105 protein-coding genes and 1 pseudogene (1 of these 106 running past the window's edge) are annotated in these 115343 nt (G+C 41.6%); 18 read left to right on the top strand and 88 right to left on the bottom strand.

Annotated features, from left to right (window positions below; translation table 11 throughout):
- The 4 genes from I2E70_RS00520 to I2E70_RS00505 all read right to left on the bottom strand — a co-directional run.
- Positions 1 to 826 carry the 5' portion of a glucose-1-phosphate adenylyltransferase gene (locus tag I2E70_RS00520; protein ID WP_003002477.1) on the bottom strand. 317 nt of this gene lie to the left of the window's left edge, so 826 of the gene's 1143 nt are visible here — the first part of the coding sequence; it begins with the start codon at positions 824 to 826; the stop codon falls past the left edge of the window.
- A gap of 50 nt (positions 827 to 876) precedes the next feature.
- A complete protein-coding gene (glgB, locus tag I2E70_RS00515; RefSeq protein WP_031573435.1) occupies positions 877 to 2784 on the bottom strand; it encodes a 1,4-alpha-glucan branching protein GlgB in 1908 nt (635 codons plus the stop codon).
- Between the two features lie 328 nt (positions 2785 to 3112).
- On the bottom strand, positions 3113 to 4846 hold the full coding sequence (gene ptsP, locus I2E70_RS00510) for a phosphoenolpyruvate--protein phosphotransferase (RefSeq protein ID WP_049474827.1): 1734 nt from the start codon (positions 4844 to 4846) through the stop codon (positions 3113 to 3115).
- A gap of 4 nt (positions 4847 to 4850) precedes the next feature.
- Positions 4851 to 5114 carry a phosphocarrier protein HPr gene (locus tag I2E70_RS00505; protein ID WP_003006411.1) on the bottom strand — a complete coding sequence of 88 codons (264 nt, stop codon included), beginning with the start codon at positions 5112 to 5114 and terminating at the stop codon, positions 4851 to 4853.
- A 476-nt stretch (positions 5115 to 5590) separates the two neighbouring features.
- On the opposite strand from I2E70_RS00505, the gene nrdH reads away from it, so the two are divergent.
- The 3 genes from nrdH to nrdF all read left to right on the top strand — a co-directional run bounded on the left by nrdH (position 5591) and on the right by nrdF (position 9156).
- Positions 5591 to 5809 (top strand): glutaredoxin-like protein NrdH, encoded by a 219-nt coding sequence (nrdH, locus tag I2E70_RS00500; protein ID WP_003006408.1) that lies wholly within the window; start codon positions 5591 to 5593, stop codon positions 5807 to 5809.
- A gap of 114 nt (positions 5810 to 5923) precedes the next feature.
- Entirely contained in the window at positions 5924 to 8083 is a 2160-nt protein-coding gene (gene nrdE, locus I2E70_RS00495; RefSeq protein WP_031573442.1) for a class 1b ribonucleoside-diphosphate reductase subunit alpha, read from the top strand.
- A gap of 113 nt (positions 8084 to 8196) precedes the next feature.
- Positions 8197 to 9156 (top strand): class 1b ribonucleoside-diphosphate reductase subunit beta, encoded by a 960-nt coding sequence (gene nrdF, locus I2E70_RS00490; RefSeq protein WP_195422917.1) that lies wholly within the window; start codon positions 8197 to 8199, stop codon positions 9154 to 9156.
- Positions 9157 to 9529: 373 nt separating this feature from the next.
- On the opposite strand, the gene alaS is transcribed toward nrdF, so the two are convergent.
- From alaS to I2E70_RS00440, 10 genes are all read right to left on the bottom strand, one after another.
- Positions 9530 to 12148, bottom strand: coding sequence for an alanine--tRNA ligase (gene alaS, locus I2E70_RS00485; protein WP_049483478.1), 2619 nt, complete (start codon positions 12146 to 12148; stop codon positions 9530 to 9532).
- Positions 12149 to 12172: 24 nt separating this feature from the next.
- Positions 12173 to 12658 (bottom strand): LURP-one-related/scramblase family protein, encoded by a 486-nt coding sequence (locus I2E70_RS00480; RefSeq protein ID WP_195422915.1) that lies wholly within the window; start codon positions 12656 to 12658, stop codon positions 12173 to 12175.
- 253 nt (positions 12659 to 12911) lie between these two features.
- Positions 12912 to 13856, bottom strand: coding sequence for a peptidylprolyl isomerase PrsA (prsA, locus tag I2E70_RS00475; RefSeq protein ID WP_155168936.1), 945 nt, complete (start codon positions 13854 to 13856; stop codon positions 12912 to 12914).
- A gap of 72 nt (positions 13857 to 13928) precedes the next feature.
- Positions 13929 to 14648: an O-methyltransferase gene (locus tag I2E70_RS00470; RefSeq protein ID WP_003006390.1), complete on the bottom strand. Its 720-nt coding sequence runs from the start codon at positions 14646 to 14648 to the stop codon at positions 13929 to 13931.
- Between the two features lies 1 nt (position 14649).
- Positions 14650 to 16452, bottom strand: a complete 1803-nt coding sequence (gene pepF / locus I2E70_RS00465) for an oligoendopeptidase F (RefSeq protein WP_195422914.1) — start codon at positions 16450 to 16452, stop codon at positions 14650 to 14652.
- Between the two features lie 72 nt (positions 16453 to 16524).
- A complete protein-coding gene (locus I2E70_RS00460) occupies positions 16525 to 17475 on the bottom strand; it encodes a competence protein CoiA (RefSeq protein WP_195422912.1) in 951 nt (316 codons plus the stop codon).
- Positions 17476 to 17548: 73 nt separating this feature from the next.
- Positions 17549 to 18130 (bottom strand): lipoprotein, encoded by a 582-nt coding sequence (locus I2E70_RS00455; protein WP_195422910.1) that lies wholly within the window; start codon positions 18128 to 18130, stop codon positions 17549 to 17551.
- 167 nt (positions 18131 to 18297) lie between these two features.
- Complete coding sequence (locus I2E70_RS00450) at positions 18298 to 19470, bottom strand: MFS transporter (protein ID WP_129824304.1); 1173 nt, start codon at positions 19468 to 19470, stop codon at positions 18298 to 18300.
- 70 nt (positions 19471 to 19540) lie between these two features.
- Positions 19541 to 20887, bottom strand: a complete 1347-nt coding sequence (locus I2E70_RS00445; RefSeq protein WP_049490513.1) for a DUF1958 domain-containing protein — start codon at positions 20885 to 20887, stop codon at positions 19541 to 19543.
- Positions 20888 to 21075: 188 nt separating this feature from the next.
- Positions 21076 to 21783 (bottom strand): glucosamine-6-phosphate deaminase, encoded by a 708-nt coding sequence (locus I2E70_RS00440; protein ID WP_004219627.1) that lies wholly within the window; start codon positions 21781 to 21783, stop codon positions 21076 to 21078.
- Between the two features lie 125 nt (positions 21784 to 21908).
- Here I2E70_RS00440 and I2E70_RS00435 point away from each other — a divergent pair, with 125 nt between their 5' ends.
- Genes I2E70_RS00435 through I2E70_RS00425 form a run of 3 tightly spaced genes read left to right on the top strand, consistent with a single transcriptional unit; the run spans position 21909 to position 23601 of the window.
- Positions 21909 to 22079, top strand: coding sequence for a hypothetical protein (locus I2E70_RS00435; RefSeq protein ID WP_003006369.1), 171 nt, complete (start codon positions 21909 to 21911; stop codon positions 22077 to 22079).
- 11 nt (positions 22080 to 22090) lie between these two features.
- Positions 22091 to 23119 carry a tRNA preQ1(34) S-adenosylmethionine ribosyltransferase-isomerase QueA gene (gene queA / locus I2E70_RS00430; RefSeq protein ID WP_003006367.1) on the top strand — a complete coding sequence of 343 codons (1029 nt, stop codon included), beginning with the start codon at positions 22091 to 22093 and terminating at the stop codon, positions 23117 to 23119.
- An 11-nt stretch (positions 23120 to 23130) separates the two neighbouring features.
- The gene (locus tag I2E70_RS00425; RefSeq protein WP_003006364.1) at positions 23131 to 23601 is read left to right on the top strand and encodes an arginine repressor; all 471 of its coding nucleotides are present in this window, start codon (positions 23131 to 23133) and stop codon (positions 23599 to 23601) included.
- Positions 23602 to 23630: 29 nt separating this feature from the next.
- Here the strand turns inward: I2E70_RS00425 and I2E70_RS00420 are convergent, their stop codons facing one another.
- From I2E70_RS00420 to I2E70_RS00355, 14 genes are all read right to left on the bottom strand, one after another.
- Complete coding sequence (locus I2E70_RS00420) at positions 23631 to 24965, bottom strand: dipeptidase (RefSeq protein WP_195422908.1); 1335 nt, start codon at positions 24963 to 24965, stop codon at positions 23631 to 23633.
- A gap of 17 nt (positions 24966 to 24982) precedes the next feature.
- On the bottom strand, positions 24983 to 26494 hold the full coding sequence (locus I2E70_RS00415; protein WP_049514056.1) for a YfcC family protein: 1512 nt from the start codon (positions 26492 to 26494) through the stop codon (positions 24983 to 24985).
- Between the two features lie 124 nt (positions 26495 to 26618).
- A complete protein-coding gene (gene arcC / locus I2E70_RS00410; protein WP_070673829.1) occupies positions 26619 to 27563 on the bottom strand; it encodes a carbamate kinase in 945 nt (314 codons plus the stop codon).
- A gap of 81 nt (positions 27564 to 27644) precedes the next feature.
- On the bottom strand, positions 27645 to 28661 hold the full coding sequence (gene argF / locus I2E70_RS00405; RefSeq protein ID WP_070660144.1) for an ornithine carbamoyltransferase: 1017 nt from the start codon (positions 28659 to 28661) through the stop codon (positions 27645 to 27647).
- Positions 28662 to 28744: 83 nt separating this feature from the next.
- Positions 28745 to 29974, bottom strand: coding sequence for an arginine deiminase (gene arcA / locus I2E70_RS00400; RefSeq protein WP_195422906.1), 1230 nt, complete (start codon positions 29972 to 29974; stop codon positions 28745 to 28747).
- Between the two features lie 234 nt (positions 29975 to 30208).
- Positions 30209 to 30898 (bottom strand): Crp/Fnr family transcriptional regulator, encoded by a 690-nt coding sequence (locus I2E70_RS00395; RefSeq protein WP_049472136.1) that lies wholly within the window; start codon positions 30896 to 30898, stop codon positions 30209 to 30211.
- 317 nt (positions 30899 to 31215) lie between these two features.
- The gene (locus tag I2E70_RS00390; protein WP_195422904.1) at positions 31216 to 32283 is read right to left on the bottom strand and encodes a serine hydrolase; all 1068 of its coding nucleotides are present in this window, start codon (positions 32281 to 32283) and stop codon (positions 31216 to 31218) included.
- Positions 32284 to 32381: 98 nt separating this feature from the next.
- Positions 32382 to 33854 carry a helicase HerA-like domain-containing protein gene (locus tag I2E70_RS00385; RefSeq protein WP_049472134.1) on the bottom strand — a complete coding sequence of 491 codons (1473 nt, stop codon included), beginning with the start codon at positions 33852 to 33854 and terminating at the stop codon, positions 32382 to 32384.
- A 209-nt stretch (positions 33855 to 34063) separates the two neighbouring features.
- The gene (gene sodA, locus I2E70_RS00380) at positions 34064 to 34669 is read right to left on the bottom strand and encodes a superoxide dismutase SodA (RefSeq protein WP_003006336.1); all 606 of its coding nucleotides are present in this window, start codon (positions 34667 to 34669) and stop codon (positions 34064 to 34066) included.
- Positions 34670 to 34757: 88 nt separating this feature from the next.
- On the bottom strand, positions 34758 to 35792 hold the full coding sequence (holA, locus tag I2E70_RS00375; RefSeq protein ID WP_024056300.1) for a DNA polymerase III subunit delta: 1035 nt from the start codon (positions 35790 to 35792) through the stop codon (positions 34758 to 34760).
- Between the two features lie 23 nt (positions 35793 to 35815).
- Positions 35816 to 36418 carry a DUF805 domain-containing protein gene (locus I2E70_RS00370; RefSeq protein WP_003006331.1) on the bottom strand — a complete coding sequence of 201 codons (603 nt, stop codon included), beginning with the start codon at positions 36416 to 36418 and terminating at the stop codon, positions 35816 to 35818.
- A 75-nt stretch (positions 36419 to 36493) separates the two neighbouring features.
- The gene (locus I2E70_RS00365; protein WP_195422903.1) at positions 36494 to 38740 is read right to left on the bottom strand and encodes a DNA internalization-related competence protein ComEC/Rec2; all 2247 of its coding nucleotides are present in this window, start codon (positions 38738 to 38740) and stop codon (positions 36494 to 36496) included.
- A complete protein-coding gene (locus tag I2E70_RS00360) occupies positions 38721 to 39389 on the bottom strand; it encodes a helix-hairpin-helix domain-containing protein (protein ID WP_049486406.1) in 669 nt (222 codons plus the stop codon). Before I2E70_RS00360 ends, I2E70_RS00365 begins: the two co-directional genes overlap by 20 nt.
- 66 nt (positions 39390 to 39455) lie before the next feature.
- A complete protein-coding gene (locus I2E70_RS00355; protein ID WP_003006324.1) occupies positions 39456 to 40202 on the bottom strand; it encodes a lysophospholipid acyltransferase family protein in 747 nt (248 codons plus the stop codon).
- Between the two features lie 173 nt (positions 40203 to 40375).
- Between I2E70_RS00355 and I2E70_RS00350 the strand changes: the two genes are divergently transcribed.
- From I2E70_RS00350 to I2E70_RS00340, 3 genes are all read left to right on the top strand, one after another.
- Complete coding sequence (locus tag I2E70_RS00350) at positions 40376 to 42715, top strand: cation-translocating P-type ATPase (protein ID WP_195422902.1); 2340 nt, start codon at positions 40376 to 40378, stop codon at positions 42713 to 42715.
- An 80-nt stretch (positions 42716 to 42795) separates the two neighbouring features.
- A complete protein-coding gene (locus I2E70_RS00345) occupies positions 42796 to 43542 on the top strand; it encodes a tRNA1(Val) (adenine(37)-N6)-methyltransferase (RefSeq protein ID WP_118095734.1) in 747 nt (248 codons plus the stop codon).
- Complete coding sequence (locus tag I2E70_RS00340; protein WP_045759230.1) at positions 43532 to 43795, top strand: GIY-YIG nuclease family protein; 264 nt, start codon at positions 43532 to 43534, stop codon at positions 43793 to 43795. The genes I2E70_RS00345 and I2E70_RS00340 overlap by 11 nt, the downstream gene beginning before the upstream one ends.
- Positions 43796 to 43811: 16 nt before the next feature.
- Here the strand turns inward: I2E70_RS00340 and I2E70_RS00335 are convergent, their stop codons facing one another.
- From I2E70_RS00335 to I2E70_RS00260, 16 genes are all read right to left on the bottom strand, one after another.
- Positions 43812 to 44705: an aldose 1-epimerase family protein gene (locus I2E70_RS00335; protein ID WP_195422901.1), complete on the bottom strand. Its 894-nt coding sequence runs from the start codon at positions 44703 to 44705 to the stop codon at positions 43812 to 43814.
- Positions 44706 to 45058: 353 nt separating this feature from the next.
- Positions 45059 to 46630 (bottom strand): DEAD/DEAH box helicase, encoded by a 1572-nt coding sequence (locus tag I2E70_RS00330; RefSeq protein WP_195422900.1) that lies wholly within the window; start codon positions 46628 to 46630, stop codon positions 45059 to 45061.
- A gap of 788 nt (positions 46631 to 47418) precedes the next feature.
- A complete protein-coding gene (locus I2E70_RS00325) occupies positions 47419 to 48327 on the bottom strand; it encodes a magnesium transporter CorA family protein (RefSeq protein ID WP_003006305.1) in 909 nt (302 codons plus the stop codon).
- Positions 48328 to 48368: 41 nt separating this feature from the next.
- Positions 48369 to 48749, bottom strand: coding sequence for a PH domain-containing protein (locus I2E70_RS00320; RefSeq protein WP_004219989.1), 381 nt, complete (start codon positions 48747 to 48749; stop codon positions 48369 to 48371).
- 78 nt (positions 48750 to 48827) lie between these two features.
- On the bottom strand, positions 48828 to 50375 hold the full coding sequence (locus I2E70_RS00315; RefSeq protein WP_023917622.1) for a peptide chain release factor 3: 1548 nt from the start codon (positions 50373 to 50375) through the stop codon (positions 48828 to 48830).
- Positions 50376 to 50560: 185 nt separating this feature from the next.
- Positions 50561 to 52486, bottom strand: coding sequence for a DUF2207 domain-containing protein (locus I2E70_RS00310; RefSeq protein WP_195422899.1), 1926 nt, complete (start codon positions 52484 to 52486; stop codon positions 50561 to 50563).
- 58 nt (positions 52487 to 52544) lie between these two features.
- Positions 52545 to 53225, bottom strand: coding sequence for a TIGR02206 family membrane protein (locus I2E70_RS00305; RefSeq protein WP_195422898.1), 681 nt, complete (start codon positions 53223 to 53225; stop codon positions 52545 to 52547).
- A gap of 13 nt (positions 53226 to 53238) precedes the next feature.
- Positions 53239 to 53925 (bottom strand): TIGR02206 family membrane protein, encoded by a 687-nt coding sequence (locus I2E70_RS00300; protein ID WP_195422897.1) that lies wholly within the window; start codon positions 53923 to 53925, stop codon positions 53239 to 53241.
- A 24-nt stretch (positions 53926 to 53949) separates the two neighbouring features.
- Positions 53950 to 54651: a TIGR02206 family membrane protein gene (locus I2E70_RS00295; protein ID WP_070505821.1), complete on the bottom strand. Its 702-nt coding sequence runs from the start codon at positions 54649 to 54651 to the stop codon at positions 53950 to 53952.
- Positions 54652 to 54681: 30 nt separating this feature from the next.
- Positions 54682 to 55293, bottom strand: coding sequence for an NUDIX hydrolase (locus tag I2E70_RS00290; protein WP_195422896.1), 612 nt, complete (start codon positions 55291 to 55293; stop codon positions 54682 to 54684).
- Positions 55283 to 56653 carry a UDP-N-acetylmuramoyl-tripeptide--D-alanyl-D-alanine ligase gene (locus I2E70_RS00285; RefSeq protein WP_195422895.1) on the bottom strand — a complete coding sequence of 457 codons (1371 nt, stop codon included), beginning with the start codon at positions 56651 to 56653 and terminating at the stop codon, positions 55283 to 55285. Before I2E70_RS00285 ends, I2E70_RS00290 begins: the two co-directional genes overlap by 11 nt.
- A 116-nt stretch (positions 56654 to 56769) precedes the next feature.
- Positions 56770 to 57816: a D-alanine--D-alanine ligase gene (locus I2E70_RS00280; RefSeq protein WP_070450454.1), complete on the bottom strand. Its 1047-nt coding sequence runs from the start codon at positions 57814 to 57816 to the stop codon at positions 56770 to 56772.
- A 76-nt stretch (positions 57817 to 57892) separates the two neighbouring features.
- A complete protein-coding gene (gene recR / locus I2E70_RS00275; protein ID WP_021152853.1) occupies positions 57893 to 58489 on the bottom strand; it encodes a recombination mediator RecR in 597 nt (198 codons plus the stop codon).
- A gap of 10 nt (positions 58490 to 58499) precedes the next feature.
- Entirely contained in the window at positions 58500 to 60551 is a 2052-nt protein-coding gene (gene pbp2b / locus I2E70_RS00270; RefSeq protein ID WP_195422894.1) for a penicillin-binding protein PBP2B, read from the bottom strand.
- Between the two features lie 140 nt (positions 60552 to 60691).
- Positions 60692 to 61324: a DUF421 domain-containing protein gene (locus tag I2E70_RS00265; protein ID WP_195422893.1), complete on the bottom strand. Its 633-nt coding sequence runs from the start codon at positions 61322 to 61324 to the stop codon at positions 60692 to 60694.
- A complete protein-coding gene (locus I2E70_RS00260) occupies positions 61321 to 61773 on the bottom strand; it encodes a DUF3290 family protein (RefSeq protein WP_155167863.1) in 453 nt (150 codons plus the stop codon). Before I2E70_RS00260 ends, I2E70_RS00265 begins: the two co-directional genes overlap by 4 nt.
- Before the next feature lie 135 nt (positions 61774 to 61908).
- Here I2E70_RS00260 and I2E70_RS00255 point away from each other — a divergent pair, with 135 nt between their 5' ends.
- Both I2E70_RS00255 and I2E70_RS00250 read left to right on the top strand, forming a co-directional pair.
- Positions 61909 to 62736, top strand: a complete 828-nt coding sequence (locus I2E70_RS00255) for an exodeoxyribonuclease III (RefSeq protein ID WP_195422892.1) — start codon at positions 61909 to 61911, stop codon at positions 62734 to 62736.
- Between the two features lie 11 nt (positions 62737 to 62747).
- Positions 62748 to 63134 carry a bleomycin resistance protein gene (locus I2E70_RS00250; protein ID WP_003014423.1) on the top strand — a complete coding sequence of 129 codons (387 nt, stop codon included), beginning with the start codon at positions 62748 to 62750 and terminating at the stop codon, positions 63132 to 63134.
- Between the two features lie 234 nt (positions 63135 to 63368).
- On the opposite strand, the gene I2E70_RS00245 is transcribed toward I2E70_RS00250, so the two are convergent.
- A complete protein-coding gene (locus I2E70_RS00245) occupies positions 63369 to 64007 on the bottom strand; it encodes a hypothetical protein (RefSeq protein WP_195422891.1) in 639 nt (212 codons plus the stop codon).
- A gap of 107 nt (positions 64008 to 64114) precedes the next feature.
- Between I2E70_RS00245 and I2E70_RS00240 the strand changes: the two are divergent.
- Positions 64115 to 64207: pseudogene (locus tag I2E70_RS00240) on the top strand (VOC family protein); the annotation flags it as partial.
- A gap of 191 nt (positions 64208 to 64398) precedes the next feature.
- On the opposite strand, the gene I2E70_RS00235 reads toward I2E70_RS00240, so the two are convergent.
- From I2E70_RS00235 to I2E70_RS00150, 18 genes are all read right to left on the bottom strand, one after another.
- Positions 64399 to 66366 carry a peptide ABC transporter substrate-binding protein gene (locus I2E70_RS00235; protein WP_195422890.1) on the bottom strand — a complete coding sequence of 656 codons (1968 nt, stop codon included), beginning with the start codon at positions 66364 to 66366 and terminating at the stop codon, positions 64399 to 64401.
- 267 nt (positions 66367 to 66633) lie between these two features.
- A complete protein-coding gene (gene nth, locus I2E70_RS00230) occupies positions 66634 to 67257 on the bottom strand; it encodes an endonuclease III (RefSeq protein ID WP_195422889.1) in 624 nt (207 codons plus the stop codon).
- Positions 67258 to 67394: 137 nt separating this feature from the next.
- Positions 67395 to 68087, bottom strand: a complete 693-nt coding sequence (locus I2E70_RS00225) for a 5'-methylthioadenosine/adenosylhomocysteine nucleosidase (protein WP_195422888.1) — start codon at positions 68085 to 68087, stop codon at positions 67395 to 67397.
- A gap of 24 nt (positions 68088 to 68111) precedes the next feature.
- Complete coding sequence (gene macP / locus I2E70_RS00220; RefSeq protein ID WP_155171489.1) at positions 68112 to 68447, bottom strand: cell wall synthase accessory phosphoprotein MacP; 336 nt, start codon at positions 68445 to 68447, stop codon at positions 68112 to 68114.
- A gap of 11 nt (positions 68448 to 68458) precedes the next feature.
- Positions 68459 to 69004 carry an NUDIX hydrolase gene (locus I2E70_RS00215; protein WP_155171487.1) on the bottom strand — a complete coding sequence of 182 codons (546 nt, stop codon included), beginning with the start codon at positions 69002 to 69004 and terminating at the stop codon, positions 68459 to 68461.
- 9 nt (positions 69005 to 69013) lie between these two features.
- Entirely contained in the window at positions 69014 to 70393 is a 1380-nt protein-coding gene (gene glmU, locus I2E70_RS00210) for a bifunctional UDP-N-acetylglucosamine diphosphorylase/glucosamine-1-phosphate N-acetyltransferase GlmU (protein ID WP_195422887.1), read from the bottom strand.
- 103 nt (positions 70394 to 70496) lie between these two features.
- A complete protein-coding gene (locus tag I2E70_RS00205) occupies positions 70497 to 70937 on the bottom strand; it encodes an ASCH domain-containing protein (protein WP_195422886.1) in 441 nt (146 codons plus the stop codon).
- Positions 70879 to 71781 (bottom strand): putative PEP-binding protein, encoded by a 903-nt coding sequence (locus I2E70_RS00200; protein ID WP_195422885.1) that lies wholly within the window; start codon positions 71779 to 71781, stop codon positions 70879 to 70881. Before I2E70_RS00200 ends, I2E70_RS00205 begins: the two co-directional genes overlap by 59 nt.
- Positions 71782 to 71822: 41 nt before the next feature.
- On the bottom strand, positions 71823 to 72551 hold the full coding sequence (locus I2E70_RS00195) for a GNAT family N-acetyltransferase (protein ID WP_070589521.1): 729 nt from the start codon (positions 72549 to 72551) through the stop codon (positions 71823 to 71825).
- A 7-nt stretch (positions 72552 to 72558) separates the two neighbouring features.
- Complete coding sequence (locus I2E70_RS00190; protein ID WP_070589523.1) at positions 72559 to 73038, bottom strand: NUDIX hydrolase; 480 nt, start codon at positions 73036 to 73038, stop codon at positions 72559 to 72561.
- Positions 73039 to 73047: 9 nt separating this feature from the next.
- On the bottom strand, positions 73048 to 73746 hold the full coding sequence (locus tag I2E70_RS00185; protein ID WP_070589525.1) for a 3-oxoacyl-ACP reductase: 699 nt from the start codon (positions 73744 to 73746) through the stop codon (positions 73048 to 73050).
- A complete protein-coding gene (locus I2E70_RS00180; RefSeq protein ID WP_070589528.1) occupies positions 73739 to 73975 on the bottom strand; it encodes a DUF2829 domain-containing protein in 237 nt (78 codons plus the stop codon). The genes I2E70_RS00185 and I2E70_RS00180 overlap by 8 nt, the downstream gene beginning before the upstream one ends.
- Positions 73976 to 74497: 522 nt before the next feature.
- Positions 74498 to 75991: an ATP-binding protein gene (locus I2E70_RS00175; protein ID WP_070589529.1), complete on the bottom strand. Its 1494-nt coding sequence runs from the start codon at positions 75989 to 75991 to the stop codon at positions 74498 to 74500.
- A 356-nt stretch (positions 75992 to 76347) separates the two neighbouring features.
- Positions 76348 to 76962 carry a hypothetical protein gene (locus I2E70_RS00170; RefSeq protein ID WP_070589531.1) on the bottom strand — a complete coding sequence of 205 codons (615 nt, stop codon included), beginning with the start codon at positions 76960 to 76962 and terminating at the stop codon, positions 76348 to 76350.
- 347 nt (positions 76963 to 77309) lie between these two features.
- Positions 77310 to 78701 (bottom strand): APC family permease, encoded by a 1392-nt coding sequence (locus I2E70_RS00165; protein ID WP_195422884.1) that lies wholly within the window; start codon positions 78699 to 78701, stop codon positions 77310 to 77312.
- 285 nt (positions 78702 to 78986) lie between these two features.
- On the bottom strand, positions 78987 to 79817 hold the full coding sequence (locus I2E70_RS00160; RefSeq protein ID WP_070589535.1) for a hypothetical protein: 831 nt from the start codon (positions 79815 to 79817) through the stop codon (positions 78987 to 78989).
- The gene (locus I2E70_RS00155; RefSeq protein WP_070589537.1) at positions 79814 to 80614 is read right to left on the bottom strand and encodes a hypothetical protein; all 801 of its coding nucleotides are present in this window, start codon (positions 80612 to 80614) and stop codon (positions 79814 to 79816) included. The genes I2E70_RS00160 and I2E70_RS00155 overlap by 4 nt, the downstream gene beginning before the upstream one ends.
- Positions 80608 to 80937 (bottom strand): PadR family transcriptional regulator, encoded by a 330-nt coding sequence (locus I2E70_RS00150; RefSeq protein ID WP_003012258.1) that lies wholly within the window; start codon positions 80935 to 80937, stop codon positions 80608 to 80610. The genes I2E70_RS00155 and I2E70_RS00150 overlap by 7 nt, the downstream gene beginning before the upstream one ends.
- A 259-nt stretch (positions 80938 to 81196) precedes the next feature.
- Here I2E70_RS00150 and I2E70_RS00145 point away from each other — a divergent pair, with 259 nt between their 5' ends.
- Positions 81197 to 83161 (top strand): peptide ABC transporter substrate-binding protein, encoded by a 1965-nt coding sequence (locus I2E70_RS00145; RefSeq protein ID WP_150905657.1) that lies wholly within the window; start codon positions 81197 to 81199, stop codon positions 83159 to 83161.
- Between the two features lie 99 nt (positions 83162 to 83260).
- Here I2E70_RS00145 and I2E70_RS00140 read toward each other — a convergent pair whose 3' ends face one another.
- The 6 genes from I2E70_RS00140 to I2E70_RS00115 all read right to left on the bottom strand — a co-directional run bounded on the left by I2E70_RS00140 (position 83261) and on the right by I2E70_RS00115 (position 90580).
- Complete coding sequence (locus I2E70_RS00140) at positions 83261 to 85264, bottom strand: FtsX-like permease family protein (RefSeq protein ID WP_129299576.1); 2004 nt, start codon at positions 85262 to 85264, stop codon at positions 83261 to 83263.
- Positions 85257 to 86024 (bottom strand): ABC transporter ATP-binding protein, encoded by a 768-nt coding sequence (locus I2E70_RS00135; protein WP_195422883.1) that lies wholly within the window; start codon positions 86022 to 86024, stop codon positions 85257 to 85259. The genes I2E70_RS00140 and I2E70_RS00135 overlap by 8 nt, the downstream gene beginning before the upstream one ends.
- Before the next feature lie 176 nt (positions 86025 to 86200).
- Entirely contained in the window at positions 86201 to 86764 is a 564-nt protein-coding gene (locus I2E70_RS00130) for a hypothetical protein (protein WP_021152825.1), read from the bottom strand.
- Between the two features lie 214 nt (positions 86765 to 86978).
- Positions 86979 to 88088 carry a DUF4767 domain-containing protein gene (locus I2E70_RS00125; RefSeq protein WP_070589544.1) on the bottom strand — a complete coding sequence of 370 codons (1110 nt, stop codon included), beginning with the start codon at positions 88086 to 88088 and terminating at the stop codon, positions 86979 to 86981.
- Between the two features lie 355 nt (positions 88089 to 88443).
- On the bottom strand, positions 88444 to 89301 hold the full coding sequence (locus I2E70_RS00120) for an alpha/beta hydrolase (RefSeq protein WP_070589546.1): 858 nt from the start codon (positions 89299 to 89301) through the stop codon (positions 88444 to 88446).
- Complete coding sequence (locus I2E70_RS00115; protein WP_195422882.1) at positions 89288 to 90580, bottom strand: PTS transporter subunit EIIC; 1293 nt, start codon at positions 90578 to 90580, stop codon at positions 89288 to 89290. The genes I2E70_RS00120 and I2E70_RS00115 overlap by 14 nt, the downstream gene beginning before the upstream one ends.
- Positions 90581 to 90892: 312 nt before the next feature.
- On the opposite strand from I2E70_RS00115, the gene I2E70_RS00110 reads away from it, so the two are divergent.
- From I2E70_RS00110 to I2E70_RS00105, 3 genes are all read left to right on the top strand, one after another.
- Positions 90893 to 92287, top strand: a complete 1395-nt coding sequence (locus tag I2E70_RS00110) for an MFS transporter (RefSeq protein WP_070589550.1) — start codon at positions 90893 to 90895, stop codon at positions 92285 to 92287.
- Complete coding sequence (locus I2E70_RS10635) at positions 92274 to 92396, top strand: hypothetical protein (RefSeq protein ID WP_256317999.1); 123 nt, start codon at positions 92274 to 92276, stop codon at positions 92394 to 92396. The genes I2E70_RS00110 and I2E70_RS10635 overlap by 14 nt, the downstream gene beginning before the upstream one ends.
- Positions 92397 to 92569: 173 nt before the next feature.
- Positions 92570 to 93265, top strand: a complete 696-nt coding sequence (locus tag I2E70_RS00105) for a VIT1/CCC1 transporter family protein (RefSeq protein ID WP_070450388.1) — start codon at positions 92570 to 92572, stop codon at positions 93263 to 93265.
- A 184-nt stretch (positions 93266 to 93449) separates the two neighbouring features.
- On the opposite strand, the gene I2E70_RS00100 is transcribed toward I2E70_RS00105, so the two are convergent.
- The 14 genes from I2E70_RS00100 to I2E70_RS00035 all read right to left on the bottom strand — a co-directional run bounded on the left by I2E70_RS00100 (position 93450) and on the right by I2E70_RS00035 (position 108302).
- Positions 93450 to 93989, bottom strand: a complete 540-nt coding sequence (locus I2E70_RS00100) for an NADPH-dependent FMN reductase (protein ID WP_070589552.1) — start codon at positions 93987 to 93989, stop codon at positions 93450 to 93452.
- 334 nt (positions 93990 to 94323) lie between these two features.
- Complete coding sequence (locus I2E70_RS00095; RefSeq protein WP_031576730.1) at positions 94324 to 95247, bottom strand: L-lactate dehydrogenase; 924 nt, start codon at positions 95245 to 95247, stop codon at positions 94324 to 94326.
- Positions 95248 to 95400: 153 nt separating this feature from the next.
- Positions 95401 to 96336 carry an Rpn family recombination-promoting nuclease/putative transposase gene (locus I2E70_RS00090; RefSeq protein WP_031576732.1) on the bottom strand — a complete coding sequence of 312 codons (936 nt, stop codon included), beginning with the start codon at positions 96334 to 96336 and terminating at the stop codon, positions 95401 to 95403.
- Positions 96337 to 96451: 115 nt separating this feature from the next.
- A complete protein-coding gene (locus I2E70_RS00085) occupies positions 96452 to 98053 on the bottom strand; it encodes a type I restriction-modification system subunit M (RefSeq protein WP_195422881.1) in 1602 nt (533 codons plus the stop codon).
- 21 nt (positions 98054 to 98074) lie between these two features.
- Complete coding sequence (locus tag I2E70_RS00080) at positions 98075 to 98368, bottom strand: helix-turn-helix domain-containing protein (RefSeq protein ID WP_021144391.1); 294 nt, start codon at positions 98366 to 98368, stop codon at positions 98075 to 98077.
- On the bottom strand, positions 98358 to 98723 hold the full coding sequence (locus I2E70_RS00075) for a type II toxin-antitoxin system RelE/ParE family toxin (protein ID WP_049518263.1): 366 nt from the start codon (positions 98721 to 98723) through the stop codon (positions 98358 to 98360). Before I2E70_RS00075 ends, I2E70_RS00080 begins: the two co-directional genes overlap by 11 nt.
- 191 nt (positions 98724 to 98914) lie before the next feature.
- A complete protein-coding gene (locus tag I2E70_RS00070) occupies positions 98915 to 100771 on the bottom strand; it encodes a P-loop NTPase fold protein (RefSeq protein ID WP_195422880.1) in 1857 nt (618 codons plus the stop codon).
- 14 nt (positions 100772 to 100785) lie between these two features.
- Entirely contained in the window at positions 100786 to 101937 is a 1152-nt protein-coding gene (locus I2E70_RS00065) for a restriction endonuclease subunit S (RefSeq protein WP_080983024.1), read from the bottom strand.
- Positions 101918 to 102673 carry a hypothetical protein gene (locus tag I2E70_RS00060; protein ID WP_049518265.1) on the bottom strand — a complete coding sequence of 252 codons (756 nt, stop codon included), beginning with the start codon at positions 102671 to 102673 and terminating at the stop codon, positions 101918 to 101920. Before I2E70_RS00060 ends, I2E70_RS00065 begins: the two co-directional genes overlap by 20 nt.
- Positions 102674 to 102743: 70 nt before the next feature.
- Positions 102744 to 103904, bottom strand: coding sequence for an AbiH family protein (locus I2E70_RS00055; protein ID WP_049518266.1), 1161 nt, complete (start codon positions 103902 to 103904; stop codon positions 102744 to 102746).
- Between the two features lie 18 nt (positions 103905 to 103922).
- Entirely contained in the window at positions 103923 to 106916 is a 2994-nt protein-coding gene (locus I2E70_RS00050; RefSeq protein ID WP_195422879.1) for a type I restriction endonuclease subunit R, read from the bottom strand.
- A 125-nt stretch (positions 106917 to 107041) separates the two neighbouring features.
- Positions 107042 to 107407, bottom strand: coding sequence for a TIGR02328 family protein (locus tag I2E70_RS00045; protein ID WP_195422878.1), 366 nt, complete (start codon positions 107405 to 107407; stop codon positions 107042 to 107044).
- The gene (locus I2E70_RS00040; protein ID WP_049483405.1) at positions 107408 to 107785 is read right to left on the bottom strand and encodes a YbgA family protein; all 378 of its coding nucleotides are present in this window, start codon (positions 107783 to 107785) and stop codon (positions 107408 to 107410) included.
- A gap of 259 nt (positions 107786 to 108044) precedes the next feature.
- Positions 108045 to 108302, bottom strand: coding sequence for a SemiSWEET family transporter (locus I2E70_RS00035; protein WP_003006102.1), 258 nt, complete (start codon positions 108300 to 108302; stop codon positions 108045 to 108047).
- 280 nt (positions 108303 to 108582) lie between these two features.
- Between I2E70_RS00035 and I2E70_RS00030 the strand changes: the two genes are divergently transcribed.
- Positions 108583 to 108846, top strand: coding sequence for a SemiSWEET family transporter (locus I2E70_RS00030; protein WP_003012241.1), 264 nt, complete (start codon positions 108583 to 108585; stop codon positions 108844 to 108846).
- Positions 108847 to 109213: 367 nt separating this feature from the next.
- On the opposite strand, the gene I2E70_RS00025 is transcribed toward I2E70_RS00030, so the two are convergent.
- The 5 genes from I2E70_RS00025 to I2E70_RS00010 form a co-directional block, all read right to left on the bottom strand.
- Positions 109214 to 111199 (bottom strand): FtsX-like permease family protein, encoded by a 1986-nt coding sequence (locus I2E70_RS00025; RefSeq protein ID WP_195422877.1) that lies wholly within the window; start codon positions 111197 to 111199, stop codon positions 109214 to 109216.
- Positions 111200 to 111958, bottom strand: coding sequence for an ABC transporter ATP-binding protein (locus I2E70_RS00020; RefSeq protein ID WP_004219620.1), 759 nt, complete (start codon positions 111956 to 111958; stop codon positions 111200 to 111202).
- A gap of 15 nt (positions 111959 to 111973) precedes the next feature.
- A complete protein-coding gene (locus I2E70_RS10630) occupies positions 111974 to 112102 on the bottom strand; it encodes a hypothetical protein (protein WP_263973638.1) in 129 nt (42 codons plus the stop codon).
- A 115-nt stretch (positions 112103 to 112217) separates the two neighbouring features.
- Positions 112218 to 113192: a sensor histidine kinase gene (locus I2E70_RS00015; RefSeq protein ID WP_195422876.1), complete on the bottom strand. Its 975-nt coding sequence runs from the start codon at positions 113190 to 113192 to the stop codon at positions 112218 to 112220.
- Positions 113185 to 113862: a response regulator transcription factor gene (locus I2E70_RS00010; RefSeq protein WP_150905534.1), complete on the bottom strand. Its 678-nt coding sequence runs from the start codon at positions 113860 to 113862 to the stop codon at positions 113185 to 113187. The genes I2E70_RS00015 and I2E70_RS00010 overlap by 8 nt, the downstream gene beginning before the upstream one ends.
- Positions 113863 to 114030: 168 nt before the next feature.
- Here I2E70_RS00010 and I2E70_RS00005 point away from each other — a divergent pair, with 168 nt between their 5' ends.
- Complete coding sequence (locus I2E70_RS00005) at positions 114031 to 115215, top strand: DUF2974 domain-containing protein (protein ID WP_155171453.1); 1185 nt, start codon at positions 114031 to 114033, stop codon at positions 115213 to 115215.
- Positions 115216 to 115343 lie beyond the last annotated feature (128 nt).

Raw genomic sequence — 115343 nt, 5'->3', positions numbered from 1 at the left:
AATAGATTTTCCAGTGACGATCGCGACTATCCAAGGCATTATTTGGATCGATATATTCCATATTGGCTTCCCAAAGAGACTCAATCGTACCAACGTCTTTCCAATAACCATTGAATTCATAAGCATAAACACTTTCGCCTGATTCTAGATACGTTGGAATGACATTTTTACCGAAGTCTGACATATCGATATCACTCTTTTCAGCAGCAACCAACATATTGCGCAGACGAGCCCAGTCAAAGATGTAAATCCCCATTGAAGCCTTAGTTGATTTTGGTTCAGCTGGTTTTTCTTCAAATTCGACAATCCGATTATTGGCATCTGTATTCATGATTCCAAAACGGCTTGCTTCCTTCAAAGGTACATCTAGGACTGCAACGGTCAAACTTGCGTTATTATCCTTGTGCGCTTGAAGCATGTCATCGTAATCCATCTTGTAAATGTGGTCCCCAGATAGAATCAAGACATATTCCGGATTGATGCTATCGATATAGTCGATGTTTTGAAGAATAGCATGGCTAGTTCCTTCAAACCAACGATTTCCTTCACTAGCTGAATAAGGTTGGAGAATAGACACACCCGTATTGATTCCATCTAAACCCCAGCTGGAACCATTCCCAATATGGCTGTTAAGGGCAAGGGGTTGATACTGTGTAATCACACCAACATTGTGAATTCCTGAGTTGGCACAGTTTGAGAGAGCAAAATCGATAATCCGATAGCGCCCACCAAATTGAACCGCAGGTTTCGCGATGTTTTTGGTTAATTTTCCAAGACGTGTTCCTTGCCCACCGGCAAGAATTAAAGCGAGCATTTCATTCTTCATTGACTACTTCCTCTTTTTAAAGCTTGGACTCCCTTAGAGTCAACCGATCATCATTTTTTATCTGATGTTTTAGATTTCGTTTTGCGAACCTTCCGTTTCACCTTCCAAATGCTAGCCCCTAAAGCCGGCAAAGTAAAGGTCAAAGTTTGTTCATAATCCTTCCACAGTCCATCTTGAGACTGAACTGTCGGATTGTGCTCTTTCCAGACACCTCCCCATTCTTCTAATTCTGTATTCCAAATTTCTTCATAGACCGCTGATACAGGCACACCAATCGTAAAGTCCTTGCGTTCTACTGGTGCCATATTGAAGACGCAAACCAAAAGATCGCCTTTACGATTTTTCCGGATCATAGACAAGACGCTCTGATCCCGGTTATCTGCATCAATAATCTCTAAGCCATCAAAGCTATCATCAATCTCCCACAATTCCTTGTGTTCTTTGTAGAAATGATTGAGCTGAGAAGTGAAACGACGCATCTTAGCATTCATTTCATCCTCTAGATTGCCCCATTCCAGTTGCTCTTCTGACTTCCATTCCAAAAATTGACCAAATTCTGAACCCATAAAGAGTAATTTCTTACCTGGATGGCAAATCTGATAGGTCAAGAGGTTACGGAGTCCAGCAAATTGATTGTAACGATCTCCCCACATCTTATGCATCAAACTCTTCTTACCATGCACCACTTCATCATGTGAAAATGGTAGTAAGAAGTTTTCAGAAAATGCATACATGAAACTAAAGGTTACCAGGTTAAAGTCAAATTTCCGGTAGATGGGATCTTCTTCGTAGAATCGAAGGATATCATTCATCCACCCCATATTCCATTTATAGTCAAAGCCAAGTCCACCTTCTTCTTCAGGACCCGTGATCTTTTGACCAGCAGAACTTTCTTCTGCAATCATCATGACATCTGGGTGTTCGTTCTTGATAATCGCATTCAACCGTCTAAGGAAATGAACGCCTTCGTAGTTGAGGTTTCCACCATCAATATTTGGTGTCCATGGACCACTATCGTAGTCAAGATAGAGCATATTACTCACAGCATCGACCCGAATCCCATCTAAATGATAGGTATCAATCCAAAACTTCAAACTAGAAATCAAGAATGACTGGACTTGATTCTTCCCTAAATCGAAGTTCAAGGCTCCCCATCCGTAGTTATGGGCACGATGTTCATCCTGGTATTCAAAGGTTGGTGTTCCATCATAATAAGCCAAGGCATCATCATTGATAATGAAATGTCCTGGTACCCAATCCACGATCACTCCGATATTGTTGAGGTGGCATTCTTCCACGAAGTCTTGAAACTCTTCTGGGCTACCATAAGTCTGCTCGAGTGCAAAATATCCCATGAGCTGATAGCCCCAACTCAAGCCCAATGGATGGGCCATCACTGGCATAAATTCCACGTGGGTGTAGTTCATCTCTACCAGATACGGAATGAGTTCATCTTTTAGTTGTTTGAAGGTGTAGGAACTGTGATCCTCATTTCGTTTCCAAGATCCTGCATGAACCTCGTAAATATTAACAGGTCGTTCCTTAAAACCAAGTTTTTTACGGCGTGCTCTCCAGAGACCATCTTTCCAGTTTTTCTCTGGAATGGTCTTAATAATAGATCCTGTATTGGGTCTCTTTTCCATCCATAACGCTAGAGGATCGATTTTTTGCACCTGATGACCATTTTGTCGAGTCACCAAATACTTGTATATATCTCCCTCTTTTGCATCGGAACAGAAGACTTCCCAGACGCCTCCTTCATTACGAACCATTGGAATTTTACGAGCTTCCCAATCAGTGAAATCACCAATCAGATCCACCGCCTGAGCATTGGGAGCCCAAACACGGAAGGTAAAGCCTTCTTGTTCTCCCCTTGTTTCCTTGTGAGCTCCTAAGTACTCTTGAAGATGGAAATTATCCCCTCTTCCAAATGTCCATAAGTCTGTGCTTCTATCCATATACTCACCTCTTTGCTTTTTGAAAGCGTTTTCTATTTGGTATTATTCTACTATAAAATCACTTAATTTTCAAGTTGATTCCTGTAAAATCATGTAAAATTATCAGGAAAAGTTTTTCCATTTTCTTTCCCGAACCTTTTCGATCCTTCCTTGGTCATCCTCCTTATCTTACTTACGATTATACTATATATATGAGGAAAATCAAACAAAAACCGAACATTTAAATCACTATTTTTATTACTAACTAGTTTATTACGAATAAAATGAACATTTTTATGAACAATGTAAAAAAAGACTAAGACAGATTTGTCTTAGTCTTGTTGAATTCTTAGTCTACGTTCACGTATTCTTTTGAAAGTTCAAGAACTTCTTCCATTGTTGAACATTCAGTAAGAGCACGGTTAGCGTATTCTTGCATTTTAGCTGTGTCGAGTTTCTTCATCAAGCTACGTGTACGAAGGACAGATGTAGCTGACATAGAGAACTCATCCAAGCCCATTCCGACAAGAAGTGGAACAGCAGTTTGGTCACCGGCCATTTCACCACACATACCAGCCCATTTGCCTTCAGCGTGAGCCGCCTTGATCACGTTGTTGATCAAACGAAGGATAGATGGGTTATATGGTTGGTAAAGGTATGAAACTTGTTCGTTCATACGGTCAGCAGCCATTGTGTATTGGATCAAGTCGTTTGTACCAATTGAGAAGAAATCAACTTCCTTAGCAAATTGGTCCGCAAGCATCGCAGCAGCTGGGATTTCAATCATGATCCCTACTTGGATATCATCTGCCACAGCAACACCTTCAGCAAGCAATTTCGCTTTTTCTTCTTCAAGAATACCTTTAGCTGTACGGAACTCAGTCAACAAAGCAACCATTGGGAACATGATCCGCAATTTACCGTGGACAGATGCCCGAAGCAAGGCACGCAATTGTGTACGGAACATTTGATTACCAGTTTCAGAGATAGAAATACGCAAAGCACGGTAACCCAAGAATGGGTTCATTTCTTTAGGAAGATCGAAGTAAGGAAGTTCTTTATCCCCACCAATATCCATTGTACGAACGACAACAGGTTTACCGTTCATACCTTCAAGAACAGCTTTGTAGGCTTCGTATTGGTCATCTTCTGTTGGGAAGTCTTGAGAATCCATGTACAAGAATTCTGTACGATAGAGACCAACTGCCTCTGCACCATTATCGTTTACACCTTCAACGTCTTTAGGGGTACCGATGTTGGCAGCCAACTCGAAGTGTTTTCCATCAGCAGTCACTGTTTGAGCATCTTTAAGGAGAGCCCATTCAGCTTTTTGTTTGGCATAAGCTTCACCAGCTGCTTTGAAGGCTGCGATTTGTTCTTCAGTAGGGTTGATCACCACTTCACCAGTGATCCCTGAAACAGCCAAAACATCACCATCTTTGACAAGTTCTGTAATGTTATTTGTACCCAAAACAGCTGCGATTTCAAGTGTACGCGCCATGATAGCTGAGTGACTGGTACGTCCACCGATGTTAGTAACAAAGGCTTTTACGTACTTTTTGTTCAACTGAGCTGTATCAGATGGTGTCAAGTCATGCGCTACCACGATTGCTTCTTCATTGATAGAAGCAGGGTTTGGCAATTTCTTACCAAGCAAGTTGGCAAGGACACGTTTGGTAACGTCGCGAATGTCTGCTGCACGTTCTTGCATGTAAGGATTGTCTTCCATTCCTTCAAAGATTGCAATGAACATGTCAGTGACTTCTTTCAAGCCTGCTTCTGCATTGATTTTTTTCGTACGAATTGTTTCTTTGATCTGACCAATCATTTCAGGGTCAGCAAGAACCATCATATGCGCATCAAAAACTTGCGCTGCTTCTTCACCAAGGCTTGCTACTGCATTCTCCCGAATAAGAGAAAGCTCGTTTTGTGAAGCTTCAAGAGCTGCATCCAAACGAGCTTCTTCTGCACTTGTATCTTCGACTGAAACAGTCTCAAATGATAAGTCTGGTTGAATGAGCAAATATGCCTTAGCAACGGCAACACCGTCAGATGCTGCAATTCCTTTTAGCATTTTTGTCATATTTTTAAGCCAATCCTTCTTTAGTCATTGTTTCTGAAATAGCTGCGATTGCATCATCAGCGTCAGCACCTTCAGCAGAAATTACAACGTCAGCACCTTGACCAACACCAAGGCTCATAACACCCATGATTGATTTCAAGTTAACTGATTTACCTTTGTATTCAAGAGTGATGTCTGATGCAAATTTGCTAGCAGTTTGAACCAACAAAGTTGCTGGACGTGCGTGGATACCTGTTTCTGCCACGATGTGGAAATCTTTAGAAGCCATAATTGGACTCTCCTTTTAAAAAATAGTTTTTGAGTTACCTTTTGATAACCCTTACAATTTGGTATTATATCATCTTTTGAAATTTTTTTCAAGATTTTTATCACTGACTTACAGAAAAAGACTGCGAAAAATCCCAATTTAGATACATTCTAAGAAGTACCTGAAGAATGGAGAACAAATCTTTTCAATTTTCTACTATATTATAAGTAACATTTTCCTCCGCTTTCAAATAAAAAGAAGCAAGTGTACCACAGGATATTGATTCACAAAAAAATTATAACTAATTAAAGATGCTTTAAAGCCTATTCCTATCCCATTTCTTGGAATTTCTCAATTTCCGTTCACCACAATATATTGTGTTTTAAAAACCCCATTTCATATCTTTGCACAATATTTAGTTTTATTTTGTTGACAAGTTGCTGGATTTTGTTTATACTGTTTACAGATTTATATTTCGATAGGAGAACGAAAAAGAAATGGTAACCATTTATTCAAAAAATAATTGTGTTCAATGCAAAATGACCAAGCGATTCCTCGATAGCAATCATGTGGAATACCGCGAAATTAACTTAGATGAACAGCCAGAATTTGTAGAGCATGTTAAGAACCTTGGCTTCAATGCTGCTCCAGTTATTCAAACACCGGATGAAGTATTTTCTGGTTTTCAACCAGCTAAGTTGAAGAAACTTTCTTAATAAACACAGTATTTTGCTTAAATAGGGTCTAGCGTTAGCAACCTAACACTAGACTTTTTACTTGGAAAGAGAGGACTTCTCCTCTTCATTTTTTTGAACTAGAAAAGGATTATTATGGGATTAAAATCTCTTGAAGATGTGACGTATTTTCGTCTTAACAATGAAATCAACCGTCCAGTAAACGGCCAAATCATGCTTCATAAAGATAAAGAAGCTTTGGATGCGTTCTTTAAAGAAAATGTTGTACCAAATACTAAAACCTTTGACTCGATTACAGACAAGATTCAGTACCTTCTCGAGCACAATTACATTGAGAGAGCTTTTATCGAGAAATACCGTCCTGAATTTTTAGAGGAATTGGCCCAATTTATCAAAGATCAAAACTTCCAATTCAAGTCCTTCATGGCGGCCTACAAATTCTATAACCAATACGCTTTGAAAACAAATGATGGAGAATACTATCTTGAAAGCATGGAAGACCGTGTCTTTTTCAATGCTCTCTATTTTGCTGATGGAAATGAAGCTATCGCGCGAGACATCGCAAACGAAATTATCCACCAACGCTACCAACCAGCTACTCCTTCTTTCTTAAACGCTGGACGTGCCCGCCGTGGGGAATTGGTATCATGTTTCTTGATCCAAGTAACCGATGATATGAATGCGATCGGACGTTCCATCAACTCTGCCCTTCAACTGTCTCGTATCGGTGGTGGGGTTGGGATTTCTCTCAGCAACCTTCGTGAAGCTGGAGCACCAATCAAAGGGTATGAAGGAGCCGCTTCTGGAGTGGTTCCAGTTATGAAACTCTTCGAAGATAGCTTCTCTTACTCTAACCAATTGGGACAACGCCAAGGGGCTGGGGTGGTTTACCTCAACGTCTTCCACCCAGACATCATCGCCTTCCTTTCAACTAAGAAAGAAAATGCTGATGAAAAAGTTCGGGTGAAGACTCTCTCACTTGGGGTCGTCGTGCCAGACAAGTTCTACGAGTTGGCGCGTAAGAATGAAGAAATGTACCTCTTCAGCCCATACTCTGTGGAACGTGAATACGGAGTACCATTTAACTACATCGACATCACTGAAAAATACGATGAGTTGGTTGCTAATCCAAATATCCGCAAGACTAAAATTAAGGCACGTGATTTGGAAACTGAAATTTCTAAATTGCAACAAGAATCTGGCTATCCATATGTAGTCAACATTGATACTGCTAACCGGGCAAACCCTGTTGATGGAAAAATCATCATGAGTAACTTGTGTTCAGAGATCCTTCAAGTTCAAGAACCAAGCTTGATCAACGATGCCCAAGAATTTGTTCAAATGGGAACAGACGTCTCCTGTAACCTTGGTTCAACCAACGTAGTTAACATGATGACTTCACCTGATTTTGGTCGTTCGATTCGTGCCATGGTTCGTGCTTTGACCTTCGTTACAGATAGCTCTCATATCGTAGCCGTTCCAACTATTGACCACGGAAATAAACTGGCGCATACCTTTGGTCTTGGAGCCATGGGACTTCATAGCTACCTTGCCCAACAATTGATCGAATACGGATCACCGGAGTCTATTGAGTTTACGAGCATCTACTTCATGCTCATGAACTACTGGACTCTCGTAGAATCAAACAACATTGCGCGCGAACGTGGTGTTACCTTCCACAACTTCGAAAAATCTGATTATGCCAATGGTACTTACTTTGATAAGTACACGACTGGAGAATTTGTACCAAAATCTGATCGCGTCAAAGAACTCTTTAAAGATATCTTTATCCCAAGTGCTGAGGATTGGGCAGAACTGCGTGCTAAAGTTCAAGCAGATGGTCTTTACCACCAAAACCGCCTAGCTGTCGCACCAAATGGATCTATCAGCTACATCAATGACGTATCTGCTTCTATCCACCCAATTACACAACGGATTGAAGAACGCCAAGAGAAGAAAATCGGTAAGATCTACTACCCTGCAGCAGGATTGTCAACGGAAACGATTCCTTACTACACTTCTGCCTACGACATGGATATGCGAAAAGTCATCGATGTCTATGCTGCTGCAACTGAGCATGTAGACCAAGGTCTTTCACTGACTCTCTTTATGCGCAGCGATATTCCAAAGGGTCTTTACGAATGGAAAACTGAAAACAAACAAACCACTCGTGACTTGTCTATCCTTCGGAACTACGCCTTTAACAAGGGTATCAAGTCTATCTACTACGTCCGTACCTTTACAGATGATGGTGGAGAAGTTGGCGCCAACCAATGTGAAAGCTGTGTCATCTAATCCGCTATCCTAGATAGCTATCAAAAGTCGGTTCGCCGACTTTTTGTGCGGTATTCTATCAATTTATGGTAGAATAGTAACGATTGAATGAATAGAAAAAGAAAGTGATGCAAATGGAAACATACTACAAAGCCATTAACTGGAATGCGATCGAAGATGTCATCGATAAATCGACCTGGGAAAAACTGACAGAGCAATTCTGGTTGGATACACGTATCCCTTTGTCAAACGACTTGGATGACTGGAGAAAGTTATCTAATAAAGAAAAAGACCTAGTTGGTAAAGTCTTTGGGGGATTAACCCTTCTAGATACCATGCAATCTGAAACAGGTGTTCAGGCTCTTCGTGCGGATATTCGTACTCCCCATGAAGAAGCTGTCTTTAACAACATCCAATTTATGGAATCTGTCCATGCTAAGTCATACTCTTCTATCTTTTCTACTTTGAATACCAAGTCAGAAATCGAAGAGATTTTCGAATGGACCAACACCAATCCTTTCCTTCAAAGGAAGGCAGAAATCATCAACGAAATCTATCTCAATGGGACTCCCCTTGAAAAGAAAGTCGCCAGCGTTTTCCTTGAGACCTTCCTCTTCTACTCTGGTTTCTTCACACCTCTCTACTATCTTGGAAACAACAAATTGGCCAACGTAGCTGAGATCATCAAGTTGATCATTCGGGACGAATCAGTTCACGGAACCTATATCGGCTACAAGTTCCAACTTGGATTTAACGAATTACCAGAAGACGAACAAGAGAAACTCAAAGAATGGATGTATGATCTTCTCTACACCCTCTATGAGAATGAAGAAGGCTACACAGAGAGCCTCTATGATGGTGTTGGCTGGACTGAGGAAGTCAAGACCTTCCTTCGCTACAACGCTAATAAAGCCCTCATGAACTTGGGACAAGATCCGCTCTTCCCAGACTCAGCAGATGACGTTAACCCAATCGTCATGAACGGAATCTCAACCGGTACTTCTAATCACGACTTCTTCTCTCAAGTCGGAAATGGTTACCTTCTCGGTGAAGTAGAAGCTATGCAGGATGACGATTACAACTACGGCCTATAAGACAAAAACCTTTCCAGATGGAAAGGTTTTTAAATATAGACAACCTATTGTTTTACATAAAACAGATAGATGATTTTCAAAAAATGACTTTTATTTTTTGAAGATTAAAAACTTTCCGCCGTGAGAAAAGTGCTAGAAACAATCATGTTTCTAGCACTCGGGAGTTTTGGAACCTTAGGTCCAAAACTAAGTCATGGAACTTCTTTGAAGTTCGCTGACGTCCGTACTCACCTAAGAAAAGTTTTTTAGAAGACTTTATCTTCAATCTGAAACCTTTCCAGACGGAAAGGTTTTTTTGTTGCAATCTTTTTCTAATTGGATCTGCTTCTTTTTTGAAAAAAGAGGTTGAACAAACATCCAACCTCTCCTATTATTACAATTTACCTGCTACGGCATCCAACAATTCTTGGATCTTCGCTTGGTTGCTTCCTCCTGCCATGGCCATGTCTGGTTTACCACCACCACGTCCATCGACGATTGGAGCCAATTCTTTGATCACATTGCCTGCATGCACTTCTTTTGTCTTGCTGGCAACAAGGACATTGACCTTGTCACCGATGGCTGCGACAAGAACAAGCACATCAGAGTAATCTTTTTGTTTCCAGTTATCCGCAAAGGTACGAAGGGCACCTGCATCTGATACAGAAACTTGGCTGGCAATATAACGGTGTCCGTTTGCTTCTTGAACATTCTTGAAGACATCGCCTGCTGCCGCTGCTGCTGCTTTTTCCTTCAATTCTGCATTTTCTTTTTGCAATTGACGGAGTTGTTCTTGAAGACCTTCAACCTTGTGAGGGACTTCTTTGAGTTGAGGTGCTTTCAAGGTTGCTGCGACTGCTTTCAGTGCATCTTCTTGTTCACGATAAGCTTCGAAGGCTTCCTTACCAGTCACTGCCAAGATACGACGAGTTCCTGATCCGATCCCTTCTTCTTTGACAATCTTGAAGAGTCCAATTTCAGAAGTGTTACCTACGTGAGTACCACCACAAAGCTCTACTGAGTAATCACCGATAGTGACAACACGGACTTCTTTACCGTATTTTTCACCAAAGAGGGCCATGGCTCCCATTTCTTTAGCAGTATCGATATCTGTTTCAATCGTTTCGACTGCGATCGCTTCCCAAATCTTTTCATTGACTTGTTGTTCAATAGCGCGCAATTCTTCAGGAGTTACGGCTTGGAAGTGGGTAAAGTCAAAGCGAAGGAATTCTACTTCGTTGAGAGATCCTGCTTGGGTTGCGTGGTTACCAAGGATATTGTGAAGAGCGGCATGGAGCAAGTGAGTTGCAGTGTGGTTCTTCATGACACGATGACGACGATTGGTATCGATCGCCAAGGTGTATTCTTGGTTCAAGGCAAGAGGAGCAAGAACTTCAACAGTATGAAGTGGTTGTCCATTTGGTGCCTTTTGTACATCTGTTACAGTAGCTACGACATTTCCTGTAGCATCCAAGATTTGACCATGGTCCGCAACTTGTCCACCCATTTCAGCGTAGAATGGAGTTTCTGCAAAGATCAGTGATGCAGTCCCTTCTGATACAGCTTCTACTTCAGCATTATCTGCTACGATAGCCACCAACTTAGAAGGCAATTGGCTGGCATTGTAGTTGAAGCTACTTTCAACTGTAATGTTTTGAAGGGTTTCATTTTGCATCCCCATAGATCCACCTTTGACAGCAGATGCACGCGCACGTTCTTGTTGTTCCTTCATAGCCGCTTCAAAACCGTCACGATCGACCGTCATTCCAGCTTCTTCAGCGATTTCTTCTGTCAATTCTACTGGGAATCCGTATGTATCATAAAGTTTAAAGACATCTTGACCAGCAATCACTGTTTGACCTTTAGCTTTCAAGTCTTCAACGATGGTTTGGGCAAAGTGTTGACCAGAGTTCAAGGTACGAGCAAATGATTCTTCTTCACTCTTGATGATTTTTTCGATGAAGTCTTGTTTTTCAAGTACTTCTGGGTAGTAGCTTTCCATGATCTTCCCAACGGTTGGAACCAATTTATACAAGAAGGTTCCTTCGATCCCCAATTTTTGCCCATGCATGGAAGCACGACGGAGGAGACGACGAAGAACGTAACCGCGTCCTTCATTACCTGGAAGAGCCCCATCACCAATCGCAAATGAAAGCGAACGGATGTGGTCAGCAATCACCTTGAAGCTCATGTTATCGCCATCTGGATCATAGGTCTTACCAGACATCTTTTCCACTTCACGGATGATTGGCATGAAGAGGTCTGTTTCAAAGTTGGTCTTCGCTCCTTGGATAACGGCTACCAAACGTTCCAAACCAGCGCCCGTATCAATGTTCTTGTGTGGCAATTCCTTGTATTCGCTACGAGGAACAGCAGGGTCTGCGTTAAATTGTGACAAGACAATGTTCCAGATTTCGATGTAACGGTCGTTTTCGATATCTTCTGCAAGCAGACGAAGACCGATATTTTCAGGGTCAAAGGCTTCTCCACGGTCAAAGAAGATTTCTGTATCTGGTCCAGAAGGCCCTGCACCGATTTCCCAGAAGTTGTCTTCGATTGGGATCAAGTGACTTGGATCTACCCCAACAGCGATCCAACGGTTGTATGAATCCTTGTCATCAGGGTAATAGGTCATGTAAAGTTTGTCTTTAGGGAAATCAAACCATTCCGGACTTGTCAAAAGCTCATAAGCCCAGGTAATGGCTTCATCACGGAAGTAATCTCCGATAGAGAAGTTCCCCAACATTTCAAACATGGTATGGTGACGGGCAGTTTTCCCTACGTTTTCGATATCGTTGGTACGGATGGCTTTTTGCGCATTGGTAATCCGTGGATTTTCAGGTTTGATGGTTCCATCGAAGTATTTTTTAAGAGTGGCAACCCCTGAGTTGATCCACAAAAGCGTTGGGTCGTTTACTGGAACCAAGCTAACAGATGGTTCTACAGAGTGGCCTTTGCTTGCCCAGAAATCAAGCCACATTTGACGGACTTGTGCACTAGATAATTGTTTCATATTTTTCTCCTAATTTTTTTAAGCTTAATTTGCGCCAGCTTCTAACATTTCGACATAATCGATGGCGACACAAAGTGAGATGACTAAATCAGCGTATTCATCCTCATACACCGATACTTGGTAGGTAGAGGTTAGATGAAAGAGTTCCTTGCTAATCTCAGCGACGATTTGATCCCGATCATCAAACAATTTGAATTCTAGGTCCCAGATATTTCCCTGTACCCGCAGTCCCAAATCTTCGATATCGTATTTGTCTCTAAAGAGCGTCAGTTTTTTATGGATAAAAAAGCGGTCCCCATCCTTCAACTCAACCACAAATTCGGGAAGAAAGCTGATTGTTTTTTTGGTGATATGGCTCACTTCTTGTCCATTCTTATCGTAGATGGTAAAAGTCTTGGGAATCTTAAGAAAAGATCCCTCAACCTGGTACTCAACATTTCCCAACTCATCTTTGATATCGAACCGCTCGCCACCCAATCGAAATTTTTGTTTCACTTGATAGGTTCGCATCTTTTGATCTCCTTTAAAAAGCTCCAGACAACTGCCCACAAACAAAAGACAAGCCACTAAACGAAGGGCGAAAAACCGCGGTACCACCTTCATTCAATGAACTTGTCATTCTTCATTTTATATGCAATTGTCTCAGCCGAGTAGCAAAATCATTTCTCTTCCATGGCTCACACCCCCGCCACTTCTCTGATTCCGAGTAACAATGATTTATTCTCAACTATTTCATTATACAAGTTCCAAAAGGAACCGTCAACTATTTTTTAGATGATGATTTGCTATCGCTCGTTTGAACACCGATATTTTGCAAATATTGGTTGAAGGTTGATTTGAAGGCATCATCTTTGACCTTGATATTGGCATTGGTCATCGCTTTTGCAATAATGCTACGGATGTAGTTAGTATCTTGCTTACGACCGTCAACAATGATCTCTTTCAAACGTTTTTCGTATTTCTTCCAGTCAGAACCTTTTTCTGTCTTCTTATTCAATTTGACAATATAGTAGCTAGCAGAATAGTTTTGACCTGCTGAAACTGTGATCACATCTGAAATGCCGTTTTCATCCAATTTAAAGGCAGCTTCTTTGACTTGAGATGGGATACCTGATGTTCCTGAATCGAACTTAACTTCGCCACCTTTATCTTTTGTAGCAGTATCTGTTGAATTGTCTTTGGCGATTTGGGCAAAGTCTGCACCTTCCGCTTTAGCAGCTTCCAACACTTCTTTTGCTTTATCTTCTGAATCTAACTTGATAATTTGTGCTGTTACTTCTGGTGTGTAAGATTCAAAAGCTGCCTTGTAGTCAGACTCTTTGATATCTTTCTTAGCCGCTTGGTTGACTGCATATTCCAACAACATATTGCTACGGATTTGTTTCTTCGCTGTTTCTTCCGTCAAGCCTTGTTGCGCCAAGTATGCATCGAATTGGTTACCTAATTGTTTCTTTTGTTTAGCCAATTCTTTATCGACTTCTTTATCAGAAACTTTTGATCCATATTCTTTTTCAAAGACTTTATTGATGGTCATTTGGAAAAGAACTTGTTGAGCACCTTGGTTGGTTTTGATTTCATTATAGAAATCAGAAACTGTGATCGTGTCCCCTTTCATGGTCACGATATCTTTGTTTGTGCCATTGGCACACGCTGCTAGTGTTACGACTGATAGCAAGGTCACAGCACCCGCTACAAGTTTTTTCTTCATGAAAATTATTCTCCGTTCCTTTTTAAACTTCTTCTATTTTACCACAAATTAGAGAGAATACCTTAAATTTACCTAAAAAGAGCTAGGATCTGGCAAGGTTACCGTCTCTGCATTTTTCCGAATCATCAAAATACCATCTCCAAGTGGCACCAAACTAGCGGTCAAATCTGGATGATTGAGAGTCGCATGAAAGAGGTTCTGAAGCCCCCGGTAAATGGTTCGTTGCCCACGACGCACTTCCATGATGTCCTTGGCAACATCTCCTCCTTGGAAAATATCATCCAATACCACGACTCCCCCAACCTCTAAGAGTTCGAGAATTCGTGGCAAAAAGACGATGTACTTAGACTTAGCAGAGTCCATAAAGACAAAGTCATAGGTCTCTGTTAAATCCTGCAATACATCTACTGCATCTCCTTCAAGCAAGGTGATTTGCTTTCTCTGATCGTATTTAGCCAGATTTTCCTTGGCAAAGCCAATCATCTCTTCATTCCGATCAATAGTAGTAATTTGTGCATCGGGAGCATTTTCAGCCATTAAGAGCGCTGAAAATCCAATTGCTGTCCCAATTTCCAGGATTTTCTTTGGTTGTAGGGCTTGCAGGAGTAGTCTAAAGTAAGCTACCGTTTCATGCGGAATAATCGGAATATTTTCCTTGCGGGCGAATGCTTCTAACTCCTCCAAGGCACCTGCTACCGGTTTTTGACGCGTGCGCATAAAGTCAACGATCTCATCTTTAACCACTGGCCGGCGCATATTGTGGTTGGCATTTTTACTATAAGACTCTACCATCTTATGCGAGTCCTAATTTTTCTACTAGGGCTTCAAATTCATTCAAACGACGTTCAAAGACCGCAAAGGCTGCGTCCAAGTAGTCTTCTTTTTCCATATCCACACCTGCTTTGCGGATGACATTGAGTGGATAGTCAGAATTTCCAGCCTTCAAGTAGTCGATATATTTATCACGATCTTCTTGTGTTCCATGAACAATTTTTTCAGCTAAGGCTGAAGCTGCTGCAAAACCTGTTGAATATTGGAAGACATAGTAGTTATAGTAGAAGTGAGGAATCCGAGCCCATTCATATTGGATTTCAGGGTTGTCATCTTTTGAAAGACCGTAGTATTTCTCATTGAGTTCTGCATAGAGGTTGTTTAAGAACTCACTAGTCAAAACGGTACCTTCTTGGTCTGCTTTATGGATAGCATGCTCAAATTCAGCAAACTGCGTTTGACGGAAGACCGTTCCACGGAAGCCATCCAAGAAGTGATTCAAAATCGCAAAACGAGTTGCATCGTCTTCTACTTCTTCTAACAGACGTTCGGTCAGGATATTTTCATTGGTTGTAGAGGCGATTTCGGCAAGGAAGATGGAATAGTCCCCATAGACATAAGGCTGGGTTTCACGGGTATAGCTAGAATGCATACTGTGACCAGTTTCATGCACCAAGGTGAAGAGATTATCCAATGTATCTTGCCAGTTCAACAACATGAAGGCATTGGTATCATAAGAACCACCTGAATAGGCACCTGAGCGTTTTCCTTGGTTGACATGCACGTCGATCCACCGTTCGCTAAAGGCCCGTTTCACACGAGAAAGATAGTCCTCACCCAAAACAGCCAAGACTTCTTCTGCTTTGGCCAATGATTCTTCATAGGTAAACTTGTAGTCTGTATCGGATAATGGCGTATACATATCGTACATCTTCAAGTCTGAGATTCCTAGAATTTTTGAACGCAATTGCACATAGCGTTGCAAGAGTGGCAAATGTTTGTTCACAGCTGCTACCAAGCTATCATAAACACTTTCTGGTACAAAGTTTTCAGAAAGCGCTGCTTCACGAGCAGATGAGAATTTGCGAACTTTGGCATTAAAGTTGTGAACTTTCACATTGGTTTGCAAGGTTTTAGCATAGGTATGTTGATACTGTTCATAGACCTTGTAGAGGCCTTCGTAAGCTTCTTTACGAACGGCACGATCTTTTGATTCTACCAAAGAAATATAGTTTCCATGGGTTAATTGAACTTCTTCGCCCTTGTCATCATGCACAGTTGGGAAAACAATATCTGCATTGTCCAAGATTTCAAAAGTTTCACCACCAGCTGCAAAGATCTCACCAGCTCCTGCAAGTAATTCCTCTTCTTTTTGAGACAAGATATGTTCTTTTTTCTCTAGCAAACGATCAAAATAATGACCATATTGTTCTAAGGCTGGAACCTCACTCACAAAAGCTTTGTATTGCTCATCCGTAATGGCCATGAATTCAGGCTCATAGAAGGCAAAGGTTTCACCTAACAAGCTATAAAGAGACATCCCTTTTGATTGGTACTCTTGGTATTTAGCCACACGTGTATCTTGGTCATTTTTCATATGAGCATAGACGTAGACCTTTTCCAAACGACGGCTCAATTCCAAATATGCATTGGTTGTATCCAACAGTGTTTGCGCTGAATCCAACAAATGACCAGCGTAGTGGCTTGCTGCTTTAATATCCGCAGCTAAGCTTGCTGCTTCTTCTTCCCAAGCTTGATCTGTCGCAAAAATTGTCGACAAATCCCATTGGTATTTTTCATCAATTTCATTACGTTGTTTTACCATTTCGATTAATCCTCCAATGGTATTATTTTAGCATAAAAATGAACATTTCGGGAGGATTTCTATCTTAGAAAGTTAGCTTTTCTGTTGAGCATAAAAACGTGGGGGATAGAGGATCTGAACAGGTTGGATCCCTTGCGACTGATAATAGGTCATAAACTGCTGGTAGTAATCTTCTACATCCTCTTCAATTTGAAGCAAGTTCTGTGAAAGGATCGGACGACAAAGAGGATAAAAGAAATCTAGCTCCAGTTCCATCAGATGGTTTCCCTGCAAATAGAGTTCTTCCTGAAGCTTCAGCCACTTTGGGTGACGATAAAAGAGTTGCTGCTGGATATACGTTAAAAATGTACGATCGAGCTCGACTGCCATTTGCCGCATGGGTTGTGAAAGATAAGGGGTCCGTAAGACTTCCAGTAAAGACCTTTGACCAAAAGGGAAAACTTCTGTTTGATAATGCAATCGCCCTCTCAAATCCTCATGGATGAGGTATTGCAAACGCACTTCTTTCTTTTCAAGATCCAATTCCCAAAGATGGAACCCGCGATTCTGACTAAAATAAAGAAAACCAGCCTGTAGCTTTGTCAGTCTTTCCTTGAGCCACAACTTTTTACCAAGTAACCAATAGACCTGGTAACCGTTGGATCTATACGCATCGCTTCTCTCCTTCAAGCGTTCTAAAGATAGGGGGCTGCACTGCACTTCCAAAGCTAAATTCTTGTCTACTACCAAAAGATCAGCAATTTGTTGAAAATCTGCTAAATAACTTTCTACTTCTGTATGAGACTCCTTAGAGGCCCAATCATAAAGACTGGCTTTCAATTCCAGATGTTCAAAACTCTCAGCTTCGTGATGGTAGGGACAATGCTGTAATTTTACATGAGCAAAATGAGCCCGTAGAACCGAGCCATTTTTTAGACGCACTGGACTATGACAAGCTAAGCAATAGAAGGGACCTTCTGTCACAGCTGGGATCTCTTCCATACAGTTCCACCGCTTTTGATTGTTATCCATGGCAATAAACATAGCCCCACCTCCTCATCTATATCATTCGAAAAAAATAAGAAAAAGGCTGGAAATTTCCAACCTTTTTTTGCTATTATTCGTCAGAATCTGAGTCTGAATCGTCACTAGAATCATCAGCAACAGGAGATTTACTCAATTCTTTCTGCATATCTTTCATTTCTTTACGAGTACTTTCCAACTCTTCACGAGCATCTTTCAAGATTTCGATCAAAGCTTCACGGTCTTCTTTAGGAACGACTGTGCTATCTGAACCGATGCTTTCCAAGCCTTCATTAAAGATATCTTTTTGGTTTTCTAATCCTTGCTTTAAGGTACTAATCATTGCATCGTATTGTTCTTTTGCAGAACCTGTCACAGAAGTACCTGCTTCTTCAGTAATAGAAACAGATTGATCCATTAATTTTGCAAACAACTTTTTGAAGTCTCCAACTGTTTTAGCCTTGCTGATTTCAGCGTCTGTTAAGAGGCTAGAAGATGAAGTCTCTTCTGAATCTGTTGAATTATCCTTACTTTTTGAAGTGTTGGCAGATTTGCTCGTCACTTTAGTCGTTGATTGACTGTTTGAAGTTTCCTTCTTTGTGTCTTGTTTGTTTGAACAAGCAGCTAGGGAAAAGATCGTCAAAAGAGCAGCTGTCGATAAGATCATTTTTTTCATAAAATGGTCTCCTTTATATTTATTTTACCTCATTCTACCATCGAATACTTTGACTGTCAAATTAATCACTAGTTCTTAATATTAGCAAAAAAGTTGGACAAAACACTGTGAAATCAGTGTTTCTGTCCAACTCCTCGATGATTAGTCATACAATTGTAACAATTTCATTAGTCTACTTTGCCACCAAAAAGGCCGTGAGCCTTCCCTTGGGGCATTTTTAAGGCAAAGCTCAGCAAAAAGACGATCCCTACAACCCCTGCTAAAAAGAAACTCATGACTTGGTAACCACCTCTTTCAATACAGAGGGCTGCGAGAGGTTGTAAAAGAATGGTTCCTAAATAACGAGCTCCTTGGACAATAGCCATGGCAAGAACCAAGTCTTTGCCATTCACCTGTTGGGCAATAAACCGTAAGGAGACCATAATCAAAACCATCCCTGTTGTATGCTTGGCTAAAAGAGTCAAAAGCACTTTTAAGAAGACAGGACTTGGAAGAGCGTAGACAACATATTGAGCAAAAATAATCCCGATTGGAAGAGCGATCAAAACCCGTAAAGGCCAGTGGTCCATGAATCGATCAGAGAAAAAGATCAAGGGAGCTTCCACTACGACGGAGATAGCTACAACCGTAGAGGCAATATGGACTGGTAGACCACTATCCATGAGTAGCTCAGGAATATAGGTATGACCAATATTTCCAACCCCTGAAGCCAAGCCAATCAACACAATAAAGAAGAGATAAGGTCCATTGTGAAGAAGAGGACGAATAGAGACAGGGTGTTTTTCCTTTTCTACGACTGTCTCTTTTTTCTTCATTCGAACCGCACTTAGACAGAAAATGCTGAGTAAAATGGTGATCAAAACCGTATAATAAACAGCTTGGGGGCTAAACTGATGATAGACCCAGCCGGCTATTTGGACACCGACCGAGTAGCCAATGGTTCCCCAAACGCGAATCTTCCCAAAAGCGTATGGACTTTGCGTTGCAAATACTTCCATCATGGGAGCTGTCCCATTCAAACAGACTAGAACAATCCCATAAAAAACGGTCAGCCAAAAGAGATTGGGGGCCCAAAGAAAACCGAAGACACCACCAATGATCACACTCAGACTGAGGGTCGTCATTTTTACGATTCCAAATCGCTCATTGATATAACCAAAGAAGGGTTGGGCTACCATGGATAAGAAAAAAGCAACCGATACCAAGGTCGACACTTGGGTTGCACTATAGTGCTTTCCCATCAAATAGACGGAAATGAGGGTCGTAAAGAGAGATGTGGACATAAAATAAAAACTATAGAGCAACATATAAGCCGCATAAGAATTTCGGAATTTTTTCATATGAATCCTTTCTAAAAATATCGGAATGAGACAATGACAAAACCCAACTGACAATCAGTTAGGTTTTATTTTACTCTTTATTATAGCGCTTTTGAGCCTCTTTTTTGCGTCTCTCACGACTTTGTTTTTCAATCGAGAGAATGATGACAAGAATGAGAATTGGAATCAAGATCAGGAAGTGATCCAGCGAAAGCCATTTACTGTGCTTAGCCGTTGTCTTTTTCCCACTTGCTGTTTCTTTGACAAGCTCTGGCTTGGCCCCTTCTTCTACCTTCATATCATCTCGGATACCTTCAGACAACGTGTAGAGATCATTATCTACTGTCAGATAGCCATCTTTTACCGCAAGGGTCGGTTCTTTAGCACCTTTTTTGACCGTTGCATAGAAGGGTTTTTCAAGTGTATAGGTCTTGCCGTCAATCTTCTGGACACCTGCATCTAGCAATTTTTTATAGCCAAAATCTTTATAGGCTTTTTCGATCAAGGCATTGCCAAACGGGTGACGGTAATATTCCCCATCTTGGTCTGCCCAATCTCCTACGCCCATAATGACAGCAATTAAGCGCTGATTGCCCCGTTTGATGGTCGCGATATAGTTGAAAGCTCCACGAGGGCTTGAACCAGTTTTCAAACCATCCACACCTTTCAAGGCATACTTGGCTCCTGGCAATGAATAATTGTAGGTATCAAAGGTTTCCTCATATGGAGTCCCTTTTTTGACCGTGACTTGTGCTTGATTGGTATAGTTTAAAATATCTGGGTATTGATTGATAAAATGATAAACCAGAATCCCTAAATCACGCGCAGTTGTCTGGTTGGCCGCATCATTTGGATAATTGTTGACCTGATAGTAGCCCTGCAAGGTGGAGATGGCCGCCCCACTCGGGTTATTCCAGACCGTATTGGTCATCCCTAATTCCTTAGCCTTGGCATTCATGCGCTCGATAAAGGCATCTGGATCATTGTTGGACATGAGATTGGCCAACATGAGGGTCGATACATTTGAGGATGGAACCACTGTCATGGTAATCAACTCAGGAATTGTGTAGTCTACCCCAGCAACAATATTATTGTTGGAGATCTCATAGATCTTTCCGATCGCTTGGTCTGAAGCGGTCGCCTTGATCACTGTATCCTTACTGATCTTGCCATTTGCCATATCTTCAAACAAGAGATAGAGCGTCATGAGCTTACTCATGCTGGCAGGATCTCTGACTTCATCGATATTGTCTTTCCAAAGAACATTGCCCGTATTTCCGTCAATAATAAGCGAAGAATGTGGACGGTTAATGGCTTGGACATTGTCATTTGGATACATCTTTTGCGCCATATCCACCAATTCATCCGCACTCGCTAGAATTGGCTGGCATAAGAGACTCAGAAGGAGGCAAATATGGATCAAATATTTTTTTATCATAAACTTTTCCTTTATAACAGACTAATCAGCTGGAGGCTAAAATAAGCTTCTAGCCCTCATGCCCTTTCCTCTTGTCTCCCAGTAGATGAAAAGAGCTAATCCCAGCAGATAATTACTTGTATTGTACCATATTTTGAAGCAGAAAAAAACCTATCTGGCCCGAATAAATCGGCGATAGGTCCTGTTTTTTATCGACTTAACAAGCTCAAGGCTTCCTTATCCGCAATAATGGTCACATTTGGATGTCCTTGAAGGGCACTAGCTGGCACTTTTTCAGTCCTTTCACCCTCTACTGTACCTTTGATTGCTTGGGCTTTTGATTCCCCATAGGCAAACAAGACAATCGATTTCGCTGCTAAGATATTAGCAATTCCCATCGAAATGGCTTGGGTTGGTACATCTTCGATCTTATCAAAGAAACGAGAATTAGCCTCAATGGTAGAGTCATCCAACTGAACTAAGTGGGTCTGACTATCAAAGGATGTCCCTGGCTCATTAAAACCGATATGCCCATTGCGTCCGATTCCCAAGATTTGTAGGTCCACTGGATGGTCTTCGAGTATTTTGTTATAACGGATCACTTCCTGATCGGCAGATTCTTCTACACCTGATGGGAGATAACTTTCTTTGAATGGTTTGGCATCAAAGAGATTTTTCTCCATGAAATACCGATAAGATTGAGGATCATCTCCCGTCAACCCTACGTATTCATCTAAGTTTACACTGATTAGATTAGATAAGTCCAAATCACTTTCACGAATTTGTTTATAAAACTCAAGGGGACTGCTTCCAGTCGCAAGACCTAAGGTTTGAGCACCTTCCTTTAAGGTTTCTTTTAATATATCAAAGGCAACTTTTCCACCCTCAATTTGGTCCTTTACTTCAATAATTTTCATTGGATAGACCTCCTATTTCTCTATGCTTTTATTATATGGTATAGACCAATTTTTGTCAAGTGAAACCGCTATCTTTTTCTGGCATTTTTTTCATTTTCAAGTCGATTCGTGATATAATGAAAGGTATGATTGTATCACTATTATTCATCATTTTTTTGATCGGACTCCTTGTCTTTCTCTTATCTTTCTTGATTCATCAAAGAAAGATTCTCAAGGTCCTGATCTTTTTGATGGGAATCAGCCTGATGCTCTTAGCTGTCGGGACTACCATCTATCTACTCACAAATTTATTATAAAAGGAGCGCAAATGAATACCAACGACTTTGACTTTGATTTGCCTGAAGAACTGATTGCTCAAACCCCTCTTGAAAAACGAGATGCCTCTAAACTCTTGATCCTCGATCGAAAAACAGGGCAATTCCAAGACCGTCATTTTGATGCAATTTTGGATGAATTGGAGCCAGGAGATGCTCTTGTCATGAACAATACGCGCGTTCTACCAGCCCGCCTTCATGGGGTCAAACCAGAAACAGGTGGTCACGTCGAATTCCTTCTCCTTAAAAATACTCAAGATGACTGTTGGGAAGTCTTGGCAAAACCTGCAAAACGCTTAAAAGTAGGGGCCACAGTCAGCTTCGGAGATGGTCGTTTGACTGCAACGGTTGAGGAAGAATTGGAGCATGGAGGGCGCATCGTTCGCTTCCACTACCAAGGGATCTTTTTAGAAGTCTTGGAAAGCCTTGGTGAAATGCCACTTCCTCCCTATATCCATGAAAAACTGGCTGACCGCGAGCGTTACCAAACCGTTTACGCCAAAGAAAATGGTTCTGCTGCAGCTCCGACGGCAGGTCTTCATTTCACCCAAGAATTGCTCCAAAAAATTGAAGCAAAAGGGGTTCACCTGGTCTATTTGACCCTTCATGTGGGCCTAGGAACCTTCCGTCCAGTATCTGTGGACAATCTTGAAGACCATGAGATGCACTCTGAATTCTACCAACTTTCTGAAGAGGCCGCTGCTACCCTTCGTCAGGTAAAAGCTGCAGGGAAACGCATCGTAGCCGTCGGAACGACTTCTATCCGAACTCTTGAAACGATTGGCAACAAATTTGATGGAGACATCCAAGCTGATTCAGGCTGGACCAATATTTTTATCAAGCCTGGTTATGAATGGAAAGTCGTCGATGCCTTTTCAACCAACTTCCACCTTCCAAAATCAACTCTGGTCATGTTGGTTTCTGCCTTTGCCGGCCGTGAATTAACCCTCGAAGCATACCACCATGCGATTCAAGAACGCTACCGATTCTTCAGTTTTGGGGATGCTATGTTCATCAAGTAAAGGAGTCTCTCATGAATAAAATTGAAAGTCGCCACCGCTTGATCCGCTCTATCATTTCTGAGCGTAGGATTCATACCCAACAAGAACTTCAAGAAGCCTTAGAAGCTAATGGCGTTCTCGTTACCCAGTCTACCCTTTCACGGGATGTCAAATCCTTGAATCTAGTAAAAATTAACGAGGGGGATAGTTCCTACTATGCCATGAACACCATCGCTCCTTCCCGTTGGGAAAAGCGCCTGCGGATGTATATGGAAGATGCCTTAGTTATGTTACGGCCCGTTCAAAACCAGGTCGTTGTAAAAACTCTTCCAGGTCTTGCCCAATCCTTTGGAGCGATCTTAGATGCATTGGAACTCCAAGAAATTGTAGCGACCATCTGCGGAGACGATGTCTGTTTGGTCATCTGCGAAGACAACCAAGGAGCTTTGGATTGTTTTGAAAAATTAAAAGAATTCACCCCACCCTTCTTCTTTAGTAAATAAAAAGTTTGGAAACTTGGTTTCCAAACTTTTTATTTTGTCGCTAGGCGCTGAATGGCTTCTCGATAGATTTCCATCGCAGCGTAGAGATCGTCAATTTTTGCTCGTTCATTGGCCTGGTGCTCGGTCTGTTCTGCACCTGGGAAAAGAGCGCCGAAAGCTACACAGTTTTCCATAGTTCGCGCAAATGTCGCACCACCTGAAGACATGGCTGGTGTCCTATCCCCAGTTTCTTCCTGGTAAACGGCCATCAAAGAGCTGACTAAAGGACTATCTAGCGGTACATATAAAGGAGCCAAATAGTCAAATTCTTCATACTCTAACTGATAGCTAGCCGCAATTTCTTGCAGACGAGCCACTAAATTCTCCTTATCTACAAGGACTGGAATTCGAATATCAACTCCAATTTCCGATTGCTCTTGATCGATCACAAGGGTCGCAAGGTTGAAGGAAAGATCCCCACTTGGTTCATCTGTAATTTTTCCAAATAGGGCTTCTCCAGTTGCATCCTCACCAACAGCATCTGCAATAAAGAGCAAGGCTGGGTGGGGTTGGATGAGGGACAGACTTTCCGCTAAACCGACAATGGCATTCACTCCTTCGGCTGCATCTTTGGAGTGCTTTGAAACTCCCATAACCATTACAGAATCTTCTGTTTGGCTATACTGAACCCCACTTTGATCCAAAACGGGAAGCAATTCTTCTAAACGATGACCTGCATAGGTCGCTTTATCTGGAACAACATTGAGGGCCTGACCAGCCTGTAAAGGAAGATCATCCCAACCTGGGCCATGCAATTTCACTTGTAACAAGCCTTTTTCAGCATAGGTTAATGGGAAAGAAGAATCCGGTGCAAACCCAAGATCCGCTTGTTCTTCAATTTGATTGTAGCGGTTCATACACCGCCACAAGGTTTCTTCATCCGTCCCAAAGATAAAGCGGATTCGTTTGGTAAACTGGACGCCATCATCCAGCAAACTCTTAACTGCATAGAGGGCAGCGAGTGACGGCCCCTTATCATCCTGTACACCACGACCTACTAGATAGTCACCGACAACAGTCGCTTCAAAGGGTGGCGTTTGCCAATCTTTTAGATCACCGGCTGGAACAACATCCAAGTGACAAAGAACGGCCAGGAGTTCCTCCCCCTGACCGATCTCTGCATATCCATAGTATCCTTCAGGATCTATATATGTTTGAAAACCTAATTCTTGAGCAAGCTCTAAGGTTTTTTCTAGGACATCTTGGATAGCTTGTCCAAACGGTGTTCCATTTTCCCCTTCATTTAACACAGAAGGGTAAGAAATGATGGTTTGAAGAGAGTTTAAAAACTGCTCTTTCACATCGTCCTTAATTCTTTTTTTCATGAAACACCTACTTTATTCTATTGCAAGAATGGAACCACAGTTCCTAGTAGAAGAAGGGCAATAGTAATCACAACAATCGCTACGACCAATTTACCCATGAATTTCCACCATGCACTCAAGTCAACACGTCCAAGAGCAAGAGCTCCCATTACGATACCTGAAGTTGGTGCGATCAAGTTCAAGACACCAGATGCAGATTGGTAAGCTGTAACAATCAAGCTACCTGGTACATTGACGAATTTACCAAGAGGTGCCATGATACCCATTGTTGCGCTGGCAAGACCAGATGATGATGGGATCAAGAATGACATTGGCAAGTAGAAAATGTAAGTCAAGACAATGAACAATTGAGATGAAAGACCTTTCAGTCCTTCTTCACCCCAGTGAAGAATTGTTGCAGTGATCATACCGTCGTTCATGATGACTTGGATACCACGTGCTACTGCTACGATAAGAGCAACACTCAAGAGGTCAGCTGCACCATTCATGAAGGATGAAATAATCTTATCTTCTTTCAAGCCATAAATGATACCAACAAGGATTCCCATGAAGGCAAAGAGCATAGCTGTTTGAGGGAAGTACCATGTACCAAGAGCATCTGTGTTACCGATCAATTGACCAAGGTAAGGAACTTTATGGAGAGATTCGTTGAAGCTGTCAAAGAATGTAATACCCAAATCTTTGAATGGGATAAATCCAGCAACCATGATGACGAATGTTGAAATGAAGACGAGCAAGACACGTTTTTGTTTCTTGTTCATTTGTGAAGGAATTTCTTCACCACTATCAACGTTGAAGTGTTTCAAATCTTCTTCACGAGTTGCATAGGTGAGAGATTTGGTTGGGTCTTTTTGAACCTTATCTGCATAACGGTATACATAGTAGGTGCTAAGTCCTGTCAATACGATCCAGAAGATAACACGGAGCAAGAGACCTGAAGCACTTGAGATACCTGCAGTATCAGAAGCGATAACTGTTGCAAATGGGTTCAATGTTGACGCCAAACATCCGATTTGTGATCCTAAGAGGATAATAGCCACCCCTGTCAAGCTGTCAAAACCAACAGACATCATAACAGGAACAAGAAGTGGATAGAAGGCCATAGTTTCTTCACCCATACCATAAGTTGTACCACCAAGGGCAAACAATGGCATCAAGATCAAGATCAACATTTTTTCACGGCCTTTGTATTTACGAACGATAGAAGCAATCCCTACATCAAGGGTACCTGTTTCGTTCACAACTCCAAGGAAACCACCGACCATCAAGATGAAGAAGGCTACGTCAATCGCTGCACTGGTTGGTGCTTTACCAAGCATGGCATTGATTGGAGCCATCAGGACATCCCAAATCCCTTGAGGGTTTTGTTTCACAGATTCATAACTACCTGCGATGATGGCACCAGCTTTATCAACTTTGTATTGACCAGCTGGAATGATCCAAGTTAACACTGCCATAATGGCAATGATGATCAACAATACGGAAAAAGATGAAGGCATCTTAAATCCTTTTTTCGTTTTTTCACTCATTTGTCTTCCTCCTAACGCAACAAAGTGTGAGTGATGTTTTACAAGAGTCTCTTGTAAAACGCTTACCTATAGACTTATTCTATCACAATAAGCTTTAAAATACTAGTTTTTTCCTAATTTTCCATTAGTCTTTTTGGATGATTGTTCCACTTTCAGACTCAATCAAAGCGCCAAGGTTTTCAAGTGAAGTGATGACTGCTTTTCCTTCTGGACGACCATTTACAAAGGCAATGGCAGCTTCTACTTTAGGAAGCATGCTTCCTGGTGCAAATTGGTCTTGTTTGATGTACTCTTCCAATTGAGCTACATTCACATGTTCCAATTTCGCTTGGTCTGGTTTGTTGTAGTTCACAAAGACATAATCGACACCAGTCAAGACGATGAAGAGGTCTGCTTCTACCAATTCAGCCAAACGTTGAGATGCGAAGTCTTTATCGATTACCGCTTCAACACCAGATAGGCTACCATCTGCTTCTTTCACAACCGGGATACCGCCACCACCGGCAGCTACAACGACTTGACCGTCGTTCAACAAAGTACGAATTGTATTGATTTCTTTGATATCCACTGGTTTTGGTGAAGCCACAACTTTACGCCAGCCACGACCAGCATCTTCTTTGAAGGTTGCACCTGATTTTTCAGCTTCTGCTTTTGCTTCTTCTTCTGAGTAGAATGGACCAATTGGTTTACTGAGGTTAACAAAAGCTGGGTCGTTCTTATCAACAACGACTTGTGTCACAACAGAAGCCACATCTTTTTCAATTCCTTCTTCAAGAAGAGCATTTTGAAGAGCATTTTGAAGCCAGTAGCCAATGCTTCCTTCGGTCATAGCAACTAGTGAATCAAGTGGGAAAGCTGGGTTCTTTTCAGAATTTGCAGCCAAGTGTTGGAGTAAGAGGTTCCCTACTTGAGGACCATTTCCGTGAGTGATTATCAACTCATCCCCATTTTTGATTAATTTAACTAAGTGTTTAGCTGTTTCTACAAGTGCTTCTTGTTGAGCTTGCGCAGAAGGATCAGATGAGAGAATAGCATTTCCTCCCAAAGCAACGACGATTTTTCTTGACATGAATTTTCCTTTCTATAAAAAATAGGGGCAGGACTAAAGCTAGCAGTCCAGCCCCTATAGCTGTTGGTATACGGTTAAGTCTTAAACTTTTGGAATGTACAAGTTACCAAGAGTAGCTGCCATAACCGCTTTGATAGTGTGCATACGGTTTTCAGCTTGGTCAAAGTGACGAGCATATTTGCTACGGAACACTTCGTCAGTAACTTCCATTTCTTCTACGCCGAATTTTTCAGCAACATCTTTACCGTAAACAGTGTTTGTATCGTGGAAGGCTGGCAAGCAGTGCAAGAAGATCAAGTCTTCGTTATCAGCTTTCTTAATCAAATCCATGTTTACTTGGTAAGGTTTCAAAAGGGCAACACGTTCTGCAAATTTATCTTCTTCACCCATTGATACCCAAACGTCAGTGTAAAGTACATCTGCACCTTTCACTGCTTCGTCAGCATCTTCAGTGATCAAGATATGAGCGCCACTTTCTTTTGCAAATCCTTCTGCCAATTCAACGATTTCTTTTTCTGGGAAGAGTTCTTTTGGTGAGAAGATGTGTACGTTCACACCAAGGATAGCACCTGTTACAAGAAGGCTGTTTGCAACGTTGTTACGTCCGTCACCACAGTACACAAGTGTCAAACCTTCAAGGCGTCCAAAGTTTTCTTGAACAGTCAAGTAGTCTGCAAGCATTTGAGTTGGGTGCCATTCGTCAGTCAAACCATTCCATACTGGAACACCTGAGAATTCAGCCAATTCTTCAACCATACGTTGGCTGAAACCACGGAATTCAATACCGTCAAACATACGTCCAAGAACTTTAGCAGTATCTTCTGTAGATTCTTTTTTACCAAGTTGGATGTCGTTTGCACCTAGGTATTCTGGGTGAGCACCAAGGTCGATAGCTGCTGTTGTGAAGGCAGCACGAGTACGAGTTGAAGTTTTTTCAAACAAAAGCGCAATGTTTTTTCCAGCAAGATAGTGGTGTTGGATGTTGCGTTTTTTAAGGTCTTTCAAGTGAGCTGAAAGTCCGATGAGGTATTCTAACTCTGCGCGTGTAAAGTCTTTTTCTGCCAAGAAGCTACGTCCTTGGAACACTGAATTTGTCATTCTAATTGTCTCCTATTTCTTTCTAGTATTGATCAGTAAGAAGGAAGAGCTGATCCCTCAAGACCAGCTCTCGGTCTTCTACATTAGATTTCTTCACGTTCAAATGGCATTGACATACAACGAGGTCCACCACGACCGCGAACCAATTCACTTCCGCGGATCTTGATCAAACGAAGTCCGTATTCTTCTAATTTCTTGTTTGTGACTGTGTTACGGTCGTATACGACTACCACACCCGGTGCGATTGTAAGAGTATTTGAACCGTCGTTCCATTGTTCACGAGCAGCAGCAACTACATTGCCATCACCACAAGGGATCAATGTAACTTTTTCAACACCAAGGTTTTCAGCAAGCAATTCAGCCAAATCACCTTTTTCTTCAACAATCTTCAATGCTTCATTTTCATAGGTTACAGAGAAGACGCGAAGGTTCCCTTGGATTTCTGGGTGGATTGTGAATTTATCGTAGTCCACCATTGTGAATACTGTATCCAAGTGCATGAATTTACGGTTGTTCGCAAATTCGAAGGCCAATACTTTCTTGAAGCCAACGTTCTTCTTGAAGATGTTTACCAACAATTTTTCGATTGATGCAGCATCTGTACGTTGTGAGATACCAACTGCCAATACATCTTTAGAAAGCACCAACTCATCTCCACCTTCGATACGAGTATCTTCTTCACGGTTGTAGACAAGTTCAACTTTTCCACCATAAACTGGGTGGTATTTGAAGATGTATTTACCATACAAAGTTTCACGGTTACGTGTATCTGCGTACATGTGGTTCAATGATACTGCATTACCAATTGTAGCAAATGGGTCACGTGTGAAGTACAAGTTTGGCATTGGATCAATCGCAAATGGATAGTCAGATTCAACAAGGTCTGTCAATCCTTTGTCAGCTTCAGGAATTTCTGGAAGCTCAGCTTTTTGGAAACCAGCCATTGTTTTTTCAACCAACTCTTGGTTGTCTTTAATACCACGAAGGATTTCGCGAATAGCGTTTTTAGTTTGGCGTCCACGAATGTTCGCTTCATCAAGGTATTCTTCGATAAATTGTTCGCGAATTTCTGGAGTAGTCAATGACTCAGCTGCCAATTTTTCAAGATAAAGTACTTCGATTCCTTCATTACGAAGTGCTTCAGCAAATGCGTCGTGTTCTTTTTGAGCATCTTCCAAGAAAGGAATATCATCAAAAAGAAGACGTTCAAGATAGTCAGGCATCAAGTTTTCCAACTCTTTACCAGGACGGTGCAAACAAACTTTTTTCAGTTTTCCAATTTCTGAGAAAACATGAATTGGGTGTGTAGACATCTATAGTCCTCCTTTTTCTTCGAGCTTGTTCATAAGCTTTATTACAATTGTTATTATATCCTTTATTGTTACCGCTTTCATGAAGGATTCTACTTTTTTAATGCAAAGAATTTGGCATTTTTTTGAATTCTTCCTATTTTTTAGTTAATATGAAGCGTTTTCTTTGCATATTTTGTCTTTTATATTGTTTTTATGAATATATATTTTTTTGAAAAAATAAAAAAGATCAACAAATTAATTGATCTCTTTAAAACTCTTTAAAAAGTAGGCTGTATCTAGAAAGGTTAATTGTTTTCTCTCATACTGTATCTTATGAGAATCGATGAGTTTCTTTAAAACTTGATTGACGGTTTCTCGGGTTGTAGCCGCTAATTTGGCCATTTCCTTCATACTGATTGGAAATGGAAGTTGATTTCCTAAACTTTCATAGTCCTTGCACAAGATAGCTAAAGATTGAACCACACGCTCACTGGCACTAGCTGTCACGACATTACGTAGACGCAACTCTTGAAATTCTAAAATTGACGAGAGCTTTCTCGTAATAAAGAGCAACTGCTCCTTACTCTCTTGGGCAGATAATTCATAGAGGTTGACGGGGATAACGAAACAACGCAAATCTGTCACCGCACTAGCTGTATAGTGGTAACGCTCATCCTGAAACATCCCACCATAAGGGAACAGGGCCCCTTTCTTGATATAATCCATATAGGAAAATTGATCAGACGAATCGAATTGCTCAATGCGAGCAAAGCCTTTTGAAAGAAGAAAAATGCGATCCCGCTTATCTCCTGCATAAAATAAAATTTGTCCTTTTTGGATATCCCTAGCATGAATTTCAACAGCTAATTTATCAAATAGCTCCACTGGCAACGCAGAGAAGGCTGGATGCGAGCGGACCAACTGGTAATCTTCCTTTGTAATCATGTTTATACTTCCTCTTATTACTATTAATTAGTATAACATATTTTTTTGATAGAAGAGGGAAAGAAGCCTCTTTAAAACAGAAAAGTATTTCGAAACACCAAGTGAATTTTATGCTACTGTGATAGAAGAAAAGAGAGTGGGACAGAAATCGGTAATTCGTTAGAATTCGATTTCGTCGTCCTACCTCCGCACAGTTGAGTAGGGCTGTAAAAGCTGATGAAATCAGCGTAGTAGAGCCCACTCAACCACTGCGTCTTGCTCGATAATCCAAAGACAATTGAAGAGGCCAGGACTTTTGTCCCAGCCTCTTCCGTCAATTATTCATTCATATTCACACGATGCCATTCATTGATGACATAAGCTAGTTCTCCCAACTGATAAAGACCAACACCACTGATTTCAGAACTTTCTGGGGTCGTTCCACCCAGTCCTGCAGTATAGATGGCAACCAAATAAGGGGTCGATTCATGGACAATGGCATCCACATTGAGCGCTTCCGCAACATAGCCCGGTTTTTGTTGAATCACCAAATCTGGCAAGAATTTTTTATAGTACTCACCTGGGAAAGACTCCCCGATCAGTTCTAGTAAATCTGCATATTTTTCTTGATGATTCCAAAGATATTCTAAGACATGGATGTAATAATCCGTTGTCGTTTTATTATCTTCGCTAAAGGTTTTGACTTCTGGTGAACGGGATTGACCATAGCGACTGAATAACTTGCGTGCTTGCTCCATCCCCCCTAAACGATCTGCCAAGGCATAGGCTGGGGTATTTTCAGAGTAAACCAATGAATAGCGCTGCATATCAGGAATAGACATGGCTCCATCAAAGGCAGCAACGTAATTGTCATGCTCTCCTACATATTCATAGTAGGTATTGGTAATGTCAAACCGGTCTGTTAAATTGAGTTTGCCCTTTGCGACTTCATCCACCACCAACATGTTCAACGGTAGCTTATAGGTACTACCTGCCGTCATTGGTTGAAGATCATTCATGGCAAATTGCTCTCCTGTAATGGCATTGCGATACGTGAAGGCAACTTGTGACGGATCAATTCCACTTTCTGCTAGGAAATCCTGGACAACCTCTACTAAACCTTTATTAGCATAATCATAGACAAGGCCATAAGCGCTCATCGTTTCCATGTCTGCATCTACTACTGCTTGCTTAGCTTCAGGAGATTTGACACGCGGTTTTTTCGTCTCAGGGGTAGACTTTTCGATATCTTGTTCTTTTGCTTCTTTTGTTTTCTTTGCTTTTTTTTCAATTGCTGATGCTGTTGGTTGCGTAACATGCAAGTAGCCCAGTGCGCTTGTTCCCACTAAGCACAATAAAATACTGACCGCAATCATGATCGAGCGTAGATTAAAATATTTTTTCATACGAGATTAATTATAAAAGATTCTACTGAAAATAACAAGAATTATCAGAAAGAGAAAACGGTTTCTTTTTAAAAAGTTTTTTTCTTTTCATAAAAGGGTTATTTCCGTTTAAAAGAGCCCATAATTAGCTTAGCGATCTCACGCGCAATCGTCCGGAATAAGGAACTCAAGAAGGAATCTTTTGCCTTTTCAAGACTAGATTTTCTTGGACGACCTGGACTACGTTTTTGAGCTGCCTTATCTGCTGCAGCCTCTTCCTTTTCTGCTTCTTTTTGCTCTTTTTCTTGTGCTTCCTTACTTGCTTTAGCTGCTAATTTTTCATAGGCAGATTCTCGATCAATCGTCGTCGCATACTTTTGATGGAAAGGCGATGTCGTGATCAAGGCCAATTGTTCACTTTCATTTAAGAGGTCAAAACTCGATTGAGGAGAGAGAATATAAGCACGCTCAACCACACTAGGCTGTCCCTTTTCATTGAGGAAAGAAACCAAGGCTTCCCCTGTCCCTAACTCTGTGATCACTGTTTCTGTATCAAAATCTGGATTCGGACGAAAACTTTGGGCAGCCACCTTAATCGCCTTCATTTCTTTGGGTGTATAAGCTCGAAGCGCATGCTGAACACGATTTCCAAGCTGTGCCAAAACAGATTCTGGAAGATCTTGAGGATTCTGGGTAATAAAGTAAATCCCTACACCCTTAGAACGAATCAGGCGTACCACTTGCTCGACCTTCTCAAGAAAGAGCTTGCTTGCATCCTTAAAGAGGAGATGCGCTTCATCAAAGAAGAAGACCAGTTTTGGCTTTTCAGGATCCCCAACCTCTGGAAGTGTTTCAAAAAGACGAGACAGCATCCAAATCAAAAAGGTTGAGTACAATTTTGGTGAATGAAAGAGCTTTGTAGCCGAAAGAATATTGATATACCCACGACCAGATGCATCGAGTTGCATGAAATCATTTAAATCAAGTGCTGGCTCTCCGAAAAACTGATCTGCTCCTTCTTCTTCAAGAACCAAGAGACTTCTTTGGATGGCTCCGACAGATTGTTTGGTGATATTGCCATATTGGGCTGAATAGTCTGAACTGTGCTCATAGACTTCCTTTAAAAGGCTTTGTAGGTCCTTCAAATCAATCAAGGGCCAATCTTTCTCTTGGGCCACTTTAAAGACAATTGCGAGAATTCCTGATTGGGTTTCATTCAAATCAAGCAGACGAGAAAGAAGCAATGACCCCATCCCTTCGACAGTCGCCCGAACAGGATGACCAGCTTGGCCAAAGACGTCCCACAATCGAACAGGGAAAGCTTGTGGCTCAAACGGATCTGTGATCCCAAGAAGCTTGTAGCGTTCTTCCAGTTTTGGCGTCCATTGCCCGGCTTTGGCTAAGCCAGATAAATCTCCCTTGATATCGGCTAGAAAGACCGGAATACCTTCTTTGCTTAATTTTTCTGTTAGGACCTTGAGAGTAACCGTTTTTCCTGTTCCTGTTGCACCTGCAATCAAACCATGACGATTCAACATCCGCAAATAGATAGGCGTCTCAACGGCTCCTTTAGTAATGGTAATACTAGTCATTTCATTTCTCCCTGAATGTTTCAGTTTTCATTTTAAGGTTTATCTTTTCCTTGCCTAGGCCCTTCAAACCAGGCTTCAGACAAGTAAGACACACTCCTACTAGTGTATCATTTTCCTGACCAAACGCAAGAATTTATACTCCGATTTTCCGGATGCAAATAAAAAATCTATAAGAGCCAATACTTGCTCTTATAGATTCCTTCATTTTATTATTTTGCTGCTGCAAACAATTCATTAACTTTATTCCAGTTGATCACTGAGAAGAAAGCTTTGATGTAGTCAGGACGTACGTTACGGTATTTTACATAGTAGGCATGTTCCCAAACATCCAAACCAAGGATTGGTGTTTTACCTTCAGAGATTGGTGTATCTTGGTTTGCTGTTGAAGTTACTTCGAGTTTGCCTTCTTTGTTAACAACCAACCATGCCCAGCCAGAACCAAAACGTGTCGTTGCTGCTGCTGTGAAGGCTGCTTTGAAGTCTTCAAATGAACCAAATGTAGCATCAATCGCTGCAGCAAGTTCTGCTGAAGGAGCTGTTTGTTCTGGAGTCATCAATTCCCAGAAAAGAGCGTGGTTCAAATGACCACCACCATTGTTGATCACAGCTTGGCGAATATCAGCTGGAATGGATTCAACATCAGCTAACAAGCTTTCAAGGTCTTCTCCAATTTCAGGATGTTTTTCAAGAGCTGCATTCACATTGTTTACATATGTTTGATGGTGTTTATCATGGTGCAAATGCATGGTTTCTTCATCGATATAAGGTTCCAATGCATCATAAGCATATGGTAATTCTGGTAAAATGATAGCCATTTTATGGTCCTCTTTTCTTTATTACTGACTTGATGATAACGTAAACAGCTAAATTATTCAACTAATCTGCTTGCGATTTCATTCATCGTTAGACGCTATTAGCTACTTTCAACAGGGCCAAATCAAATAAGTAGTCTTTTTCATATGTTCCACTTTTAATCGCATAATCCGTCTCGATGAAGGTCATCATAGCTTGCTTCAAAAAGGACAAGGAAAGCCTGCGGCTATCCCGTAAGGCAAACTTCACCTGATAAGGATTGACCTTGCGTCCTGACAACTCCGACAAGCTCGCTACAATTTGGCTTTCGGATTGACCTTCTTCTGAGAAAATTTTAACTTGAGAAAACATTCGGAATTGTCCCAACAAAATAGCGATCAATTTTATTTCATCTTCTCCTTGTAAGCGGAGATCCTTAACCAAATTCCGGGCTTGATCGATTTGGCGTTTGAGAATCATCTGTGTCAGATCAAAAATATTATCTTGCAAGGACTTTGGAACAACCTCCTTGATATCTTGGAGGGTAATCTGACCATCTTCTTTATAAGCCTGCAACAGAGCGAGATTCTTCTGTAACTCTCCAAAATCATAGCCAGATTTTAAGAGTAGCTGGTCCAAGGAATCGCCCACAAACTGTATGCCCAATTCTTGTGCCTGACTTGCAAAATAACACTTTAAATCTTGCTCTTTAGGAGTTGTTGCTTCAATGATCTGGGCATCCCGTTTTAGGAGTTTGACTAAGCGACGCTTACTATCTAATTTTCCTTCTGCAAATATCACCAAACGGGTCGATTCAGAAGGATTTTCCAAATAGTTTTCAAATTGCTTCAGATCTTCATCGGTTAAATTGCGTTTCTTGGCAGTGGTCAAATCCAATAAGTGATCCAAAATCACAATTTTTTCATCTGCAAAAAAGGGAAGACTGACCAAATCCAGCTCGACTTCAGCATAGGAGGCTTCCTTCATATCAAAATAAGAATAATTCAAATCTGAGGGATCATAGCCTATTTTTTTTAAAATGTCTTTTTTTAACCATTCAAATTGACCTACATCCTCACCCGTCAAGACAAGAATAGGAGGCAGAGTTTGAACCGTCAGATGTTTAATGTCGGTAATTGCTTGCATGAAACTCTCTTATCTTTATCACTTTAGTGGATTTCGTGTTCAGCAGCCATTCTTTGTTCCAATGGTGGTTTTTCATCAGACAAATCAGGTGCTGCTACAAAATTAGGGATTTGCTCAAACGAGTTGCCTCCAAAGCTCCCCCCTGTCGCTGTGACCTGTGGTTCAGAAGCCACTCCCATAGGAGTTTCTACTGGTTGTGGGAAGGTGTTTTTCCCTGGAAGCATCATGAGAATCAAGAGAGAAATAACTGTAATCCCCCAAAGAAATAGGAAAATATCTAGCCCCGTCAACAAATAGAGCAGAACCGGACCAAGGTTCAAAAAGATCCAAGACCAATGGATTCCCGCATCCCGCAAGCGACGTACACAAATGGCTTGACTGGGTACCAAAATGAGGAAGTAAAAGAATGCTAAGAAAGCGAGCGCCCATAAACCTGTCTTAGAATGAACAGTTGAAAAATTGAGCGTTTCTTGAGCATTTTGATGGGATAAAGAGGTCACGATGTAAAAAACCCAAAGAGGCAAAGAAATCAGGGAATTCCAGAAAAAAGCTAGCCAAAAATGGGCCCGACTGGTCTTACTTGAAAAATCTGCATACTGTATCCAAAATTGCTTAAATGCGTTCATACGATTTTACCTTTACATTGATTTCACTTTCTATAATAGCAATTTTCAGCATAGAAAGCAAACCTCTCCTCGTCTCTAGCGGACCGTTTCTACCCTCCAATGGTCCCACCCAATCAAGCGAATTGCTCCCCTTTCATCGGTACGAAGATAAGAAATAGAGCGTTCCTCTAGACGATCGAGCAATTCTTTATGGGGATGTTGGTAGCGATTTTTCTTTCCAACAGAGATCAAGGCCAACTGAGGATGTAACTGATCTAAAAACACATCACTAGAGGAACCTTTAGAACCGTGGTGGCCTACTTTCAAGACATCTACTTGTAATTGCGGATCGTTTTCCAATAGTTTTTTCTCTCCAGCTTCTTCCAAATCACCCGTGAACAAAAATCGTTTCTGATAGAACTGCCCATAGAGGACAATCGAGTCATCATTTTTACCATCCCCCACTTCATCAGGGGATAAGACTTCTAGATGATGATCAAAAATAGGAAGTTGATCCCCTCTCTGGACTACTTTAATCGGGCTATGAAGCTGTTTCAATTTCTCTCGAAATTGAGAATTGGTTAGACTACCTGGACTGACATACACTTTATTAACTGGGATTTGTTTGGCAACCTCCACCATATCGCCCATATGGTCCTGGTCTGTATGAGTCAAGACCAGCGCATCGAGTTTTCCAACACCTCGACTCTTGAGATAAGGAATCAAGGTTTGATCCGCATTGGCAGATTGACTGCGCTCTTGCCACTTTTCTCCACTTTTAAAAGTGACACGTCCTCCGACATCAATCAATATGGTTCTTCCTTTCCAATCGCGTAAAAAGATACTGTCTCCTTGACCGATATCCACCATGGTAATCTCATTTTCTAAAGGATGCTTGGTCCAACAAAAGATGAGTAGAATCATACCTATTAACAGGAAACGACGTTTTTTTTGCTTTCGAAGATCATACAAGATCCCTAAAAGAAGGAAGAGAGCAATCAGAGCTGGTCCCGTCGGCTGACCAAATACCAAAGGTAGCGACGTGAGCTTTGCAATCCAACGAATACACTCCTCTATGAGAAGAAAGAAACTGTTAAAAATTGTAAGGGGCTTTAGAATCGATAAGATAAATAGCACCGTTAAACCCGGAAGAAGGACAAGGTCAAATAAGAAAGAAAAGAGGAAGGTTAAAGGGAGTGACCAGGGTTGAAAGACACTAAAGTAATAGGTCAAAAGAGGCAAAATCCCCAGGCTAATCCAGAAACTTTCCACTAGTATCTTTTTAAGTCCTGAATAAGAACTGGTATCTACCAAGGTCAAAATAAAGGCATAGGCACAACTCAAGACCCCTCCAGCTGTCAGGAGAAACTTGGGCACAAGCAGCATTAAGAGCATCAGGGTCATCGCCATATTCTCCATCCCTCGGATCCCCTTTTGAGAGAGGATCTTTTGCAAGAGACTGCGAACCACTGAAACTGAAAAACCTGTCAAGCCAGCATAGACCAAAGAAATTGGAACCATCCAGATATCAACTGTCTCTTGCAAGATTCCTAGACGTAAGAGACCTTTTCGAATCCCATTGATGAAAAAGCCGACCTGCATCCCAGATAAGGCGAATAAATGGATGATTCCTAAACTCGTATAAAGCTGGTCCATCTCTTCAAAATCCGTATCTAAATAGCCAAAAAGAAGGCCGGTCATATACTGGTTCATCGGCTGCGGAAAGTGCTCCTTGCTCCAAACAATGGCTTGGCGCCTCCATTGAGATAGCCAGTCAAAAACATTCCACGTTTGGATGGGAATCGCAGATTGAATCGCTTCGATTTTTATTTGATAGTGAATCCCCTGTGTTTGCAAATAAACCCGGTAGTCAAATCCTCTAAAATTTCGCTGCCCTTCTGGCTCTTCTATAGCACCTTTATACGTCAACTCCAGCAAGTGGGTTTGACTTTGCCACTGCTGTTTTTCTTTCTCAGATTTCAAGGTGTAAAAAACTTGGTAGGTGCAACCCTGATCTTTAGCACGAAAAGATAAGGCATCTCCATTAACCTTGATGGTATCTGGGATCAGATGTAAATGGGCTGGGGACCGACTTTCGACTTGTTTTGGATGATCCTGGGCTCGCTGAAAAACAAAGAAGGCCGCAAAACAGAGAGTTGCTAAAGCAAGACGCAACAAACTTGAGCGATCCTCCTTATAGTGATGAACCACTAAACATATCACCACTACTAGACCGCTGATCGAAAGCCAAGATGGTTGATAAATGCTAAAGTACAACCAAAGAAGTAAAAAAGCGAGATGGACAAGCGAAAAAGGGAGCTCTTTAATCCACCGTGAAAGCATCTCTTAGTTTCTCCAGTGTTTTCTCCCCTATTCCTGAAACATTTTTAAGATCATCCACTGATCGAAAAGGGCCATTTGCGTCGCGATAGGCGATAATGTCCTGGGCTCGTTTCTGACCAATGCCTGATACCGTTTGGAGTTCCGACTCGGTCGCTCGATTTAAATGGACCTTGCCTGTTTTTTCTGCTGATGCTGACGAAGTTGCAGGACTTTCTGAACTTCCAAGTGCTGGAACATCCTCCCCTTCTTTGGCAACATAAATCACTGCTTCATCAGAGAGTTTTTGCGCCAAATTGACCGATTGGCTATTGGCTTCAGCAGTCATTCCACCCGCCTTATGAATGGCATCGTGGACTCTGCTATCTGAGCGCAACTCATAGACACCTGGTTGTTTAACAGCCCCTTTGACATCGACCGTAATGATTTCGGGCGCATCAGACACTGAAGCAGCCGGCTTTTCTTCTCTTGAACTAGAAGCAGATGTCTTTTCTTTGCTCGAAGTTGAACGGGAAGTCTGATAGAGATCCGGTATTGTTGATGTACTCGACTGAGGTCGATGAAAAAGAAAATACCCTCCAAGTAAGAGTCCGATAGCTGTAAGTGCTAAAAAGAGCTTATATTCTTTGATTTTTTCGATGATATCCTCCATAAGAAACCTCCTCTCACTTTTATTATTCGTAAAAATAAAAAAAACTGAGAAAAATTCTCAGTTTTTTTACTTGTTTTTTCGATGTTTGTCCGGATCCCATACAAAGCTGGCTAGGTAACTAAAGAGCAAGGTCAAGATGCCCACGACTAAGACAAGAGGAATCAAAAGGATTTTTAACAAACGAATCAAGATAAACGGTTTTGTTGGGGTGTTGATCGCTTGCGCTTCCGCATCCAAACGGTCAAACTCCTCTTGAATACGACGGGCAACTTCTGCCACTCCTTCGTCATTCATCTTTTTAATATCCGAAATATCAATCGGATGTCCAAAGTTCATATCAATGCGTTCACCCGTTGCCAACCCTTTCAAGTCTCTTGGACCAGTATATGTCACTGGCATGATACGGACCTTAGCCATTTTGGCAATGATGGCAACACCGCCTTTGACGTCTTGAGAATGACGGCTTCCACTTGGAAACATAATCAAGGAACGGTTGCTCTTTTTCAGCATATTGACAGGATACTTAATGGCTTCTGCTCCCGGATTTTCACGGTCGATCGGAAAAGCCCCACACATACGAATCCACCAGCCAAAAATACGATTGGTGAACAGTTCTTTCTTCGCCATAAAGATAAACTGCTTTGGCTTGGTCGCAAAGGCCATATAGACTGGATCCCACCAGGTCCGGTGAGGCGATACCAATATGTAGTTCTCTTCCCGATCTGGAATATTGTCCTTATGATGGTAATGGGCATTGCCATTTAAAACCCAAAGAATAAAGGCAACAAGGCCACGTAAATAGGTATAAAACATTGTTGTTCCTCAAATCCATTTCATTAATCTCTACAAGATATTCCATCATGTAAAACGTTCTTTCTTATTATACCGTATCCTGATTTTGACCGCAAACTTTTTTTAGATAAAAAATGTCTCAGCGGACCGATTCTAGATAGTCTTTTTCTCAAAAAAATGATATCATATTGTCTATGGAAACGAATGAATTAAAGGGGTTATCCCTCAGTGAAGTCCGCAAGAAAATGGATCGCGGACAAACCAATGATTTTACAACGAATACAAGTACCAGTACCTGGCAAATCATTAAGCGCAACGTCTTCACCTTGTTTAATACCTTAAACTTTGTGATTGCCGTAGCCTTGGCTGCTGTACAGGCCTGGAGCAATATGATCTTTTTCGCGGTTATTTGCTTCAATGCCATTACAGGTATTATGACCGAGATGCGCGCCAAGCGGATGATTGATAAGCTCAATCTCATGAGTCGTGAGCTGGTAACTGTCATTCGAGACGGGGAAAAAGATGCGATTCCACCAGAGAAGCTTGTCCTAGGTGATCTAATGCTTCTGTCTTCGGGTGAGCAGATCCCTAGTGATGCTGAAGTCATGTCCGGTATCGCAGAAGCTAATGAGGCTATGCTGACTGGTGAGAGTGACCTGGTCTTAAAAGAAGTTGGTGATGAACTGCTTTCTGGTAGTTATATTGCCAGTGGTCAAGTCTATGCCCGTGTCAAGCGAGTTGGGGCAAACAACTATGCCAACAAACTGATGATGGAAGCCAAAACCTTGAAGCCTATCAATTCGCGTATTCTCTATAATTTAGCGAAAATCTCTAGCTTCACTGGTAAAATTATCATCCCATTTGGCCTTGCCCTCTTCTTTGAAGCATTGTTGATCAAGATGCTACCGATCAAGGATTCTGTCGTGAATTCTTCCACTGCTCTCTTGGGAATGTTGCCAAAAGGAATTGCCCTACTGACTGTTACGTCTCTTTTGACGGCGGTTATTAAGCTCGGCATGCGCAAGGTTCTTGTTCAAGAAATGTATTCCGTCGAAACCCTGGCGCGTGTGGATACCTTGTGTCTAGATAAGACCGGGACCATCACTCAAGGGAAGATGACAGTCGAAGCTCTCCATAGCTTATCCGAACATTTTTCTGAGGAAACGATCCAGGTCATCCTCTCTGCTTACATGCAAAATAGTGAGGACACCAATCCTACTGCTCAAGCTATTCGCAAGGCTTATGGGGAGTTGGAGCATGCTTATACTGCGGAAAACATTATTCCTTTCTCAAGTGATCGGAAATGGGGAGCTATGCATCTATCCAACCTCGGAACTGTCTTTCTCGGTGCTCCTGAAATGCTCCTTCAAGAAAATCCAACTGCTGTCGTCGAAGCACAAGGCCGTGGATCGCGCGTTCTCGTCTTAGCCCACAGTTCAGAACAGATCAGCATGCAGGAATTGAAACTGCCTGAAAATCTTGAAGGGATTGCCGTTATTGAGATTACGGACCCCATTCGTGAAGGGGCTTCAGATACTCTTGAGTATTTGCGCTCTGAAGGCGTGGATCTTAAGATCATCTCCGGTGATAACCCTGTGACGGTCTCTTATATCGCTCAACAAGCGGGCTTCAAAAACTACGAAAACTACATCGATTGTTCCAAAATTTCTGATGATCAATTAGTGGATCAAGCAGAGGAAACAGCCATCTTTGGACGCGTATCCCCTCACCAAAAGAAACTGCTCATTCAAACCTTGAAAGCAGCTGGTCGAACGACAGCTATGACTGGAGACGGGGTCAATGATATCCTCGCTCTTCGTGAAGCTGACTGCTCCATCGTAATGGCTGAAGGAGATCCTGCAACCCGTCAAATTGCAAATATTGTTCTTTTGAACTCTGACTTTAATGATGTTCCAGAAATTCTATTCGAAGGTCGTCGTGTGGTCAATAACATTGGACGAATCGCTCCAATTTTCTTCATCAAAACGATCTATTCCTTCCTCTTGGCTATTATCTGTATCGCCAGTGCCCTTTTCTTCAACGTCAATTATTTGCTGATTTTTCCATTCATCCCTATTCAAATCACCTTAATTGACCAATTCGTCGAAGGATTCCCACCATTTGTGTTGACTTTTGAACGCAATATCAAACCGGTTGAAAAGCACTTCTTAAGACGTTCCCTTCTTTTAGCTTTACCAAGCGCCTTGATGGTCGTCTTTAGCGTCTTGTTCATTCGCCTTTGGGGAGCAAGTCATGGTTGGTCTGCAGCCGATATGTCTACTGTATCCTATTACTTACTTGGATCCATCGGTTTCCTATCTGTTATCCGTGCCTGCCTTCCACTAAATATCTGGCGAGCCCTCCTCATCCTCTTCTCTGTTGTAGGATTCTACGCGTCTGCGGTCGTATTGAAAAACTTGATCGAGATTTCCCTCCTTACAGCCACTACTTTCCCAGTTTATCTGGCATTGATGGCCATCTTTACAGGAGTCTTTATCCTCACAACGATTCTACAAAAATATGAATTTGATTAAAAAAAGTTGAGAGAAAAACTCTCAACTTTTTATGTTCTAACGATCTTTCCCCGAGCCTCTTTTCATGCTATAATAGAGCCATGACAGATATCGAATTAAAAGACGGCGAGCGCGTCAACCAACTCTTTTCAAGTGATGTAAAAATCATACAAAATCGGGAAGTTTTTAGTTACTCCGTGGATAGCGTCCTGCTCTCGCGTTTTCCAAAATTGCCCAAGCGAGGATTGATCGTGGATCTCTGCGCTGGAAATGGAGCTGTGGGACTATTTGCAAGTACCCGAACAGAGGCTCAGATCATTGGTGTAGAAATTCAGGAACGTTTAGCAGATATGGCTACCCGCTCGATTGCCCTCAATAGCTTGAACCAGCAAATGTCCATGATCACCGATGACCTCAAGCATTTGCCTCAACATATCAAGGGCAGTAAGGTGGATATTATCCTCTGCAATCCTCCTTATTTCAAGGTGGATGAGCATTCCAATCTCAATGAGAGTGAACACTACCTCTTAGCCCGGCATGAAATTACCACCAATTTAGATGAGATTTGCCATGTGGCCCAGCGGGTTCTCAAATCAAATGGTCGACTAGCGATGGTCCATCGTCCAGATCGCTTCTTGGATATCATCGAAACCATGAAGCGTTACAATCTTGCACCTAAGCGGATCCAGTTTGTCTATCCCAAAGTGACCAAAGAGGCGAATATGTTGTTGATTGAGGCGATCAAGGATGGCTCACTGGACGGTTTAAAAATTCTGCCGCCCCTCTTTATTCACAATGAAGACGGCAGCTATACAGACGAGATTCATGAGATTTACTATGGAAACTAAGGCTTACATGTATGTCCTAGAGTGTGCGGATGGCTCCCTCTACACTGGCTACACCACAGATGTCGAAAAACGCCTAAAGACGCACAATGCTGGAAAAGGTGCCAAATACACACGGGCTCGCCTCCCCGTTAAACTTCTTTACCAAGAATCCTATCCAGATAAACCCTCTGCTATGTCTGCCGAGTCTCTCTTTAAAAAGAAATCGCGCCAAGCAAAGCTAAACTATATCAAAAAGAACCGTCGGACTCCATAGTCCAACGGTTTTTCATTTACAAAATGGTGATACGGTACTGGTGACTCCGTGTTTCTTGAGGAGCCAACTGGATCACACCTTTTTTATCTTCGAAGAAATCGCCCTCTTCTGCAGATGTGGAAATACCCGTCCAAGGCTCCAAGGCAATGAAAGGCCCCTTGTTATTGGTAGACCAAAGGACGAGATTCTCAAAATCTGCAAAGGCAAATTCCAAACCTTTACCAGATTTTTTCGAGAGGAGCTGCACAGATTTAGAGGCTAACTGATCTAAAATAATGGCGTCTTTTTCAAACAGTTCATGGCGCAAAGGTAGCCTACGACTATGGTCTAAAAATGGCGTCCGCTGCAGGCGATCAACCAAACCGGTTTCTGTGAACAAGAGAGGAACGCTACAACTTTCTTCTTTTTCAAAAATCAACTCGTAGTCTTCATAGTCTTCATCTGTTAAAAGGGGACAACGAAAGGCTGGATGCCCTCCAATGAAATAAGGCATGACTTGATCTGACTCTAAATTTTGCACGCGATAGGTGATGGTGATCTCTTTCCCTTTCAATTCATAATCGATTTCCACTCGAAAATGGTAGGGATAATTTTGTAAGCTCTCGTCGTTAGAGGTGATTTCAAAGACAAGACGATGGTCTGTTTGTTCTTTGAGTTCAAACTCTCTCTTGCGAATGAGGCCGTGTCTTGGAAGCTGGCCTGTCTTCACTCCATCTTTTAGATGATACTGCACTTGGCCATTACGAACACTCCCGCAAATCGGAAACAGAACCGGCGCTTGTCCTGACCAATACTCTGGATCTCCCTGCCAGAGATATTCTATGCCTTCCTTACTTCGAATGGAGCTCAATTCCCCACCAAATGTCTTAAATTGTACTTCTAGATCATCATTTTTTAATGCAATCACCATGGGCGACACCTCTTTTTAATTAGTATAGTTATTATATTCATTATAACCTTTTAGAAGAGATTGTCAATTTTTATCTTTTTAGTTAAAAATTTTTAAAAATATAAGAAAAAAACCTTGACAAAGCTCAGAAATAATTGTAAACTTAATATGTTAACAGAAACATTCCGTTTTAGGAATCCGTTCTTTCTGTTTTCTGACTTTTTTAGGATGCTCCTTATCATGATACATTTTTTCTAAAAGAGTCAGTTATCATTTAGGTCTCCTTATAAATATACAAGGGTTAACAGCTAGTTAACCCTTGTATTTTTGATTTTCATTAAAAAGACGGCCTATTGCTAGACCGTCTTTAGGACTTATTTATCCCCTTTGTTGCGGATGACAAAGCCATTTTTCTTTTCATTGGAAGTGCGATGAGGACGTTTATTACCTTTGCCCTCAAAGTCTCGACTATTTTTATTGGACTTGCGTTTGAAATCACGGCGTCCACCTTCACGGTCATCTCTGCGATTTCGATCACGGCGTTGGTCTCCACGATGGCCATTTCCACGGCCCCCTTTGCCTTTCCCACCAAAGCCACCACCGGATGGTTTAAATGGCAATGGTTTTTCACGCGCAATTTCAACTTCTGGAAGACTATCTGGATCTTGAACGGTCAAGCTTAAAATATACATAGCCAGTTCTTCAGGAGTGAATTCTGCAGCCAATTTGCGAGCATCCTTACCAAACTTCTCAAAGTTAGTTCGGATTTTTTCATCCTCAAAGTCTCGCTCAATTTTCTTCAGCGCTATTTGTTTTTTCGCTTGGAAGGCTTCTGCTGCTGTTGCAGGTTTCATTCCCTTCATCCGCTTTTTAGTCAAGTTCTCAATGATTTGCAAATAGCCCATTTCATTTGGCGAAACAAAGGTAATGGATTGCCCTGTTTTCCCAGCACGACCTGTCCGTCCGATCCGGTGAACATAGCTTTCTGGATCTTGTGGAATATCGTAGTTGTAGACATGGGTCACACCTGAAATATCCAACCCACGTGCCGCAACGTCCGTTGCCACCAAGACGTCCAAGTTCCCATTTTTAAAGTCACGAAGTACACGAAGACGTTTGTTTTGATCCAAATCTCCGTGAATCCCTTCTGCTCGGAAACCACGGATCTTCAAGCCACGCGTCAATTCATCGACCCGGCGTTTAGTCCGACCAAAGACAATGGCAAGCTCCGGTTGCTCGACATCCATCAATCGAGTCATGGTATCAAACTTTTCGCCTTCTTTGACACGAATATAGTATTGATCGACCAAGTCGGTAGTCAATTCTTTGGCTGCGATCTTAACGTGTTCGGGCTCTTGCATAAACTGAACACCAATGCGTTTGATGGCTTCTGGCATCGTTGCTGAAAAGAGCAAGGTTTGACGTGTTTCTGGAACACGGCTAATGATAGCTTCGATATCTTCCAAAAAGCCCATGTTGAGCATTTCATCTGCTTCATCCAAGATCAAGGTTTCAATATGATCGAGTTTCAAGGCCTTGCGCTTGATCAAATCAAGCAAACGGCCAGGTGTTCCCACAACGATGTGAGCGCCTGACTTCAAGGCTTTGATTTGCTTTTCAATGCTCGATCCACCATAGACAGAGCGAACTTTGACACCCTTACTACGTCCAAAGCGGAAGAGTTCTTCCTGACTTTGAACCGCCAATTCACGCGTTGGGGCAATAACAAGGGCTTGAATTACTGTGTTATCGACATCAATCTTCTCCAAAGTTGGAAGACCGAAAGCAGCCGTTTTACCGGTCCCTGTTTGCGCTTGACCTATAACATCTTTGCCTTCAAGGGCTAAAGGAATGGTTTGTTCCTGGATCGGGCTCGCTTCTACAAAGCCAGCTTTTTCAATTTCTGCTAATAATTCAGCAGATAAGTTAAATTCATTGAATTTCAATTCTTTCTTCTTTCTAAAAAGTGGTGCGAAGCCACTTTATCACACTTCTTTTCAATGCGAAAACGCACTGATTGCATAGGAAGTCTCCTTCCCGGTTACCTGTCGCAAGACTCATCTAAAGGAAAACCCAATCGTTTTTTTATGGAATTCCCTTCTGCGAAAAATGTTTTCGCACTAGCGGATTTGGTTGATTAAAGTCGTTTTCCAAACGAAAAGACACCAAGATCCTCCTTGTGGGAGATTGACCAACATTCCTTTTCTAATTGTTCCATCTCACCAGCATTTCTCTCATACAAGTTTGCAACTTATCTAGTATAACACAATGGACGACCAAATGATAGTCAAAGGAGAATAATTTTATTTTTTAGGAAAAATTTTTAAAAACTTGAAAATAGTCAAGAGGGCAGTTTCCCCTAGATTTAGCTGACTTTCTTCTGACACCGTTCAAGAATCCCTTTAAATAGGAGTATAAAAACTTCGGAAAAACTTTTTTTGGTAGTTCTTGCGTTTTTACAAATAAATATGTATAATACAGTTAGTATCTAAAATATTTCTGTATAAAGAAATAGGATCATTTTATCTGATTCAACGATTTATTCTACGTTCTGATTTATTTAGAACCACTCAGTACTATTAAATCTACTCCTACTATTTCCAAGAAGATTTTGTACAGTCAATGAACTATTCACACTGCCCCTTCTTTGGAGAGGAGGGCAGGTGTCTAGATGGTTCCTATTTCTCAGATTATTCTAGATACGAAGAGGCTCGGATTTCTCCAAGCCTCTTTTTTATCTTTGTTTCACAATCCACCGCATAACCTTTCCCAAAATGAGCCATAATATAAAGCTACATACGGATACATAAATCCAAGCATTGGGATCCTTTGTCATAGGAAGAGGGATATTCATTCCAAAGAAACCGGTGATAACGGCTAAAACCGCCAACAAGGCTTCAAAGATGGTTAGGGTTGTCAAGTTGTCATTCAAGTTGTTGTTTAGGATATTGTTGTAAGATCCTGACAACTGTTGCAAGACATTGGAAATCAACTCAGTCATCGAAGCCAACTGACGCGCTTCGATCATGGCATCATCAAACTGCTCTTTTTCAACATCATTCATCCTGCGATAAATGGCATGCGCTTTAATATGTTCTAGCAACATCCGATTTTGCTTGGCTGCTGCGACCAGATACACCATACCGGTCTCAAGGTCAGACAGGGCATAAAGATTCTTGGTCGTCGTTGTCTTTCGAAGCAAACGATTGAGTTCATCCTTGTGCTTATCTAAGCGATCAATAATCGGATAATAAGCATTACTGATCATTTCAAGACCTGCAAAAAGCAACTTATAGATCGACAACTCCCCATGGCTTTCCAAATAGCGAACCATTTGTTCAATGATATAGGCATTGTCCTGGTTACTGATGGTCACGAGTCGCGTATCTTGAACGATAAAGGTCATAGGGATGGTTTCGTAGTATTCCTTGTCCTTTTCTAAATCCAATACATTGTAGATAAATGTGATCGTACCGTTTTCTCGATTATAATCCATATGGGCACGTTCGTTCTTATCCATCGCGTACTCAATGGTTTCTTTGTCAATCTCGTATTTTTTATAAAGATATGAGTTTTCAGCAATCATATCCGAGTCGATATTGATCCATTTCCGATCTTGACCCAATTGTTTTTCGATAAACATTCCGTCTCCTTTCTCAACTGTTCTCTATCAAAATGATATTTTTATTTAAAAACTGCACTGGCTAATGCTTGCTGGATTTCAATGACGCTGCTGTCACTCTTGAATTGTAAAACTTCTGAAGGCTCGACTGCAGAAGAGACCCAGATTTTTAATTCGGCATCCAAATCAAAATGACCAGAAGTTTCGACTGAAAATCGAGAGATCGAGCGATAAGGAAGGGATTTGTAGGACGTTTTCTTTCCTGTTACTCCTTGCTTATCCACCAAGATCAAACGAAACTCTGTAAAGACGATTAAATCACGAATCAAGCTAAAAGCAAGTGTGACTTGCTCTCCCGGCACCAAGATATCTTCCAGATCTCTTTCTACTTTATCAACATTTTTTTGAGAGGCATTGCCCATCAAACCACTTAATAATCCCATCATTTCTCCTTTAAAAGCGAAAACGGATAGATTTTCGTTTTCTTATTTTTTTGTTATGGATCAGTTTTGAAAAGTTCCTTACCCCATCTTTTCTTCCAGCTCAACGTCTGGATACTTATCCGCAAACCAGCGGAGGGCAAAGTCGTTTTCAAAGAGGAAGACAGGTTGGTCAAAGCGGTCCTTCGCCAAGATATTTCGGCTTGAAGACATGCGCTCATCTAAGTCTTCTGGTTTGATCCAGCGAACGGTCTTTTTACCCATTGGGCTCATGACCACTTCGGCATTGTATTCATTTTCCATCCGGTGCTTAAAGACTTCAAACTGAAGTTGACCAACAGCACCAAGCATGTATTCACCTGTTTGGTAGTTGGTATAGAGCTGAATAGCCCCTTCTTGCACCAATTGCTCAATCCCTTTGTGGAAGGATTTTTGCTTCATGACGTTCTTAGCTGACACTTTCATGAAGATTTCAGGCGTAAAGGTTGGCAGTGGTTCAAATTCAAACTTGTTTTTGCCCACTGTCAAAGTATCTCCAACCTGATAAGTCCCGGTATCGTAAACCCCGATGATGTCTCCTGCTACAGCATTGCTGACATTTTCACGGCTTTCGGCCATAAATTGAGTCACGTTAGATAACTTAGCACCCTTACCAGTACGAGGCAGGTTGACACTCATCCCACGCTCAAATTCGCCAGATACGATCCGCACAAAGGCGATCCGGTCGCGGTGACGAGGATCCATATTGGCTTGGATTTTAAAGACAAAGCCTGAGAAATCCTTGTCATAAGGATCGACAAGTTCTCCATCTGTCTTCTTGTGGCCGTGTGGCTCCGGAGCAAACTTGAGGAAGGTTTCCAAGAAAGTCTGCACCCCAAAGTTCGTCAAAGCGGATCCGAAGAAGACGGGAGTCAATTCACCTGCAAGGATGGCTTCTTCTGAGAATTCATTTCCAGCTTCTTGCAAGAGTTCGATATCGTCTTTTACTTGCTCGTAGAAAGGGTTGTTAGCAAAAAGCTTGTCTCCATCTTCTAGACTAGCAAAACGCTCATCACCTTTGTAGAGTTCCAAACGTTGGTTATAAAGGTCATAGAGTCCCTCAAAGGCTTTCCCCATCCCAATCGGCCAGTTCATCGGGTAACTGGCGATGCCTAAGACTTCTTCTAATTCTTGCAAGAGATCCAGTGGCTCACGTCCATCCCGATCCAGCTTGTTCATAAAAGTAAAGACTGGAATGCCACGGTGTTTGACAACCTCAAACAATTTCTTGGTTTGAGCCTCAATCCCCTTGGCAGAGTCTACTACCATGACCGCAGCATCCACCGCCATCAAAGTCCGATAAGTATCTTCAGAGAAGTCCTCGTGCCCTGGCGTATCAAGGATATTGACCCGTTTGCCATCATAGTCGAACTGCATAACAGATGAGGTTACCGAAATCCCACGTTGTTTTTCGATATCCATCCAGTCAGACTTAGCAAAGTTTCCTGTTTTCTTCCCTTTTACGGTACCGGCTTCCCGAATCTCTCCCCCAAAGTAGAGCAGCTGCTCTGTAATCGTCGTTTTACCAGCATCCGGGTGGGAGATAATGGCAAAGGTACGGCGTTTTTTGATTTCTTCTTGTACGTTCATGTTCCTAATTCTTTCTCTTCTTATTTTTTGATAAATTTATAAATTCATCTCTACATCGGATTTCTCCTCAATTTCTCTATCTGTCCTATTATAGCGAAAATAGGCACTTTTTTCAACGATGATTCTTCTTTGAGAGCAAAAAGAAAGACTAAAATCCGTAGATTCTAGTCTTCTTTTCACGGCTATCAAAAGGCTCCAAATCCTCCGCCACCGCCACCATCAGAAAAGCCACCGCCGTCAAAACCGCCACTGCCATCTGAGGAGTTAGTAGAGAAGCTTGAAACGCTATAGGAATCATCTGCATAACTCATCAAGGTAGAGCCGTCTAGGAAGGAATTTGAAGAGGTCGTTATCCAAACAACAGCATCCCAATCCTCATATGGTAAGGAAATCTGATGATTTTTGAGTACCTGACTCACTTTTTTAGCTTGACCATACATAGTTGCATAGACTAAGATGCGATTCCATAGGATGACACTCTCAAGTTCTGCTTGGTTGAAATTTGGAATACTTTCGATCATATTTCGAAAGGCCATCCATTGGAATTGTGAATCCAAGTTCTCTAAGGATTGTAGATGATCTTCACGGATTTTCACAACAATATAAAATGGAATGAATAACAAAACCAAAAGTAAAATAATCCAAAAATAGAATGAAGATAGGTGTGAACCGAATCCAAGAGATAAGAAACACATGCTCACAAATAAGATCAGTAAGAGCCAAAAATGTAAGGCACAGCCTGTTTTAGAAAAAGCTTCTTCTTTCTCAGATAAGTCTCTAAAATAAGAAGGCAATCCTAATTTTGCAATTTCCTTTTCTACCCCTTTTGACAATTGCTGGGCATCCTTTTTTAAAAGCGATTGAACGGCACTTCCGACTTTTCGAATACGGTCTCGTTGTGTGTCTGATTTAGCAGCTCGAAAATCTTTTTTTAAGGCTGCTTTGTCGATTTTATACCTTGAAAATACTTCACTGATATTGATTTCAGATTCTTGATCAAAGATCATTTCAATAAACTTCAATTCAAAATCAGCCAAGCCTTCATAATGGAGACAGGTCAAGGTTTCCCCATTTTCATTCCTAGTCAAACGAAGATTTCCTCGATCAATGAGATCCAATATAGTTGCTTGGATGAGATGATTGAATTTTAATGGTCCTTTCTCTCTAGATATCACCATCCGTTCAAAATCAAGTTGATACAGTGCCTTAGCTAGGACAAGAGGAGGTAAATTCTGTGGTGGTTCGTATAATCGTACTCCTTTTGCAATCCGACGAGTTCTGGTACTGATAAAATACCGGATCCATGGAATGAAAGCGAGGATAAATAAAAGAATCGATACAATTGGTACAACCTTAAGTAGAAGGGTCCGATAGAGGAACGTTTTTTGTTCAATGGATTTCTCTTTTTTGAGAAATTTCTCTTTTCCATTTCCCTTGTTAATCTCATTTGCTTGGTCTCGACGCAGGGCTTCTGTCATTGGCCAATAGGCATGCAGTTCGAGCTTTCCATTTTTTGGAAAATCCTTTGTCCAAATATGATAACCAGTTTCAGTCCGTTCGACTTGGGCTGGTGGATTAAAGTAACCAGTATGGGCATACAGTTTTCCTTGCTTAGCATCCAAGCCATCCACATAAAAATCTAATTTCGCGACTTTCTCATCTCCATCTGAAATAGGAAACCAATTCAGTTCTGCAATATCCTTGTAGAAAGTCAAGAGATGATCAATCTTCCATTTCACTTTGATCTTGACCGTGCCACCGACGATACGGGCATTGTATATTTTTAATTGACGGCCATCTTCCAGATCTGTTTCCTCTACACGAATCTCTCGTTTTTCCCCATCCACATAGGCTTCCACCTCAGGATTACGATGAATCTTAAACCCTTTTGGAAGAGGATCTGCGCTTCCTAGAGTCACATATTGACCATGATAGCCTGTCTGAAACTGATAAGTGATCTCTTGTGTAAATGTTGCCTGGCTATCTTCCTGCAATTGGAGGTGACCCACATAGGATTCAATCGAATAGCGAACTTCTTCATCCGCATGTGCTGTCGTTATTGTACAAAACAAACTCCAAACGAGGGAGATCATTAGCAAGAAACGCTTCATATATTCTCCTTTGATATAAAACAGGGTTGAGACAGAGATGCCCCAACCTTTATACTGGTTATTTTCTCACTTTTACCCGCTCACTTCTACGATTGAAGATCTGATTAAAGAGTAATAAAGCAAGGGCTAAAATACTAGATACAACCAGGTAGTTGAGCCAGACTTTATCCCCTCTCATAATCGGAGGGCGGGCCATCAAACCATAATTACCTCCCGTCAATTGATTGACTCCAACCAGGAATAAATCTAAGGCAAAGGTATAGAGAACAATCTGCCTATTTTTTAAGAGGTTTCGATCATACCATCTCAAGAGATAAATCAAGGAATTGATCAGGAGACAGTAATGTCCGAGGAGGAAAGAAAAGCTCGTAATATGAGGGAAAGTGTAGGGGTCAAAGACTGGATAGCCCAAAGCAAAGATGGCTCCACTCACTCCCATCAAGGCAAAGAACTGTTTGCTTTTCCATCTGTCTGGTAAAAACAAGACCGCAAACATGGCCAAGCGGCAATGATAAAATGGTAAACTGTTGGACCAAGGAATGTGGTAGGCAAAATACCAAAGATACAAGCAAATTAACTGGAAGCCTTGTAAGTATTGAAAGCATTTGCGAAATTGCTCATTCTGATAATAGCGAAGTGACATCATGATCGCTGTCACAATTAACAAGACCATCACACTATACCAAAGTGCTGAGATTGCTGGTGGTGCTGTTGATTCTGTAGTGAAAAAATGATGCATAAAGTCTCCTTATTTAAACAGATTCAGGTATTCTTCTTTTCTTACTGTACTGAACGATAGTATTGATGAGGATCAATGTCCCCGTCATTAGGACTGTCACGATGAAATAGTTGAGCACAAGGCCATGGTCTCCTAGCACAGGTGGTCGACGCAGAAAGCCATAGTTTCCGCCCGTTACAAGGTTGGCTAGAACAATAATGGCATTGACTCCAAACGTCATCTGACAGATCTTCCAAACAGCCCCTTCTTCCACCTGGTAGGATTGAACCAGATAGATTAAGCAGTTGGCCAAGAGGGCCCAGTGACCAAAGACATTGTTGATCGAGGAAACATGAGGAAAAGGGTAGGGATAAAATACAGGATGAACCAAGGCCATAATGGAACCAAAGACTCCCACGAGGGCAAAATATTGCTTGAAGCTTCCCTTGGGGGCCAAAAGGATAATCCACATGGCCATCCGGCTATGATAGAAGGGAAGACTCTCTGAAAAAGGCAAGCGAGCTGCTAGATACCAAGAGTTGATAATGAGCAACTGAATCAATTGCCCCCAATACCAAAAGTTTTGATAGCCTTTAGAGTGAGCAAATCGAACGGACAGAACTCCCACCACTACCAAAGAAGTCGGCAATAAGAAATACCAGACCCCCAATTGAGGAGGAGCCGTTGGTTGACTAGTGAAAAATAAGTCCCAAAGTGCCATGATTTCTTTCCCTTATCTGCTTTTTTATTCTGAACGCGAAACAATACTCTCTTCGACCATCTTGTATTTGTATTTATAGCGTTGATTGACCAAGCAAATACCAGCTACCATCACGATGCTGACCAAGAGGTAGTTCAAAAGAGCACCGTGGTCTCCAATGATTGGTGGACGCTTTAAGAAGCCGTAATCTCCACTGGTCAAAAGGTTGACCAAAAAGATGACTGCATTCATTCCAAAAGTGATCTTAACAATTCGTAGGCTGTCTTGTTTTTCCGACTGATAAAAATCCTGCAGGTAAATCAAACTATTGGCAAACAAGGCCCAGTGACTAAAAATCAGATTGAGTACGGTGATATGGGGGAATGGGAAGGGATCAAAGGCCGGATACACCAAGGCGGCAATGGATCCTAGAACTCCCAATAAGGCAAAATATTGCTTGATATAGGTCCCTCTAGGTGCAAAGAGGATCGCAAGCATGGCCAAGCGACAATGATAAAAAGGCAAATTATCTGTCAGAGGCATGTGGGCTAGAATATACCAAGCATTGATGGTCAAGACTTGAATCAATTGTGCCCAGTACCAAAAGCGTTGGTAGCTTTTGGACTGCGCATATTTGATGGAAAAGTAGCCAACCACCAACAAAGAAGCTGGCAGAATGAAATACCATAGCCCAAACTCAGGCGGGGCTGATTTTTGGTTCGTAAACAATAAATCCCAAAGTGTCATTTTTATATCCCTTTAATTTATAGATCGTTTTTAATCACAATACAAATCTCGTTTCCCATCATAAACCTCCCAAAGGAAATTCAATTGTTCTTCTGTATTGCGCTTGGTAGAAAGAGCAGGCATTTTCTCTCTCTCAAAAAATGCAAGATCGGAAATTTCCTGATTCTGTTGAAAACTTCCATCCAGCAATTCACATTCAAATACCAATTTCACATATTGGCGGCTTTGCAATTGGTAGCGATTGGTATCAAATACTGCCAACAAGCGATTGACACGTGCTACATAGCCCGTTTCTTCTTGGATTTCCTTTAAAATATTTTCTTTAGGAGAATAGCCAACCTCACCAAAACCACCCGGCAAAGCCCAGGTCTCTTCTCCCTGACCTTTCACCAGACAAAGTTTTCTATCTTTGACAATCCAAGCCCTAACATCAATTAAGGGGGTGTCATAATAGTTTGTCGGTCGAAACAAATCCGATAATTCTTGTGAATTCAGATCAGTCATTTCTCTCACAAGATCCTGTAAAATTTCACGAATATCCTGGTAGCGCTCTCGATCAAATGGATCTTTTGAGAAGGCTAAGCCTGTATTGGTGATTGAAATCAAGCGCTGAATGTCCTTCAGTACATTATTACTTACCATTCTCCAATTCCTCTACTAATTTGGCTAGATTCATGGAATTGCTTCCCTTGATAAGGATTTGGTCTTGCTCTTTCAAGTTTTCCTTGACTTGTTTGACCATGTCCTCAAACTGGTCTTCCTCAGCTGTTTTCTTGAAATAATAGACATGTCCGAGTGGGAACATCTGACTCGCTAACTGAGCCAATCCCGCAATGTCTTGGCCATAGAAAATAACCGTATCCAAAACATCCGGCGAGAGGCTAAGAATCATTTGGTTGTGCAGATCAATAGATTGCTCCCCTAGTTCTTTCATATCTGCAAGGACGGCTAATTTTCGACCATTTGGATTGGCAGGAATAGTTGAGAAGGTTTCTAAAATTAGGCGCATGGCCGTTGGATTGGCATTGTAGACATCGGATAGGATATCCGCTCCGTTACTGGCCTTCTTCCATTCTGTCCGGTTGCGCGTCAATTGCAGGGTTTCAAAACTATCACGAATCGCAGCTTCACTCACTCCTTCTTGCAGGGCAACATAAGCTGCAATCATGGCATTGGTCGCATTGTATTTTCCTGTTACTGGAAGATCGATCGCTTTTTCTAAGAAATTAGCTCGGAAGGTTAAGCTATCCTTTCGCTCGATTAACTCGGTAATAAAAATCTCCTCGTCTGGACCAAAGCGGACGACTGTTTGCTTTTCAGGAAGGTAGGCATCGACGATCGGATCAGCTGGAACCACCAGAAGGCCACCTTCTGGCATGCCATCCGCAATCTGGAGTTTTCCTTTTGCGATCTCACTTCGATCTTTAAAGAATTCCAAATGGGCTTCTCCAATCAAGGTGACAATAGCAGCTTTTGGATGCGCCAGTTCTGACAAGAGATGGATATCTCCTAGATGGTCTTGCCCCATTTCAAGGACGAGTTTGTCCGTCCCTTCTGGCATATGCAAAACCGTATAAGGAAGACCAATTTCGTTATTATAGTTTCCTTGTGTTTTATAGGTCAGGTAGGTGGTGGACAATAGCTGTGCCAACATATCTTTTGTGGTGGTTTTACCATTTGACCCCGTTACTGCAAAAACATCTACTTTTGTCTTTTGAAGATAGGCTGCAGCTAGTGTTTGAAAAGCGCTCAGCACATCTTCCACCAAAATATAAGGGTGCCCTTCGATCACTTTCTCTGAAAAAGTGGCTACGGCTCCATTTTCAAAAGCAGTCTCAATAAAGTCATGACCATCACGCGCTCCCTTTAAAGGAACAAACAGGTCTCCAGGCCCAATCAAACGACTGTCAAATTCCGGCTTGACGAGGGCCACATCTTCAAATTGGCTGATATCATTTTTTGCACGTACTAGATGAGCAACTTCATGTAATGTGAGATTCATATCCGACTCCTCAGTTCTCCGTAACGTCCTCAAAGATTTGGACGCTCCTATCAAATTCTTCTCATTATACCATATTCTAGACCACAAAAAAAGCCACCAAGCGGTGGCATCTTTTCTTACAACAAATGCGCTTCGTGTTTTTGGAAGACTTCTTTTCCAAGCTCTACTAACTTGGTGATCAAATCTGTATAGTTGAGTCCCATATTGTCCCAAAGCAAAGGATACATAGACCATTGGGTAAATCCAGGCATGGTATTGAGTTCGTTTAAGAAGATCTCTCCTTTATCAGTATAGAAGAAATCACAACGCGCCAAGCCCAGACCGCCGACCGCACGAAAGGCTTTTTCTGCGTTGGTCCGCATGGTTTTCACAACCTCAGGGTCCAATTGAGCTGGAATCGCCATGGTAATTTTGTTGTCGATGTATTTGGCATCATAATCATAGAAGGCCACATCTTTCACAACTTCACCTGGCAAGGTGCTCTTCACATCATAGTTTCCAAGTAGTCCAACTTCGATCTCACGCGCATTGACTCCTTGTTCTACCAAGACACGGCTATCGTATTTGAAGGCCAATTCGAGAGCAGCCCGAAGCTCTGTTTGGTTTTCAGATTTTGAAATCCCTACACTAGAGCCCATATTGGATGGTTTGGTAAAGACAGGATAAGGGAGATTAGCTTCAATTGTAGCAATTTTCTCTTCCAAGTCATCGCCTTCCACTACAGCTACATAAGGAACTTGTGGAATCCCTGCAGACTCCAAGACCCGTTTGGTCGTGATCTTGTCCATCGCAACACTGGAAGCTAGGATGCCACAGCCGACATAAGGCATCTTCAAGACTTCTAAGAAGCCTTGAATGGAACCATCTTCTCCCATTGGTCCATGAAGAACTGGAAAGACTACTGCTCCTTCCTTGTAAATCGCAGATGGTGCCACTTTTTTAGACCAGTCCACTGTATCATTGGTCATCAATTTCTCATCATCCGCTGGTTTTTCTTCAAAAGCTTGCGTCTGGATGAAGTCTCCTGACTGCGTAATAAAGTAGGTTTGAACCGAAAATGCTTGGTAATCAATCGCGCGCATCACGCTTTCTGCTGAAAGAACAGATACTTCACGTTCTGCACTACGTCCACCATACAACAGGATTAAGTCTTGTTTACTCATAGTTTCTCCCTAATTGTTCCCTTGATTTCTTACTTGATAGTATACCACAATGATAGCCCTTTCGAAAGAACTTCTCTTATAATTCTGTCCGATTTTCGATCGCGCGAAGAAGGGTCACTTCGTCCGCATACTCGATATCGGCTCCAACTGCTAGCCCCCGTGCCAAACGGGTCACTTTGATGCCTGCTGGTTTGAGCACGCGTGAGATATACATAGAAGTCGCTTCCCCGTCTGCCGTCGCATTGGTCGCAACAATGACCTCAGTAACTGTTCCATCCATCAAGCGACTGAGCAAACTCTTGAGATTGATATCATCGGGTCCCACGCCATTCATGGGTGAGATCAAGCCATGCAAGACATGATAGCGACCGTGGTATTCCTGGATATTTTCCATAGCAGAGACATCCCGGCTATCTTCTACAACAAGAATGAGGGATGGATCCCGCGTTTCATCTCGACAAATCTCGCAGGTTTCTTCATCAGTCAAATTGCCACAAATACTGCAATACCCTAGCTCACGCTTGGCATTTAGTAAGTTCTTGGCAAATTCATTAACATCATCATCTGACATGCCAATAGTGTAAAAAGCAAGACGGGTCGCTGTTTTGATCCCAATTCCTGGCAACTTGGAATAGCTGTCAATTAATTTTGCAATAGGTGCTGGATAAAGCATAGTTTCCTTTCTAATTCATGGGGTGTTTCTGATTGTATAAGTTAATAATGTCACGCGTAACGGAATGACTAACTGTCGCCTGTAGATTGGTATTATGTGGAAAGACCACCGCTACCGCAATCTTTGGATTATTCGATGGTGCATACGCCACCACATTAGTATTAATGGCTTGTTTGCCCCCATCGACAGTGGTTTCAGCTGTACCAGTCTTTGCACTGATGGGCACACTGGCCCCACGACCAACGGTTTTTCCTGTCGTCAACCCACTCGTACCATTGGCCACTTGGTAAAACCCTTGCTTGATCAAAGCCATGTTCTCCGCTGAGATATGGACTTGATTGAGCTCCTTGGCTTCGATCGCTTTTTTCAACTGACCGAGGCCACCTTGATCATTATTGTCATAGATGCCTTCGACGACATGAGGACTCACCCGCTTCCCATCATTTGCAACGGTTGCCGCATACTGAGCCAATTGCATAGGGGTGTAGTTGTCAAACTGGCCAAAGGCATTGGTCAAATAATTACCGACTGTATACTCTTTCGGGATAAAACCGGTCGATTCATTGGGAAGGTCAATCCCCGTTGACGTTCCAAGACCGTACTCTGCAAAAGTAGAACGGAGTTTTTTCATAGCAGGGTCCACTTGATCTACTTGTAAGGTCATATTTGGAGTGTAGGGTTGCCCCATCATCTTAAGAGCAATTTGAACCATGTAGGTATTGGAAGAATATTCCAAAGCTTCTACTGCATTGATGGAGCGACTGCCATATTGGGTAAACCAAGAGTTAATCGGCGTTGATCCTGCAAAAACAATGGGCTGATCGGTCAGTACTTGATTGCCGGAAATGGCACCATTTTCCCATCCTGAAGTCAAGGTTGCTCCTTTAACGACCGATCCTGGGACGAAAACATTGGTGACTGTTCCCAAAGCATCGGTTGATAAATCTTGACTACCAGCCTGGTGTTTGATCCCTGCCATGGCAAGGACTTTCCCTGTATCAGGCTCAAGGGCTACAGCATAGACACCTTCGGAGTAGGTCGCATTTCCAGCTTGCAACTCTGCGCTAAAGGCAGAGCGGAGAATATCTTCCACCCCTTTTTGGAAATCCAAGTCAATCGAGAGCTTGAGGTTTTCCCCCTTAGCTCCTTTTGAAATGTCTACCACTTTATCCATATTGCCATTTTTATCCAGGAGAATTTCTTTTTCACTGCGTTTTCCTTGAAGGACGTTTTCGTATTCCTTTTCGAGATAAGAGGTTCCAACCCGGTCATTGAGGGCATAACCTTTTTTGACATAGTCCTCGACTTCTTCTGCTGGAAGTCCTGCCTGCTCAGTCGAAACCGTTCCGATGATAGAAGCTAAAGGAGTATCCAAAACCTTGCGGTCCCAGCTGGTCGTGATCGCAATTCCAGGAAGGTCCTGACTGTCAGCCGCGATGGTCGCAATCTGCTCAGCTCCTAGTGCTTGCGTCGAAATAATCCCCGTCGCAAAATTCTCCACAGCATTCATCTGGCTATAAAGATAGATAATCTTTTTCTCATCATCCGTGTAACCGAGTTTTGAAGGGTCAATGCTGTCCGCTGCTGCTTGATAGATTTTAGCTTCTGGTAGACGATTGCCATCGGTATCAAATTTCTTTTTCTCAGGCAGGTGCTCTACGACCTCTTGGTATACTTTGGTATTGGCTAGATAGTAATCCACTTCTTGCCGTTCGGTTACTTGAGGATTTTCTACATCGACATACTGCAAGAGTTTTCCAGCTGTCTCTCGCATTTCTTGGGCCGTCATTTTACGATCCCGAGTAAAGGTCAAGACTTGTTTTCCCACATTTTCCACCAAGGGCTTACCAGAAGCATCATAAATTTGCCCTCGCACACTCCCTTGTTTGACCGTCTTTTTGGTAGCTTTTGCCAATTTATCCGTATAGTAGGCTTGGTGAGAGATCTGCATATAGCCAAGTCGGGTAATCAGAACCAAAAAAAGAAGGCAAATCAAACTAAACAGCAGATAGAGTCTGCGTGTGATCGAATGATTCTCAAACTTCCGTATTTTTTTCTTCATGAAATGTTCTATCCTTCTTTTCTAATCAACACTTACTTTACATTTTACTATTTTTCCAAGAGTATCTCAAGAAAAGGAAGGGACCTTTCCTGGAATTTTATGAAGAAAAAAGATTGGACATGCTCGCCCAATCTTTTTTTCTAATAAGTCACATCATTGATTTTTCCTTTGTCATACTCAGCAATGAAAATATCCAAAACGTTGTCATAGCCTTCTTTTTCCAATTCAGCCCGCAACCACTCTTCACTTTTCCCAATTGATTCCAAAATTTCAAGCTGAACCACGCCATCTGTAATGATCGGGTATTTAGGATTTTCATCTCCCGAACGTACAATAATCAATTGACCATTTTGTTCAATAACAGCGCGCTTCACATCTTTTAATTGAAAAATCCCTTGTCCACGTAGTTTCAAGGCAACATCTGAAGCAGAAAGTCCCTTGGATCGACAAGCTTCCGGATCAAGCTTCCCATTTTTGATAATGACAGTTGGTTTGCCATCGATCAAGTGCTTCATAAAACGGACATTGGTATTGAGCCATTTTAAGAGTAAGATCAAAATAGTCCACATCAAGAGAATCACAATGTATTGAAGAATGGTAATGGAGCTATTGTAGATGACCCCACCAATAATTCCCCCAAGAACAAAGTTCTGTATCTGGTCTACTGCAGAACTTGGTGCTAAGTTTCCTTTCCCGGTCACATTGATTACAAATACCAAGGAAATCAAGCCGAGAGCTAATTTAATCAAAATGGCTAAAAAATCTACTGTCATTTGTTCACCTCCACAAGTTCTACGTCTGTTTTATACAAATCCATTTTTTCTAATAGATAGTTATCCGGATCAGAGCCTGCGATAGCTCGGTAATAAACCTCTCCAACCTTCAGGATCGCCCCATCTGTGGCTGCTGAAGTATTGACATAGACATCTTCTTTTTTGACATCCAACTCCTTTGAGATGACCTCAATAAAATGGAGTGAGCGTTGGAACTGGTCATTATTACTTTGGCTATTTTGAAAATTGCTGATACTGATCAAGACCACTACCACCAGAGTTAAAATGGAGATAATAGACAATTCGCGGAATTTGCTATCGTGCTTATTCCGATAGGCTTTCGCCGCAAAAAAACCAGTCAGAAGAATGAGCAAGCCAGATATCCCAATGGTCACCCAGTTTTGCTGGCTGATCTGACTCAATACATAGTCATAAGAGTAAAATTTCATAAACAACTCCCTTTCTCCAAATGAATTCAAGCTATTATAATGGATTTTATAAGAATTTTCAAGGCATTGTGATCAGGAAATCATTAAAATTTTGTTATAATAAAACTATCAATTATGTCAAGAAAAGGAAACACAATGAAACTCATTTCATGGAATATCGACTCGCTAAACGCTGCATTGACTAGCGACTCAGCACGCGCCAAACTCTCTCAAGAAGTCCTTCAAACCTTGGTCGCTGAGGATGCAGATATCATCGCCATTCAAGAAACCAAGTTATCCTCCAAAGGACCTACTAAAAAACACCTCGAAATTCTTGAGGAACTCTTCCCTGGCTACGAAAATACCTGGCGCTCTTCTCAAGAACCAGCTCGCAAAGGCTATGCTGGAACCATGTTCCTCTATAAAAAAGAGCTTACTCCCGTTGTGACTTTCCCAGAGATCGGTGCTCCTTCGACCATGGACTTGGAAGGTCGGATCATTACTCTGGAATTTGGTGGCTTCTTTGTAACACAAGTCTATACTCCTAATGCCGGTGATGGACTCAAACGTTTAGCAGAACGTCAAGTCTGGGATATCAAATATGCGGAGTACTTGGCTGAACTTGATAAGCAAAAACCTGTCCTTGCTACAGGTGACTACAACGTGGCCCACAAGGAAATCGACCTTGCTAATCCAGCCAGCAACCGTCGTTCACCAGGTTTCACAGACGAAGAACGTGCAGGCTTTACCAACCTTCTAGCAGCAGGCTTTACAGATACCTTCCGCCACCTCCACGGTGATGTGCCGGAGCGTTACACTTGGTGGGCACAACGCAGTAAAACCTCAAAAATCAACAATACAGGCTGGAGAATCGACTATTGGTTAACCTCAAACCGCATTGCAGACAAGGTTACTAAATCAGATATGATTGACTCAGGCGCTCGCCAAGACCACACACCGATTGTCTTGGAGATTGAATTATAAGGATTTTCTTTATGAACTACAATGCAGTAATTCCCGAGTTTATGGTATCGAATATAGAACAGTCCCGTTCCTTCTACTGTGATTTACTGGGTTTCACCATTGAATACCAGCGTCTAGAAGAAAAATTTCTCTTCCTGTCTCTTGAAGATTGCCAGCTCATGCTAGAGGAGGGAACAAAGGATGAATTAGCTGAACTAACCTACCCATTTGGTCGTGGAGTCAATATCTCCTTTGGTATAGAGGATGTCCCTAGGCTCTATCAGAAATTGTTAGAAGCCAACTATCCTATTCATCGCCCATTGACCAAAAGAAAATTTCGTGTTGACGACCATTATATCTATCCTCATGAATTTGCAGTTTTAGATCCAGATGGCTATTTTTTAAGATTTAGCGAATAAGAGAATAGATCACTAGAGTAGAAAAAGAAACAAAAAAAGAAAGAGACTTGGACAAAAGTCCTAGCCTCTCAATTATTTTTGGATTGTCGAGCAAGACGCAGTGGTTGAGTGGGCTCTACTACGCTGATTTCATCAGCTTTTACAGCCCTACTCAACTGTGCGGAGGTGGGACAACGAAATCGAATTCTAACGAATTACCAATTTCTGTCCCACTCTCTTTTAGTCTTTTGGGGATTATTTCCCAGGAATATTTGGATCTAAGCCCCAAGATTGCTCGAGAACAGGTCTTAAGGCTTTAATCATATCTTCTGAACCTACGATTGTGATATTGTATACTTTATCGCCTTTTTGGAATACCCATTCGTACAAAATGTTCCCATTTTTAAATGTTACTTTTATTAAGAAAGCGTCCTCACTGGCAAAAATAGCTTTTACACCTTCTAAACTAGTTTGATTTTTGGCTTTTCCCCAGAAGCTATATAAACGGTCCGCAAGTAACTGTGCGTCAAAGGTTTCGTTGGGGCCAAGTTCAACAGTATCTTTAGTGTTTGATTCCATTAACAACATATTGTGTTTGTCTGGTGATGAATATTTGAGCGTTTTGCTACTTTGAGTTTTGCTACTTTGAGCTTTGAAATTATATACGACCCAATCTTTAGGGATATTGATATAACCAAAATTTTCATTTCCGATACGTTGAGTATCTGCAAGGGATATTTCTTTTGCCCTAGAAGAAGACCCAGGAGTTGTTGTTTGAGCTTTTGTCGTTGATGCAGCCGTAGTTTCTGTTGCTTTCTTCTCTCCGTTTCCGCATGCTGCTAGTATAAATGCAGATAGAAGCATTACAGAGCTTAATATTATTTTGTTTTTCATCAGGATTGTTCTCCTTAAAGTGGTTGACTCACATGTATTATATCATTTTTTATAGTTTATTTAAATTAAAACAGGAAACGCTTTCACTAAAAAGCATAGGGTATAACAAAAGAAAATTTCGTGTTGGTGAACAGTATATCTATCCTCATGAATTTGCAGTTTTAGATCCAGATGGCTATTTTTTAAGATTTAGTGAATAGAATGATCATCACCCGTCTATGAGCCATACCCAAAAATCTATTTTTGTGAGTACAGTTCAATAGCGGGTGATTTATTTATCTTTCATCTTAAAGAATGAGACAGACTGACTTTCGAGACATAAAAAAACCGGAGCCTTCACATGACGGCTCCGACTTTTTTATCTTCATTGATAGACCAATGATTGATTTTTTTATTTTTTCTTCTCAATGTGATCTTTGAGATCTTCTTGAGCTTTTTTATTGGATTCTGCTTTTTTCTTCAACCATTCTTCTTTAGCCTTGTTAAAGTCTTTTGTGGTGACAACATCTTTCGACATTTCAAGGTATTTGTAGAAGGTTCCTGTTCCTTTAGTACCTACCCATGAAGCAGCACGGCTGTATGGCACGGTCCGTTGAAGCATTGGAGCACCACCATTTGAGACAGTTGGAAGCGTAATCGAGCTATCTGTCAACCAAGCTTGCGCTGCTGCATATTTTTCATAGCGTTTTCCTTGATCCAACAATTCAGCATCGGCGTCTTTCAACATGTTAGCGTATTGATCCAAACCAACTGTTGCAATGGCTGGATTGTTTGAACCTGCATCAATACCAAGATAGTAGAAGACAGAACCATTTACTGGGCTGATACTTTCGAGGTAAGTCGATGGGTCTTGGTAGTCAGGAGCCCAACCACCGCCTGAGATATCGTAATCTCTCGCAGCCGCTGTATCGCTGAAGTAGGTGATATTTTGGAAATCATCATCCGATACCTTTTGAAGGTCCACAACGACATTGTCTGCACCAAGCGCTGACTCTACAGATTGTTTGAAGGAGCTAGCTTGTTGGACCATGCTGTTGTCCACTTGGCTAACAATGTAGTCCAAATGAATTGGGAATTGAACGCCTTGTTTTTGCAATTCAGCTTTGGCTTTCGCAAAGGAAGCTTTGGCTTTTTCTGGGCTGTAAAGGCTCGTTTGACCATCGTCCAGGCTCACACCCTTCCATTGATCCCCATAGGTAACCAATTGTTTTTCAACGACCTTACCAAAATCTTCTCCATTGACTTGGACATAAGTTGGTGGCACCAAAGTGCTACGAAGGGTATTTTCAGCCGCATCAGATCCAGATACTTGTGCCGCATATGATTTGCGGTCAAAACCAAAGTTCACCGCTTGACGGAAGTCCTTGTTCAGGATTGCTTTCTTGGTAGAAGCTTTTTGTTCATCCGTTGTTTTGGCTGTGTGGTCATACTTTTGACGGTCCAAGTTGAATCCAAGGTAGTATGATGTTCCCAATTGCAACCCGTAGACAATGTTGTCGCCAAAGTTTTTCTTGACGCTCTTATACGTCGAACTGTTTGGCATAACAGAGGCAAAGGAGTATTGACCTTTTTCAAAGTTTTTAATGATTGCATCTGGGTTTGATCCATCATTAAAGGTCAATTTGACATTGTCGATATGAACATTTTTCGCATCGTAATAGTCTTTGTTCTTGACCAATTCAATCTCAGATTTTGAAGTCAATGATTTCAAGTAATATGGACCATTGTATAAGATGCTGCTAGGTTTCAAAGAACCAAAATCTTTTCCTTGAGATTCCAAGAACTTAGCATTGACTGGGAAAAGAACACCTGAAGTTGTTTTGGAGTTCCAGAAGCTTTCTGGACGGACCAAGGTATATTGGATGGTGTGGTCATCTAAAGCTTTGACTCCAACCGTGTTAAAGTCTTTGGTTTCCCCTTTTACGTAGGCATCCAAACCTTTGATCGAATTTTGAATCAAGAAGAGACCTTCTGATTTTGACTCAACCGCGTGTTTGATCCCTGTAACAAAGTCTTGAGCCGTTACATCACCATATTCCTCACCCTCACTCGTATACCATTTGGCATCCTTACGAAGTTTGTAAGTATAGGTTAATCCATCTTCAGAGACAGTCCAATCTTCTGCTAGACTTGGCACAAAGTTTCCGTATTGGTCATTTTCAAGAAGACCATCTACAAGGTTACTTGTGACATCTGAAGTCGTTGTACGAGTTGCAGCGATGTAATCCAAGGTATTTGGATCTGCTGAATAAACGAATGAGTAAGTTGCTTGGTTGCTACTACCTCCGCTACACGCTGCTAAGAGAAAGGCACCTGCAACAGAAACTCCTGCAAGAGCTAACAGTTTTTTTGCTTTCATCACTATCTCCTTATGTTAGATTTTCTACCATTATACACTATTTCTTAAAAAAAAACCAAATTTATTTTAAAAAAGTTCGTTATTTCTGAATGAATATAATAAGATATAAAGAAAAAGCATCTTGAAATCGATCTCAAAGAAGCCGGATAGGGGAGTCTAGGCACCTACCACCAGATCCAACAAAGATATCACCTTTCAATCCTTTTAATAAATATACGTTTCAGCACAAAAAAGAACCTCTGCTCTTTCGAGCAGAGGAACTGATTGCTAATCAAAATGATAGAGTTGTGGGTACTGGTCACATTCAGGATTTTTAGGATGGCAGATAGCCCGTCCAAAGTAAATCATGGCTTGGTGAGCTGCCAGCCATTCGCTCTTTGGAAGAACATCCATGACCCGCTTTTCAACTTCCAATGGCGTCGCTGATTTCTTGACAATATCATGGTGCTTGCAGATCCGCTCCACATGGGTATCGACAGCAAAGGCTGGAATCCCAAATCCTACACTCATGACGACATTTGCTGTCTTACGTCCTACTCCTGCCAGGCTTTCTAACTCTTCACGAGTCTGAGGCACTTGCCCATCAAAGTTGTCTAGCAATTGTTGGGCACATTTTTTGAGAAATTTGGCCTTATTTCGATAGAGACCTAATTTAGAAATATGCTTGGCGATAGCTGCTTCACTGGCTGCTGCCATGGCTTGTGGGGTTGGAAAAGCCGAAAACAAACCTGGTGTCGCTTTGTTAACAGCCGCATCAGTCGTCTGAGCCGAGAGCATAACCGCTACTAATAATTCAAAATGGTTGCGAAAATCCAAACTTGGCTGAGCATCCGGAAAGAGGGCAATAATTTCTTCAATCACATGACGGGCCCGTTTTTTTGATAAGACCATAACTTCTCCTTTGCATTACTAGACTTTATTATAGCATGAAAGCACCCTATTTCTGAAAGAATCAGCTTCAAAAAAAGAAGAGGGACAAAACGAATTGTAAAAAATTCATCCAATCCCACTTCTATCTATTTTTTGTTTTACACCAATCTCTTTAAGAAGGTAATCAGGGTTTGAGCAGAGCGCTCACCAGCCTCTACGATAAATTCATCAAAAGAGAGATTGGCTGAGTGATCTGCCGTATCACTCATAGCTCGAATAACCATAAAGGGACGTCCAGCTGCATGAGCGGCTTGGGCAATGGCTGCCCCTTCCATCTCAACTGCTAATACTTCTGGGAAATGCTCCCGAATTGCTGCGACTTTTTCTTCACTCGCGATAAAGCTATCTCCTGTTGTAATCAAGCCCACATGCGTGGTTGCAGCTTCTTCTTCCAGAACTTTTTTCATTTCTGATACAAAATAGCGACTGGATTCAAAGTAGAGCGGTTGACCTGCCATTTGACCATACTTGTAGCCAAAGGCTGTCACATCCACATCATGATAGGCCAGTTTGTCGGCAAGGACAATATCCCCAACAGCCATTCCCGGTGCGACTGCTCCTGCAGATCCGGTATTGATAATAGCTTCCACTTTGAAATCATTGGCTAGAACCGCTACACTCATGGCAGACATGACTTTCCCGATGCCACTTTCAACCAAAACGACTTCATGGCGACCAATCGATCCTGTATAGTAGACTTTTCCAAGACGCAGATGCTTTTCCCCATTTTCAAGGGCTTCAACCAAGATCTTCAACTCCTGGGGCATGGCTGCGATAATTCCAATTTTCATATCCATTCTCTCCTTGTGACGACCTTACAGACGCCAAATAGCAATGATCAAAACAATGAGGAGCACAATGATCCAGAACAAAATCTTATTGAGTTTGGATTGGACCACACTTTGTTTGCGCTCTTCAATGCGACGACTCTTGGTCACAGTGGGCTCCACTTGGATCTGCAAGGTATCCTGTGAATAGCTCTCCTGCGGGCGCTCCATACGGCTTTCTCTCATAGGACGTTCGTAGCCAAATCCCCTGTGGTCTGTCCGAATAATCTTCGTCTCTTCAGCATCGACCATTTTAGGACTCGAAATGTCCTCACCTCGCCTCGCTCGTTCAATCATTTCATCGGTTAATAAAGGTTTTCCCATCGGATCCTCCTCTATTTATTGATTAAGTCCCAGTATTGGATCGCCATGATGGTCTTGGCATCACAGATTTCGCCAGCTTGGATCAAGTCTTTGGCTTCCTTCAAGGTTACTTCTAATAACTCTAAGGTCTCATCCGCATCTTGTGGACGTGGATTTTCCACCTTTTTCAAGTTGGTTGCAAGATAGAGTTTAATCCGCTCATTACAAAATCCAATGGCAGAATAAAAATCATACAATAACTCTAGATCCGCTGTGTAACCAATTTCTTCTTCCAATTCACGCAGAGCAGCTGCTTGAGGATCCGCATTTTCACCCTTTTCCAACTTCCCTGCAGGGATCTCTACTGAAGTCCTCTCGATCGCCTTGCGGTACTGCTTGACCAAAATAGTCTTGCCCTCACCTGTGATCGGTAAAACAGCTACTGCTCCATTATGAAAAATTAAATCACGCTGCGCTTGACCTTTTCCGTCAGGTAGTTCTACTTGATCAGTCACCACTTGGAAAATCGGTCCCTGATAAATTTCCTTGCGCTCAATGGTTTTTTCTTCAAATTGCATGAGATTCTCCTATTTATTTTTAGGATGGTGTGGCAAGCGAAGAGCATACTCTTCTTTATTCACTTGACGGCCACGACCGATCGCAATCGCATCTGCTGGCACATCTTTGGTAATGGTGGATCCAGCCCCGACTAGGGAATTATCTCCGAGCTCGACGGGTGCAATGATGGTCGAATTTGAACCAACAAAGACATTGTTGCCAATTGTTGTTTTAAACTTGTGTTGGCCATCGTAATTCACCGTGATAGTTCCAGCACCAAAGTTGACGTTGCTACCAACTTGGCAGTTGCCAATGTAAGTCAAATGACCTGCTTTGGTATTTTCTCCGATAGACGAACCTTTGACTTCGACGAAGTTTCCGATATGGACATCTTTGGCCAAGCTAGATCCTGGACGAATGTGGGCGTAAGGTCCCACTGTCACACCATCGGCTACCGTGCTCTCTTCAATCATAGAGTTAGTAATAACGGCACCTGCACCAATTTCACTGTCCACAATATAGGTTCCATTAGTTAAGACGGTTTCAGCCCCAATTTTTGTGTGCCCTTTTAGGGTAACATTGGCTTCGATTTGCACTTCTGGTGCGATCTCAACATCGACATCGATATAGGCTGCATCTGGATTGACAAAGCTCACTCCATTGACCATGTGGGCTTGGTTAATGCGACGACGCATGATGCCTTCTGCTGTCGCAAGGGCAACGCGGTCGTTAACCCCGAGACTTTCATCAAAATCTTTGAGCGTATAGGCTCCAACTTTCTCTCCTGCTTCTCGGAAGATCCCAATCACATCTGTGATATAGTATTCACCTTGGGCATTGTTGGTATTGATATTCTTCAAAGCTTCAAAGAGGCGGGCATTGTCAAAGACATAAGTCCCTGTATTGATTTCTTTGATTTGTTTTTCAAAATCTGTCGCATCTTTTTGCTCGACGATGCGAAGCACTTCCGCATTGTCATTACGGACAATCCGACCATAGCCAAATGGATTAGCTGCTTCGGCTGTCAAAATCGTTGCCACATTCTTGTGGTTGATATGGAAGTCGATCAAGTGTTTGAGACTGTCACCCGTAATCAAAGGAGTATCTCCTGCAATGACGAGGGTATGCCCTTCAAGACCTTTCAAGACTGGCTCTGCCATCATGACCGCATGACCAGTTCCCAATTGTTCGGTTTGTTTGACAAACTCTGTTTGTCCCGCTAAGACTTGCTCTACCAATTCCGCCTTGTGGCCCACAACTGTTACAGTCTTTTCTGGTGAGATGGCTCCAACACTACGGAAGACATGCTCCAACATAGAGATCCCTGCAACCTTATGGAGAACCTTGGGCAGATCTGATTTCATACGGGTACCTTTCCCCGCTGCTAAAATAATGGCATAATTTGGCATAACATTTCTCTTTTCTGTACAATATCGTACTTATTATACCATTTTTCACCCCTTTTGGAAAATAAGACCAGATCAAAAAACTCTCCGAAAAGGAGAGCGTGTTCTATAATGGATAAACTCTGCGAAATTCTTCTAAAACCACCTTGCTGTCAGGTGTAAAAACCAGACCTGCTTCTCCAAAGCAGTCTTTGAAAAAGTCCTCATGAACCTGACGCCAATAGGCTAAAGATTTGTCTCCCTCACCTTCCTTAAAGGCATGGTCGGCTGACACTTGATGGAAGGGCTGAACAGAAACCTTGGTAATTTCGACAATGCAGATAGCTTGGTTTTGACTGTCTAAGATAACATCAAAGGTTCCTTCTTGGGGAAGGGGTTCGTCCTCTAGTGCATAGAGGTCATAAGCTGAAGCTGTTGCTGTTTTTTCGCCTGTAAACACCAGTTCCGCTAAAAGGTCTGGATCCACTCCAAACGCCCAGGCATCTATCTCATCTCCAATCGAGGGGTTGATTTGTTTGTATGAATTCCACATTTCTTGAGGTGTCATGAGTTCTCCTTTGTAATTTTTTACTTTCTTCTTTTATATGTTTAAGATGGTCTGGATGGTCAATTTCTAAATCAAAAATCTCTGGAATAGAGCTGTAATGGAGAATACATTCGATACCCATCTGATTCATTTTTTGTATGAAAGAAGTATTAAGATAGCCTGCTACAGCAAAATCAATCTTGTTCTTCTTTGCTTTATCCTGCATCTGTCTCAACATATCTAACATAATTGGACTTTCCATATCATGCCATTGACTGTTTCTCACAGTCGCAAAAATAAAAGAAGTTAAATCATTCATTCCAACTACAATCTTTGAAATGCCCGTTTCCAGTATCCTGTCCAAGTCGAAATAAGCTGATGGTAATTCAATCATCGTGCCGACTTTCCCGGTAAAACCATACTGACGCAATACTGTAATAGCTTGTTTTAATTGTTCGGCATCATTGACAAAAGGAAAAATAACAGACAGATTGGGATTGGTTTGAAAAACTTCCGTAACAACATTAGTCTCAGCCTGAAATTCATCTGGACACGCCAACAAACGCCTGATACCTCTGTATCCAAATAAGGGGTGGCGTTCGTCAAAATACTCTTTAGTCCCGTCTAGACTATTTGCTTCTGCATTTGTTAACTCTGAAAAGCGATACCAGACTTCTTCATCTGAGTACAAATGACAAATAGTGTCTAGATAATCTTTCACAAATTGCTGACAATTTGGTAATAGTATGTTTTGGTTTAGTTCTCTCAACAAGTATTCCCCACGAATCAAGCCGACGTGGTGCAATAAATGGGGATAAACTTTCTCAACAATTTTTTCGCCACTAAGAGCTAGTTGATTTTGCATGTTCATTCACCTCGTCTTAAAAGATACAATATCAGATATCATTATATGACACTTTCCTCTAGTTCAAAAGCTTCATAAGGTTCAACTAACTCATATCCTAAAAATTCTGCTACTTTTTTGGAAGCCTCGTTATGAGCATCCCAAAGTGGAAACATATCTCTATTTAAACTCTCTAGAATCATTGCAGCACCAAGCTTTTTGGCAAATCCATTTCCTTGTTCGTTTGGTCTAGTTGCAACTTCCACTTCAACTGCTTCACGGTAAACTAACCCTGAGGAAATCCCAGCAATCACTTCATTATTTTTAAGAATCACAAAGCCAAATCCACCTTTTAAAGCAAAATCCTGGTAGGACTCAAAATCCCCCTGTAAATCTTGTGACCATTCTTCCTCAGAAAGGCAGTTATAAATACGATTATCAATAGGTACAATATTGTAACCTTTCTCTAACTGACTAACTAGATCATTTAGAAATTCAACTTGAAAATTTGCCTTATCTTTAAAAGAATAGCGAGCAAAAGAAATTAGCTCCAGTTTCTGATGCAGAAAATCTTGCCACTTAGTGTCTTCTGAAATAATAATCTTATAATCTAAACCATATTGCCTAACAAAATCTTCCCAAAATCTAGAATTTAGCTCCCCTGCTAAGTATAGAAAATTCCCAATATCATAAAAACTTGTTGTCCCATCACTGTTTCGGTATACAGTTCCAATTTGAGATTTAAGACCATAGAGAACCATATTTTTCTTCCATGTTTTAAATAGTTCCATTATCCCTCTATTTTACCTTCCAATTCCTATAACTTATCCGTTCTAATTCTGGAAATCCTCGTAACTCTGCCTTCACTTTTAATACTAAAGGCGAGGCATTTTCTTCGGTAATTTCTTCCAAATTCAGCCAAATAACATTTGCTGAATCATTACTTCCATCAAGAACTTCATGAGGAAGGGATTTTTGAGAGCTCTCGAAATCGAGCACTACATCATAAAAGGCCATGGTATGATGTACAGCGAAGTCTTGCCCCTCTTCTTGAACCAGCACGTCATAAATCCTAGGATTTAAGTAACGGCTAAGCGTATAACCCGTCTCTTCCAGAACTTCTCTCTTAAGGGTTTCTGTCAACCCCTCACCGAGTTCCTGACTACCACCCGGTAGATCAAAACGATGTTGATAGGGGCCTCTTGTTTTTTCAATACAGAGAAGTTTCCCATTCTCATAGCAAATGCCGTAGACACCAAAGTGTTTTTTGATTTCCATCAATTCCTCCTACTTCAAACTCCAACCACCATCAATGGTCAAGATTTGTCCCTGCATGGCAGATACCTTCCCACTGGCCAAAAAGAAACTGACTTCTGCCACTTCTTCTGGCTCAATCCAGCGTTTGATAGGTGTTTCACTGGCTACCCAGTCTGCTAAGCCACCGGGTTCAAAGTCCGCAGCAGTCATGCCAGTCTTGACAGCACCTGGAGCGATCCCAAAGACTTGAATGCCAGATTCTGCATAATCCAGGGCCAACTGCTTGGTAAAGCCCGCTAGAGCATGCTTGGAGGAAGTATAAGCGTGACCGCCTCCACCAGCTAGAATAGATGCAATGGAGCACATATTGATGATGATACCTCGCTTCTTCTCCAACATTTGAGTCAGATAATGCCGTGTCAGCTCCACCGGAGTCACATAGTTAATCTCAAAAATCTCCTGAATCTCCTGAGCGCTTTGCTCCAGAAGCGGTTTATAATCGTCCAATACTCCAGCTGTATTGCACAAGACATCTACCTCAGGACACCAGTCAAAAATCGGCGTCAAATCCAAGGTTAAGTCTAGCTGTAAGAAGTGAAACTCACCTGGCAACTGGGGATCAGCTCCCTGATCCACCCCATAGACCTGGTAGCCCTTTTCTAAAAACAAACGAGCTTGCGCCAGACCAATCCCGGAGCTCACGCCTGTAATCAAGACCCGTTTAGTCATGGACTTCCACCCAATCTGTCGCTAGAACATCACAGGGAGTTGGACTCCACATGGAAAAGCCTTCGCCTTCACCAGACACGTTAATGAGGAAATAAGGTGTCACTTCCAGAGCCACTCCATTTTGCTCGATGGTATCAAACAATTGGACATAGTTTTCTCCTCCACCCCATCCTGTTCGTACATATTTTTTCTTGGCCTTTAATCCTGGTAAAATCTCTTCAAATGTCATGGTGTTCTCCTTTGATGTAATTTAATATTGATATGATGAACTTTATGAACTCGTAAAACATATTCATTGTATTTTGTTCACCTTTTTGTGAACCTAAAGAGCATTCATGGCTCTTTTATAATAAGAACTAAATGTTATACAATTGTGATTTCGTTATATTTTAAGGTCTATGGTTTTACAGTTAATTTAAATGTATCTGGCCATAAATCAGCTGGTTCCTAATAATGTTATATCTACACTAACTCAGTAATGTAACTGAATTTATATTTAAATTTTTTTGCTAGGTTTTATCATTTAATTTTGTTCTTTTCTAGTTTGGGCAGTTATACTAGTTTTCACCTTTTTCCAGTTATCTAATCTATTTCTAAATACATACTAGCACAATATACTGTACTGCCATCTTTTTTTACTTCTGAAATTTTTATATTCCTTTCAAAAAACATCATTAGGTAAACTATTATTAAAAAGGTTTTAAATTGTGGTTCAAATCATGTTTGAACTTGTGAAATCCCTTATTAGCGTTTATTTTGAGGAAATTGGAGTAGAGTTATTATTGTAACTAATGCCCCAGTATGGAATATACTGCATATTCTTTTTTCCAGCGTTTTCGTCATAAATTTTTATTTTGTCATTTTCTAACGCAAGAGCAATGAGTTTAGAAGCGATAGATGATTGTTTATTTGTCAATCCGAATCTTTTTCTTAGTGTACTATTTGTCATAAAATTATCTTCTATGTAGAGTAATGCAGAATGATAATAAATAGCATTTATTTTTTCTCTATTCCCCATTTCTTGGATTGTTCGTCGTTGATGTAAAGTAACAACAGTATAATTATCCTTAGCAGCTATATCCGGAGCAGGTAAGTGATTTAATTCCAACGTTAAGATAATCTTATCTATACCGCTACCACGAGACTCTACTAAATGCATCTTTCGAAATAGTTCAGCTAAAGCTTCATTTCGAGAGTAAGGAGGCATATCAAGCAATCTTTCAGGACGATTAAGAGGAGATCCAGGATTTGTGAATACTACTCTATTATCAAATATTTCAATTGTTGGTGAGCTACCTTTTACAGAAAAATCCTGATGTACTATTTGGTTTGCAACTATTTCACGTATAACCAGAGGAGGATAATCTGTATCAGAAGTGATTTGTCCATTATCTTTTAACGTTTCAGGATTACGAGGTAAATGACCATTGATAAATTTTAGTAAACCTTCAAAACCAACGGCAGCTCCTTTACTAGCTGTATTATCAGCTACTGCACTTAGTTTATTATTACCGGCATATCTAATTACTCGTAAAGCATGAGCAGATAAATTTTCAAAATTTTTAAGATTTTTTGCGAATGTAAATGCTCCCATATTGGTTAGATTGAAAGTTTTTCCAGAAGATTCTATCACACCATCTTCTATCATATGAAAAATTATCTCTTCATCGTTTGAATCTTCAAAGTATCCCATCATTTTCAAATAGGAATTAACATCAATCAATTCTTTAATTTCTTCAAATGTACATGCGGTTTTTGCATACTCTCTTTCAAATGATCGCGATTCAAAGGATTTCCACAGTTCTCTTTCCTTTTCAGGATAATCCTTTAAGTTTTTTAATGAAGATCCACTTCTAATGTATCGACTACCGCTAAAAGCAACAGGTCTACCAGCATTCATGTGGATGACTAAAACGACAACATGTTTTTGTTCGATATCATATTCTTCAAAACGAATTGTGATACGAGGATCAAGCATCCTTTCTAACCAAGTAATAAACGGCTCACCCTGTGCATGTTTTTCAGTTTTTGGATAGAATTTTGTACCAATAATTTCTTTTGAAACATCATTAACCCCCCAAATTAAGTATGAGAATTGCTGACCTAACATTGCTGCTGAGTTAGCTAAAGCTGATATATATTTGCCTATACGATCATGATCTTTATTATTAACTTTGTATTCAATAATTTCATCTTCATTTTTATTCAATAATTCTAATAACTTTTTTAAATCTTTATCTTCCATAATTTTTATTTTCCAAGTAAATTCTAAATAGGTTAAAAACGTCGTAAAATCAGCGTTTTTTTATTTTCCAAGTAAATTCCACGTACTCCAATGTCAAGAATTAATTAGTTCAAAGTCTATATAAAAATAGTTTCAAAAAAACTATATCACATATTGTGAAAACCTAGATAAAATTTTCGGTTTTCTTCGAAAAATAACACATACTAACAAAAACTAACATTTTAATTTTTCTTCTATCAAAACTAGAAGAACCAAAATATGTATTTATTTTTTAGCAAATTAATAAGATGACTTATTTCATTTTTAATAGACAGATCAGCCAACATTTTTGAGGTAGGTTTGCTTAATTTGATTTTTTACTTCGTAACTTTCATTATTCCCGATAACTTTTCTTTTGCGAGTACCGTTCCATCTTCTGTCTTAATGTGTAGACGAATACTTACATCTTGTGCAGAATAGCCATTTTCAACAAGCCAAACAGGAAAAGTTTCATTCTTGACCTGCAACACTTTATCAGCAAATTCTTGAATATTATCTTTTGAATTATATTTAAAGTCTTGTGGAACAGTCAGATATAGTATAAGACCTCTCCCTGTAGCACTATAAACTTGCCCAGTTTCTTTTACCAACTCATTCAATTTATTCTGAAATTGACTAGCATATTTTTGAAACTCTTCATCATTAAATTGATTTGATATCGAAGCTGATTCGCTTGATGAACTCACTTCTAATATCGAGGAAGATGCCTGAGTTGTTGTAGATAAATTCAAAGACGAACTGCTTGAACTAACAACAGATCTGACCGAACCTTGTTGAGATTTATCTTCTCGAAAGAATAAACCAAATATAACAAAACTAATTAAAGAGATCAAAGCCGAAATGTTTCGATATTTTATATTAGGTTGTTTTTTTATAAAATACCAAACACCAACTAAACCACAAAATGTGATAAAAGAAATAATGAATCTCATAATAACCTCCTATTCATTTTTCAATCTTATCTTTTACTTTCTTATACTTTTATAAATATTTATAACTACTTCGACTTTTCGAAAATATAATTCTATTATAACCCTCTACCAATTATTCTAGAGTGAAACAATAAGAAATGTAGACGAACTCTATAAAATATAATTTTAAGAAACCAGAACTCTATGTGGAATTCATTAAAGAAATTTATGATTACTATTATTTAAAATCTCTTCAAATGTCATGGTGTTCTCCTTTGTTATCTATTTAACTTTCTCCCTTTATTATACCAAAAAAAGAGCTTTCCCTATACAAAAAGCCAGAGTTCTTCTACTCTAGCTTTCATCTTTTATTTATGTTCTTCTGAATGGCGATACCCATAGCCAAAATAAATTCCTATCCCAATCAAGAGAGCAACTCCAAAGGCCAGCCAGGTCGATAGAGAATACTGGGTCATAAAGGACACACAGACCACAATCGATAGAATTGGCAAGACCGGAACCAAAGGCGTTTTAAATTCACCAGGTCCAGGAGCACCGTGTTCCTTGCGCAATTTCAAGAGGGCAAAGGCCAACATAACCAGGTAAGCCAAGGTACAGATATTTAAAAAGGAAGCGATACTAGCTAGCGGAAAAACTCCACCAGCAATGGCAGCCATTACTCCAGCGACCAGGGTCGCATTTTTTGGGATTCTGGTTTTAGGATCGAGCTGTTTCATCGCTTTTGGCAAAAGGCCATCTCGCGCCAAACTGTAAATCATCCGTGAGAGGGCAAAAGTCATAGAAATGCAGACGGTAATCAGGGTCAAAATAGCGACCAACGATACATAATTCCCTGCCCAGCTAGCTCCTACCTGACGGAGGGCAAAGGCAACCGCATCCTCTACATTTAAGTTCTTAAAAGGAACCATGCCGGTCAAAACCAGGGTAACCAAGATATAAAGAACCGTTGTGATCAAAAGACTAAGGACAATGCCGCGAGGAACGTTCTTTTGTGGTTCCTTGATTTCATCGACCGCCATTGAAATGGACTCAAAACCAAGAAAGGCAAAGAACATGAGCGAAGCGCCAGCCATAATCCCTGTTTGACCACCATAAATTTCGCCAAAGCCATAAGGGGCAAAGTTTCCCCAGTTGCCAGGGTTTAGGTGAAAAATCCCGACAAGAATAAACAAGGTAAGAGCTGAGAACTTGAGTAAGACCAGCAAGGAATTGAAGCGTAAGACGGCTTTTGCATTCATAAGGACCAAGGCTGTGACGAGGACCATGACCAAAATAGGTAAGAGATCCACATAAGTTCCCGCAGCTGGATCAAAAGTCCCATTTAAAGCCGTCGGCAGACGCCAGCCAAGATTGGCCAACAATCCCTTGAAATAAGCAGCCCAACCTGAGGCCACACCTGATACGGCTGTCATGAATTCCATCACGGTCAACCAACCTGCAATCCAGGCTGGAAACTCTCCAAAGATGGCATAGAGGTAGCTATAGGCTCCACCAGTTGAAGGAATGCGGGATGCAAATTCTGCAAAGAAGAGGGCAGATAAGCCGACGCAAAAAGCCGCAATCACAATTGAAATGATCAAGGCTGGACCAGCTAAATTCGCCGCTGCAGTCCCCGTAATCGTGAAGATCCCTGTCCCCACCATGGCACCGATTCCTAAAATAATCAAATCCCACAACCGTAAATAGCGGTTTAACCCTGGGTGAACCTGTCCCCAAGCCTTTTTTCGAAATAGATTCATGTATATTCTCCCATCTAATGAGTTTATTCTATCATACTTGGATAAGAAAGAGAGTGAGACAGAAATCGGTAATTTGTTAGAATTCGATTTCGTCGTCCCACCTCCGCACAGTTGAGTAGGGCATCTTTGGAACTTGAAAAGCGAACAACTACTTAGGAAACTTGCTTAGCAAGTCCTATCTACCACCTCAAAGCAGTGCTTTGAGCACTCAACCACTGCGTCTTGCTCGACAATCCAAAAATAATTGAGAGGCTAGGACTTTTGTCCCAGCCCCCCCTTTTCTTACTATTTATCACTTTCCGTCCTATTCTTTTTCAAAGCACGAATCGTAAACCAATAATAAATAACCAACCCAAAGACGATGATCACTGTGGGCAGAAGAACCGTCATACCAAGATTCTGAACTCCTTGTGCCAAGGTCCAGCGATGTAAGAATCCAACCACTAAAAAGGCGACGATAGGAAAGATGAAAGCTCGTCCAAACTCTTCTTTCCATTGCCAAAGAATGAGAGCCCCGCTAGCCCCTGTCATGAGAAGAGTATCCCAAGGACTAGGGACTACAAACCAAGCAAGAGCTGGCAAGAAGCGGACTCCCACTATTTCACCGACAAAATAGAATCCTAGAACTAGAACAAATGCTACATAAATTGCTTTTTTCGTTTTTTCCTCCGCAAAAATGAGACGACGAAGGAGATAGAAGATGATCCCAACAGCTAGGAGTCCCAAAATGATGTCTGTCAAATAGACTAGTGGCTTGAGCACAAGGACCGCTTGAGAAGCAAAATCACTTAAGAGGCGATAAAATATCACAATACCTGAAAAGATAGCCCCATATTTCAAAACAGACCGCGTCGATTCTTTGGGCATATTTTCGATGATTTGGTCTGCCATTCCCTTTGGATCGAGACCAAAATAGTCCTTGGCCGTTAAGCCATCCGCTCCTGCTTGCGAAAAATCTAGCGCTAGATTATAGACCTGCTCTCTTAAGGCTTTCTCCTCATATAAGAAACCTGCAAAATTGAAATAATCCCAGAGATCTTGGAAATAGGCTTGGTCCTCCTGGCTAAAGGTTTGCATCAAGGCCTGCGTTTCTTCAAAATACATTGCTGATTTCATGCTTCTTCCTTCTTTCTTTGGAGACAAAATACAATAAGGGTCAGGACTAGTCCCATGAGAGGAAGTAACCAGCCTATTAAATGAGCAGTTTCCTGATTCACAAGACGAATCCAGCATCCTGTAACTAGGAAAGTCAGGCCCATGACTAGTAGACTCGACATCAGACGATTCCTGCTTCTAAAAGCCATGACCGTAAACCCAAGTAAGACTAGGACAGCGAGAACAATTGCCCAACCATCTGATAAGAAGAGACTCCCAATGTGGCCAAAATAGATCGAAAATTGTCGTACGATGTTCAGAAATACCATCAGGCTGATCACACTGATAAACATAGCCCAAGACCACTTCATTTCACCATAGCTCTGTTTAGACCAAAGCCACGTGATGAACTGGCTGAACACCAAGAAATTAAGGAGAATGACAACATAGGTCAAGGGTTCGATTTTTAGTGGCGTCATCCAGGTAAAATCCATTAAATAACGCATGCCAACCAAGATCACTCCAAGTAGGAAGACGAGTCCCACATAAGATCCTAAAGAGCGTTTAGGCAAGTCTGAAAGAACTTGATCCACCATCGCCCGTGGATCCTTTCCAAAATAATCCACCGCCCGAATGCCTTCTTTTTCAGCAACTTTCAGGTCGCAAACCATATTGTAGAGTTGTTCACCGAGTGCTTCATCATCATAAAAATAGGATTTGGCCCCAATATAGGCCACCATTTTTTTCACATAGGCTTGATCCTCTTTGTTTAGATGAATCAATTCATCTGACATTTTTTCGGTATAACTTTCTACCATTCTTCTCCCTCCTTCTTGATACGTTCTACTTTTGTGACTAGCTCCTGCCACTGGTCCCAAAATTCCTCTAAGCGCTCTCTTCCAGCATCACTGAGTGAAAAATACTTGCGATCAGGACCATCTGGAGACGGCCTCATTTCCCCATGAATGACCCCTTGTTTTTCTAATTTTTGAAGCAGGGGATAAATGGTCCCAGCGACAATCTTATCAAATCCCATCTCTTTGAGACTTTGGATCAATTCATAGCCATAGATAGCCTTTTTGGAAATAATCTCCAGCACACAGCCCTCCAAGACTCCCTTTAGTAATTGGGACTCTTTCATCCTTCTCACCTCTTTCTTCACATTTTTCACTAGTTTGTTTTACATACTAGTTTGCTCACTATCAGTATACTCTTTCTTTACTAGTATGTAAAGCATAATAGTAATTTTTTAAAAAAATTTTTATTCCTTAAAAATCCCTTAAAATCAAGGGTTTTACTGTATAGTGGTGTGTAAATATACAAAAAAAGTTCAAAAAACACTTTATTTTGTAGATTGATTGGAGTATAATAATTAAAATTATTCAAAAGGAGACACGAATATGAAAAAATCGAAGCTTGCTCTTTTAGCAGGTGTCGCCGCGGCTTCAACGCTTTTCCTTGCTGCATGTGGCTCATCTTCTAATGCGTCAAAAGGGACTACTTACAACTACGTGTATGGTACAGACCCTGATTCCTTGAACTATTTGACTTCAAATCGTTCAACTACAAGCGACATTACAACCAACTTGGTCGATGGTTTGTTTGAAAACGATCAATACGGTAACTTAGTGCCTGCTCTTGCTGAGGACTGGTCCGTTTCAAAAGACGGTCTGACTTATACTTACAAGCTTCGAAAAGATGCGAAGTGGTATGATTCAGAAGGAAATGAATACGCTGACGTCACTGCACAAGATTTCGTGACATCTCTAAAATACGTAGCAGATAAAAAATCGGATGCTCTTTACTTGGTTCAAAACTCGGTCAAAGGCTTGGATGACTATGTAAACGGGAAAACCAAAGACTTCTCAACTGTTGGGGTAAAAGCTGTTGATGATCACACTCTTCAATACACTTTGAACCAACCAGAATCTTTCTGGAATTCTAAATTGACGACTGCTACCATGATGCCAGTTAATGAAAAATTCTTGGAATCAGCTGGGAAAGACTTTGGTAGCGTGAAACCAAATGGTATCCTCTACAATGGTCCATACATTTTGAAATCCTTCACTTCAAAATCACAAATCGAGTTGGATAAAAACCCTGATTACTACGACAAGAAAAATGTTCACATCGATACGGTTAAATTGACTTACTTCGATGGATCTGACCAAGACTATCTTGCTCGTAACTTCTCAGATGGGAACCTATCTACTGCTCGTCTCTTCCCAACAAGCTCAACTTACAGCACAATTGAGAAGAAATTCAAGGATAACATCGTTTATACACCTCAAGATTCTACTGTTTACTACGCTTACTTCAACGTTAACCGTCAAAACTACGGTCATACGAAGAAGACGTCTGATGAGCAAAAGAACAGTACTAAGACAGCTCTTCAAAACAAGAATTTCCGTCAAGCCTTGAACTTTGCTTTAGACAGAACTTCCTACAGCGCTCAAGTTAACGGGAAAGACGGAGCATCAAAAACTCTACGTACCCTTCTAGTTCCACCAACATTTGTGCAAGCCAACGGAAAAGACTTCGGTACGCTCGTTGAAGAAAAACTTGCCGCAACAGGAGATGAGTGGAAAGGTGTTAGCTTTGCTGACGCGCAAGATAGCTTGCATAATGCGGATAAAGCCAAAGCGGAACTTGAAAAAGCGAAATCTGAATTGCAATCACAAGGTGTTCAATTCCCAATCCATATCGACTATGTCGTAGACCAATCTTCTAATGCTCTTGTCCAACAAGCAGACTCTATGAAGAGTTCTATTGAAACAGCTCTTGGTAAAGACAATGTCGTGATCGATGTACAAAAATTGTCTACAGACGATGCAGACAACGCTACTTACTTCGCCCAATCACCAGATCAAAAAGACTTTGATATGGATATCACAGGTTGGGGACCTGACTTCCAAGATCCATCTACTTACTTGGATATCTTGAACCCAACAGATGGTTCAACCTTGACTGGTATGGGACTTGATCCTAAGAAAGACCAAGCTCTCATCGAAAAAATTGGTTTGAACCAATACAAAGAATTGTTGGATGCTGCTAATGCTGAAAAATTGGATACCAATGCGCGTTATGAAAAATACGCTGCTGCCCAAGCTTGGTTGACTGAAAACGCAATGGTACTTCCAATCTACTCTAAGGGTGGAGTTCCATCTATCACGAAGGTAACGCCATTCTCAGCAGCAAATTCTGCAATTGGTATTAAAGGTGAATCAAGCTTCTTCAAATACCAAAAAGTTCAAGATAAGACAGTTACAACTGCTGATTACGAAAAAGCTTATAAGAATTGGTTGAAAGAAAAAGAAGAATCAAACAAAAAAGCGCAAGAAGAACTTGCAAAACACGTGAAATAATCGTGATAGAAAACACCGGGGATTTGATCCTCGGTGTTTTTTGTGCTAACAAAATGTTGTATGTTTCATCTTATTTCTAATCTTTTATAGACTCGAACGCTACCTCACGACAATCTTCCGATAACTTCTAGAAGTCAGAAGAAAGACAAGGACATAGGAGATGAAGAAGACAGCGCAGATAGAAAGAGTTGTTTGAAGCACCAAGCCCGCATTGGTTGCTCCTAAGATAGCAACGATTTTTGCGATCATCTTGTAGGCTACTCCTAGGTACAGGAAGGAGAAGAATAATGGAAGAAAAAAGACAGTGAGTATCTGTTTGCGAATGGTGGTGCCGGTTTGCTTTTGGTCCAATCCTACTTGTTGCAAGATCACAAAATTATCTCGATCCTCATGACCCTCTGAAATCTGCTTGTAGTAAATCACGAGAACTGTAGCTAATAGAAAGATCGCCGATAGAAAAATCCCGATAAATAGAAGAGTCCCTGCTGTTTCACGCCAATCTTTCTCTATACTGTATCGATCAAATCCACCAAAATAAGTCGCACCATATTGACTGATTTTGTCTGTCGAATACAGCTCTTTGATCAAGCCAGAAATAAAATCTTGGTTATCTTTATTTTTAGCAGTAATAGAGAATTCCAAATTTTTATCAACTTTTAGTCCCAGTTGGTTCAAGTCAGGGAGGACCAGGTACAAGCCCATTTGGTGTTGAAACAGGTCGGATTGAGGGAGTTTCCCTTGGATAAAATTGGAGTTTAGTTTTTCTTTAATCGTGAAGGTCTTCCCATTGATTTCTAATTGTGCGTCTAATTTTCCAGGATATTGATACCCATAGGCTAGGATTTCATTTTCCCCAAGCTCAACTTTTTGACCGGTCAGTTGCTCATAAGTCGCCTGATCAAAAAAGTAGACTGTTCCTTCTGACTTCAACTCCTGACCAGTTGATGGAGTGGACTGGTCATTCACCTCTAAGCTCCTTCCATCAATCTTTCGAATTTCAGCCGACCAGTATGTAGTCTGTGCCACCTGATAATCTGATAGATGTGTCGCATCGGCTGTTTTCTTAATTTGAGCTTGAACATCCTCAATAACCGATTCTGTTTCAGCATCTGAAGGCATATGCCCCACACTAATCATGTAATCAGAAGGGTAAACCGTATCTAGGTAATTCTGCCCTCCAATAAAGATATTGAGCGACCCGGTTAAGGTGACCAAGACCATGGTGGATAGAATACTAATGGTCGCAAGGCCCGCTGCATTTTTTCGCATCCGAGCTATTAAGTTGGAGACAGATATAAAATTCTCTGGCTTGTAATAGTAGGATTTCCGACCTTTGAGAAATCTTAAGAAGGTAATAGAGCCTGCGTTGAATAAGAGATAAGTCGCTAGAATGACCAAGATGACGGCAATAAAGAATCCTTGGACAGCCGCAACTGGCCGCTCAACGGTTAGCGCTATATAAAACGCAATTCCTAAGAGCCCAAGTCCTAACAGAGTTTGAACCAGCAAGAAGCGTCCCTTCTTCTCTCCTGCTTTCTTTTGCTGCATAAGGTGGAGGGAACTGTAGCGCAAGAGGCGGAAAGAATTCAACAAGAGAATGAGGCCAAAAGCTAAGGCTAACCCAAGTAAAGTGTTAAGAACAGCCTCTATCTGGAAGGTTGATTGAATGACGACTGGTAAACCCATACATTTTAGAAGCAAGGCGAAAATCAAGCGATCAAACAAGAGTCCCAAACCCAGTCCTACTCCAACTGTGAGAACATAGAAGAAGAGCAATTCCCATAAGGTCATGATGAGGAGATGCTTCTTCTCCATTCCCAGAACACTGTAGAGTCCCAGTTCTTTGGAACGATTTTTCATGACGTAGCCATTGGCATAAGCCACCAAAATGATGACGACCAGCTGGACGACGAAACTGCCAAAACCAAGAACAGTTCTCGCCGATCCCCCTCCGTAAGAATCCTCTAAATGAGGGGTCAATGACAAGGCGATAAAACTATAAAGGATCATGGTCGTTAAAATGACAGCTATAGCGAAAGGATAATACAACTTGCGATTTTGTTTGAGGTTGGAAAGTGCTAATTTACTTGTTAATTTAAACATCAGGATCCTCCTTTCCCGCCATGACCGTCAGAGTATCTGAGATTTCTTGGAACATCTGACGCTCTGTCTTTTCCCCACGAAAGATCTGGTTGTAAAGAATCCCGTCCTTGATAAAGAGCACGCGCTTGGCCCGAGCTGCTGCTGCGGTTGAGTGGGTCACCATGAGAATGGTTTGCCCCATGGTATTGATATCTTCAAAGACATCTAGCAAAGCTGCCGAAGACTTGGAATCCAGCGCCCCTGTTGGCTCATCCGCAAGAAGGATTTCAGGTGAGGTGATGATGGCCCGTGCTACGGCTACCCGTTGTTTTTGTCCACCAGAGATTTCGTAAGGGTATTTTTCTAAGAGCTGGTGAATGCCCAACTCCCGACTCACGCTATCGACCTTACTCATCATTTCCTTGATTGGTCTGCGGGAAAGGACCAAGGGCAGGAGGATATTGTCCTTGACAGATAAGGTGTCGAGCAGGTTGAAATCTTGAAAGACAAAGCCTAGTTTTTCCCGGCGGAAGCTGGAGGCGTCCTTGTTTTTGATGGTTGAGGTATTGGTGCCATTGAGGTAGACCCGCCCTTCCGTCGGCTGATCCAGCATGGCTAGGATATTGAGGAGGGTGGATTTCCCGGATCCTGATTCCCCCATGATAGCCACGTACTCACCCTTTTCCACGGTGAAGTGAATATCCTTTAAGGCTTCAACCTGCGTTCCTTGAAAGCGGGTTTTGTAAATTTTTTTGATATGTTGAACGTCTAGTAGGGTCATGGTCCATTCCTTTCTAGCTCGATAAAAGCTTCAATCGTTTTTTACAAATCTATTGTACTAAAACTGAAACGCTTTCACCATAACATAACCTTACATTTTACCCTTTATTTCTTACATTTTTGTAAGAAAGCAAAAATAGGCTAGGACTTGAGGTCCTACCCTATTTTTTTCATTGATTATTCAGCTGATGAAGAGAGCAATGGCGCAATTGATTTATATGCACTTTCAAGAGCTTGTTTCATAGTGTCACGTCCAGATTTCAATTGTTGTACAAAAACAGTACGCCCTTGTTCAGGAACAACCGTATCATCTGAACCACCAGTTGAAAGTGCTGTATCAAATTGAGTTTTTGATTCGTCCAATGTCTTGAGAGCTGGTTCCACTTGTTGAGTATATTTAGATCTCAGTGATTCGGGAATTTGATCGCCAATATCTTGAGCATATTTTTTATAGTTATCCACTAATTTACTATAAAGAGTTTTCATATCACCAATTGTTTTGGCATTATCGATTTCATCATCAGTCAACAAGACAATTTCTGGAATTTTAACAGAAGAGGTTGCTGATTTAGATGATTTTGATGAACTGCTTGATTTGCTTTCTGAAGTAGATGATTTTTCTACTTTGCTAGAAGAAGCTTTTGCATCTTTGCTTGATGATTCTGAAGCAGTTTTACCAGAACAAGCTGCTAACGTTGCAACTGACAAGAGAGCCACACCGGCTGTAAGAAGTTTTTTCATATTTTTTCTCCTATAAATAAAGAATGAATATATTTTAAATGATTTTCCTTTAATTGTCAAACATTTTCTGTTTTTAAACACTTGTATACCGCTAATTATCACTAGTTTTTAACATATTTTCTATCCTGAAAAATATCGTTTATTTTGTATTTTTATTCATTGTTTGGGATAAACAAAACCAGAAAAACAGTCGTTTTCTGGTTTATTCTTCTTTTTATTGATGAAGCAGTTGCGTAAATTCTTCTTGAAGTTCCTTGTTGTCTGTTGGTTTTAGGTACATCTTTCCACCATTGGTCGTTGGGGAATGAAAGACGATCCCCTCTCCTGTATCTGTAATGGCAAAGAAATAACTATGCACATCTGGATACTTGTCCCAATTGCTATAGCGTTCTACGATTCGGTATTTTGCATTTCCTTGACCAGTATCTGTATAAATAGCATCCATCTTGCTATTGTCCCCTAGAGTATAGAGGTTGTCTGGTCCTACATCACCGCCAGCAATGCCTTTTTGGTAGTTGGGTTGCCCCATCTTTTGACCCCAGGTCTTCATAAATTCTGCTAATTTTGCTGATTTTTCAGCATTCCATGGCGTTTTCCCCTGGCTTTGGGTATCGCCTCCTGATGGTGTGCTTTCAAAGGTTTGCCAGTCAAAACTCTTGAGATCCAGTTTATCCTCATCAGATTTTCCAAAGAGGGCATTCAGATCTGACCCAGGTACCTGAACTTCTTCTTCCTGGACTTTTGTCGCGGCTTGAGGTGTCTTTTCTATTCGTGAAAGCACGGCTACACCACGGCCAGTTCCCGACAACCAGCTGACTTCCAGGACTTCTCCTCCCTTATAGAGGGTTGTCGCATTGCGCGCTCCTCCGTGTCCAGCAACGAAACCTTCTGCAAGCAAGGTCGGCTTTTGGTCCTTGAGGTAGTAGACTCCTGTCGCAAAGTAGCTCCCATCGGTTTGCTGGTTGGCGATGATCATCTCATCTACCCCATCGCTATTTAAGTCCTTAAAGGCATAGCGAACGGCTTCTGGCTGATTGATGACAGTCTCGATCACCCAGCTATTGATCATTCGATCTTCTTTGGCTAATTGAGAATTTAATTTGGAAATAGCATCCAAATCATTTGAAGTGGCAAAAATCTTTTGATAGTCTGAAAAAACAGACTGGTATAATTGTTTGTTGTATGCTTGTTTCTTTGCTGAAGTCTGGCTGGTTGCAACCTCTTTTTTAGGACTGGACTGGCGCTGGTATCTTTGGTAACATCCTGTTAACAAGACCATACTCGAAGCCGCTAATCCCAACTGCATCCAATGTTTTCTTTTCATCTGATCTCCTTTAGTCTCCCGTGTTTTCATACTGATCTTTATTATACTAAAAAAAGTGGGAGTGGGAAAGAACTCCTAAAATTAAAAAGGTTGAAAAGGTTCCCCAAACCTTTTCAACTTTCCCTCCCCCGCATAGCTTCAACAGTCTGGGAGACTGTTGAAGGTTGTAGATAAAGGAAACTTTGTTTCCATCATTAGGTCATCTTTGGAGCTTGAAAAGCGAACGAATACTTAGGAAACTTGCTTCGCAAGTCCTATCTACCACCTTAAAGCAGTGCTTTGAGCAATCAACCACTGCGTCATACAGTTATGCTTATTAAACATAGAAGTCTGGAGAGTTTTTGCTCAGCCACAATTAGTTTTCTTTATTTGGTTTGGTTCTACGATCCGGTTGACTTTCAATATGCTCTTTCACCAAGGCAACCACCTCATCATTGGTTGGAAGGTCCGAGTGCTGGGCATCTTCCCCCGTCACTGTGATCTCCGTATAACTAGCAGCTTGGTTTTGGTAGATATATTTCCCAGCAGAAACACTGGCATCTGGGACCAACTCATCGGAATCATAGGTGATGGTTCCTGCTACTGAATACATATAAAGCGTATTAGGGATGGCTTTTTTCCCCTTGATAAAATCGGCTAACATCTCAGATTTGTTTTGAATATTGGTTTCCGTGAAATTATAGGGAGTTCCGATGGTCATGAGGGTCGTGAGATCCACATCATAATCTTCTAGATAATTTTCGATAAAGGCTGTATAAATCAAGCCCCCGTTAGAATGACCCAAGCCCTTGAAATTATTAAAATTGTATTTTTCTTGAAGGGCTTCAAAGGCTTGATTGAATAGTTTAGCCTGCTTTTTAATATTGCTATAGCCATCTTTGTTGTTTTCAAAACCAACCACAATCACTGGTTCATTGTCCTTGGCATCAATACTACCGCTATAGGTGATATTCCCATCATTCCATACCTTGAGCTTGAGAAGACTGTGCTTGGTGCCTTGGCGGCCTTGGTTGAGCTTGGTCACCAAGCCATCAAAGCGGTTCTCTGTTGCTGAGCTTCCTGGAATCATGATGATGGGCGACAGTTTGGAATTATAAAATTTCTCGATTTTTGAAACATTGGTTCGAGTCCAGCTATAAGAAGGAATGGCTAAACCGATCAAGAAAAGACAGACCAAAGTGAGGACGATGGCTGTTTTTTTAGAGACTTTCATCGCTTTCTCCTTTCACTTTTAGATCTTTTCGAATACGATTTCCCATGCGGACAAATGGTAGATAAAGGAGCACGTCTATCGCAAAACAAAGTATACTGACAGCTAAGGCTCTCAGACTTCCTCCCGTTCCAATGAAAGCATAGAGAAGGCTCGGAGTCCCATCTGGCACTGGATAGACGGCTGCTGGCATCAGCTTAAAGCACAAAGCCACAGCAGCGATGGCCATATTGACCAAGGGGATCAATAAGAAGGGAATCACATATAGAAGATTGAGCAGGACCGGAATCCCTACCATGAAGGGGGCACCGTTATTAAAGAGGCCTGGAAAAATACTGAGGAGACTGACTTTCTTGTCCTTTCGACTGTGGGAGACCAGTAAGATCGCTACCAAAAGTGCTAGGACAGCGCCAATTCCAGCTACCATGCCAAAACTCCGATACAAATTGGTCAAAGTATAGAGATGAGGAATCCCCGTCGTTGTATGATGGGTCACAGCGTAATTCAGATTTTCTAAAGCAAAACTGTCATCCACAATTGAGTTTAGGGCAAAAGCCTGACTGTTGCCGACCCAAGCTGATAAGCCACTGAAGAGTCCCATAACAAAAGTGGACAGGAGATGATGACTGCTTATAGTCAGAGAGCTAAAGAATTGACCGATCATTTGAAAAATACGGTACTGATTGCCAAGAAGGAGAAGAATATTCAGGCTAACCCCCAGAACCAAGGACAAGAAAATGGGACGCACAGTCTTGGGCTGATAGATAAAGTCTTTGTCCACAATCTGGTCGTCACTAGCCTTGGATAGTCGAAAGATCTGTCCGATTAGATAGCCTAAAACAATGGCTAAGAGGATATTGGTCGTCGCAGGTAAGTTAATTCTTGTCAGTTGCCCATCATTGAGTGGTCCCACCAACAATTCCTGAGACCCTACAATCAAGCTGACCAAAAGAGCAGTCACGCCGGCTGTCCCCGTACTTCTACCATAGTGCCCAGCTGTATATTTCCCAGCGAAGTAGGTTGCTAAAGGCCCTGCTAGACCTCCTAGAAAGTTGGAAAAATTAATAAGAACCTGGCTGATAGCTTGATTCCATGGCAACCAACTGTCCATCGAAAAGAGCTGATGGATATAGCCTCGATCAGAAAAGACCGATAAGGCAATCACTCGAATGATTCCTGAAAATAAGAAAAAAGGAAATAAGGAAACCAGGGTTTTCTGGGAAATCTGAATAAAACTTTTTTCTCGTAACCAGAAAAACTTCTGGACTAAATACTTGGTCATGGCGCCCCCTATTGGTGTGTTCACATTGCTTGCTTTCATCTTATTATATCATAGTGGTGAGCAATCCCTTTCATTTGGAGAAGCATCATCTTTTGAGAATACTTTTAAAATTTTCATAATTTTTGAAAAACTCTTTGACAGGGGTCTTCATTTCCTCTATACTATTTGTTAGCTAACAAAACGATGAATCAGGTTACCGTCGGTCCTGCTATGCCCATAGCGATTGGATTTGACGAAAAATGAGAGAGCTAGGATGGATTTTCAGACCATTTTTACAACATTATAGAAAGATTTAGGAGGAATCAGACGTCTATGTCACAAGAAAAAATTTCAGCCAAGGTCTTGTTCGCGATCTTTGCGACAGGGATCCTGTCCTTTTGCGGGGTGGCTGGAGAGACTGCCATGAATATCACCTTCCCGATATTGATGAAGGAATTTGAAATCAACACCGCAACCGTCCAGTGGGTTACGACCATCTATCTTCTAGTGGTTGCCTGTGTGGTCCCCTTATCTGCTTATCTCAAGCGTTCTTTTAAAATGAAGTCCATCTTTTTAGTTGGAAATCTCCTATCTGTTTTAGGTGTTCTTATCGACTTCTTAGCTCCAAATTTTGGCTTTGTGGTCCTGGGGCGATTGGTCCAAGGAATGGGGGTTGGTTTTGCCCTCCCTCTGATGTTTAATATCATTTTAGAACAAGTCCCAAAACGTAAGATCGGTCTCATGATGGGAGTGGGGACCTTGATTACAGCCATTGCACCCGCTATAGGGCCTACTGTCGGGGGACTCTTAACAGCTAGCTTCGGCTGGCGGTCCATCTTTTTAGTTCAATTCCCGATCCTTCTAGCTTCACTAGTTGCAGGACTTCGCTCCATTGAGCAAATCAGTAAAGTCAAGCGGGAAACCTTTGATATCGTGAGCCTTCTTGCCATCATTGCCCTTTTCATAGGGTTGATTCTAGGTATTCATGGCCTAGCGGATCATGCGTTTTTCAGTTTTTCTGTGCTTGGTTGGCTGGTGATCGGAACCTTGGGACTGGTCCTTTTGGTCTGGCGGTCCAATCAGTTAGAGACTCCCATTATCAATCTTTCTATTTTGAAAAATCATCGTCTCACTGGCCATATTCTAGCCTTCTTCACCTTTCAATTAGGCTCTCTTGCCATGAGTTTTCTTCTTCCTAATTATATCCAATTGGTCAACCACTCAAGCACTACGCTTGCAGCCTTGATGCTGCTTCCAGGAGCCATCATTGGAGCTGGCTTTGCTCCTTTCTCTGGTCTGATTCTAGATAAACTGGGGGCCCGCAAACCGATCCTCCTTGGTGCTGCTTTCATCCTTCTGGCCCATTTTCACTTCACCCTCTTGGGCCTGAAGCTGACAAATGGTTTGATTCTCGTCTTTTACATGCTCTTCATGACCGGTATGGGACTTGCCTTTGGAAATATCATGACAAACGGACAGAAACAACTCTCTCTGGAAGAGCAACCCGATGCGAACGCAATCTTTAATACCTTGCAACAATTTGCAGGTGCTGTTGGAACAACTCTGGCTTCCTTGATCGTTGCCATGAGCCAAGCCAATCAAAAGCTGGATTTCACCCAAGCCACAGCTAAAGGCAGTCGCAATGGTTTCATGACCTTATTTGCCTTAGGTATTTTCCAACTCCTTCTCTTATTTTGGGTGGTGGGAAAAGATAATGAAACCAACTAATTTATCTCGTCAAAAAACAGCAGGAAGCCTGCTGTTTTTTGTTATCCTTTCCGCACTCGCGTTAGAATGCCATCAGGATCCTCAAAAATTATGCACTTCTGCTAAATAAACCTTGATAGGATAGGTGTATGTCAAATTCTCTCTCCATTTTGCTTGTAATGTCAAATTTTACAACTAAAAGGTTCCATTAAATTGTCTAACTTTTATCATTTGAGTTAAAATCCTTGATTTCTTTCTGTATTTTATTTATAATCATTCTAAATAAGGAAAAGGAGACATTGTATGACTGAAATAAAACATGGAGTAGATGAATCATTTAGCGATCGCTTGAATATTTTGAGAGCTGCGGTTCTAGGGGCCAATGATGGAATCATTTCTATCGCTGGAGTGGTGATCGGGGTGGCCAGTGCCACGCATAACATCTGGATCATTTTCTTATCTGGCTTGTCTGCAATTCTGGCCGGTGCCTTTTCGATGGCGGGTGGTGAGTATGTTTCTGTTTCCACACAAAAAGACACGGAAGAAGCTGCTGTGAACCGCGAACAAGCCTTATTGGATCGCGATCCAAAGTTAGCTAGAGACTCTCTCTACCATGCTTATCTTGAAAATGGAGAATGCGAAACTTCAGCAAAAATTCTGACAGAGCGCGCCTTTCTGAAACACCCCCTCAAAGCCTTGGTCGAAGAGAAATACGGCATTGAATACGAAGAATTTACCAATCCTTGGCATGCAGCTGCATCTAGCTTCCTTGCTTTTTCTATTGGTTCCCTTCCTCCAATGCTCTCTATCATTCTCTTTCCAGCTAACTATCGCATTCCAGTGACAGTCTTCGTTGTTGGACTATCCTTGATCTTCACTGGCTATACCAGTGCGAAACTAGGAAAAGCACCAACCAAGCCAGCCATGCTTCGCAACCTGATCATTGGCCTCCTTACCATGGGAGTAACCTATTTCTTTGGACAACTCTTTAGTATCTAAAAAAGCTGAAACTTTTGTCTCAGCTTTCAGAACGTAGACAAACCCTAGCAACAATAGAAACATTGCCATTTTGTAGGTTGGACACCATAGAATGAAAACTCTTAGGAATGCTGATATAGCGCTATTCTTAAGAGTTTTTTTACTTTCTCTATTTTTAAGAAAATTGTCCAAAATGGACTTTTTCTTATGCTTCCAATAGAGCTTGTGCTTGTTTTTTCAATCCTTCCACTGCTTCATCTGTCAAGATCAATTCACCTGTTCCCCAGGCTTCTGGGTTCACGGTTGTTCCTGTGAAGTCACCCACTACTTGAGTCCGAACGAATGGTAAGAGTGCTTGGTAAGCCGCAAACATTGGCTCGTGTCCTGCATTAGCGACTGAAGAGACGGTTACGATCTTGTCTTGGAGGGCAGATGGACCACGTGTTTCTGATAGGTCAAGCGCACGGCTGAGCCAGTCGATCAGGTTTTTCACTACACCTGGAATGGCAAAGTTGTAGACTGGTGAGAAGATCCAGATAGCATCCGCAGCAAGGACTGCATCACGCGCTGCTTGCACAGCTGGCAAGGTTGGCGTTTCCAAATCTTGGTTCATCATTGGGATGCCCTTGTAGTCCAAGTAAGTCACCGTTGCTTTTCCTTCAAGAAGGCTTTCTGCTTTCTGAGCCATTTGGTGGTTGAAAGATCCTTGACGAAGGGATCCGACGATAAATAAAATGTTTCTCATAGTTGCTTTCTCTTTCTGTTGTAAGAATATTTGTTATATTAACTATTATACATGCCCTAGATGTAATGTCAAGAATTACAACTTGGAATTTTAACTTTTACTCCATTTCGATAGGGGAATCCTAAAAAGAGTCAGATAAAAAAGGTTGGACAATAATAGCCAACCTTCAATAAATCATAACCGTATAAATCTATAGAGGATCAACATCCAAGAAAAACAAACCCCAGAGATCTTTACAATCCAATTAATGATGACTTCAAGCCCGCTATCTAGTCTTGCTCGACAATCCAAAAACAATTAAAAGGCTAGGACTTTTGTCCCAGCCTCCTCTCTTTTATGCATGCTCCAGCCCTTTTCGTGTGTTTTCCTTAATGGTTTCGGCTGAATGGAGTAATTTTTCTTTTTCTTCTTCTGTCAAATGCAAGTCCAATCGTTCGATAATTCCTTTTCGACCTACAATCGCTGGATAGCCAAGATAAGTTCCGTATTCTGGACGATAGTTAGAGACCGGCATTTCCTCGTGGCTATCATTGATCACAGCTTCTGCTAAGCGTTGGGCTGCTGCAGCAATCCCAAAGTTGGTATAGAATTTACCAAAAAAGACAGTATGACCACCACGCAAGGATTCGTAGTTAATGGCGTCCAGCTCTTCTTGAGAGAAGAGATCGGTAATAGCATGTCCTTTGACACGGACCTGACTCCAAGCGACAAATTGAGAATTCCCATGCTCACCGAGGTTGTAGCCTGATACACTAGCAGGAGAAACCTGCAAACGATCAGCGACTGCGCGCTTCATCCGAGCTGTATCCAGTAAGGTCCCTGTCCCAATCACCTGCTCTTTTGGAAGGCCGGTATATTGTTGATAGAGTTGAGTGACTGCATCGACCGGATTGGTCACTACCAATAAGACCCCGCTAAAGCCAGAAGCCTTCAAATCACGCGCCACTTGCACCACTTGCTTACTGGTAAAGGGAAGCTCCGCAAAACGGTCATCTGTGTTGTTAGCCTGCAACTCGATATTTCCAAGAGTCGACACCACAACATCCGCATCTTTTAAAGCCGCGTAGTCATTGACCGTGATATGAACCGGATACCCCGTATTGGCAACTGTATCACAGAAATCCAAGGCATCTGCCTTGACCTTTTTCTCATTGGTATCAATCAAGACCAAGTGATCACAGGTGTGTTTCAAAATCATGCTGTGGGCCAAGGTCGCACCCACATGCCCCAAACCAATAATACCAATTTTTCTTGTCATCAGAATCCTCTTTTCTAGTATCGATCACACTGTTGGTGAGGATAGCTCTTTGTTGACTCTATTCTACCACAATTCTAGAAAGGCGGATTGAAAAAATGGGAAAATTTTCAATTTTTTTCAAAAAAGAAAAGAGGCGGTGCCTCCGTTTATGACTTAGGAAAGAAGAGCCTCAATTTCTTCAATGGTTAAGCCCGTCATATCTGAGATAAGCTCAGGTGTCATTCCTCGTGAGACCATTTTGCGGATTAACTGCAGACGTTCTTCATTACGACCTTGTTCCAGGCCTTTTTCTAAACCTTGTTCCAGACCACGTTCCAATCCTTGCTCCAAACCTTCTTCTCGCGCTTCATCAATCGCTGTCTCCATAGTCATATCATAATTTTCTTGAATGCGAATCCGCTCGTCTATCATGGTCTTCTCCTCCTTAGTCCAGCTAGATGAATCTAATAATGAATCTGCATGAGCCACAGCCTGACTGGGAGCTTTTGTAAAGGGAAGATTCCCAAAAAACTCCAACCACTGTCTGCCTGCATCTGTCAGCTTCTCATCTTTATTATACTTGTCTAGCTCTAAAAAGGCAACCTGCAGAAGATTTTGGTGCTTGCCATTTTTATAATAGGTCTTGAGTTGCTTTCCGGACCGGCTATTGGTCAGCCAGTATTTATTGATGGCGGCCTCTTCGTCCAGTAAGAGCGACTTCTCCAAAATCGCAATCCCATAGACGGGCTCCATCTGCTCGTACATCTTATGTGTCTGTCCTTGCTGGCGCAGTTTTTGTACATTCTCAACAAGCTGATTGGCCAAATAGTAATGGAATCGATTCAAGAAATACTGCTGCTTGCGAATCTGGATCTCGATGATCACCTCGGTTCCATCATGGAGCTTGGCTCTCACATCCACCGCAGTGGAGAACAAGTCATCCTCCTCATAAGCCATATTATGGGGCTGGCTTCCCTCCACAATCTGAGCGTCCGCTACATCCAGCTCCAAAATGTCTCGAATAAAAGCCGTTGTCACTTCCGGCAAACTAAAAATCTTCTTGGCCATGATGTCCAAGGTCGGCGATACATGCGCATGTCTTTTCTGCATCCCTGCTCCTTTTCGATAAAAAATAGAGGGAAGTTCCCTCTACTTCTATCATTCGAAAAAAATTTGGGAAATAGCGAATAAAGTACCCTTTACCTAATCCCTATCTTCTCACACCCTAGCCCTTAAACTCTTGGACAAATTCCTTGAGTTCGGCATCGGCTTCTGGTGTCGTTCCATGAAGCTGGTTGAGCATGTCTAGGAGGGAGGCTGTCTGAGTCTCAATGGTTGCGTTGGTTTGGTTGATCTTGGCCACGATCTCTGTCAGTGGCTCCACTTCTTCTTCCTCAAAGGTGTCCACATAGCGTGGGATGTTGAGGTTGTAGTCATTCTCGACGATCTCCTCGAAGCTAGCTAGATGGGCAAACTTATCCATGTCCTCTCTGCTCTTATAGGCCTTAAGGATCTTTTCAATATGGGCATCCGTCATGATGTTCTGGTTCTTGCCCTTGTCAAATTCCTTAGAAGCATCGATAAAGTAAACGTCCCGATTGGTCCGGTTCTTCTTGAGAATGATGACCGTCGTTGGGATGCTGGTATTGAAGAAGATATTGGCAGGAAGACCGATCACCGTATCAATGGCCCCGTCTTCCAGCAAGGCCTTGCGAATGGTTCCTTCAGCATTACCACGGAAAAGGACCCCGTGAGGAAGGACGATGGCCATGACACCCTTGTCCTGCTTGAGGTGGTAATAACCGTGCAAGAGAAAGGCAAAGTCTGCCTTGGATTGAGGGGCGAGCTTGCCAAATGGAGAGAAGCGAGGATCTTGGAGGAAGCCGGAGCTTGCAGACCACTTAGCTGAGTAGGGTGGGTTCATGAGAACCCCATCAAAGTTGGTCGGCTCTTGAGTCGGCCAGTCTTCGTCCAGCGTATCGGCATTGTGCAAGAACTGGTTTTCCACCGGAACCCCGTGTAGGATCATGTTCATCCGAGCCAGGTTATAGGTAGAGGTATTGAGCTCCTGACCAAAGTATTGAACCGTTTCAGGCTGGTGGGAATACTTCTTGGCATTGAGCAAGAGGGAGCCCGATCCCATGGTGGCATCGTAGAGGGAAAAGCCCTGCTCGTCTTCACGCCCTAAAAAGGCAATCTGGGTCATGAGCTTGGCTACAGGCTGGGGTGTATAGAACTCACCTGCCTTCTTACCCGAGTCGGTCGCAAACTGACCAATCAAGTACTCGTAAGCATCCCCAAGCATATCACCCGCATGACCTGCCACATCCAGCACTGCCAGCTCTTTCATAACAGCAGCCACTAGCTGGTTTTGCTTTTGAGGAGTGGCCCCTAACTTCTTAGAGTAGAGATCAATGTCCTCAAAGAGGTTTTCATAGAGGTCATCACTTTGCTCGATGTCTCGGAAACCCTGAGCCAGATCTTCCAGCTGGAAGGTACCTTCATTGACCCGGTCTACCAAGGCCGTAAAGGTCAAGTCGGGCTTGATGACATAGTTGAGCTCATCGGTGATGACGGAGATCAAGTCCTCTTGAGAATCGGGATCCTCATAGTAAGATCGGTAAAGCGCCAAGGCTTCATCCAGACTCTCTGTCTCCTCCTCCATGGTCTCCACCACGAAGAAGAGCAACTTATCTGAGAGGTACTTGTAAAAGATCATTCCCAAAAGGTAAGACTTGTAGTCATTGGCATCCATCTTAGAGCGGAGCACATCCGCTGAGTTCCACAGGGCTTGGTAGAGCGACTGGGAGGTTTGTGTTGTTTCCATAGTTATTCTTTCTGATTTCTTTTAGACCTTTTCTTGTTCCAGTGGGACGACGGCGAGGGTCTTGCCCAGACTGGCTAAGACTTTCAAGACCGTGTCCAATTGAGGACTGGTCTTGCCTGTCTCCATTCGAGCGATGACCGGTTGACTAACCCCACTGAGTTCTTCTAGTTTCTTTTGGCTAATGCCCTTTTCATGTCGAGCCTCGATCAACTCTGTCATAATCGCGACCCGCAGGTCACTTTCCAGAATTTCTTCCTTGGTGAAGAGCTCTGCTCTCACATCTTTCCAATTGCTGCCGATGGCACTATTCTTCATCTCTTAGCCCTCTTTCCTTCAAATCTTGCAACTCCCGCTTGGCTTTCTCTATCTCTCGTCTGGGTGTTTTTTGCGTCTTTTTGACAAAATGATGCAGTAAGACAAAACTCCCATCCAGCCAAGCCACGAATAAAATCCGATCTCGCAAGGGTCTCAACTCCCAAATCTCCGCATCCAGATGCTTGATGTAGGGTTGGCCAGCACGTGTTCCATGCTGACTTAAAAGCTCGATGTAGTCGTTGAGCTTGTTGAGTTTGATCCGGCTGTCCTTATTATCGCGACGAGCTAGCTCCCTCATGTAGTCCAGGACCGGTTGATTTCCCTGTTTGTCCTTATAAAAATAAATAGCGTGCACAAAGCAACCCCTTTTCGAATTTATTATAACTCTAAAGTTATTAAAAGTAAATACTTTTAAGTTATTAAACACTAAGGAGCACCCTTTGAAGGAATCAAAGGGGCTCACTTATACTATTCGAAAAATACTGTGCTTATGGTTGTTGATAAGGGGAATTTTTGAAGGTTAGATAAACATATCTTGTAGGAGGTTTATTCTATTAAATTTTCTTTATTTATTTCTTCAATAAATGTGTATCCATTTGATTTCATTTTACAAATTCTATCATCAATTTTTGAAATTACAGTATCATTGTAATCTACATATTCATGAGATGATAGATACCTCCTAGTCCAAATTATATATGTCTTATTTTCAGGAATTATATCATAACTACCGAATCCCATCCCATTGGAAACGATTGATTGTAGTATCCAGAATGATAAAAATTCTCTATCACTAAAACAACCTATAGCTTCCCAGATATAATGATCCCACTCTTCAAATTTTCTAAATTTATCAACTGAACACAGATAAGTTATTAGGAAAAAATCTTTGCGTTTTAATTTTCTATAGTACTCAGTATTTAGTTCTAAATCTGTATAATATAGTCCTAAATCATGAAAACTAAGTATTCCATGCTTTTCAATGAAATATATTATTTCTGATTGGTCTAAACCTTTTTTCTTAAGTATTTCTTCCCACTTTTCAACAATTTTAGCTCTTGTTTCATCTGTTAGAGGAGATCTTTCATATATTGGTAAATAATCATTTAGAACACCTTGAACAATGTAATCCATTGCAGGACTATCATAATAATTTAGAGATTCAGATATAACTAGGTTTAATAATTGTTCTTTCTTTTGATCAGAAAAAGTTCTGAATTCATTTGCAAGATATTGATAAAAATCTGTTGAATTATCAGAAATTCTTAACTCTCTTCTTAACTCTTTCGAATCATCTTTGAATAAAGTATCTAACTCCTCTTTAGTTCTATTTAACGGTTCTTCATAAAGTAAATATCCCTTTCTGTTTTTGGCAAAACATAAAGGATACTGTTTATTGTCTTTTTGTTGAATGTCAACAAAAGTTTCTTTAATCGTAAAACCAAAACTAATCAATTCTGGGAAATCAGCTTGTTCCTTCTTTGAAATTTCAATCTTTATGTTTTCTAAAAGCATATTATAGAATTCTGGATAGAAAAGATAAGCATAAATAATCCAAAGTTGTTGTTCAATTTGAACATGGCCCAATTTCCCTCTGGAGAAGAATTCTTGGTTCACATAATCATTAAAGCGAAATCTATCTCGTAAATTTCTATTGTCCGAACTAATTCTTTTCTTAAAATCATTTGATAAAACTAGATTAAATTTTTTTTCTAAAGTAATAAAGTACTCTTTCCAAATATTAGAAGAGTGCAACACAATTGGCAATTCAATTTGTCGATCAATAATCTTTGATAAATAATTATCATCTTTTAAATATACTCTTTGAATATCACCAACAAAAACAATGGGTAATTTGCCATTTATTAAACTAAAAAGTTTGTAACTTTCTTCTTGTTGCTTCTCCGACATTCTATCAAAATCATCTATAATCAAGACTTTCGAAGATTTCGACATTTTATTTAGTAAGAAACAGTATAGTTCATCTGATTTCTTCTTAAATACTTGCCATATTGCAACTATTAATGCAACTACTCCTCCTAGTTTCAAAAACAGAGGTTTTAAGTCACCAAAGTAATCACTTAACCCTATATCAACAATATTAGTCATCAAAAGTGAAACAGCGACTAATAAAACGATAAATATTCTTATACACCAATAAATAAAAGGGTGCAGTTTTGAAAATGCTATCTCAATAGTTGTTCGGCTATCAGTTAATCTCCAAAAATCAACAGTAATAAATTTTTTTTGTGAATTTTTCTTGACCTCATTTAAAAATTCTGTCTTACCTGATCCCCAACTACCATTTAAAAAATATGTTCTACTCTCACTAAGTAAGTTAGAAAAATTTTTCGCTGCATTTGAGGTATCTATATGTTCTAATACTATGAATTTTTCGTCCATATTTCACTCCCTTGTTAAATGAACATATCTTGCAAGAGTTTCTTTTTCAGTGTTTCTAGCTGAGAAATTTTTTCTTGGTGTGCAGCGATGAGGTTATCGAGGTTAGAGAAATAGGCACCGATAGCTTGTTGTTCAGCAACTGTTTGTGGGATTGCAAAAATAGTAGATGAAACCGACTTCCAATCAGATCGTGGCATTTTTGTACCAGATGTGTCATTAGCAACTTTTTGATAGCGATTTGATTGAATTAAATAATAAATGAAATTTGAATCATTTCCATTTGGATCAAATACCCAAAAATCTCCTAAAGCTACTCCCTCAAATTTCGGCAAAAGCCAATTATTTAAATATGGACGTAATTTTCCATATAATGTGTACCCAGGTTCAAAGTGTATACCTTTACGATTATCAAATTTATTACTAATATCTTTATTCAGTCGACCTTGACCAGAAATAATATCCTCAAACTCAACCTTTGGCAATGAATTAGAATCAGAACTTTGAGTAACTCTTTTTACAAGTTTACTGAATTCTTTTTCTTCCCATCCATCTTCAAATCCATCCAAACGAATCTCAGGAACAGTCTGTCCAGCTTTGGGAAACATCTTAGAGAGCATGGTCGCCTTGAGAGATTGGTAGTTGGCAAGATTGTCCTTGTAGCTGGCCAAAAGGTCGTCGAGAGTGCAGAAAAGGGAGCCGATGGCAGATTGTTCCTCATTAGAAGTAGGAATACTAAACTCTGTCTGTGAAACTGTCTTCCAATCAGAACGTGGCATCTTTGTTCCAGATGTATCATTTGCAACTCTTTGAAATTTTGGCGATTGTACTAATGAAAATAAAAATTTTGAATCACAATTTCTTGCCTGAAATACCCAAAAATCTCCTAATGCAATACCATTAAAATTAGGGTGTAGCCAATTTTTTAAATAGGGACGTAACTTCCCATACAAAATATCATTTGTTTCAAAAAATATTCCCTTGCGGGAATCAATATTTTTATTTAAATCTTTGTTCAATCTCCCTTCTCCAGAAATTATATCCTGGTATTCAATTCTTGGTAAATCGGGGTTATCAGAACTTTTAGTTCTCCTTTTTGCTATCTCTTCAAACGTATTTCTTACCCATGAATGTTTATTTTTTAAGAACCTAATTTTTGGTTTCTCCATCCCTATCCTGCTTTCTTACTATTTTAAATTTTAAATTAGATACATTATATTCTTGTTTTATTATTTTTTCTGCCATTTTCTCTGGAGAAACTAACCTAAATGTAGTTTCTGTTATATACTTAGTTAAATAAGTCCTTAATTCATCACATTTTTCAGTTAATTGAGATTTTTTCATAAAATCATCAGCAACTTCTTGATAATCTTCAAAACTCTTCACTCGATTTATTTTTTGGTGATAATCTACAAATATTGCAACTTCTTTACGAACCTCTTCTTTTAACCTAGATAATTCGATATCATCTTGTATAACCAGAGTTAGCAATAATAAATCTCTTAATTTTATAATTGAATCATATTTAGGTAGCAAATAATCTGAATATAATAACGGAAAAATTTTTTCAAACTCAATATCTTCATCTGATTCTATTTCTTTAGGAAGCATCTTCACCAATTCAAATATTGAATCTGCAAATAAATTTTTAGCAATTCTTAAATCACTCAATATCTCATACGAACGTTCTGCCCTCTCAATTGTATACTGCAAGAAAATACGTTCTCTTTCGTTCTCTTCTTGTTTTTCAAAAAATTCTCGTTGTAACTTATGCTCATCTTGTAGCTGTTTAAGTTGTTGCTTATTTTGAAGCTTTGCAACATACACCGCTACACCAGCACCTAGTAAAGCCCCTATCATGGAACTAATAAACTGAGAATTAAGAAATGTAATTATATTATCCATTTATTGTCATTTCCCTTAAGTATCAGGTATCAATAATAATATTGCAACTTGCTTATTATTCAAATATTATTTAATCCAATAGGACTTCTCTCATCCCATCAACATTGTCGCTTTTAACGAAGATAACATTTTTATTCCCGGTTAATTCTACAAGTTTATCTTTCCCTAAAATAATAGCTAAATTCTTAATGATAGACCTTTTAGCAGACTCGGTGTGATAGGTAAAAATAAATCGATAATTATATCTTTTTTCAAAGGCTATTTCAAAACATTTTTTAAATATCTCTTTATCAAGTGGATCAACCGAGTGTCCAAACACAATAATATTCTTTGAAACTGCTGCACCCCACTCTGATAATTTTGTAGAAATAAAAAATTTTTCATATAAGTTCCCAGTCTCTTTAACAACACGTTGATAGTATTTTTGGTATGGTATTAAATCAAAATTAACATCATTCCCCTTATCTTCTATACCAAAAACCATTGTATTTATTTCTGATTTACTTCTGTTTAGATCAATTTCTCCGTGAATATAATGTGTATTTTCTATAGGAATTCTAAAAAGTTTATATGGAGTATGAGTATAATTGAAACTAATTACATAAGACTCTGAAATATTAGTTATAGCATTCAATGCAGTTTCTACTGGGGATATTTTATCAATTTCAAAATCTATGTAGTCTCTATAGGATAAATAAATTTCTAACAATTCTGTTAACAACTCTAATTGGTTAATAGATTCTTCGTTGAATTTATCTATAGAATAATTTACATCCCTTTCCTCCCATCCCTTTTGTAGATATAGTTCAAAGAAAGTCCAAGCAATAAATTCCTTTGCTAGATAATTTTCTGTATCAGAGAATATATTCCAAAGTACAACTTCATGATCTGAATATTCAATTGGATAACCTGATTCAATTTCTTCTATCGCTCTTAGCAATTCTTCTTTGTTATTTTTAAAGTAAAAAATAGCCTCAGCAAGTTGTGAAATCATGATTTCTAAATTACACCAATTTTCTCCAAGGGTAGATCTATTCTCATTTATAAATCTAAGATAAAAATTATCTCTATATTCCTCAATGTTAATATTATTCTCATCAAGGAATTTTTTCAACTGAATATCTGTAACAGGTAATAAGTTATTAGCAAATTCTACGAAATGTTCATAACTTGTTTTCCGTTTCATGGCTAAATCAAAACCATTTCCTAAAATTAATATCGTATCTGCCATTTTTCCTCCAAAGTTCTCCTACCTACCCACTCTCAGTGGTTCAATCACCTCTTCGATCAGTTGGGTATAGGCTTCTTTGATTTGTTTTTTGTAGCTGAGTGGGTTGAGGGCATCTGCTACCTCTGCTTTGTAGTCTTTGTAGCGTTGGCTCTTGGTCAGCTGGCTTTCACCGGCTTGTTTTTTGGCGCCTTTGCGGTAGTGTTGGATATAGTAGCGCAGCTCGTCGACTCCGATATACCAGCGTTTGGCGAAGCTTACGATATGGCTATCGATGACGGATTCGATCATCTGGTCCAAGACTCCGGTAATGGATTGTCCTCGGTAGCGTTCGGGCTCTTCTTGAACTTGGGTCCAAAGGTTTTGGATGATCTCAGCGAGGCTTGGATTGGTCCGATTCAGGCTTTCGATATAGCTATCCACGGTTGCGATATCCTTGTCACTCAGGGCTTGCTCGTCATTTTCCTCCTGCTGGATCATACTTTGGATCAGCATCAGGATATAGGCATAGTTGATCTCATCGACTTGGACAGACTCCAGCTCATAGTGGATGTCCAGTTCATCTTGGCTGTCCACTTCTGGATCCCTGCTCTTGATCTCCGCCAGGATATTTTGATAGAGGCCTAGATAGGTTTCGAGCTGACTATCGCTGAGACCCGTTTCCCGATAGATCTCTTCCTTATCATACTCTAAGTAGACACGGATCGAGGCGTGGTACTTGTCAAAGACCTGATAGGCTTTGGCGACCTTACGGAGCTGGGCTGTTGGGGCTGGTTCGAGGGCGACTCCTTCTTCTTCAAAGTCTGTGACTTGGCCTTTAAACTCTGCCCAGGCTTTTAAAAAGTTGCGCTTCTCATCTTCCCAGCTTGGTGCCAGGACCTCATTTTCTCCCCCATTGGAGTAGAGCTTGAGGGCATTGTCGACGGCTTCTTTGAAGGCTTGAGGGCGCTGGAAGGTGATGATATGACCGAAGTGCTTCTTGTCATCAAAGATCCGATTGGTCCGGCTAAAGGCCTGGATCAAGTCCTGTGGGCGCATAGGCTTGCGATCGATAAAGAGCGTAGAAAGACATGGAGCATCAAAACCGGTCAAGAGACGGTCGACCACGATGACCAGATCCAACTGCTCATTGCGGTAGAGGTACTTGTCCTGCTTTCTGGCCAGGCGATTGTTGACATCGGTGTTGAAGCCCCGCAGATCCGCTAGGCTAAAATGCGTACCAAACTCTTGGTTGTAGTCCTCCATGACCTGCTTCATGTGGTCTTGGTAGCCGATGGACTCTTCCTCATTTTCAGACACTGAGTAGGTGATGGTAAACTTTGGAAAATCTGGTAAGTGGCGTTTGACCCGTTCGGAAACCTTAACCCGCTCCTTGCCAGCTAGTATGTTCTTGAGCAGATTGTAATAGGCTTGTGCTCGTGGGATGGACTTAACCGTCAAGATAGCTTCATAGCTCTTTCCGACCCCTTTTGGGATATTAAGCTGTTGCTGGCTCTTATTTAGGATGGCATCTAGAACTTCTAGCATGTGCTCCTTGTCCTCATAGGCCTGGTCTGGGATCTCTTCTTCTAGCAGATCAGAAATGATGGTATTGCGGTAGTCTACTTTAAAGCCTAGAACTGCTCCATCATGGATGGCTTCCTTGACCGTGTATTCATGCAGTCGATCGCCATACTGTTGGTGGGTGGTCTGAGCCAGATCTCCCACTTGTTTGCGTTTGTTTTCCTTAAAGATCGGAGTCCCTGTAAAGCCGTACCAGAGAGAGTTCTTGAAGTAGGCCTTGATCTCTTTTTGCGTCTGTGGCGTGACCGCCCGGTGGCACTCATCCACGACAAAAGCCACACGCAGGTCCTTGATCTTCCCAGCATCCCGCTGGTACTTCCCTTCTTCGAACTTACGCATCATGGTCGTGATTTTCTGGATGGTTGTCACCACCACGCGCTTGTCATTGCCCCCTAGGCGCTTGACCAGCTCATGGGTATTGTCCGTCTCGTCGATATCGATCACATCATTGGCCGCATAAGAGAGAAAGGACGAAGTCGTCTGCTGGTCCAGGTCTCTGCGGTCGACGACAAAGATAGTCTTCTGAATCGCTGGGATCTGCAAGAGATTGCGTGCTACCTTGTAAGAGGTCAGGGTCTTACCTGAACCGGTCGTATGCCAGATATAGCCTGACTCTTGACGGCGAGAGGCTTCCTGTACGGCCTCGATGGCATGGATCTGGTAGGGACGCAGGAGGATGAGAGCCTTCTTGCTATCGTCGATGACTGAGTACTGCATGACCATCTGATGGGCACGGGGGATGGAGAGGACCTCATGAGCAAAGCTGTTGAGATCGATCATAGGTTGGTTGTCCTTGTCCACCCACTTGGTCAGGAATTGCTTGTTTAGCTTGCTTTCACGCGCTGCAGCGATGTAGCGTGTGTCGATTTTATTGGTCACGACAAACATCTGTAAGCTGGAGTATATGCCCCGAAACTTGCCTTCACGATCGTACTTTTTAATCTGATGAAAAGCATCTAGAAAGGCCACTCGTGGACTCTTAAGTTCGATATGGATGAGGGGCAGGCCATTGATCAGAAGGGTCGTATCGAGCCGTCGATCTTGGTCTAGCGGATAGGCCTTGTTGCGTTCGACTTGGTTGACCACTTCATAGCTTGACTTACCAGCTGCGATATTGTCCCGCCAGATGACTGCCAGACGGATGGTGCCTAGACTGGCATCTTCACGCTGGACTTCAACCTTGGCGATGCCGTTTTCACCAGCAAGCCACTTGGCCGCTTCATAGTAGCTGACAAAGTTGAGCTGGTTCTTGATCTGGCGCTTTTCTTGCTCGGTCAAGGGATAGTCCGCCAGCACGGCGACATTATTTTGCGCGAGCTTGTCAAAGAAATTGTCCCATAACTGGTCTTCGTTCTTGAGATCCTCACGATAAGTCCACTGACTCTCTCCTGATGTCAACTGCTGGATCAACTGTCTTTCAATCTCAAGTTCTGGAGTTGCTACTGCCTTCATCCGTCTATCCTTTTCCTGTGCATAATCTCCTATTATTATAGCATGTTTGGGGAAGAAATTAACGCTTTCAAAGCATTTTGTTGGTTTTTCGCGTAAAAAAACGAACCTGGTCTGCTCCGTTTTTCTTAGTCTAGTTGGATCCCTTTTTCTGCTAGATTATTCAGGCATTCTTGGAGGTAAGTAGCCTGGTGCTCGGGATAGATAGGTGTGCTCAATCCTTCCTCTTCCAGCTCTGAATAAGCTGGGCAGGTCTTGCCTCGGTAGGTCGGCTCCCACCACTCTGGGCTGATCTTGTAACCGCGAGAGGTCATCTCCTCCATGATCAAGCGGTGATAGGCATAGAGGCGATAGGGCGAGTAGTCAAAGACATAGTTGACCGTCGCGTGCTTCTTGCCCCAGCCATTGCCTCGAAGGGCGCAGCATTCCCGGTGTTGGCCCAGGAGCTGGGGACGAGGGAGTTTGGGAATCAAATCTTGGTGCCAGAGTCTCATCTATTGACCTCCTAGTAGTGTCGAGTCTTGCAAGTAGCGATTCGGGTAACGCTCAAGGAGAGTCTGGATTCCCTTGATGAGATCTTCTTGCTGGGCTTGGCCATGCTGGTACTTCTCAAGTAGCAACATAAAGTCCGCCTTTTCCTCTGCAGTCGCCTGCTTTTTGAAATAGCCCCAGATATGCTGGAAGGCGTTGGATACCTGGCCACGATTTTCTGGCAAGGCCAGCGCTTGCTGGATCAGGTCCTCGACGTGGCTGACCTCCACCTGGTCTCGCTTGAGGTATTCCCGGATTTCCTTGTAGATATTACTCGAACGACTGAGCACCAGGTATTTATTTTTCGCCCATAGGACTTGACAGTGATGTTTTTGCTCCACTTTTGTCTCCTTTTGATCTTCTCTATGAATAGTCCTCCCATTATACCATGGAAATGATTCATTCCATCAAAAAAAGGCTGGGACAAAAGTCCTGGCCTCTTAATTGTTTTTGAATTGTAGAGCAAGACGCAGTGGTTGAGCGGGCTCTACTACGCTGATTTCATCAGCTTTTATAGCCCTACTCAACTGTGCAGAGGTGGGACGACGAAATCGAATTCTAACGAATTACCGATTTCTGTCCTACTCTCTCTTTCATTGATTACAAGGCTGTGATGGCTGTGATCAAACCAAAGATGATCCCTGGTGCATTGGCTGCAGCAAGTGGAATATCGCGTTCTTTTTTGAAGAGTCCGTAGTAAACCCAAAGGCTACAGTTGATGGCTGCGACAAGGGGTTGAACAAAGTTCCCTTTGTGACCTGCGAGGTTATCCATGATTTGTGGGAAGTAAGACACATACATCATAACAGACATAAAGGTCGCAACCCAACCAAGAATTTTCATTTGTTTTTCATTCATTTTTATGACACCTTTCATTTTTTAAGTATGCACTATTCTAACGCTTCCCCTCTTAAAATTCAAGTACTTTTTTCAAATGTTACCGAACTGTAAAGTGTCACAATCTTGTGATTTTGCAGGAAGATGGATTTCTTTTCGAGTGGATTTTCTCTCTAGTTGCCATTTTTTGACACTTTGTCTAATTCTTTTGCAAATGTGATCGTTTTCATTTTGCGTAGCATGCAAATTAATTGCATTTTCTTCCTACTTATGCTATATTGATACACAGAGGTAAAATTTTATGAATAAACAAAAAATCAACCAAATCGTTGGCTCGATCGGTGCCTTTATTGGGATTATCGTTTTCATTGCCTACATCCCACAAATTATTGCTAATTTACAGGGAAATAAGGCCCAACCTTTCCAACCCTTGTCAGCTGCTATTTCTTGCTTGATCTGGGTCATTTATGGTTGGACAAAGGAACCTAAAAAAGACTGGATTTTGATCATTCCGAATTCGGCAGGTGTCATCCTAGGGGGATTGACTTTCCTTACATCACTTTAATAGAAAGTGAACAAAGACTGAACTCTACGGGTTCAGTCTTTTTTGTGTATCCCTTTGAAAAACAAAAACAATCGCAGTCGGTTTTCGTACAAAAAAGCCCGCTATGAGCAAGCTAAAAAAATTGACAATTCTTTTCTTTGAATAACCTATGCTGGATTATTGTGCAAAAATATCCAAATAATATCTGATTATTATTAGAGTATATTGAAACTTTCCGCTGTGAGAAAAGTGCCTGAAATAATTATGTTTCAGGCACTCGGAATTATTGAGACCTTAGGCTCAATAATTAGTCATGGAACTTCTTCGAAGTTCGCTGACGTCCGTACTCACCTAAGGAAAGTTTCTAATTTAATTTGAGTTTCTTTTCTTAAATCTGCACAATCTTACGATAGCTCCGAGAGGTGATCCAAAAGACGATTAGGTAGGTGATGAAAAAGACGGCACAGACACTGAGGGTCACGATGAGGACTTGGCTACTATTGATGACACCGAGCACTTTAAGGATCAGGCGGATCATATGGTAGGCAAAGGCCAGGTGGACAAAGGCAAAGATAAGAGGGAGGAAGAAGACGGTCCGCACTTGACGGTTGATGGTCCGTTTGACCTCGTGTTCATCGAGCCCCACCTGTTGGAGGATGACGAAGCGGTCACGGTCTTCATAGCCTTCTGAGATTTGCTTGTAGTAGATGACGATGACTGTTCCGACCATAAAGATCAATGACAAGAAAATACCGATAAAGAAGATGCCACCAAAGAGGCTATTCAACTCTGCCACATCATTGGCTCGGTTGCCTCCATAGATAAATGTTCCTTGGGCCTGTTGGCTACTCAATTCATCGATCATCTTGTCATAACTAGCTGCTAACTTGAGCTGCTGGTCTTCATCGACATTGACATTGAAACCACCGTAGATATTGGTATTGATGGCCAGATTTGGAAACTGAGCGACAAAGGCTGAGAGATCAGGTACGATCAGGTAGTTGAAATCCTCCGTCAGCATATTAAACTGATTGGGCACGTGGTCGGTGATAAAATCCTTGCTCACTTCTTCCTTGACTTGGAAGTCCTGTCCATTGATGGTGAACTGCTTTTGGCCTTTGAGAGCCTCGTTATGAGCAAAGAGGATGACTTGGTTGCCTGTCAGATTGACTTGTTCGCCTGTCATGTGTTCATAACTAGCTGCATCAAAGACCATAAAGACGGTTTTGGGAGTGACGCTGCGTTCATCAGCTGGATAGACGGTGAAATCGGTGCCCTTTTGTGATTTAACCCCAAAGTTGGCATAGGTCATCAGGTCACGATTCTTGATCTTAAGATGATGCTCAGAGGCAAATTCATCAAATTTTTGATTGATCTGCTCCAGGTCGACCCCTTTTCCTTGGACAGAGAAATCATGAGGCGCCATGATTTTCTTGACCATTTCGCTACCGACATAGATGTTGGTGGCTGCAGAGATGGTCACCAGCACCATGGTCGAGAGGATGGCAATGGTCGCAAGCCCCACTGCATTTTTCTTCATGCGATAGATAAGGTTAGAGACCGAGATCATGTTGTTGGGCTGGTAATAGTAGCTCTTCTTTTTCTTAAGCAGGTGCAAGAAGACGGTGATCCCAGCATTAAAGAGCAGGTAGGTCCCGATCATGACCAGGATAACGGCTAGAAAAAAGGTCACAAGCGCAATGATGGGGTCTTTGACAGACAAAGCTAGGTAGTAGCCAAAACCAAGAGAGGCTAGTCCCAGGATGGTTTGAGGCCACAAGAAGCGGGCTTTCTTTTCACCACTGGCCTTCTCACGCGTCAACTGCAGGGCATTCAATCGGAGAATGCGCCAAGCGTTGAGAAGAACCAAAAGTCCAAAGATGAGACCAAAGGTGACAAAGACCAAGACGACAATCCCAGGTTGGAAGGTGGATACTAGCTGGACCTTCATCTTCATGAGTTTCAAGAGAAAGGCAAAGATCAGCTTGTCAAAAAGGGCTCCAATCAAGACTCCGGCTGAGATGGTTAGAAAGCCAAACATCAAAAGTTCCTTGAAGATCATGCTGATAAGATGGCGTTTTTCAAGTCCCAGCATGCTGTAGATGCCCAGTTCCTTGGAGCGGTTTTTCATGACGAAGCTATTGGCATAGAGCACGATGATAGCCCCCGCAGCATTAACTACGAACAGTCCCAAGACCAGGGTAAAGATCATGGGATCGCCCCCTCGAAGCTCATGAATGTGAGGATTAAAGGTCAGGGAGTCAAAGAGGTAGGCGATGGTCACTGCGAGAATGACCGCAATCGCAAAGGGATAATAGAGCTTGCGGTTCTTGATCAGATTGGAGCAAGCTAATTTAGTGGTTAATCGAAACATCTACTCCACCTCACTTGCCATGACCGTCAGGGTATCCGAGATTTCTTGGAACATCTGACGCTCTGTCTTTTCCCCACGGAAGATTTGGTTGTAGAGAATCCCGTCCTTGATAAAGAGCACGCGCTTGGCACGCGCTGCTGCTGCGGTTGAGTGGGTCACCATAAGGATGGTTTGCCCCATGCTATTGATGTCTTCAAAGACGTCGAGTAACGCAGCTGAAGACTTGGAATCCAGCGCCCCTGTTGGCTCATCCGCAAGGAGAATTTCTGGTGAGGTAATAATGGCCCGTGCTACGGCCACCCGTTGCTTTTGCCCACCAGAGATTTCGTAAGGGTATTTTTCTAAGAGCTGGTGAATGCCCAACTCCCGACTGACGCTATCGACCTTGCTCATCATTTCCTTGACTGGTCTGCGAGAGAGAACTAGAGGGAGAAGAATATTGTCCTTGACAGACAAGGTATCCAGCAGGTTGAAGTCTTGAAAGACGAAGCCTAGTTTTTCCCGACGGAAGCTCGATGCGTCCTTGTTCTTGATGGTTGAGGTATCCGTGCCATTGAGGTAGACCCGCCCTTCCGTCGGCTGATCCAGCATGGCCAGGATATTGAGGAGAGTGGATTTCCCGGATCCAGATTCCCCCATGATAGCGACGTATTCTCCCTTCTCCACAGTGAAGTGAATATCTTTTAGGGCTTCAACTTGCGTTCCTTGAAAGCGGGTTTTATAGATCTTTTTGATATGTTGAACGTCTAGTAATGACATATTTTTCTCCTTTTACTAGTAGATCAAGAAAAATTCTTGGGTTTGTTGCAGGACTTGGAGACCAAATTCCATCTTTTCCAGATCGGTTTGGTTATTTGGTTTCTTAATCTTTTTGGGTTGTTTCATCCATTTCAAGAGTTTCATTTTCTTGACCTCCTTCATTTGATGAGACTATTGTATAAAAAATAAAAGGCGGCTACCATAACCTAACCTTTCATTTTACCGTTTATTTCTTACATTTTTGTAAGATGGGGAAATCTTAATCCATGACCAACTTCTTCTCTTCAAAGCGAATGGCAACGGTCGTGCCTTGACCGACCTCTGAATGGAGGGTGATCCTGTGGCCCAATTGCTCTGCGATTTTCTTAGATAGATAGAGTCCCAGCCCTGAGGATTGCTGGGTCAGGTGGCCATTATAGCCGGAGAAGCCCCTCTCAAAGACGCGAAGGACATCGCTATTTTTGATCCCAATCCCGCTATCTTTTATATAGAGAGTCTGGTCTTTAAAATAGATTTCAATTCCACCGGTGCTGGTGTACTTGAGGCTATTGGACAAGAGCTGCTCGATGATGACCAGGAGCCACTTGCGATCGGTGATGACCTCCTGCTCCAAATCATGTAGGTCCACGGTCAAGTTCTTTTGGATAAAAAAGAGGGCATACTTACGGACTACTTCTTTGACCAAGTCTTCTACCGACACGCGCTTTAAGACTAGATCATCATGAAAACTCTCCAGTCGCAGGTACTGCAAAACCAGATTGGCATAGGAGTCAATCTTAAAGAGCTCCTGTTCCATCTGCTGCTTGACAATGGGCGTCTCGACATCTTGCACCAAGAGCTGGCTGGCCGCAATGGGCGTCTTAATCTGGTGAACCCAGAGGGTATAGTAATCCATCAGGTCATTGAACTTGGCCTGGGCTGTCTTCCCTTCCTCCAAGCGCGCCTGCTGTTCTTCCGTGTATTTTTCATAAAGGAGGTGTTCCAGTGGTGAGGTAACCTCAACTTCCTCATAAAGTGCGGCTTTGCGGTAGTCCCGAAAGGTCATGGCGAAATCCCAGATCAAGACACAGAAGGCAAAAAAGCCTAGCACTAGGGTCGCATAGAGGAAAACCGTCCCTGTCTCTGGAAAGAGATAGGCAAAGACCAAATCAATGATCAAAAAGATGACCAATAGATAGAGTAGGCGCCTGCGGGATACCACATACTGCCAGAAGATCGTTCCAAATTTATTCATGGGTCAACCCGTAACCGATGCCTTTCTTGGTTTCGATGAAGTTTGACAAGCCAGCCTCTTCTAACTTCTTACGAAGGCGGGCTACATTGACAGACAAGGTATTGTCATCAATAAAGAAGTCGCTATTCCAGAGCTCCTTCATCATGTCATCGCGTGCTACGATACTGCCTGCATGCTCAAACAGGACGCGCAGGATCTGAAATTCATTCTTGGTCAGCTTGATGACTTCCCCTTCATACATCAAGTCCGTAGACTTGAGATTAAGGATAGCACCCCGGTGCTCCAGCAGATTTTGATCCGTGCCAAATTCGTAAGAGCGACGCAAGAGCCCTTGGACCTTGGCAAGGAGCACATTTTGATCAAAAGGCTTGGTGACGAAGTCGTCTCCACCCATATTGATGGCCATAACAATATCCATGGCTTGATCCCGTGAGGAAAGAAACATAATCGGAACCTTTGAAACCTTGCGAATCTCCTGGCACCAGTGGTAACCATTGTAGAGTGGAAGGCCAATATCCATGAGGATCAAGTGGGGGTCGGTTTCGACAAAGATCCCAAGGACATCCATAAAATCCTCTACTGCGACCACTTCATAGCCCCATTGTTCCAATAATTGTTTGACCTGTTGGCGGATAATGTTATCATCTTCGACTAAGAGAATTTTATGCATGGCTTTCTTTCCTTCTTTTTTCTTCTTCCTATTATAACAGATTAAGAAGCAGAGAAAAAGACTGTTTCAGAGGGAAAGAAGATCTCATTCCTACTGTCTTGATGGAGGGCGCTTTTTCTCCATCCATTTTTGTGCTATACTGAAAGAAATAAGACACGGGAGGCACAGATGTCAACTATTTTTGATTACCTAAAAGAAGTGACCTACGATTCCATATACGACCGTCCTTTCAATGAACTGGATGTCCTGGCACTGACAGAGCTGACCTATCTTCCTTTTGATCGGATCGTGCCCCAAGGGGATACGACCAATATTGAAGTCCGCTTATCTGATGCTGCAAAGCTAGTCGATCGAACCACCGATTTCACCGTGACAGACCAACACCTGCAATTAGTCGATGACTTAGCTAGTTCAAAGCGTTTTAAGAACATCAAACTCCTCAACTATGTCAACGAATATGACCCCGATGTTCAGAAGCAGTTTGCGGCTATGACCTATCGTCTTACCATGGATGTTTATTTAGTTGTCTTCAGAGGGACGGATGACACCTTGATCGGCTGGAAGGAAGACTTCCACATGACCTATATGGATCATGTCCCAGCTCAGAGGCGCGCAGCCAGCTACCTGCAAAACGTCATGAAGGAATTTCCTAAAGGGCGCTTCTTAGTAGCCGGTCACTCCAAAGGGGGCAATCTCGCAACCTATGCCTGCACTTACCTGCCGGATTCCTTATTTGAACGAGTCGATGCCATCTACAGCTACGATGCTCCTGGCCTCAACAGGGCCATTATCGAGACCGAAGGCTACCAGCGGACATCCCCAAACATTCGTCGCTTTGTCCCCCAAGGATCCATCGTCGGCATGATGCTAGAAGTCCCTGAGCCTGCTACGATTGTCAAAAGCCGAGCTTTTGGTGGCTTTGTCCAGCATGACGCTTTTACTTGGATGATTGAGAAAGATAAATTTGTGACCCTAGATCAAACCAGTCCCGATAGCCAGCAGACCGTCGAGACCTTGAAGCAGTGGGTTCGCGAAACATCGGCGGATGAGCGCAAGAAGTTCTTTGATACCTTCTTCGGCCTCTTCTTAGATGCAGGCATTACTTCAATCAATGATTTGAGGAACTTGAAAAATTTCTCCAAGATCAAAGAGATCTTTCAAAATGCTCAAGACCTAGATCCTACAGAAAGGGAAATGCTGGAACGTCTAGCCAAGCAACTCCTCGATACCCGTGTCCAAGCTTGGAAAAAATGGCAGACGGTTCCCCGCATTCTGGTTCAAATGGCAGCATTTTTTAAGCGAAAAAAAGCAGTCGAGTCCTCCTCACCTCTGCTCCTTGAGCACAAAGATTGAGACTCAACAACTGAAAAAAGAGACCACCTCTTCTATTCACTAGAACGCAAAAAGAGAGTGGGACAGAAATCGGTAATTCGTTAGAATTCGATTTCGTCGTCCCACCTCCGCACAGTTGAGTAGGGCTG

Source organism: Streptococcus parasanguinis, assembly GCF_015556095.1.
Lineage (GTDB): Bacteria > Bacillota > Bacilli > Lactobacillales > Streptococcaceae > Streptococcus > Streptococcus parasanguinis_Q.
This window is presented reverse-complemented; position numbering and strand designations above follow the sequence as displayed.

Excerpts from the sequence above, each read along its gene's own strand:
- I2E70_RS00005 (WP_155171453.1), top strand. The coding sequence starts at position 114,031 with ATGTCAACTATTTTTGATTACCTAAAAGAAGTGACCTACGATTCCATA.
- I2E70_RS00055 (WP_049518266.1), bottom strand. The coding sequence starts at position 103,904 with ATGGCAGATACGATATTAATTTTAGGAAATGGTTTTGATTTAGCCATG.
- I2E70_RS00315 (WP_023917622.1), bottom strand. The coding sequence starts at position 50,375 with ATGAACGTACAAGAAGAAATCAAAAAACGCCGTACCTTTGCCATTATC.
- I2E70_RS00320 (WP_004219989.1), bottom strand. The coding sequence starts at position 48,749 with ATGGGATTATTAAGTGGTTTGATGGGCAATGCCTCTCAAAAAAATGTT.
- queA (WP_003006367.1), top strand. The coding sequence starts at position 22,091 with ATGAATACCAACGACTTTGACTTTGATTTGCCTGAAGAACTGATTGCT.
- I2E70_RS00030 (WP_003012241.1), top strand. The coding sequence starts at position 108,583 with ATGAATAAACAAAAAATCAACCAAATCGTTGGCTCGATCGGTGCCTTT.
- I2E70_RS00010 (WP_150905534.1), bottom strand. The coding sequence starts at position 113,862 with ATGCATAAAATTCTCTTAGTCGAAGATGATAACATTATCCGCCAACAG.
- I2E70_RS00065 (WP_080983024.1), bottom strand. The coding sequence starts at position 101,937 with ATGGAGAAACCAAAAATTAGGTTCTTAAAAAATAAACATTCATGGGTA.
- I2E70_RS00185 (WP_070589525.1), bottom strand. The coding sequence starts at position 73,746 with ATGACTAAACGGGTCTTGATTACAGGCGTGAGCTCCGGGATTGGTCTG.
- I2E70_RS00395 (WP_049472136.1), bottom strand. The coding sequence starts at position 30,898 with ATGATTACAAAGGAAGATTACCAGTTGGTCCGCTCGCATCCAGCCTTC.
- I2E70_RS00195 (WP_070589521.1), bottom strand. The coding sequence starts at position 72,551 with ATGGAACTATTTAAAACATGGAAGAAAAATATGGTTCTCTATGGTCTT.
- I2E70_RS00505 (WP_003006411.1), bottom strand. The coding sequence starts at position 5,114 with ATGGCTTCTAAAGATTTCCACATCGTGGCAGAAACAGGTATCCACGCA.
- I2E70_RS00110 (WP_070589550.1), top strand. The coding sequence starts at position 90,893 with ATGTCACAAGAAAAAATTTCAGCCAAGGTCTTGTTCGCGATCTTTGCG.
- I2E70_RS00425 (WP_003006364.1), top strand. The coding sequence starts at position 23,131 with ATGAATAAAATTGAAAGTCGCCACCGCTTGATCCGCTCTATCATTTCT.
- I2E70_RS00420 (WP_195422908.1), bottom strand. The coding sequence starts at position 24,965 with ATGAAAAAAAGAATTAAGGACGATGTGAAAGAGCAGTTTTTAAACTCT.
- argF (WP_070660144.1), bottom strand. The coding sequence starts at position 28,661 with ATGACAAATTCAGTGTTCCAAGGACGTAGCTTCTTGGCAGAAAAAGAC.
- I2E70_RS00450 (WP_129824304.1), bottom strand. The coding sequence starts at position 19,470 with ATGAAAAAATTCCGAAATTCTTATGCGGCTTATATGTTGCTCTATAGT.
- I2E70_RS00015 (WP_195422876.1), bottom strand. The coding sequence starts at position 113,192 with ATGAATAAATTTGGAACGATCTTCTGGCAGTATGTGGTATCCCGCAGG.
- I2E70_RS00365 (WP_195422903.1), bottom strand. The coding sequence starts at position 38,740 with ATGCTTTCACGGTGGATTAAAGAGCTCCCTTTTTCGCTTGTCCATCTC.
- glmU (WP_195422887.1), bottom strand. The coding sequence starts at position 70,393 with ATGCCAAATTATGCCATTATTTTAGCAGCGGGGAAAGGTACCCGTATG.
- I2E70_RS00385 (WP_049472134.1), bottom strand. The coding sequence starts at position 33,854 with ATGACTAGTATTACCATTACTAAAGGAGCCGTTGAGACGCCTATCTAT.
- sodA (WP_003006336.1), bottom strand. The coding sequence starts at position 34,669 with ATGGCTATCATTTTACCAGAATTACCATATGCTTATGATGCATTGGAA.
- I2E70_RS00260 (WP_155167863.1), bottom strand. The coding sequence starts at position 61,773 with ATGAAATTTTACTCTTATGACTATGTATTGAGTCAGATCAGCCAGCAA.
- I2E70_RS00225 (WP_195422888.1), bottom strand. The coding sequence starts at position 68,087 with ATGAAAATTGGAATTATCGCAGCCATGCCCCAGGAGTTGAAGATCTTG.
- I2E70_RS10630 (WP_263973638.1), bottom strand. The coding sequence starts at position 112,102 with ATGAAACTCTTGAAATGGATGAAACAACCCAAAAAGATTAAGAAACCA.
- I2E70_RS00345 (WP_118095734.1), top strand. The coding sequence starts at position 42,796 with ATGACAGATATCGAATTAAAAGACGGCGAGCGCGTCAACCAACTCTTT.
- I2E70_RS00165 (WP_195422884.1), bottom strand. The coding sequence starts at position 78,701 with ATGAATCTATTTCGAAAAAAGGCTTGGGGACAGGTTCACCCAGGGTTA.
- I2E70_RS00200 (WP_195422885.1), bottom strand. The coding sequence starts at position 71,781 with ATGCAAAATCAACTAGCTCTTAGTGGCGAAAAAATTGTTGAGAAAGTT.
- I2E70_RS00070 (WP_195422880.1), bottom strand. The coding sequence starts at position 100,771 with ATGGACGAAAAATTCATAGTATTAGAACATATAGATACCTCAAATGCA.
- prsA (WP_155168936.1), bottom strand. The coding sequence starts at position 13,856 with ATGAAGAAAAAACTTGTAGCGGGTGCTGTGACCTTGCTATCAGTCGTA.
- I2E70_RS00100 (WP_070589552.1), bottom strand. The coding sequence starts at position 93,989 with ATGAGAAACATTTTATTTATCGTCGGATCCCTTCGTCAAGGATCTTTC.
- I2E70_RS00285 (WP_195422895.1), bottom strand. The coding sequence starts at position 56,653 with ATGAATCTCACATTACATGAAGTTGCTCATCTAGTACGTGCAAAAAAT.
- I2E70_RS00335 (WP_195422901.1), bottom strand. The coding sequence starts at position 44,705 with ATGGTGATTGCATTAAAAAATGATGATCTAGAAGTACAATTTAAGACA.
- I2E70_RS00415 (WP_049514056.1), bottom strand. The coding sequence starts at position 26,494 with ATGAGTGAAAAAACGAAAAAAGGATTTAAGATGCCTTCATCTTTTTCC.
- I2E70_RS00115 (WP_195422882.1), bottom strand. The coding sequence starts at position 90,580 with ATGACCAAGTATTTAGTCCAGAAGTTTTTCTGGTTACGAGAAAAAAGT.
- I2E70_RS00205 (WP_195422886.1), bottom strand. The coding sequence starts at position 70,937 with ATGACACCTCAAGAAATGTGGAATTCATACAAACAAATCAACCCCTCG.
- I2E70_RS00090 (WP_031576732.1), bottom strand. The coding sequence starts at position 96,336 with ATGCAGAAAAGACATGCGCATGTATCGCCGACCTTGGACATCATGGCC.
- ptsP (WP_049474827.1), bottom strand. The coding sequence starts at position 4,846 with ATGACAAAAATGCTAAAAGGAATTGCAGCATCTGACGGTGTTGCCGTT.
- nrdE (WP_031573442.1), top strand. The coding sequence starts at position 5,924 with ATGGGATTAAAATCTCTTGAAGATGTGACGTATTTTCGTCTTAACAAT.
- nrdF (WP_195422917.1), top strand. The coding sequence starts at position 8,197 with ATGGAAACATACTACAAAGCCATTAACTGGAATGCGATCGAAGATGTC.
- nth (WP_195422889.1), bottom strand. The coding sequence starts at position 67,257 with ATGGTCTTATCAAAAAAACGGGCCCGTCATGTGATTGAAGAAATTATT.
- I2E70_RS00480 (WP_195422915.1), bottom strand. The coding sequence starts at position 12,658 with ATGCGAACCTATCAAGTGAAACAAAAATTTCGATTGGGTGGCGAGCGG.
- I2E70_RS00455 (WP_195422910.1), bottom strand. The coding sequence starts at position 18,130 with ATGAAAAAAATGATCTTATCGACAGCTGCTCTTTTGACGATCTTTTCC.
- I2E70_RS00020 (WP_004219620.1), bottom strand. The coding sequence starts at position 111,958 with ATGTCATTACTAGACGTTCAACATATCAAAAAGATCTATAAAACCCGC.
- I2E70_RS00125 (WP_070589544.1), bottom strand. The coding sequence starts at position 88,088 with ATGAAAAGAAAACATTGGATGCAGTTGGGATTAGCGGCTTCGAGTATG.
- I2E70_RS00050 (WP_195422879.1), bottom strand. The coding sequence starts at position 106,916 with ATGAAGGCAGTAGCAACTCCAGAACTTGAGATTGAAAGACAGTTGATC.
- I2E70_RS00235 (WP_195422890.1), bottom strand. The coding sequence starts at position 66,366 with ATGAAAGCAAAAAAACTGTTAGCTCTTGCAGGAGTTTCTGTTGCAGGT.
- I2E70_RS00035 (WP_003006102.1), bottom strand. The coding sequence starts at position 108,302 with ATGAATGAAAAACAAATGAAAATTCTTGGTTGGGTTGCGACCTTTATG.
- I2E70_RS00095 (WP_031576730.1), bottom strand. The coding sequence starts at position 95,247 with ATGACAAGAAAAATTGGTATTATTGGTTTGGGGCATGTGGGTGCGACC.
- I2E70_RS00170 (WP_070589531.1), bottom strand. The coding sequence starts at position 76,962 with ATGAGATTCATTATTTCTTTTATCACATTTTGTGGTTTAGTTGGTGTT.
- I2E70_RS00340 (WP_045759230.1), top strand. The coding sequence starts at position 43,532 with ATGGAAACTAAGGCTTACATGTATGTCCTAGAGTGTGCGGATGGCTCC.
- I2E70_RS00435 (WP_003006369.1), top strand. The coding sequence starts at position 21,909 with ATGATTGTATCACTATTATTCATCATTTTTTTGATCGGACTCCTTGTC.
- I2E70_RS00145 (WP_150905657.1), top strand. The coding sequence starts at position 81,197 with ATGAAAAAATCGAAGCTTGCTCTTTTAGCAGGTGTCGCCGCGGCTTCA.
- glgB (WP_031573435.1), bottom strand. The coding sequence starts at position 2,784 with ATGGATAGAAGCACAGACTTATGGACATTTGGAAGAGGGGATAATTTC.
- I2E70_RS00120 (WP_070589546.1), bottom strand. The coding sequence starts at position 89,301 with ATGAAAGTCTCTAAAAAAACAGCCATCGTCCTCACTTTGGTCTGTCTT.
- pepF (WP_195422914.1), bottom strand. The coding sequence starts at position 16,452 with ATGGTAAAACAACGTAATGAAATTGATGAAAAATACCAATGGGATTTG.
- I2E70_RS00370 (WP_003006331.1), bottom strand. The coding sequence starts at position 36,418 with ATGAACGCATTTAAGCAATTTTGGATACAGTATGCAGATTTTTCAAGT.
- I2E70_RS00325 (WP_003006305.1), bottom strand. The coding sequence starts at position 48,327 with ATGTTTATCGAAAAACAATTGGGTCAAGATCGGAAATGGATCAATATC.
- alaS (WP_049483478.1), bottom strand. The coding sequence starts at position 12,148 with ATGAAACAATTATCTAGTGCACAAGTCCGTCAAATGTGGCTTGATTTC.
- I2E70_RS00245 (WP_195422891.1), bottom strand. The coding sequence starts at position 64,007 with ATGAAAAACAAAATAATATTAAGCTCTGTAATGCTTCTATCTGCATTT.
- I2E70_RS00250 (WP_003014423.1), top strand. The coding sequence starts at position 62,748 with ATGAACTACAATGCAGTAATTCCCGAGTTTATGGTATCGAATATAGAA.
- I2E70_RS00470 (WP_003006390.1), bottom strand. The coding sequence starts at position 14,648 with ATGGTAGAGTCTTATAGTAAAAATGCCAACCACAATATGCGCCGGCCA.
- I2E70_RS00460 (WP_195422912.1), bottom strand. The coding sequence starts at position 17,475 with ATGTTTATTGCCATGGATAACAATCAAAAGCGGTGGAACTGTATGGAA.
- I2E70_RS10635 (WP_256317999.1), top strand. The coding sequence starts at position 92,274 with ATGAAACCAACTAATTTATCTCGTCAAAAAACAGCAGGAAGCCTGCTG.
- I2E70_RS00360 (WP_049486406.1), bottom strand. The coding sequence starts at position 39,389 with ATGGAGGATATCATCGAAAAAATCAAAGAATATAAGCTCTTTTTAGCA.
- I2E70_RS00355 (WP_003006324.1), bottom strand. The coding sequence starts at position 40,202 with ATGTTTTATACCTATTTACGTGGCCTTGTTGCCTTTATTCTTTGGGTT.
- I2E70_RS00140 (WP_129299576.1), bottom strand. The coding sequence starts at position 85,264 with ATGTTTAAATTAACAAGTAAATTAGCACTTTCCAACCTCAAACAAAAT.
- I2E70_RS00060 (WP_049518265.1), bottom strand. The coding sequence starts at position 102,673 with ATGGATAATATAATTACATTTCTTAATTCTCAGTTTATTAGTTCCATG.
- I2E70_RS00440 (WP_004219627.1), bottom strand. The coding sequence starts at position 21,783 with ATGAAAATTATTGAAGTAAAGGACCAAATTGAGGGTGGAAAAGTTGCC.
- I2E70_RS00180 (WP_070589528.1), bottom strand. The coding sequence starts at position 73,975 with ATGACATTTGAAGAGATTTTACCAGGATTAAAGGCCAAGAAAAAATAT.
- I2E70_RS00300 (WP_195422897.1), bottom strand. The coding sequence starts at position 53,925 with ATGGCACTTTGGGACTTATTTTTCACTAGTCAACCAACGGCTCCTCCT.
- I2E70_RS00155 (WP_070589537.1), bottom strand. The coding sequence starts at position 80,614 with ATGGTAGAAAGTTATACCGAAAAAATGTCAGATGAATTGATTCATCTA.
- I2E70_RS00305 (WP_195422898.1), bottom strand. The coding sequence starts at position 53,225 with ATGCATCATTTTTTCACTACAGAATCAACAGCACCACCAGCAATCTCA.
- macP (WP_155171489.1), bottom strand. The coding sequence starts at position 68,447 with ATGGGAAAACCTTTATTAACCGATGAAATGATTGAACGAGCGAGGCGA.
- arcC (WP_070673829.1), bottom strand. The coding sequence starts at position 27,563 with ATGTCAAGAAAAATCGTCGTTGCTTTGGGAGGAAATGCTATTCTCTCA.
- nrdH (WP_003006408.1), top strand. The coding sequence starts at position 5,591 with ATGGTAACCATTTATTCAAAAAATAATTGTGTTCAATGCAAAATGACC.
- I2E70_RS00150 (WP_003012258.1), bottom strand. The coding sequence starts at position 80,937 with ATGAAAGAGTCCCAATTACTAAAGGGAGTCTTGGAGGGCTGTGTGCTG.
- I2E70_RS00085 (WP_195422881.1), bottom strand. The coding sequence starts at position 98,053 with ATGGAAACAACACAAACCTCCCAGTCGCTCTACCAAGCCCTGTGGAAC.
- I2E70_RS00290 (WP_195422896.1), bottom strand. The coding sequence starts at position 55,293 with ATGGTAAGTAATAATGTACTGAAGGACATTCAGCGCTTGATTTCAATC.
- I2E70_RS00135 (WP_195422883.1), bottom strand. The coding sequence starts at position 86,024 with ATGACCCTACTAGACGTTCAACATATCAAAAAAATTTACAAAACCCGC.
- I2E70_RS00350 (WP_195422902.1), top strand. The coding sequence starts at position 40,376 with ATGGAAACGAATGAATTAAAGGGGTTATCCCTCAGTGAAGTCCGCAAG.
- I2E70_RS00190 (WP_070589523.1), bottom strand. The coding sequence starts at position 73,038 with ATGGAAATCAAAAAACACTTTGGTGTCTACGGCATTTGCTATGAGAAT.
- holA (WP_024056300.1), bottom strand. The coding sequence starts at position 35,792 with ATGCAAGCAATTACCGACATTAAACATCTGACGGTTCAAACTCTGCCT.
- I2E70_RS00130 (WP_021152825.1), bottom strand. The coding sequence starts at position 86,764 with ATGAAAAAACTTCTTACAGCCGGTGTGGCTCTCTTGTCAGTTGCAACG.
- I2E70_RS00215 (WP_155171487.1), bottom strand. The coding sequence starts at position 69,004 with ATGCAATTTGAAGAAAAAACCATTGAGCGCAAGGAAATTTATCAGGGA.
- pbp2b (WP_195422894.1), bottom strand. The coding sequence starts at position 60,551 with ATGAAGAAAAAAATACGGAAGTTTGAGAATCATTCGATCACACGCAGA.
- I2E70_RS00160 (WP_070589535.1), bottom strand. The coding sequence starts at position 79,817 with ATGAAATCAGCAATGTATTTTGAAGAAACGCAGGCCTTGATGCAAACC.
- I2E70_RS00025 (WP_195422877.1), bottom strand. The coding sequence starts at position 111,199 with ATGTTTCGATTAACCACTAAATTAGCTTGCTCCAATCTGATCAAGAAC.
- I2E70_RS00080 (WP_021144391.1), bottom strand. The coding sequence starts at position 98,368 with ATGAAGAATAGTGCCATCGGCAGCAATTGGAAAGATGTGAGAGCAGAG.
- I2E70_RS00295 (WP_070505821.1), bottom strand. The coding sequence starts at position 54,651 with ATGACACTTTGGGATTTATTGTTTACGAACCAAAAATCAGCCCCGCCT.
- I2E70_RS00445 (WP_049490513.1), bottom strand. The coding sequence starts at position 20,887 with ATGATAAAAAAATATTTGATCCATATTTGCCTCCTTCTGAGTCTCTTA.
- I2E70_RS00255 (WP_195422892.1), top strand. The coding sequence starts at position 61,909 with ATGAAACTCATTTCATGGAATATCGACTCGCTAAACGCTGCATTGACT.
- I2E70_RS00280 (WP_070450454.1), bottom strand. The coding sequence starts at position 57,816 with ATGAGTAAACAAGACTTAATCCTGTTGTATGGTGGACGTAGTGCAGAA.
- I2E70_RS00175 (WP_070589529.1), bottom strand. The coding sequence starts at position 75,991 with ATGGAAGATAAAGATTTAAAAAAGTTATTAGAATTATTGAATAAAAAT.
- I2E70_RS00310 (WP_195422899.1), bottom strand. The coding sequence starts at position 52,486 with ATGAAGCGTTTCTTGCTAATGATCTCCCTCGTTTGGAGTTTGTTTTGT.
- I2E70_RS00045 (WP_195422878.1), bottom strand. The coding sequence starts at position 107,407 with ATGAGACTCTGGCACCAAGATTTGATTCCCAAACTCCCTCGTCCCCAG.
- arcA (WP_195422906.1), bottom strand. The coding sequence starts at position 29,974 with ATGTCTACACACCCAATTCATGTTTTCTCAGAAATTGGAAAACTGAAA.
- I2E70_RS00390 (WP_195422904.1), bottom strand. The coding sequence starts at position 32,283 with ATGAAAAAATATTTTAATCTACGCTCGATCATGATTGCGGTCAGTATT.
- recR (WP_021152853.1), bottom strand. The coding sequence starts at position 58,489 with ATGCTTTATCCAGCACCTATTGCAAAATTAATTGACAGCTATTCCAAG.
- I2E70_RS00105 (WP_070450388.1), top strand. The coding sequence starts at position 92,570 with ATGACTGAAATAAAACATGGAGTAGATGAATCATTTAGCGATCGCTTG.
- I2E70_RS00265 (WP_195422893.1), bottom strand. The coding sequence starts at position 61,324 with ATGACAGTAGATTTTTTAGCCATTTTGATTAAATTAGCTCTCGGCTTG.